Source organism: Achromobacter sp. Root170 (assembly GCF_001428165.1).
Classification (GTDB): Bacteria; Pseudomonadota; Gammaproteobacteria; order Burkholderiales; family Burkholderiaceae_B; genus Achromobacter; species Achromobacter mucicolens.
In genome coordinates this window covers 1-101,496 of record NZ_LMHN01000006.1, presented here as the reverse complement: position 1 = coordinate 101,496, position 101,496 = coordinate 1, and the positions used below count along the sequence as shown (strand labels likewise).

The following is a 101,496-nucleotide window of genomic DNA, read 5'->3' as shown; positions in this document are numbered from 1 at the left end:
TTTGCGTCGTCGCTGTCGTTGCAGCAGAGAAACGAGATTATGAAGAAGTTTTTATCGCTTGTCAAGTCAGCTTCGCTTTTGCTTTACGCCGTTGCGTCACTTGCTTGCGGCGACCTCTTCAGGTCTCGCCAGGACTTTCGTCCTGCCCTAGCAGTTATTGAAACCTCAGGGTAAACCCTAATTTTTCAGTAACTGCCAAGCCCAAAAGTATAGCACAATTTTTGCAGATCTTGCAACTGGCTTCTGCCTGATTTGCCTCGATCCTTGCAATAACCGCTTGGCGCTCATTACTGATTGCCGCTGCGGCAGGTGAGATTGGGTTGCCCCGTCACCTGTTGCACTTGCTTGGCTTCGCGTCTCAAAACTGTCTGAGCTGCGAAGGAGCGAGACTATAGCACAGNGAGATTGGGTTGCCCCGTCACCTGTTGCACTTGCTTGGCTTCGCGTCTCAAAACTGTCTGAGCTGCGAAGGAGCGAGACTATAGCACAGAATTTTGGGCTGTCATGCCAGTGTCGCAAATTTGTTGATGGAAAGGCAGTCAGGCTGGCGCCGGCGCCCTGCTCCGTCGAAGGAGGCGCGGGCCGTGACTGGCCGCGCCTATATATAGATGGCGGCAGCCCCTGCTTGTGGGACTAGTATGTACGTTTACTATTCGCCTGTACGCCGCATCTGATTGGAGACAGATACCTCATGCCCCCTGCGATCGCCCTGAGCGAAGACATCCTGATCAACGTCACCCCGTTTGAAACCCGCGTTGCGCTGGTGGAACAGGGGTCGGTTCAGGAATTGCACGTCGAACGTAGCATCCAACGGGGCCACGTCGGCAATATCTATCTGGGTCGGGTCGTGCGGGTGCTGCCCGGCATGCAGAGCGCGTTCATCGACATTGGGCTGGAGCGGGCGGCGTTCATTCATATTGCGGACCTGCGCGAGAATCGCACGGAGCGCAGCCAGGGTTTGACGCCGACGCCAATCGAAAAACTGATATTTGAGGGACAGACCCTCATGGTGCAGGTCGTGAAGGATCCGCTCGGCACCAAGGGCGCGCGGCTGTCGACGCAGATCAGCATGGCCGGGCGGATGCTGGTGTATCTGCCGCACGATCCGCACATCGGTATTTCGCAGAAGATCGATTCCGAGTCCGAACGCATCCAGTTGCGCGAACGTCTGCAAGCGCTGATGCCCTCGGATGAGAAAGGCGGATTCATCGTGCGCACCCAGGCCGAGGGCGCCAACGACGCGGAGCTGACTGCCGACGTGGAATATCTGCGCAAGCTGTGGACGAGTGTCCAGGCGGCGGCCCGGACCCAGCCCGCCCCCGCGCTGTTGCACCAGGACCTGACGCTTGCCCAGCGCGTATTGCGCGACATGGTCGGCCCCGAGACCGGTTCGATCCTGGTGGATTCACGCACGACGACTGCCGCGATGCTGGAATGGGCGCGTGTGTACACACCTTCGGTGGTTGACCGCATCAAGCATTACAGCGGCGAGCGCCCTCTGTTCGACACCGCCAACGTGGACGACGAGATTGCGCGCGCGCTGTCGCGCCGGGTCGACCTGAAGTCGGGCGGCTATCTGATCATTGACCAGACGGAGGCGTTGACCACGGTGGACGTCAACACCGGCGGGTTTGTGGGAGGCCGCAATTTCGACGACACGATCTTCAAGACGAACCTTGAGGCGGCGCAGGCAATTGCGCGGCAGCTGCGCCTGCGCAACCTGGGGGGAATCGTGATCCTGGACTTCATCGACATGGAGGAACAGGAACACCGCGACACCGTGCTGGCGGAGCTGAAGAAGGCGTTGTCGCGGGATCGGACCCGCATGACCGTCAATGGATTCACGCAGCTGGGGCTGGTGGAAATGACGCGCAAGCGCACGCGCGATTCGCTGGCGCACCAGCTTTGCGAGCCCTGCCCCATGTGCGAGTCGCGCGGCAATGTGCGTACGCCGCGCACGGTCTGTTATGAAATCCTGCGCGAGATTCTGCGCGAAGCCCGGCAATTCAATCCCAAGGAGTTTCGCATTCTTGCCTCGCAGGAAGTCGTGGACCTTTTTCTGGAAGAGGAAAGCCAGCATTTGGCAATGCTGGGCGACTTTGTGGGCAAGCGCGTGTCGCTGGAAGTGGAAGCGGCGTATTCGCAGGAGAAGTACGACATCATCCTCGTGTGACGGCATAAGAAGAATGCCTAGTCATCGGACCGACGGAAGAGCCGCGCCTGCAAGCGCGGCTTTTTTAATTTGGGCGCCACAGGATGGGGGCAATCGGGCGGCCGAAATGGCGATGTGTCTGCGCCACCGTTGATGCGCTCGTTTGTGCTGTGAACCGCGCTGGCGGCCGCTCTTCGCCAGGTCCGCATTCAGCGCGCGTGCGAGGACGTGGAGCCATACCCGAATCCCGAACGGGCTTCAACTCGATATGTGTGGATTTTGTGACTTAACAATTCGTTTGAAATGATTTCTGAAACGGATGGCGACAAGTAAGGGTTATCGATAAGCTGCGGGCGCTTTGCCGGGTCGGTTACCGCCTCGGCGCTTTTCCCTTAGTCATTCGGAGGTCATTGCAATGAAGTCCCTATTCCGTCCGTTCCTGGTACTGGTCGCGGCCCTGCCGCTGATGCTGGCAGCCTGCGGCGACAAGGAGCCCGAGCAGCGCGCGGCGTTCACGCAGTTCCTGCAGACGCGCATCGTGGACAAGCCGGGCGTGCGTGTGCCGAAGCTGACGGAGGAAGAAAAGAAGTCATTCGGCGACTACGCGGCCCATTACGCCATCATCACCGACTTCAATGCCGGCATGGATGCGTCGGTCAAGCCGCTGTCGGGGATCCTGCAGAAGGGTCAGGTGCGCTCGGTGAACGATATCGTCACGCGCCGCGAAGACCTGAAGTCCGTGCGTGCCGGTCTGAACGACATGAACGCGGCGCTGAAGGAGCATCGCGCCAAGGCCGACGCGGCTCACGCCCAGCTCAAGCAGCCTGAGGACCTGAAGGCCGTGTACGACAAGGCTTACGAGAAGACCATCACCCTGCCGGCCGACACGTTTGGCGATGTGCTGCCGCAGATCAACGCCACCTACGACGTCACCCTGAAGATCGCCGACTACGTGGAAGCGAACAAGTCGAAGATCGAGATCTCGGGCAACAGCGTGACGGTGACCGATCCTGCCGTGCAAGCCGAGCTGAACAAGCTGCTGCAAGAGATGAACGCGCAGGCCAAGAATGTGCAGCAGGCACAGACGCGCCTGCAGGCCGTGATCATGGGCCGTTAAGCACCGCTCAAGCACGCTGCGCCACGCATCGCCCCGCCGCCACCGAAAGGTGCGGCGGGGTTTTTCTTGCCATGTCGATAATCAGTCAGGCGCCGACGCGACGCGATTGCGGCCCGCGGCCTTGGCCTGGTAAACGGCCGCATCGGCGGCTTCCACAAGGGCGGCCGAGACGCCGTCGCCTAGCGGCACGACCGTGGCCACGCCGACGCTGACGGTGACGATACCGCCTCCGTTGTCTTCGTGCGGAATGGCCAGGTCCTCGACCGCGCGCCGGATACTTTCGGCGATGACCAGCGCCTGTTCGCGGCGCGTGTCGGGCAGCAGCACCACGAACTCTTCGCCGCCATAGCGGGCCGCCAGATCGCAAGGCCGGCGAGCCTTGTTTTGAAGCGCAAGCGCCAGCATCTTGAGCAACGCGTCGCCTTCCTGGTGGCCATAGCGGTCGTTGTAAAGCTTGAAGCGATCGGCATCCAGAAACAGCAGCGACAGCGGCGCGCGATCGCGACGCGCGGCCGCCCATTCCCTGTCCAGCACCTCGTCGAAGGTGCGCCGGTTGGCGACGCCGGTGAGTCCGTCCGTCTGGGCCTGACGCGCCAATTGCGCCTCGAACGCCTGCCGCCAGCGCATCTCGCGCCGAAAGAGGACGATCTGCGCCATCACCGATGCGAAGAGCGCCAAGGTCACGGGCACGATCAGGGCGGCGCGGCGCACCCAGGGTTCGAGCAGATCGTCGACGGCCAACGCCACGTCGATCACCAGCGGCGTGCGCTCGATGGCGTCGAACGCATAGAGACGATTGACGCCATCGGGCGACAGCACGCCGACAAATGCGCGCAAGGCATCGCCGCCCTGGACGGCAAAGTCAGGGGCGGCGATCAGCGCAAGTGACGGGAATTTTTGCCCGGGAAGACGCCCGGGCACGCGCGGAAAGACAGCAGCCGGGCGCGGCGCGCCCGAGGCGGGGCTTTCAGGACAGCGCGGCGGCTGCGATGCGGAACGGGAAGGCCTTGGCCCCGCGTGCCTTGTCGCTTTCGCGGTGGGCGTTGATGGCCCAGGCGGGCCCTGCCCCGCCGGCTTGCGCCATCAATTGGCGGGTGAGCACGCCAGAGAATCCGCAACGAAGCGTCATGGCCTGACGCCGGGCAAGCTCGATTCCGATGGCGTGCGACGTAGTCGAATTACGGTCCGTTTGCAGCATGGCAGCCCCCTGGCAAAAGCGCTTCCTGAGTGAAGCGTCATTGCGGATTAATCTACCCTAGCTGCTTGATTTTGCGCGTGAAATGATGCGTAAAGTAATGCAAAGATCCCGAAATGCACGCCGAAAAATAGCCGTCAGGCGGATGGACTGGGCGCCGCGTCGCCGGTTTCGCGGTCCGGACGGTCATTGATGCCATCCGGTTGGCCCGTCATATTTCCGTAAAGCAGCGAGCGGCCGGCGAACAGGCCACCTGCCACCTCGAGCTCGAAGCGTTCGGTGTCGCGTTGCCGCACGTCCTGAATGACCTCCTCGGCCTCGTCGGGCGGCACGCCGATGGCGCGCAACGCCGCTTCGCCGAAGACCAGCGCCGATTCAAGGGTTTCGCGGACCTGGAAATCCACCCCTTCGCGGGCCAGCGCCAGCGAATGGATGCGGTCATAGGCCCGCACCACGACGCGCACCAGCGGGAATTCGGACTTGATGAGATGCACCATGTGGGTGGCGGCGCGCGGGTCGTCGATGCACACCAGGATGGCGCAGGCGTTTTCGGCGCCGGCCGAACGCAGCATGTCGGCGCGCGTACCGTCCCCGTAATACACCTTCACGCCCCACTTTGCCGCGGCACGGATCGCGTCGGTGTCGGTGTCCAGGATCGAGACCTTGACCCCGCGTGCCAGCATTGCCTGCGTCACGATCTGGCCGAAACGGCCAAAACCCACGATCAGCGCGCAGCCGTCCAGGTCGCGGGCCACGTCCACGCCATCCATGGACGGCTTGGGTTTGGGCAGGAACCAGCGCAAGGCCAGGACGCATAGCGGCGTGAGCGCCATGGAAATGATGACGACCGCGGTCAGCACCGCCCCCGTATGCGCGTCGAAGATGCCTTTGTCGGCGGCTGCGCTGTACAGCACGAAGGCAAACTCGCCGCCTTGCGCCAGCAACGCGCAACGGGTGATGGCTTCGGCATGGGTGGCGCGCAGCAGGCGCGCCACGATGTAGACGCCCACGGATTTGACCGCCATGAACGCGACGACACCCGCCAGGATGAGCGGCCATTCCCGCGCCACGGCCAGGAGGTCCAGCGACATGCCCACGCCCAGGAAGAACAGGCCAAGCAGGATGCCGCGAAACGGCTCGATATCGGCTTCGAGCTGATGGCGGAATGTGGATTCGGACAGCAGCACACCGGCCAGGAACGCGCCCATGGCCATGGACAGGCCGCCCAGTTCCATCAGCAACGCGGCGCCCAGCACGACGAGCAATGCGGCCGCGGTCATCACTTCGCGGGCATGCGCCGCGGCCAGAAGACGGAACAGTGGGTTGAGCAGCCACCGGCCCGCAGCCAGCAGCGCCAGAATGCAGCCGAGCGCGATGGCGGCCTGCCACCAGGGATTGGCCTCGCTGCCGCTGCTTGCAGGAGCCAGCAAGGCGGCCAGCGCCAGCAGCGGGACGATCGCCAGGTCTTCGAGAAGGAGAATGGAGACGATGCGTTGGCCCTGCGCGCTGGTGGTCTCGTCGCGCTCGGCCAGGATCTGCATCACGATGGCCGTGGACGAAAGCACGAAACCCATCGCCGCCATGAAGGCCGCGGCGCCTGACAGACCTGCAAGCAACCCGACGCCGGTAAGCAGCGCACCGCAAACCAGCACCTGCGCGACGCCCAGCCCGAAGATTTCGCCGCGCAGCTTCCAGAGGCGCGACGGCTGCATCTCCAGCCCGATGATGAAAAGAAACATCACCACGCCCAGTTCGGCGACGTGCAAGATGGATTTGGGATCGGTGAAAAACCCGATGCCGAACGGGCCTATCGCCAGGCCGGCTGCCAGATAGCCCAGGACCGAACCCAGTCCGAGACGCTTGAACAAGGGGACGGCAATCACCGCTGCGCCAAGCAGAACGACGACGTTGAGGACTTGATTGCCTTCGGAAGGCAGGGCCATGGAGCGCTCCTGGTTGCATGGCGGGCCGAAGCGCCTGGGACGCCGCCCAGCCCGCTATGCGCAGGCTGGGGCCATTTTCCGGCAAACCGCGGGATTGGCAAACAGGAACTTCGGCAATGAAAAGCCGCCCCGAGGGGCGGCTGCTGGGGAAAGACGTGTACGGTTTGGCTCAGTCTTCCCGGAACTGCATCTTGTAGAGGGATGCGTACAGGCCGTCGGCCGCCAGCAGTTCCGCGTGCGGACCCTGTTCGACGATCTTGCCGGCGTCCAGGACGATGATGCGGTCGGCGTTCTGGACGGTGGACAGGCGGTGCGCGATGACCAGCGTGGTGCGCCCCTTCATCAGGCGTTCCAGCGAGGCCTGCACCTGGCGTTCGGATTCGTTATCGAGCGCCGAAGTCGCTTCGTCCAGGATCAGGATGGGCGCGTTCTTGATGAGCGCGCGCGCGATGGCCAGACGCTGGCGCTGGCCGCCGGACAGGCGGGCGGCGTTCTCGCCCACGGGCGTGTTGATGCCTTGCGGCAGGCCTTCGACGAAGTCGAGCAGATTGGCGGCGGCCAGCGCATCGCGCACCTTTTGCTCGCTGGACTTGCCCAATGCGCCGTAGCCGACGTTGGCGGCGATCGTGTCGTCGAACAGCACGACATCCTGGCTGACCAGCGACAGGTGCGAGCGCAGGCTGCGCAGCGTGAGTTCATCGATGGGCACGTCGTCCACGAGGATCTGGCCGCTGTCGGCCAGCACGAAGCGGGGCAGCATGTTGACCAGCGTGGTCTTGCCGCTGCCCGAGCGGCCCACGAGGGCGACGGTCTGACCGGGTTCGACCACGAAGGAAATGTCATTGACCGTGTCGCGGTCGGCGTCGGGGAAGCGATGCGACACGCTGCGGAACTCGACCTTGCCGCGCACGGGCTCGGGCAATTCCTTGGTGCCGGTGTCGTTTTCCGGGATCTGGTCGATCAGGGTGAACACGCTTTCGGCCGAGACCAGCATCTTTTGCAGGCGGGCGGCCACGTTGGTCAGGCGCTTGATGGGGTCGAAGATCTGGGCCAGCGCGGCCATGAACGACGCGAAGCTGCCCACGGTGAGCGAGCCGCTGTTGGCCTGGCTGAGCGCCACGGCGATGACCGCGCCCACGGAAATCGAGATGCAGACCTGGGTCAAGGGCGTCAGCGCCGCATCGGCCGTGGCCGTGCGCATGGCAAAGCGGCGCAGGCGGCGGCTGACGAAATCGAAGCGGCCGCGTTCGACCTCGTAGCCGTCGAACAGCTTGATGACGCGCTGGCCGTCGATGCCTTCGCCGACCACGCGGGTCAGCTCGGCGTTCATGTTGACGGTTTCGCGGTTGATGCGGCGCAGGCGCTTGATGAAAAAGCGCGAGATCAGGACCGAGACCGGCAGCATGACCAGGATGATCAGCGTCAGCACCCACGACATGTAGAGCAGCACGCAGATCAGCGCGATGACCACCAGGGTTTCGCGCACCAGCACGGTGATGACGTCGGTGGCATAGCCGGTGACGTTGCCGGCGTCGATGGTGAAGCGGTTCAGGAGGCGCCCGGTGTCGCCGCGCTTGAAGTCGGCGTCCGGCAGGCCCAGGAGGCGCTCGAACATGTCGCGCCGCATGCCCAGCAGCACGTTGTTGGCCACCCAGGCCAGCAGGTAGTCGCTGAAGAAGTTGCAGATGCCGCGCACCAGGATCAGGCCCACGACCGCCAGCGGCAGCGCCCAAACGTAATACGGCTTGGCGCCTGAGAAGCCGCCGTCCAGGAGGGGCTTCATGATGACCGCCAGCACGGGCTGCGTGGCCGCGGCGCCTGCCATCAGGAGGACGGCCGCCAGCAAGCCCTTCCAGTAGGAACCGACCCGGCTGTAGATCCGGGTCCAGAGTTCGGATTTGACGGGCTGGGAGCCCGCTGGCGCATTCCGTGCGGCAGAATTCAAAGGGATCACTCGCTTTTCATACAATTGTGCCCAGGATTGTACCGGCTGCGCGTCTGCGCGCCGTCCCCGCCCCTTAGCCCTATCCGCGCCCGTGCGCCCTTCCATGTCCGATATCAGTTGCCTGTATGTCCGCCTGCCCAACTGGGTGGGCGATGTCTGCATGAGCCTGCCCAGCCTGCGCGCCCTGGCGGCAAGCGGCCTGCCCCTCGTCCTCTGCGCCCGCCCCTGGGCCCGCGACCTGCTCGATGGCGTGGACAAACTGGATTTCGTCCCCATGCGCGGCAAGGTTGGGCCAGACCGGGCGGCGGTCAGCGCGCACCGTCGCGGGCTGGGCGCGCAAGGCCGCCGCGCCCGGGGCCTGCTGCTGCCGGACTCCCTGTCCAGCGCGCTGGTGTTCCGGCTGGCCGGCGTGCCGTCGGCGGGGTACCGCGACGACGGCCGCAGCTTTCTGCTGCGCTGGCCGTTCGCCAAACCCGACCAGCCGATGCACGCCGTCGAATCCTGGCATCACCTGACCCGCGAGGCCCTGATCCGCTGGAATCTGCCTAGCGGTCCCGCCCAGCCCGGTCCGACGCTGGACCTGCCGCTGACGGCGGCGCATGAACGCGCGGCCGGCGAGGCCCTGGCCCAGGCCGGCCTGCAAGACCGGCCCTTCGTGCTGATTGCGCCCACCGCCACGGGCCTGCACAAGGGCAGGATCAAGGTGTGGCCGGGATTCGATACACTGACGCGCGCCCTGCAGGCCCGCGGCCATACCGTGGTAATGTGCCCCCCTCCGGCCGAAACCGACGAAGCCCGCCGCAATGCGCCGACCGCTCAGTTGCTGCCCCCGCTGGGATTGGGCGCCTTTGCGGCGCTGACCGCCCGGGCCGCGCTGGTGATTTGTAACGACTCCGGCGTGTCGCACGTCGCGGCGGCGGCGTCGGCGCGGCAGTTGACGCTGTTCGGCGTGACACAGCCGCAACGCACCGGCCCGTGGTCGCCGCGCGCGGTGTGCCTGGGTAGCGACCAGGCCTGGCCGTCGCAGGAAGAAGCAACACAGCAGGCCGAGCGCCTGCTGGATGGTACGCAGTAATCAGGACAGTCTCGAAATGACCTTTTCCAGCTATCTCACGAATCTGATCATTCCCTTGAATTTGTGCATCACCCTGGTGGTCCTTGGCCTGGTGCTGGGACTGTTCCGGCTTCGCAAGACGGGCCTCACGCTCGTCGCGGCAGGCTTGCTCTGGGCGCTGGCCTGGTCGTTGCCGGCGACGTCGCTGTGGGCGGGCGGCGCGCTGGAGAACCGCTATCCGCACAAGCCCGCCGCCGAGATGCCGACGGCCGACGCGATCGTGGTGCTGGGCGGCAATACCGCCAACGGCCGGGCCAATTGGTTCCTGCCCTATGACAAGGACACGGCCATCGTGCGCGTGGACGCGGCGGCCGAGCTGTATCTGGCCGGCCGCGCGCCCAAGGTGCTGCTGTCGGGCGGCGCGCTGGAAGGCGATGTCAGCGAAGCGCGCGGCATGGCGCATGCGATCCGCCAGCAGGGCGTTCCGGAGTCGGCCCTGATCCTGGAAAACGCCAGCCGCACCACCTATGAAAACGCCACGCTCACCGAAGACCAGCTCAAGGCGCGCGGCATCGGCAAGGTGCTGCTGGTCACGTCCGCCTTGCACATGCCCCGCGCCATGGCGGCCTTTTCCAAGCAGGGGGTGGAAGTGATTGCCGCCCCCGCGCCGCCGCAGATCGTGGAGCCGGCCGACGGGTCGCTGTCGTTGTGGCTGCCCGATGAACGCACGTTCGACGCCAGCCGTTCGATCGTGAAGGAATACGCGGGTCTCTTTGTGTACTGGTTGCGCGGATGGGTATGAGCCTGACCGGCGGGGCACCAGCGTGCCGCTCGGGATGCGGCGCCTGCTGCATCGCGCCGTCGATCACGCGGCCCATTCCGGGGATGCCGCAGGGCAAGCCCGCGGGCGTGCCCTGTGTTCAGTTGCTGCCGGACATGCGGTGCGCGATCTTTGGTGATCCTTCCCGCCCGGACTTCTGCGGGGGACTGCAGCCCCAGCACGAGATGTGCGGTCCCGACCGCGAACACGCCATCCGCTGGCTGGCCGACCTGGAAAGGGCAACCGCGCCCTGCCATTGAAAACGGGGCTTGACGCCCCGTTTTCAATGGCGCTCCAGCAGCACCTGTTCGTACAAGGCCTCGTAGCGCGAGGCCACGGTTTCCCAGCTTTGGTCGCGGGCGATTTCCAGGCCTCGTGACGTCAGCGCCGCGCGCAGCTGCGGATCCGAACCCAGGCTTTCCAGCGCCTGCGCCAATTGGGCGCCATCGCGCGGGTCCTGCAGGATGAGCGCATCCGTTCCCGCCGTGAGGTATTGCGCAAAGCCGCAATAGACCGGCGAACTGACGATGACCGGCAGACCGTGCGACATGGCTTCCAGCGGCGCCATGCCGTAGCTGTCGTTCAGGGTCGGGTGCGTGTAGATGTCGGCCGCATTGAAATACTGGGCGACGTCCGGGGTGGGGTCGACCAGCGTGACGCGGCGGGCGACGTCTCCGGCGGCGCGTACGCGCTCGCGCGTGGGCTCGTCGGCGCCGACCACCAGCAGCCGGTAACGCGGCGGCAAGAGCGCCAGCGCGTCCAGCAAGGCGGGCAGGCCCTTGCGCAGCGGATTGCGCGCCACCAGCAGACAGCCGATCGTGTCCGCGTCCCAGCCGAGCCGCGCGCGCGTGGCCTGGCGGCCCCCGTTACGGTCGGGCGCGGGCAGCTTGACGCCCGGGGCGATGATGTCGACCGCGAGATTTTCGCCGTAGCTGCGGTGCAGCTGGTCCATGATGAGGCCCGATACCGCCACCACGCGGCGCTGGGGCGTCTTGCGCACGCGCAGCTTTTCCAGCAGCAGGTAGGTGGCCAGCCGCGGGCTGAGCCAGGCCGTCAGGCGCTGCAGCGGCGTGACCCGGGTGATGCGGTTATAGCGGACCGGCGTCACGTGCATGACCTGGATTTCGCCCGCCCAGCCGTTCATGTGCGAATGGACGATGTCGAAGCGGCCGCGGGTAAGGCGGTCGGCGCGCCAGGCGAAATACAGCACCCGCGTCCAGCTGGGCAGCCAGCCGGGAAACCGCACGGGCAGATATTCGAATGGCAGGTCGCTGTCGAAATCGCGGGCGACCACGGAGATGTCGTGGCGCTTGCCGAGTACACGCATCAACTCGACGCCATAGGCCTCGGCCCCGCCGAAACGGTTGCCGAAGCGATCAACCAACAGCGCGATGCGAAGCCGGCGTTCAGGAGCGCCGGCGGCTGTCTTCATACCGGGTGAGGCACTTCTGGAGGAATCGGAAGATATTGGTCGAACGCGCCACGGTCACGCGCGGCAGTCCGAAGGGATCGTCGGACGCCGCCGCCAGACCGCGCTTGGTGAGCGTGGCGTTCTCGTAACCGGCCTCGCGCGCCATGGCCTGATGCTCGGGACCATGGTCGCCATAGGGATAACAGAACGCGGTGACGGGCGCGCCCAGCGCCTGTTCGAGCTCGTCCTTGGACTGGACGATCTGGCGCCGCGCTTCTTCGGCAGGCAACTCGGGCAGGTGGACGTGATCCAGCGTGTGCGAGCCGACCTCGTTGCCGGCCTGCGCCCATTCCCGCATTTCCTGGACGGTCATCAGCGGCGCAAACGGGATCCCCTTTTCGAGGTCCCACACGTTGCCGCCGTCGAACTGCCGGGCCACGAAATAGTTGGTGGCGGTGAATCCCAGTTCGCTCAGTACCGGCATCGCGTTGTGATGCACATTGCGGAAACCGTCGTCGAACGTGATGCCGAAGACCTTTCCCTGGCGCTCGCCGCGGACATAGGGCATGACGTCGCGCATGGACAATCCGCGATAGCCAAGCCGGCGCATCCAGCGCATCTGGCGGGCAAAGCTATCGGGATGTACCGTCAGTCCGCGAAACGGCGTGCCCTTGGGGTTGGGCTCGCCGATCTGGTGATACATAAGGATTGGAATAGACATAGCTCGACATTATATGACTCAGCGTCCCGCGAGCGTGCGTTGGTATACATCCACTGTGGCAGCCGCGAAACGCTCCAGGTTGAAGTCGCGCAAACTGGTCTCGCGCGCTTTGTGGCCCATCAGACGCACCGCCTCCGGGTTGTCCAACATGAATCGCAACTTGGCGGTCATGGCCGGGATGTCGCGCGCGGGCACGATCCAGCCATCCACGCCGTCTGTTACGTTTTCCGGCAGACCGCCCGCGTCACTGACAAGCGCCGGCAGTCCCAGCGCCATGATCTCGCGGCAGGCAAAGGACAACGCCTCGCGGTACGACAGCACGAATCCCGCATGGCAGGACGCCAGCGCCGCGCGCACGTCATCGAGCAGCCCGGGAAACTTCACCTGATCGATCATGCCAAGCTCGCGCACACGCGCCAGTTTGGCCTCGGAGGGCGGATCGCCCGCCACCATCAGCAAGACGCGTGCCTTGTCGGCCGGCGGCAGCGCGGCTGCGGCCGCCACCAGGTCCAGCCAGCCCTTGTCGTAATCGGTGCCGCCCGCGCTGCCCAGCAGCAGCTTGCCTTGCCAGTCCGGGCCAAAGAAGAGTTCGCGCAGCTTGTCCAGGCTTTCGGGCGGCGGCGGGGCAAAGAAATTCGTATCGATGCCGTGCCGGATGGTCGTGATGGGGCGTTTGCGGTACGGGGACTGCTCCATCATGCCGCGGATGTAGTCGCTGACGGCGATGCCGTGATCGGTGGCCAGCGCCACCCGCAGCTTGTGCCCGAAGCTGGTCAGCGGGTGATCGTTGTGCTTGGTGAACACGATGCGCGGCCGGCGCCGCATGCCCAGCGTGGCCAGCATGACCTGTTTGTGATCGGCCGAGCCGTTGGCGTGGATGATGTCGAACTGGCCGTCCACAATCAGGCGATGCAGCCTGGCGCGGTCCGTGAACCAGGACGAGGGGCGCGTCGTGTAGCGCATGTCCACCACTTTGACGCCGGGGATGGCCTTGGCGTAGCGGTACAGCCGGCTGGTCTCCGGCACCGCCACCGTGATCTCGTGGTCGCGGGCGAGCGCCTTGGCCAGGTTGATGATGTAGGTGACGTGCCCCCCGCCGTTGCCCGCGTGGAAGTTCGTGTAGAGGATCTTCACTTTTTGTTTTCTGCCAGGAACATCAGCTTCGAGTAACGGAAGAAGCTGCCCGCCGCCGCCGTCACGGCCAGCACCAGCCCGTGGCGGCCGTCCAGGAAGCCGCGGCGGATCAGGTAGATGCGCACGAAGGTCCAGAAGCCGTGGCCCAGCGCACCGAAGACCGACGTGCGCTTGCCCTTGGCGTACATCATGGCGGCCGCGTCGGACGAATACCGGTTGACCTTGTTGATCAGCGCGTCCAGGTTGTCGTACGGATAGTGGTTGAAATAGCCGCGCAACTGAAGGGGCCGGCCATTGGCGGGCACCACGCGCTCGTGCACGGCGGCATCGGTGAAGCGCGCCGTGCCGCGCTTGAAGAGCCGCAGCACGTAGTCGGGCCACCAGCCGCTATGGCGGATGTCGCGGCCGCAGAAGTTGGACAGGCGCGCGATTTCGTAGGCGTCGGCCTTGGGCGCGCGCAGCACGTCCTGGATTTCCTGCGCCAGCTCGGGCGTGACGCGCTCGTCAGCATCGATCGACAGGACCCAGTCGCCCGTCGCCAGATCCAGCGCGCGGTTCTTTTGCGGACCGAAGCCGGGCCAGTCAGGGGTGACTTCGACCCGAGCGCCCAACGCCCGCGCCAATTCCACGGTGCCGTCGGTGCTGCCCGAATCCACAACGATGAACTCGTCGGCAAACGACACGGACTTCAGGCAGGCGGCAATGTTGGCCGCTTCGTTCTTGGTGATGATGATGACTGATAACTTCATCCGCGATTCCTAAGACGCTTTTTCCAGGCCTTCCAGGCGTGATAGCGCGGGCCCCAGAAGGGGTCGCGCGACAGCCAGATCCGGCGGTTCAGCCAGGACCCGCCCTGATTGCGCACCGCGAAGCGGTAGATGTGACCGGGATCCGTGCCGGGAACGTTCTGGCCGAAAGGGTCGGTAGTGTACAAGTGCCGGAAACCGGCCTGCCCGGCGGCGGCCACGTAATCGGCATCGAAATAGCCCTGCGGCCAGCAGAGGTGGTCGCTCACGCCGCCCAGCCTGCGGATCAGGGTTTCACGCGAATCCTCCAGATCCTGCGCGATGTGTTCGCGCTTGGCGTTCGTATCCGCGCCGCAGACCTTGTCCCAGCGGGTGTGCGTGTGGGTGTGGGAATGGAATTCGAAGGTGCCGGCCGCCTGCATGGCCTCGATCTCGCTCCAGCGCAGCATCGCCTCGTCGGCCCGGCCCGACGCCACGAGTTCCTTGCAGGCGTGGTGGTCGGGCGTGGGCGGCAGCGGGCCGCCCTGCCCCGCGTGGGGCCGGACGGGGCCGTCGCCGATCCAGCCGGTGATGGTGAACAACACCGCGCGCATGCCATGACGGGCGAGGACGGGATGCGCGTGCACCCAGTTGTTCAGGTAGCCGTCGTCGAACGTGATCAGCACGGCGCGTTCGGGTACGGAGGCGCCGGCCAGATAGGCGGCAAACTGTGCCGTGGTGAGCGACTGGTAGCCGGCGCGGGCCAGGCGCGAGATCTGCGCCTCGAAGACGTCAGGCGTCGCGGCAATCATGCCGCCGGCCGGCGTGACGTGGTGGTACATCAGCACCGGCACATTGGGCGCATTCATGGGCGGCGCTCCGCCGGGCGGCGCTCCGCCGGGCGGCGCTCCGCCAGCCAGCGCAGGTAGATGGCTTCCGTGGTTTCCGCCAGGCGCGCGGGCGAAAACACGCCCTCTTCCCAGACCATCTTGCGGCCGGCCTCGCCCATCGCGCGGCGCAGGGCCGGGTCGTCGATCAGGCGCGCCAGCGCGGCGGTCAATGCGGCCGGGTCCTTGGGCGGGACCAGAAAGCCCGTCACGCCGTCGCGGAACATTTCGGACACGCCGCCCACGTTCGTGCCGATGACGGGCAGGCCGCTGGCCTGCGCTTCGACAAAAACCGTGCCGGACGCTTCCTGCTGCGTGGCCAAGGCAAAGAGATCGAATCCCGCCAGCAGATTGGGTACGTCGCGCCGCGTGCCCATCAGATGGATGCGGTGCTGCAGTCCGCGCTCGGCCACATACGCCTGGGTCTGCTCGAAGACCGGCGATCCGGCACCGACGAACACCAGATGCAGCTTCGGGCGCGTGGCCATCAGCGGCGCGATGGCGTCGATCAGGTCCTTGTGGCCCTTGGTGGCGCGCATGACGGCCACGCAGCCCACCACGACGTCGTCGTCGGCCAGCCCGAGTTCTCCGCGCAGGGTGGAGCGCTCGACCGGCGCGGGCAGCACGATGGGCGAATACACCGTCGCGATCTTTTCGGGCGGGACGCCGCGGGTGATGAGGTACTTGCGCACGTGGTCGCTGACGGCCGTGACGCGGTGCGGCAGGACGGTGTACGACCACATCGACCCGACCGGATTGGACAGGTGGCGGGTGCGCACGATGAGCGGCGTGCCGGCCATCCGCCCGGCCAGGGCCGCGATGACCGTGTCGCGCCGGCTGTGGGTATTGAGCACGTCAAATCGCCCGGCCTTCAGGATCTTGCGGACCGCGGCCACACCCTTCAGGTAGTTCACCGGCCCGGCCATGTCCACGGCATGCACCGTGAAACCGGCATCACGCAGCCGTTCCGTCAGCTGCGCGCGCGGCTGGCAGATCGCCTCGAGGTGATGCCCACGCGCACGCATGGCGTGCATTTCCTTGAAGATACGTCCTTCCTGTCCGCCGAAACTGGTGGCGGCTTCCGAATGCACAATACGCAGGCTGGGCATCATTAGTAGGTGACCTCCACGCCATCAGGCTTGGTCCAGTCGTTCAGGTTGGCCAGCAGCGTGTCGGCCATGCGCACGCGCCATTCCTCCCCGAGCCTGACCGTGCACAGGAAATTGTTCTTTGTGTAGACGATATCGACCGGCACCCCCGGAATGCCATTCTCGGGTTCGGCGCGGAAGGGATTGAGCATCTGACGCAGGCGGGCCGCGTCTGCAGTGCCGTTGAGCTTGACGCGCAGGGACTTGGCGCGCGCCTCGCGCGCCAGTTGCAGGTCGTAGAGCTGCTCGGCGACGATGCGCATGCCGCCGGAGTAGTCGTCGTTGCTGACCTTGCCCTGCACGATGACGAGCTGGTCTTCGCGCAGCCGGTTGCGGTGCTTCTCGTAAAGTTCGTTGAACACCGAGATCTCGACCTGCGCCGTGCCGTCGTCCAGCACGGCAAAGACCATCTTGCCGCGGCGGGTCATCATGACGCGCACGCTGGCCAGCACGCCGCACATCCATTGCAGGTCGCGCTGGGGTTCCACCCGCGCAAGCTGCATCGGCACGATGCGGCGCACTTCGTCGCGCCACGCATCGAACAGGTGGCCGCTGTAGTAATAGCCCAGCGCGGACTTTTCTTCGGTCAGCTTCTTGTGCAGATCCCAGGGCGCGACCTTGGCCAGTTCGCCAGCGACCACGTCGCCGCTGTCGTCGCCAAAAAGCGAAGCCTGGTTGGCGCTGCGCGCGGCCTGCTCGGCCGCTTCCATGGCGGTGGGCACCGAAGCCAGCATGGCGGCGCGGTTGGGCTCGATGGTGTCGAACGCGCCCGCCTTGATCAGCGCCTCGATGGTGCGGCGGTTGACGGCCTGCTTGCTGACGCGGCGGCAGAAGTCGAACAGGTTCAGGAACGGGCCGCCTTCCTTGCGCGCGCGCAGGATGTCTTCGACCGCGCCCTGCCCCGTACCCTTGACGGCGCCCAGGCCGTAACGCATGGTGCGCGGCGGCTTGCCTTTTTCGGTGTGCTTGTCGGCGACGGGCTCGAACCGGTAGCCCGAGTGGTTGACGTCGGGCGGCAGCACCTCGACGCCGTTGTCCTGGGCGTCGCGGCAGAAGATCTGGACCTTGTCGGTGTCGTCCATGTCGGAGGACATGGTGGCGGCCAGGAACTCGGTCGGGTGGTAGGCCTTCAGCCAGGCGGTCTGGTAGGAGATCAGCGCGTACGCGGCCGAGTGCGACTTGTTGAAGCCGTAGCCGGCGAACTTCTCCATCAGGTCGAAAAGCTTGACCGCCAGGTCGGGATCGTGGCCCTTTTCCTTGGCGCCCTGTTCGAAGAGCTCGCGGTGCTTGGCCATTTCCTCGGGCTTTTTCTTGCCCATGGCTCGGCGCAGCAGGTCGGCGCCGCCCAGCGAGTAGCCCCCGATGATCTGCGAGATCAGCATCACCTGTTCCTGGTAGACGATGACCCCGTAGGTGCTCTTCAGGGTGGCTTCCAGGTCCGAGTGGAAATAATCGACGGCCGCGCGCCCGTGCTTGCGGTTCACGAAGTCGTCCACCATGCCCGATTCCAGCGGCCCCGGACGATACAGGGCCAGCATGGCGATGATGTCTTCGAACGTGTTGGGCCGCAGCTTCTTGAGCAGCTCTTTCATGCCGCGAGATTCAAGCTGGAACACCGCGGTGGTGTTGGCATCGCACAGGATCTTGTAGGCCGCCGGATCGTCCAGGGCCAGCGCCATGACGTCGAAGTCGCGCTTTTCGGCGTTGAACTGGCGCACGTAGCGCACGGCCCAGTCCAGAATCGTCAGGTTGCGCAGCCCCAGGAAGTCGAACTTCACCAGGCCGGCGGCCTCCACGTCGTCCTTGTCGAACTGCGAGACCGCGCTGTTCTCCTGCCCCGGCTGGCAGTACAGCGGGCAGAAGTCGGTGAGCTTGCCGGGCGCAATCAGCACCCCGCCCGCGTGCATGCCGATGTTGCGGGTCAGGCCTTCAAGCGGCTTGGCCAGGTCGACCAGCGAGCGGACTTCTTCTTCCTGCTCGTAGCGGTCCTTGAAGGCGGGCTCGTCCTTGAGTGTGCGCTCCAGCGTCCAGGGATCCATCGGATTGAACGGGATCAGCTTGGACAGGCCATCGCAGAACATGTAGGGCATGTCCAGCACGCGGCCCGCGTCGCGCACCACGGCCTTGGCGCCCAGCGTGCCGAAGGTCGCGATCTGGCTGACGGCGGCGCGGCCGTATTTTTCCTTGACGTAGTCGATGACCCGTTCGCGGTTGTCCTGGCAGAAGTCGATATCGAAGTCGGGCATGGAGACCCGCTCGGGATTCAGGAAGCGCTCGAACAGCAGGTCATAGCGGATGGGATCGAGGTCGGTGATGCCCAGCGCGTAGGCGACCAGCGAACCGGCGCCGGAACCCCGGCCCGGTCCGACCGGCACGCCGTTGTTCTTACCCCAGTTGATGAAGTCCTGCACGATCAGGAAGTAGCCGGGAAAGCCCATCTGGATGATGGTCTTGCACTCCCAGCGCAGCCGCTCGTAATACTGCTCGCGCTTGGCGTCGCGCTCGGCTTCGTCCGGAAACAGGAACTCCATGCGCTTTTCCAGGCCCTGCTCGGAGAGCTGGACCAGGTAATCGTCGAGCGTCACGCCGTCCGGCGTGGGGAAATTGGGCAGGCGCGGCTTGCCCAGCACCAGGCTCAGGTTGCAGCGCTTGGCGATTTCGACCGTATTGGCCAGCGCCGACGGCACGTCGGCGAACCGGCGCGCCATTTCCTCGGAGCTGAGCAGGTACTGCTCTTTGGAGAACCGGCGCACGCGGCGCGGGTTGGCCAGGATCTCGCCTTCGGCGATGCAGACACGGGCCTCATGGGCCTGGAATTCGAATTCATCCAGGAACTGCACGGGATGGGTGGCGACCACCGGCAGGCCGGCTTCGGCGGCCAGCCGCATGGCGGCCTGGCAGTAGCCTTCGTCGCCGTCCATGCCGGCGCGCTGCAATTCGATGTAGTAGCTGCCGGGGAACATCAGCGCCCACTGGCGGGCCAAGGCCAGCGCCGAGACGGCATTGCCGGCCTCCAGCGCCTGCCCGACGTCGCCGGCCCGTCCGCCGGACAAGGCGATGAGGCCCGCCTGCCCTTGCAGCCATTCGCGGCGGATTTCCGCGCGGCCCTTGCCCTGGTTCGTCAGGAAGGCCTTGGACAGCAGTTCGCAGAGATTCAGGTAGCCCTGGTGGTTGCGCACCAGCAACAGCAGGCGAAATGGCTTGGCGGGGTCTTCGTCGTTGGAGATCCAGACGTCGCAGCCGGCAATGGGCTTGACCCCCGCGCCGCGCGCGCCCTTGTAGAACTTGATCAGTCCAAACAGGTTCGACAGATCGGTCAGGGCGACGGCGGGCTGGCCCAGCTTGGCCACACGCTTGATGAGGTCGGGAATACGCACCGTGCCGTCCACGACCGAAAACTCGGAGTGGACGCGCAGGTGAACAAATGGGGTCGGGGTCGTTACGGCTTCGGACATGGCGGAATTGTACCCAGCGGCCGACCTCCAGAGGGCAATCCTTTGAATCAGAATCCGGCAGGCCGCGCGCCCTGCTGGCTGATTGGCATCGCCCGCTTGTGGGACAATACCGCCCATATCGCACCACCCCGTTGCACGACGAGATCTACCTATGAAATGGTTAATACCCGGGATCTGGCTTGCCGCCATCCTGTTCGCGCACTTCCGCGGCCGCGTCAAGCTGCCGCTGGGCCGGCAGCTGCTGGACCACTCGGTGCTGCTGGCGCCGATCAACGCGTTCATGGTCCTGACGTCGCGGGTGCCCACCACCCCCTACCTGACCACCAGCGAAATCGCCGAACTGAAGGTGTTGGACGACAACTGGGAAACGATCCGCGAGGAAGCCATGCAGATGGCCGAGCTTCGCCGGATCAAGGCGGCCGACACCCATAACGACATCGGCTTCAACTCGTTCTTCAAGTACGGCTGGAAGCGCTTTTACCTGAAGTGGTACGACGCCCGCCACCCATCGGCCGAAGAACTTTGCCCCAAAACTGTCGCCATCCTGAAAGGCCTGCCCAAGGTCAAGGCTGCCATGTTTGCCGAACTGCCTCCGGGCGGCCAACTGAATCCGCACCGCGACCCGTTCGCCGGGTCGCTGCGCTATCACCTGGGCCTGGCCACGCCCAACGACGACGGCTGCCACATCATCGTGGACGGCGAACACTACAGCTGGCGCGATGGCGAAAGCGTGGTGTTCGACGAAACCTACGTGCACGAGGCCTACAACAAGACGGACCAGAACCGGATCATCCTGTTCTGCGACGTCGAACGCCCGCTGAAGTGGCGCTGGGCCGAGGCCTTCAACCGCTGGTTCGGCCGCAAGGTCATGTCCGCGGCCAGCTCGCCCAACGACGGCGGCGACCAGACCGGCGCCATCAACAAGCTGACCCACGCGCACTGGGTGATCGACCAGAAGCGCAAGGCGTTCAAGAAGTGGAACCGCACGGCGTACAAAGCCACGAAGTACGGGCTGATCGCTTTGGTGGTCGTCGGGTTTCTGGCGCTGTAACAACGCACGCGCACCGGTGTCTGACACCCGGACGGGCCCCTGGCAGGCGGGGCGCCGGCTCCAGGGTGTCAGACACCCAGCCTAGCGCTGCAGGGACTCCCAGCTTTTCATCAGGCGTTTCACCGACACGGGCATCGGCGTGCGCAGCTCCTGCGCAAAAAGCGCCACGCGCAATTCCTCGAGCAGCCAGCGGAACTCGTCCAGCCGGGGATCGGGCGCGCCCTTGAGCGCCGACCGCGCCCGCTGGTACTGCGTGACCAGCGGCGCCATTTCCGCCACCAGCTTTGCATCCCGCGCGGGATCGGCGCGCAGCTTGTCGATGCGCGCCACCGCCGCCTTCAGGTATCGCGGAAAGTGCGACAACTGCGCGTACGGGGTGTGGCGGATGAACCATTTGGGCATCAGCGCGCCCAGCTGCTGCTGCAGGTCTGCGTAGGCCGCCGCATGCGGCTTGGCCTGCGGCAGCTTGCGCTGCAGCGCCGCGTATTCCGTCAGCACCGTACCCGCCAGCCGGGCGACTTCCTGGGCCAAGAGGCCCAGCCGGCCCTTGCCCTCGGCGCGGCGCGCTTCGAACTGCTGTTCGTTCACCGGCCACGGTTCGGCCAGGCAGGCCTGCCCCAGCGCGCAATCGATGATCTGGTCGCGCAGTTCTTCCTGCGTGCCCAGCGTCATGTACAGCATGCTGATCTTGGTGAGATCGGTCAGGTTCTTTTCCAGGAACTTGACCTGTTCGCGCAGGCCCAGCCGGAAGAGCTTGAGCAGACCCGCGCGATGGTGCTTGCGCGCCTCGTCCGGATCGTCGAAGACGTCCAGGTCGCAATGCGCGCCGCGGTCCACCAGCGCCGGATAGCCGATGACGGACTGGCCCCGGCGCTTGATCTCCATGATCTCGGGCAAGGGGCCGAACGACCAGGAAGTCAGGTTTTCGTGCGCCAGCGCCTGCGCGACCTGGGTGTCGCTGGCCGCCAGCTGCTGGAAGGTGGCCTGGGCCTGCTTGCCGAACTCGGCCCGCAGTTGCGCCAGGTTGCGTCCGGCGGCCAGCATGCGGCCGTGCTCGTCCACGACGCGGAAGTTCATGAACAGATGCGCAGGCAAGGTCTCGAGCTTGAAGTCGCCCACGGCCGGACGCACCTGCACCTGATCCCACATGTCGGCGATGATCGCGTCCACCAGCCCCTGCTGCGGATCGGCCTGGCGGTCGAACCAGCGGTCGTAGAAGCCGGCGGCGTAGTCGGGCAGCGGCACGCAATGGCGGCGCAGCTTCTGCGGCAACGACTTGAGCAGCAGGTGCACCTTTTCCTTCAGCATCCCGGGCACCAGCCACTCGCAGCGCGCGGGATCGATCTGGTTCAGCGCGAAAAGCGGCACCGACAGCGTGACGCCGTCTCGCGGCGAGCCGGGTTCGAAGTGGTAGTCCAGCGCCATCGACACGCCCTGCCACTCCACCTTCTTGGGGAAGACATCGGTCGTGACGCCGGCGGCCTCGTGGCGCATCAGCTCGTCGCGCGTCAGCATCAGCTTGGCGGCGGCCGCCTTGTCCAGGCCGTTTACCCACTTTTCCAGCGACGCGGTCTGCGAAATGTCGGCGGGCAGTTGCCGGTCGTAGAACGCGTAAATGAGTTCGTCGTCGACCAGGATGTCCGGCCGGCGAGTCTGGTGTTCCAGCTTTTCGATGCCCGCGATGAGCTTGCGGTTGTGCGCGACGAATGGCAGGCGCGTGTCGATCTCGCCCGGCACCAGCGCCTGGCGGATGAAGAGTTCGCGCGCATGCGTGGGGTTCACGCGGCCGTAGTGAATGCGCCGGCCGGTGTAGATGGCCAGGCCATACAGCGTGGCGCGCTCGTTCGCCACCACCTGCCCGGCCTTCTTTTCCCAGCGCGGGTCGGACCAGTTCTTGCGGATCAGGTGCGCGCCGACCTTCTCCAGCCACACCGGATCGATGCGCGCCACGCAGCGCGCATACAGGCGGGTGGTCTCGACCAGTTCGGCTGCCATGATCCAGCGGCCGGCCTTCTTGGCCAGGCGCGAACCTGGATGGATGTGGAAACGGATATCGCGCGCGCCCAGGTAGCTGCCGCCCTCGTCGCTCTTGAAGCCGATGTTGCCCAGCAAGCCGGACAGGAGCGCCATGTGCAGCTGTTCATACGTGGCTTCGGACTGATTGACACGCCAGCCCTGCTCGCCCACCAGCGCCGCAAGCTGCGTGTGCACGTCGTGCCATTCGCGCAGGCGGATCGGCGACAGGAAGTTCTGCCGCAAGAGGCCCACCAGCTTGCGCTGCGAGGCCTTGTGCTGCACCTGCTCGCCATACCAGCGCCACAGCTTCAGGAACGAGACGAACTCGGATTTGTCGTCGCCGAACTTGGCGTGCGCGGCCTCGGCGGCCTCGCGCTCCTGCATGGGGCGGTCACGCGGATCCTGCACGGACAACGCCGAGGCGATGATCAGCATCTCGGCCAGGCACTGGTGTTCGCGCGCGGCCAGGATCATCCGGCCGATGCGCGGGTCGACCGGCAGCTTGGCCAGTTCGACGCCGGTGCGGGTCAGGACGAACGAGGCGCCCGTGCGGCCCGCATCCGCGTCGGGGTCGGCCGCCGTCGCCAGCTCAATGGCGCCCAGTTCCTGCAAGAGGTGGTAGCCGTCGGCCACCGCCCGTCCCGGCGGCGCCTCGACGAACGGAAACTGCTCGATGTCGTCAAGCTTGAGCGACTTCATCCGCAGAATCACCGAGGCCAGCGACGAACGCAGCACTTCGGGATCGGTGAAGGCGGCCCGGTTGTTGAAGTCCAGCTCGTCATAGAGCCGGATGCAGACGCCCGGCCCCACCCGGCCGCATCGGCCGGCGCGCTGGTTGGCAGAGGCGCGGCTGATGGGCTCGATGCGCAACTGCTCGACCTTGTTGCGCCACGAATAGCGCTTGATGCGGGCAAGCCCGCTGTCGACCACGAAACGGATGCCGGGCACGGTCAGCGAGGTTTCGGCCACGTTGGTGGCCAGCACGATGCGCCGCGCGTTGCCGCGCGGGCGGAAGATCTGTTCCTGCTCGGCCTGCGACAGCCGCGCAAAGAGCGGCAGAACTTCGGTGCCCGCAGGATGGCGCTTGCGCAGCGCTTCGGCCGATTCGCGGATTTCGCGTTCGCCGGGCAGGAACACCAGCACGTCGCCAGGGCCATGCCGCGCGCATTCGTCGACGGCATCGACGATGGCGTCGATCAGGTCGCGCTCTTCGTCGCCCGACATGCGCTCGCGATCGCGGCCGGCCTTGTTGGGCGCGGGCGCGTTGTCGTCGGCGGCGGGCTCTTCGCGCACGGGCCGGTAGCGCACTTCGACGGGATACAGGCGGCCGGAGACTTCGATGACCGGCGCGGGCTTGTCTTCCGAGGCGGCAAAGTGCTTGGCAAAGCGCTCGGCATCGATGGTGGCCGAGGTGATGATGAGCTTGAGGTCCGGGCGCCGCGGCAGAAGCTGCTTCAGGTAGCCCAGCAGAAAATCGATGTTCAGGCTGCGCTCGTGCGCCTCGTCGATGATGATCGTGTCGTAGCGGCGCAGAAGCGGATCGCGCTGCGATTCGGCCAGCAGGATGCCGTCCGTCATCAGCTTGATGGACGCGTTGGGCCCGGTGCGGTCGTTGAACCGAACCTGGTAGCCGACAACTTCGCCCATGGGCGTGTTCAGTTCTTCGGCGATGCGCTTGGCCACCGACGTCGCCGCCAGGCGGCGCGGCTGCGTGTGGCCGATCATCTTCTGGCGGCCGCGGCCCAGTTCCAGGCAGATCTTGGGCAGCTGGGTGGTCTTGCCCGAGCCGGTCTCGCCGCTGACGATCACGACCTGATGGCCGGCGATGGCGCGCGCGATCTCCTGCCGCCGCGCGCTGACGGGCAGGTCTTCGGGATAGGTGACGGCCGGAATGGGCCGTTCGGGACGAGGTGCGGCCACGCGGCCTTCGGGCCGGGCCCGGGCGGGTTCCCGGTTGTCTTTCCGGGATTGTTCCCCGGGCTTTTCCGCGTCGCTGGCGCGCGGCGCCGGTTGCTTCGGCGCCCGCGGGCTGGAGGATTCAGGCATGTAGGATTTATCCGATTAGCCCGCCATTATAAATTTCTGGCGGACTTCGCGCGCGCCCCCCCTGCCCAGCCCGCTTCGGGCGTCCTACAGCAGCTTGCCCGGATTCATGAGCTGGTTGGGATCGAGCGCCCGCTTGATCATCAGCATCAGGTCCATTTCGACCGGGGATTTGTAGCGGCGCAGCTCGTCGCGCCGCAACTGGCCCACGCCATGCTCGGCGCTGATGCTGCCCCCGCGCTGCGCCACCAGGTCATGCACGCGCCGGTTCAGTGCGGCGGTCAGCCGGGCATATTCGGCCGGCGCCACGTCCAGCGGCAGCAGCACGTTGTAATGCAGGTTGCCATCGCCGATGTGGCCGAAGTTGACGATGGGCAGCCCCGGAAAATCCGAGACCAGCGCCAGATCCGCTTCCTCCACAAACGCCGCCAGGCGCGAGATCGGCAGCGCGATGTCGTGCTTGACCGCCTTGCCCGCACGCACCTGCGCCTGCGAGATGCCCTCGCGCAGGCGCCACAGGGTCTGCACCTGCGTGTCGTTCATGGCGACGACGCAATCCTGGATGACGCCGGCCTCCAGCGCCGCCCCCAACGCGGCTTCCAGCAAAGCCGGCAGGCCGGCCGGTTCCGTGTCGGACAGTTCCACCAAGGCGTAATACGCGTGACGGCCGGCGAGCGGGCTGGCCGCGCCGCTGACGTGCGCCACCACCAGATCCAGGCAGCGCGCCGACATCATCTCGAACGCGGTCAGCCGTTCGCCGCAGACGCTCTGCAGGCGGCTCAGCAACCCCACGACCTGGGCGGGCGTCTCGGCCCCCACCCAGGCCGCCACGCGGCCCGCCGGCGCGGGATACAGCTTGAGCACCGCGCCGGTGATGATGCCCAGCGTGCCCTCCGAGCCGATGAACAGGCTTTTCAGGTCGTAGCCGGTGTTGTCCTTGCGCAGCCCGCGCAGGCCGTTCCAGACCCGGCCGTCCGGCAGCACCACCTCTAGTCCCAGCGCCAGGTCGCGCGTGTTGCCATAGCGCAGCACCGCGGTGCCGCCGGCATTGGTGGCCAGATTGCCGCCGATGGTGCAGCTACCCTCCGCGCCCAGGCTCAGCGGAAAGAAGCGGCCCGCCTCGCGCGCGGCCGCCTGCACGTCGGCCAGCAGCACGCCGGCGTCGGCGCACAAAGTGTTGTTGACCGGGTCCACCTCGCGGATGCGCTTCATCCGGTTCAGGCTCAGGATCACTTGCGCGCCGCTGCCATCGGGCGTGGCGCCGCCGCTCATCCCGGTATTGCCGCCTTGCGGCACCACCGGCGTGCGCGTCTGGTGACACAGCCGCATGACCGCGGACACCTCCGTGGCGTTGCGCGGCCGCACCACCACGGGCGTGCTGCCCTGCCACTTGCCCAGCCAGTCCCGCACATAGGGCGCCTGGCCGTCGGCATCCAGCACCAGTCCGCCATCGCCCACCAGATGCGACAGCCGCTCGATCAGTTCATGGTTGCGCATGGTGGCCTCAGGCGCCGTGCCAGTTCAGGCGGATGCGGCCGATCGCCATCGCCGCGGCAGCCTGGGTCGGCTCGACCACGGGCAGGCCCAGCTCGGCCTGCAACCAGCCCCGATAGGCGGCCATGCCCGCGCAGCCCAGCACCAGCACGTCGGCCTGATGCTCGTCGCGCAGCCGCGCGCCGACATGCAGCAGGCGCTCGCGCGTGCGGGCTTCGTCGGACAGTTCCACCACGCCCAGATCCAGCGGCAGCTCGGCCGCCACGCGGCCGGCCAGGCCGATTGCGCCGAACATCCGCCCGTGACGCGGCAGCGACTGGCGCAGGATGGCGATCACGCCGACGCGCTGGCCCAGCGTCAAGGCGGTCAGCATGCCGCATTCGCTGATGCCCAGCACCGGCTTGCGGGTGGCTTCGCGCACGGCATGCAGGCCGGGATCGCTGAAGCAGGCAATGACGTAGCCGGCGGCGGCGGCGCCGTGGTCGGCGTCCAGCTTGCGCACCAGGGCGGCCAGCGGCAGGGTCACGCTTTCAACGTCCAGCTGGGTCTGCACGCCCGCGGGCCCCTCGGCCAACGTCAGGCACCGGATGCGCGGTCCACCGGCCATGCGCAGCGGTTCCAGCGCCGCGTCGAACGCGTCCGTCACGGCCTGCGTGGAGTTGGGATTGATCACAAACAGGGTCTGTTCCATTCGTCCGTCCTGGTGTTGGCGACGCGCGGGCGCGGTCCGGGGCAAGGTACGGCGCCAGTCTAGCCGCGCACGGCCTGAGCATGTATTGTCAATTTGTGCGCTGCCCTTAACCCTTTGTTATGCTCGTCGCGTCAATTCGGAGCGGGCGCGCCATGCAACTGAATCTGCGGCAAATCGAAGTCTTCCGGGCGGTGATGACCACGGGCTCGATCAGCGGGGCGGCCAAGCTGCTGTTCGTCTCGCAGCCTGCGGTCAGCCGGCTGCTGTCGCACACGGAACAGCGCCTGGGCTTCGCGCTGTTCGAACGCATCAAGGGCAGGCTCTATCCCACGCCCGAATCCCGGCAACTCTTTCGCGAAGTGGAAACCGTCTATGCGGGCGTGCGCCGCGTGGGCGAGCTGGCCTCGGAACTGTCGGAGCGGCGCAGCGGCATCCTGCACCTGGTGTCCAGCCCCAGCATCGGCCACATGCTGGTGCCGCTGACGATCTCGCGCTTTCGCGAAACGCATCCGGACGTCAAGATCACCTTCCAGCCGCTTACGCAGCAGCCCCTCACGCAGATGCTGCTGGACAACCGCGCCGAACTGGGCGTCGTGATCCTGCCGGTCCAGCACCCCAACCTGCTGACCCAGCCGATCGGGCAGGCCAGGCTGGTCTGCATCTGCCCCTACAACCATCCGCTTGCCCATCGCTCGCTGCTGTCGATCGGCGACCTGCTGCCCTATCCGCTGATTTCCTACGGCGGCGACACGCCGTTCGGGATGCTGGTCGAGCAGATGTACCACGAGGCCGGCCAGACCCGCCGGCTGGCTGTCGAAGTGAGCTCGCCGCAGAACGCGTGCTCGCTGGTGCAGGCTGGCGCGGGCATCGCGATCGTCGACGAATTTTCGGTCAAGAGCCGCACGCAAGGCGACTTCGTGGTGCGTCCGATCGACCAGGCCAAGATCCTCACGGCGAGCCTGGTGCAGTCGCGATTCGAGCCCCTGTCGCAGCTTGCGCAAGCGTTCGTGGACGTGCTGCGCCACACGCTGCAGGAGCAGGGTTTCGAGTTGTCGGCGCAGGTCCAGGCAAACCCTGCCAAGGGTAAACCTTGACTTAACCGGCTGTTATACCAAGGCAATAAAAAAGCAAGTGGAGTTCTAAAAGTTCCGCTTTAGGATGACATCGAAACGTCGTTCCCGATTTCGGTTTTCACGCATCCTGACGGAGAAAAGATGGCAGCCTCCATCGACGCCAAAGGCGTCTTCACCATTTGCCCCACGCCCTTTGACGATGCCCTGCGCGTCGATGCCGACAGCATCCGGACGCTGGTCGACTTCCTGCTGGAAACCGGCGTCACCGGCCTGGCCATCCTCGGGTTTCTCGGCGAGCTTCACAAGCTGTCGAACGCCGAGCGCAGGCTGGTCCTGGAAACCTTCGTCAAGCACACGGATGGCCGCGTGCCGGTGTGGGTCGGCGTGCGCGCCCACGGCATTGCCGGCGCCATCGAGCAGGCCCTTGAAGCCCAGGAACTGGGCGCCTCGGCCGTGTTCGCCGCCCCCCTGGACAACGCCAGCGATGCGCTGCTGTTCGACTACTACAAGGCGGTGGCGGACGCCGTGAAGATTCCGGTCGTGATCCACGACTTTCCGGATTCCTTCGGCACCGAGATCCGGCCCGAGGTGGTGGCGCGCCTGGGCCGCGAAGGCGGCGTGCACATGATCAAGATGGAAGAGCCGCCGGTGGGTCAGAAGATCAGCCGCATCCGCGAACTGGTGCCTGACGCGGAGATGGCGATCTTCGGCGGATTGGGCGGCGTGTACTTCCTGGAGGAATTGCAGCGCGGCGCGGTCGGCACCATGACCGGTTTTGCGTTTCCGGAAATCCTGGTCGCCATCTACGAACGCTACGCCAGCGGCGACCATGACGGCGCCGCCGCGATCTTCGACCGCTACTGCCCGCTGATCCGCTACGAGTTCCAGCCCAAGATCGGACTGGCGCTGCGCAAATACGTGTACCAGCGCCGCGGCGCTATCAAGAGTCATGCGTTGCGCGCACCGGGGATGCGCATCGATCCGGTGACCGCGGCCGAACTGGAAGCCACGGTCGCGCGCGTCGGATTGTCCCTGGCCGCCACCGGCCGCCAACCCGTGCAAGGCTGAGAAAGGAGCGCTCGCATGGATCTGGGCATCAAGGGAAAGCACGCGCTGGTGTGCGCATCGAGCAAGGGTCTGGGCTACGCCTGCGCGCTATCGCTGGCGCGCGAAGGCGTGAATCTGGTGATGGCCGCGCGCACCGCGGCCACGCTGGACGCCGCGGCTGACGCCATCCGCCGCGAAACGGGCGCCTCGGTCGTCACGGTGGCCGCCGACGTCACCACCGAGGCCGGAAGACAGGCGCTGCTTGCGGCGTGCCCCGAGCCCGACATCCTGGTCACCAACGCGGGCGGGCCCAAGCCGGGCGACTTCCGCGAATGGTCGCGCGAGGACTGGATTGCGGCGCTGGACGCCAACATGCTGACGCCGATCGCGCTGATCCGCGCCACGGTGGACGGCATGATCGCGCGCCGCTTCGGCCGCATCGTGAACATCACGTCGGCCGCCGTGAAGATGCCCATCGACATCCTGGGCCTGTCCAACGGCGCACGCGCCGGGCTGACCGGATTTGTCGCGGGACTGGCGCGCCAGACCGTGCGCCACGGCGTCACGATCAACAACCTGCTGCCCGGCCCGTTCCTGACGGACCGCCTGCGCCAGACGGCCGAGCGCGGCGCGCGCGACAGCGGCAAGACGGTGGACGACGTGCTGGCTGCGCGGCTGGCGGGCATCCCCGCGGGCCGCTATGGCGACCCCGCCGAGTTCGGCGACGCCTGCGCGTTCCTGTGCGGCGCGCGCGCCGGTTTCATGACGGGGCAGAACCTCGTGCTGGACGGCGGCATCTATCCCGGCACGCTCTGACCACACATTCGCCCGGAAATCCCTATCCATGACCGACACCGCAGCATTCGACCTGACGATCCGCAACGGCCGCATCAGCACGGCCGCCGACACCTTCCATGCCGACATCGGCGTGCGCGACGGCGTGATCGTCGCGCTGGGCCAGGGCCTGCCGCCGGGCGCGCGCGACATCGACGCCGCGGGCCGCTGGGTGCTGCCCGGCGGCATCGACAGCCACTGCCACGTCGAGCAGCTGTCGGGCATGGGCATCATGTGCGCCGACGACTTCTACAGCGCAACCGTGTCCGCGGCCTTCGGCGGCACGACCACCATCATCCCCTTCGCCGCACAGCATCGCGGCAACGCGCTGCCTGAAGTCGTGGCCGACTACGCCCGCCGCGCGGAGGAAAAGGCGGTCATCGATTACGGCTTTCACCTGATCCTGTCCGACCCCACGGAACAGGCGCTCAAGCACGACCTGCCCGCGCTCATCAAGAACGGCATCACGTCCTTCAAGGTCTTCATGACCTACGACCGCCTGAAGCTGGACGACTACCAGTTGCTGGACGTGCTGGAGGTTGCCGACCGCGAGGGCGCGCTGGTCATGGTGCACGCCGAGAACAACGACATGATCCGCTGGGTGGCGCGCCGCCTGGCCGAGCGCGGCATGACGGCGCCCAAGTATCACGCGGTGGCCCACACGCCGCTGGCCGAAAGCGAGGCGACGAACCGCGCCGTGACGCTGGCCCGGATGATGGATGTGCCGATCCTGATCGTGCACGTGGCCGGGCTGGAAGCCGTGCGCGTGGTGCATTCGTCGCAGGCGCTGGGGCTGCCGATCCACGCCGAAAGCTGCCCGCAATACCTGTTCCTGACAGCCGACGACATCGACGCGCCGGGACTGGAAGGCGCCAAGTTCTGCTGCAGCCCGCCCCCGCGCGATGCGGCCTCGCAAGAGGCTGTCTGGCAGGGCCTGGCCGACGGGACGCTGCAGATCTATTCGTCCGACCACGCGCCCTACCGCTTCGATGCCAGCGGCAAGCTTCCAAAGGGCGAGGCCACCACCTTCAAGGACGTGGCCAATGGCGTGCCCGGACTGGAGGTGCGCATGCCGCTGCTGTTCTCCGAAGGCGTGCTGGGCGGGCGCATTTCCATCGAACGCTTCGTCGCGCTGACCGCAGCCAATCACGCCCGCACCTACGGCCTGTATCCGCAGAAAGGCACGATCGCCGTGGGCGCGGATGCCGACATCGCCATCTGGAACCCGGAGCGCGAAGTGACGATCTCCGCATCCATGCTGCACGACAACGTCGGCTACACGCCCTACGAGGGCCGGACGGTGCGCGGCTGGCCCGAAGTGGTCATCAGCCGCGGCCGCATCGCCGTCCAGGACGGACAGTTGCAAGTGGCGCGCGGCAGCGGCCGCTTCATCAAGCGCGGCACGCCGGAACCGGTCCTGCGCCAGCGCCTGACCGGCAATCCCAACGCGCTGGTGCGCAAATACTTTTCGGCCGATAGCGCCGCCTGAGTCACTGAGCAAAGGATCACGGCATGAGCAAACGTCCCTTCGGCCTGGCGGTCGCGCAGATGGGTCCGGTGCAACCCGAAGAGACCCGGCGGCAGGCGGTGGCCCGCCTGCTTGAGATGATGCGCGAGGCGCACGGACGCGGCGCGCGCATGGTGGTGTTTCCGGAACTGGCGCTGACCACTTTCTTTCCGCGCTACTGGATGACCGAAGAAGATGCGGTGGCGCGCTACTTCGAAAAGGAGATGCCCGGCCCCGAGACCCGCGTGCTGTTCGACACCGCCCGGGAACTGGGCATCGGGTTTTATCTGGGTTATGCGGAAATCTCCTCGGACGGCCGGCGCTACAACACCAGCATCCTGGTCGACGCCAACGCGCGCATCGTCGGACGCTACCGCAAGATCCATCTGCCGGGCCACAGCGACCACAAGCCCGACGCGCCGTTCCAGCACCTGGAAAAGAAGTTCTTCGAAGTCGGCAACGACGGCTTCAATGTCTGGGAAACGCTGGGCACGCGCATCGGCATGTGCCTGTGCAACGACCGCCGCTGGACGGAGACCTGGCGCGTGCTCGCGCTGCAGGGCGCCGAGATCGTGGCGCTGGGATACAACACGCCGTCATTGAACATCCATTGGAACGAACCGGTCCACTTGCGCATGTTCCACCACCTGCTCAGTCTGCAGGCGGCCGCGTACCAGAACGCGGTCTGGGTGGCTGCCGCAGGCAAGGCCGGCAACGAGGACGGCAGCCACCTGATCGCCGGATCGGCCATCGTCGCGCCCACGGGCGAGATCGTGGCGCAGGCGCAGGGGGAGGAGGACGAGGTGATTTTCTGCCAGGCCGATCTGGCGCTGGGAGACACCTTCAAGCAGCACATCTTCAACTTCGCCGCCCACCGGCGTCCGGAACACTACGGCTTGATCCTCGAGCGCGTGGGAACCGGACCCGCCCTGGGCAAGACGCCTCTTCCCTAAAGGACCTGCCATGACCCGCCTTCTCCGCACCCTGACTTTTTCCGGCCGCTGCGGCCTCACGTTGTGCCTGGCTGGCGCCAGCCTGGCCGCGGTTGCCGCCCAGCCGCTGACCACCGGCGTGGATGCCACGTTCGCCCCGCACGCCATGCCCAAGCTGGGCGGCGGCCTGGACGGCTTCAACATCGAACTCGGCCAAGCCATCGCCAAGCAGTTGGGCACGACGATCAAGATCGAGGGCACCGAATACGCGGCGCTGATTCCGGGGCTGAACGCCAAGAAGTACGACTTCGTGCTGGCGCCCACCACGGCCACCGAGGAACGCGCCCGCGCCCTGCTGTTTTCCGAAGGCTACCTGAACACGGACTACACCTTCGTGATCGGCAAGAACGGCAAGGAAATCAAAGGGCTGGATGACCTGAAGGGCCGCAAGCTGGCGGTCAACAAGGGGTCGGCCTACGAGAACTGGGCGCGCGACAACGCCGCCAAGTACGGCTTCACGTATGACGTGTACGCCTCCAACGCCGACGCGGTGCAGGCCGTGCAGGCCGGCCGCGCGGACGCCAACCTGGCGGGCAACACCGTGGCGGCGTGGGCGGCCAAGCAGAACCCGGCGGTGCGCACCAGCTACACGATCAAGACGGGCCTGGTGTGGGCGCTGGCGTTCCGGCTGGACGACCAGGCGGGCCGCGACCGCGTGTCGATGGCGCTCAAGTGCCTCAAGCAGGACGGCACGGTGTCCAAGCTGGCGCAGAAGTGGTTCGGCTTCACGCCTGCCCCGGGCTCCGCGGCGGTCACGGTGACGCCGGGCCAGGGCGTGCCGGACCTGCCGGGCTACGACGCCAAGCCGGTCGAGCTGCGCTGCAGCTGATTTTCCGGCGCACCGCCAACGACAGGGGGGAAGCCGCCACGCGGCCTCCTGCCCGCGCTTTGAGGAGCTTTCAATGGAAACGCCGATCCTGAAAATCGCCGGGCTGCACAAGTCCTATGGCGACAATGCGGTCCTGAAAGGGATCGACCTGGACGTGGGCAAGGGCGAGCTGGTCTTCATGATCGGTCCGTCCGGCTCGGGCAAGAGCAGCCTGTTGCGCTGCTGCAACCGGCTGGAGGAGCCGACTGCCGGCAGCATCCACGTCGACGGAGAGGAAATCACCGCCCCCGCGGCCGAGCTGAACCGCATCCGCCAGAACATCGGCATGGTGTTCCAGCACTTCAACCTGTACCGCCACATGTCCGTGCTGTCGAACATCACGCTGGCGCTGCGCAAGGTGCAGAAGCTGGCGCGTGCCGAGGCCGACCGCCGCGGCATGGAGGCGCTGGACCGCGTGGGGCTGGCCGACAAGGCAAAAGCCTATCCCGACCAGTTATCCGGCGGCCAGCAGCAGCGCGTGGGCATCGCGCGTTCGCTGGCGCTGCGGCCCAAGGTCGTGCTGTTCGACGAGCCGACCAGCGCGCTGGACCCGGAGCTGGTGGGGAGCGTGCTGAACGTGATGCGTGAACTCAAGCGCGACGGCATGACGATGATGGTGGTCAGCCACGAAATGGGCTTTGCCCGCGCGGCAGCCGACCGGGTCGTGTTCATGGACGGCGGGGTGATCGTCGAACAAGGCCCGCCGCAGGACGTCTTCGGCGCCCCCCGACAACCCCGCACGCAGGCCTTCCTGGCCAGCATGGCGGAACATGCCGCGTAACGCGGTTTGAAGAGTTCGCCATGGATCTGAATGCCTTGCTGTTCTCGTTCTTCAATGCGGAAGTCGCCTGGCGCTACCTGCCCGACATCCTGGCCGGCATGTGGGTCACGCTGCAACTGGGCCTGGCCGTGGCCGCGACAGGCGTGGCGCTTGGCCTGGTGCTGGCCGTGGTGCGCGCGCTGCGCATCCGGCCGGTCAATTTCCTGATCATCTGCTTTGCCGACATCCTGCGCGCGCTGCCGCCGCTGGTGGTGATCATGGTGCTGTTCTTCGCGTTCCCGTACATCAACCTGTCGATGTCGGCGTTCATGGCGTGCTGGCTGTCGCTGTCGCTGGTGCTGGCCGCTTTTGCCGAGGAAATCTTCTGGGCGGGCATCCTGTCCGTGCCGCGCGGCCAGGCCGAGGCGGCGCGCTCGACGGGGCTGAACTGGCTGCAGAGCATGGTGTATGTGGTGATGCCGCAGGCCATGCGGCTGACGGTCGCGCCGCTGACCAACCGCGTCATCGCCATCACCAAAAGCACCGCGCTGGGCTCTGTCGTGGGCTTGAGCGAAGTGCTCAACAACGCGCAATCGGCCAGCAGCAATGCGGGCAACGCCACGCCGCTGACCTTGGCCGCGGTGGCGTGCCTGCTGATCTTCCTGCCCGTGGTCGTGCTGGGGCGCTGGACCGAAACGCGCTTCAAGTGGAAGCACTAACGGGAAGCACTGACGGGAAGCACTGCGCGAACGCATCTTTACGAATACATACCGGGCGGGAAGCGAGGCTGATCACACCCGCCCGGCACAACAAGGGAGCCCGGAACGGGCCCCAAACGGGCCCCAGGGGAACCGCATGGACGAAATCCTGCAGAATTTCTTCAACCTGAACATCTATGTCAACGTCGCGCCGTACCTCTTGCAGGGCCTGGGCCGCACGCTGATGCTGTCAGCCATGGTGATTCCCGTGGGGCTGGCCTCGGGGCTGCTTATCGGGGTGCTGTCGGTCACGCTCAAGGCGCGCTGGTCGCGCGTGCTGCTGGCCATCTACATCGACTTCTTTCGCGCCCTGCCGCCGCTGGTGCTGCTGATCTTCATCTATTTCGGTGCGCCGTTCCTGGGGCTGGACCTGCCCAAATTGCTGGCGGTGGCCGTGGGCTTCATGCTGAACAACTCGTCCTACTACGGCGAGGTCTTTCGCGCCGGCCTGGAAAGCGTGCCGCGCGGCCAGATCGAGGCGGCGCGGTCCACCGGCCTGTCGGCCTGGCAAACGATGTGGCACGTCCAGATCCCGCAGGCCACGCGCAATGTCATGCCCGACCTCATCAGCAACACGCTCGAAGTGGTCAAACTGACCACGCTGGCCAGCGCCGTGGCGCTGCCCGAGCTGCTTCGGGTGGCCCGCGACGCCCAGTCGCTGGTCTACAACCCGTCGCCCATCGTGCTGGCGGCGCTTTTCTACCTGGCGCTGCTGTGGCCGGTGGTGCGGCTGCTCAGCCGGCTGGAACACCGCCAGCTGTCGCGGCATTGACGCGCGCCTTGCGGTCGGCTCGCCTGCCGGAACCGCAAAGCGCGACCGCCTGTGGGGCGCCCGCAACAACGCGCGCCGCGCCCGCCGTGGGCGCGGCAGGCGCGAGCCCTATAATTCCGCCTAGCGCCGCCTCCGGGGCGGTGCTCTGCGCATGGCCCCTCGGCCCGCGCCGTCCCGCGACCCATAGGATCTTAAGCAACACACATCATGCCCGACCTGGAACCAGACACCGTCTCCGCCCTTGAAGCCCCTGAATTCGCCGCCGCGCAATTTGTGCGATGGTTCCGAGACGTGGCCCCCTACGTGCATGCGTTCCGAGGCAAGACCTTCGTGGTGGCGTTTGGCGGCGAACTGGTGCAGGCCGGCGCGCTGAACGCCCTGGTCCAGGATCTGTCCCTGCTCTCGTCGCTGGGCATCCGGCTGGTGCTGGTGCATGGCTCGCGGCCCCAAGTCAACGAGCAACTGCGCCTGAAAGGCTACACGCAGCAGTTCGACCGGGGCCTGTCCCCCACCGACGCCGCCGCGCTTGAGTGCGCCAAGGAAGCCGCCGGCGAGATCCGCCTGGACATCGAGGCCGCGTTCAGCCAGGGGCTGCCCAACACGCCCATGTCGCACGCGCACATCCGCGTCATCTCCGGCAATTTCGTCACCGCGCGCCCGGCGGGCGTGCTGGACGGCGTGGACTACAAGCACACCGGCCAGGTGCGCAAGATCGACGTGGAAGCGCTGAAATTCGCCATCGAGAAAGGCTCGTCGGTCGTGCTGCTGTCGCCGCTGGGTTTCTCGCCCACGGGCGATGCCTTCAATCTGGCGATGGAAGACCTGGCCACCAGCGTGGCCGTGGGACTGCGCGCCGAAAAGCTGATCTTCCTGTCCAGTTCGCAAGGCGTGCTGAACGACGACGGCACGCTGGACACCGAACTGGCGCGTGTGGATGCCGACGCCCTGCTGGCGGCCGGCGAGCTGGACGAAGAGACCCATTCCTTCCTGCAATACGCCTCGCTCGCGGTCAAGCGCGGCGTGGCGCGCGCCCACCTGCTGCCGTTCCAACTGGACGGCAGCGTGCTGCTCGAGATCTTCACCCACGACGGCGTGGGCACCATGGTCGTCGAGGACACGCTGGACGACCTGCGCCCGGCCACCATCGACGACGTGGGCGCCATCCTCAGCCTCATCGAGCCGCTGGAAGCCGACGGCACGCTGGTGCCGCGCCCGCGCAGCGTGGTCGAGCGCGACGTCGAAAACTTCACCGTGCTGGAGCACGACGGCGTCATCTACGGCTGCGCGGCGCTGCATGACTTTCACGAGGAGCAGATGGCCGAAATGGCCTGCCTGATCGTGCACCCGGAATGGCAAGGCTCGGGCGAGGGCGAAATCCTGCTGCGCCACATGGAGTCGCGCGCCCGCGCGCTGGGCGCCAAGCGGCTGTTCGTGCTGACCACCCGCACCTCGCACTGGTTCATCAAGCGCGGTTTCGTGCAGGGCGGCATCACCGACCTGCCCCGCGAAAAGCAGACCAACTACAACCGTTCCCGCAACAGCCTGGTCTTCATCAAGAAGCTCTGAGACCGGCCTGCGGGGCCATTCCGCCGCCAGCGGAAGGGGCTTGGCGCCCGACGCACGCCAAGCCCGCTAAAATGACGCGTTATTCATTTTTCCGGCAGCGAACCATGGCCCGTATCGTCAACTGTGTGAAACTGAAGCGTGAAGCCGAAGGACTGGACTACCCGCCCTATCCCGGTGAACTCGGCACCCGCATCTGGCAAAGCATTTCCAAGGAAGCCTGGGAAGACTGGAAAGGCGTGCAGACCCGCCTGGTGAACGAAAACCGCCTGAACCTGGCCGACGCCCGCGCACGCAAGTATCTGCAGCAGCAAATGGAACGCTATCTTTTCGAAGACGGCAGCGTCGAAGCCGACGGCTACGTTCCGCCCTCGGCCTGATCCGGCCCGCCCCCGCCGCGCCCGCAGGCGCGCGGCTCGGCAAAGCCCCTCGCATGCGAGGGGCTTTGTTTTTGCGGCATGCCGGCATCCGTCCTGCCCGAGTGTCTTCCGAGCGTCAATCGCACACCGGCCAAGGCCTTAAGATTCAAAGAATGCCGACCGTATTAAAGCTGTCATGAAAGAAGAATCGCGCCCGCCCATCAGTCCCGACCCGTCCCCTGTCATCGCGCGCGCCTTGCAGATCGAACCCGACCGCAAGACCGGCACGCTGCAAGATGTGCGCCACGTCGTGATCCTGATGCAGGAAAACCGGTCCTTCGACCATTACTTCGGCACGCTGCCCGGCGTGCGCGGGTTCGCGGATCCGCATCCCGCGCCCACCCGCGCGGGCACGGTGATGACGCAGACCGATGGCCAGGCGCGCTGCCGCCCCTACGATCTGCAGGCGGAGGTTCCCAGCGACAAGCCCGTCGGCTACATCACGCCGCATACCTGGGACGACTCGCAGCGCGCCTGGAACGACGGCCGCATGGACCAATGGCTGTCCGCCAAGAGCCGGCTGGGGCTGGGCGTCTACCGCAGCGCCGACGTGCCGTTTCAGACCGCCCTGGCCAACGCCTTCACGCTGTGCGATGCCTATCACTGCTCGATCCAGGCAGGCACCAATCCGAACCGGCTGTTCCTGTGGACCGGGACGAACGATCCGCTGGGCGCGGCCGGCGGACCCGCGCTGGTCAACACCTTTGACCGGCTGGGCCCCGCGGGCGAAGGCTACGCCTGGACCACGTACCCCGAGCGTCTGCAGGACGCAGGCGTGGATTGGCGCATCTACCAGGACATGGCGGACAACTACAACGACAATCCGCTCGCGGGATTCCGGCAGTACCGGCGGCAACACGCGGGCAGCGCCGGGGACGCGCCGCTGCGCGACCGCGCGCTGGCCACCCGCACGCTGGACGACCTGGCGCGCGATGTGGCGCAGGGCACGCTGCCCGCCGTCTCGTGGATCATCGCGCCCACGGCCGACTCGGAGCATCCCGAAGTCTCCTCGCCCCGGCGAGGCGGCGCCTATACCGAGCGGGTGCTGGACATCCTGACGGCCAGTTCCGACACCTGGAGCCGGTGCGTGCTGTTCGTCACCTACGACGAAAACGATTGCTTCTTTGACCACATGCCCCCGCCCGCGCCGCCGGCGCGACATCCGGACGGCGAGTCGGGCGGCCTGTCGACCGTGGAGCTGGACGGCGAATACCACGACGCGCGGCAGGGTCCCAGCGCGTCCACGGCCGACGATCCGGCCGGCATGCACGGGCGCGCCTTCGGCCTGGGGCCGCGCGTGCCGATGCTGGTGGTATCGCCCTGGAGCCGCGGCGGGTGGGTCAATTCGCAGGTGTTCGACCACACCTCGGTCATCCGATTTCTGGAAATGCGGTTCGGCGTGGCCGAACCCAACATCAGCGCCTGGCGGCGCTCGGTGGCCGGCGACCTGACGACGGCATTCGATTTCGCTGGCGACCGGAATTCGCATCACCCGGACAGCAACCGCCACACCTGTCCCCTGCCCTACACGCTGGAGGCCGTGGGCCAGATGGCGGCCGACGGCGAACACTACCGCCTGACGCTGCGCAATCCGGGCAGCGCGGGCGCCGTGTTGCACGTGTACGATCGGCTCGCGCTGGCGCGCGCGCCCCGGCGCTACACGGTCGGTGCGGGCGCGCGCCTGGACGACGGCTGGAAGCTGGGCGCGGACCGCAGGTACGACCTCTGGCTATTGGGCCCGGACGGCTTTCACCGGCAGTTCCGCGGCGATGCCCGCGATGCGGGCACGCTGGAAGCGCAATTGGTGCCCGTCACCTCGGGCCTGCGCCTGCGGCTCGTGAACCACGGCGACGAGCCGCAACCGGTGCTGGTGGAATCACAGATGAACGATGGCTGGCGCGCGATGGCGCACGTACCCGCGGGCGGCGCGGTCGAACTCAAGTACGCGGGTTGCGAGGGCTGGTACGACCTGGAAGTCAGTGCGCCGGCCATGCCGGTCTTTGGACGCCGGCTGGCGGGCCGCATCGACGGCGGCAAGCCGGGTGTGCCGGATCCCCGGCTGTGCCAGGGAGCGGCGCTGCCGCTGTGAAGCGGCAGCCGGTCTTGCCGTTTACTGGTCCGAGGTATCCTCGGATTCTTCTTCGCCGCGCGCCAGGCGCTCGGTGTTCTTCACGCCGGTGTGGCGCACGTCGGCGCCCTTGACCATGTAAATCACGCGTTCGGACATGTTCTTGGCGTGGTCGCCAATGCGTTCGAGCGCACGCGCGATGAAGATCATGTCGATGGCGCGCGAGATCGTGCGCGGGTCTTCGATCATGTACGTGATCAGGTGGCGCAGCGCGCCCTTCCATTCCTTGTCGACTTCCTTGTCGCTGCGCACGACGGCGGCGGCCTGGATGGGGTCGAGACGGGCGAACGCGTCCAGCGCCTGGTGCAGCATGTTGCGCACGTTGGCGGCCATGTGGCGCAGTTCGATCACGGGAATGTGGCGCAGTTCGCCTTCGTGGACACGGCGGGCGACGGTGGCGACCTTCTCGGCCTCGTCGCCGGAGCGTTCCATGTCGGTCAGCATCTTGGACACGGCCATCAGCATGCGCAGGTCGATGGCGGTGGGCTGATGCCGGGCCAGGATGCGGCTAATGCTCTCGTCGATCTCGACTTCGTGGCGGTTGACTTCCTTTTCCCGCTCGCGCACCTTTTCAACCAGCGTCATGTCGCCGCTGGCCAGCGCATCGATCGCCTCCTGGATCATGGCTTCCACCACGCCGCCCATTTGCAAGAATTGCGAACGGACGCTTTCCAGATCGGCGTCGAACTGCTTGTTTGTATGCTCCGTCATCCGGGCTCCCTGCGTGGTTGATCTCATTGCATTGCCCCGAAGTTGAGAGAAGTTACGAGATGGGCCTGCACAACCGGCAAGGTTATGACCCAAGTGTGACAGGATTATGAATGGCGGCCCCGCCCCCCGCAAGGCGGTTCGGCGGGACCAGCCTTGGCCGCCGGAATCAGGCGCGGCGGTCCAGGCGGCGGATGCCGTTCTGGGTGGCCAGCAGGGCCACGTCGGCGCCGGACAACGCAAACAGGCCGCAGGTCACGACGCCCGGCAGGTTGTTGACGATGGCTTCGAACGCGGGCGCGTCCGAGAGGGTGAGTCCCGACACGTCCAGGATGATGTTGCCGTTGTCGGTGACAAAGCCGTCGCGCAGGCGGGGCTGGCCGCCCAGCGCGGTCAGCGCGCGGGCCACGGACTCGCGCGCCATCGGGATGACCTCGAGCGGCAGCGGGAACTTGCCCAGCGTCTGCACCAGCTTGGATTCGTCGGCGATGCAGATGAAGCGCTCGGCCACCGAGGCCACGATCTTCTCGCGCGTAAGCGCCCCGCCGCCGCCCTTGATCATGTGCAGGTCGGCGTTGATCTCGTCGGCGCCGTCCACGTAGATGGGCATGGTCGAGACGTCGTTCAGGTCCAGCACTTTGAGGCCGTGGCCGGCAAGGCGCGCCGCGCTGCGCTCGGAGCTGGCGACCGTTCCGCCGATGCGGCCCTTGAATCGCGCCAGGCCGTCGATGAACAGGTCGGCGGTGGAACCGGTGCCCACACCGATGATGACGTCCGGGCCGGCGACCTGTTCGACGAATTCCAGGGCCGCGTCGGCGGCTTGCTGCTTGAGTTCTTGCTGGGAGAGCATGGCGGTAGAAGTGCGGAAAAGTTGCTTGAGCCGGGAAATTTAGCATGCGGCGATGGCGGGCCAGGCGCGCGCCAGGATCGCCGGCGTGGCGACGCCCGGCGTGTCGACGCCAGATGTATCGTCTCCCGCGCCCAGTTCGCCGAACATGCCGCCCGTCTCCCGCAGGCGGCTGGCGACGAAGGCCTGCGACACGGCGGCGGGCGCGTGCTCGATGAGCAGCGCGGCCTGCCACAGGCGCGCCAGCCCGGCGGCGATGCGGCGCGCGTGGAATTGCGCGTGCTCGCCATCCGCCAACATGGCGCGCCAACGCGCCAGCGCCGCGTCGAAATCCTGGTACTGCCCTGCGGCGCGGGCCAATTCGGCCTCCAGCGCCGGCAGCGCATCGGGTTCGCGTTGCAGCGCCCGCAGCACGTCCAGCGCCATGACATTGCCCGAGCCTTCCCAGATCGAATTGACGGGCGTTTCGCGGTAAAGGCGCGGCATGGGGCCTTCCTCGACGTAACCGTTGCCGCCCCAGACCTCCATGCACTCGGCCACGGCGGCAACCGCGCGCTTGCAGACCCACAGCTTGGCGGCCGGCGTGCCCACGCGCACCAGCGCGCGCGCGCCCGCGTCGGCGCGCTCGTCCACGGCACGCGCCAGACGCAGCGCCAGGACCATGGCCGCTTCGCTTTCCAGCGCCAGGTCGGTCAGCACATTGCGCATCAGCGGCTGTTCGACCAGCGGCTTGCCGAAGGCCTGGCGGTGCAGCGCGTGGTGCGCCGACTGCGCCAGCGCCTGGCGCAGCAGCGCCGCGCTGCCCAGCACGCAGTCCAGCCGAGTGGTGCCCGCCATCTCCAGCAGCACCGACAGGCCACGGCCGGGCTCGCCGACCATCACGCCCCAGGCATCCTCGAATTCGACTTCCGAGCTGGCGTTGCTCCAGTTGCCCAGCTTGTCCTTCAACCGCCGCACGCGCACCGCGTTGCGCGGGCCATCCGGTATCCAGCGCGGAACGAAAAAGCAGCTCAGCCCCTCGTCGGTCTGCGCCAGGACCAGGTGGGCGTCGGCCTGCGGCACCGAAAAGAACCATTTGTGCCCCACGAGCTGATACGCGCATCCGCGGCCGGGCGCACCCAGCGGCATGGCGCGCGTGGTGACCGCGCGCAGGTCCGAACCGCCCTGCTTTTCGGTCATGCCCATGCCGATCAGCGCGCTGCGCTTGGCGGCAAGCGGCGCGTCGCTGCCATCGAACTCCCGCGCGTACAGGGCCGGCAGCCACTGCCCGGCAAAGTCCACCACGCCGGCGGGCTCGCGTTGCAGCAGCGGCACGGCGGCAAAAGTCATGGTGGTGGGGCATAGCGTGCCGGCCTCGACCTGCCCCTGCATCAGATAGGCAGCCGCGCGCGCCACCTGCGCGCCCGGCGCGGGCTGCATCCACGCGCGGCTATGCAGGCCGCGCGCCATGATGCCGCTCATCAGCACGTTCCAGGCGGGGTGGAATTCGACGCGGTCCACGCGATGGCCGGCCCGGTCGTAAGTGACCAGGCGGGGCGGACAGCGGTTGGCCTCGGCGCCGGCGGCCAGCGTCTGCGCGCGGCCCAACCAGGCGCCGTGCGCAGCAAGATCGCCCGCCCAGGCCTCGGCGCCCTCGCGCCGCACGGCCTCGCGCAGCGCCGGATCGGTGTCGTACAGGGAATAGTCTTCCAGGGGCGGCACCTGGTTGAACACGGTATGCGTCGCGAACGATGACATGCGATCTCCCTGGTTTGGCCGGCCCGCGCGGGGCGGCGGCGCCCGGTGGCGGCTATCGGGCCATGGGCGCCGTCAAAGGCCAGGGCCGCAGCGTTTCGACCTGGGCAGCCAGCTCCAGCAATTGCGCCTCGGCGCCGAGCGGACCCATTACCTGGATACCAATGGGCAGCCCGTCCGCGGACATGCCGAAGGGGATCGAAATGGCGGGCATGCCGGTCAGGTTGGCCAACGGGGCGAATGGCGAATAGCCGATGACGCCTTTCTTGCCCAGACGGTAGGCCAGATAGTCGGCGTTGTCCATGGCGTAGCGGCCGATGGGCGCGGGCGGCAGCGCCAGGACCGGACTGAGGAACAGGTCGTAGCCCTGGGCGCCGTCGCGATGCAGGAAGCGCCCGATGCGGCGGGTGATTTCGTGGCAGGTGTCCACGCAGGCCACGTACTGCGCGCCCGAGATGGCGCGGGCGTACTCGCGCGCGCCGAGCGTGGTGGGCTGCAATTCGTCGGCGGCCAGGCGGCGGCCGCGCGCGGCGACAAAGCTGTCGATGGCGTTGGCGGCCGCGCTGGCGATCAGGGGCAGCATCGGCGACAGGACTTCCTCGGAGCCGACGGGCGGCGCGGCGGGCACCAGTTCATGCCCCAGCGCCGCGAAGAACGCGGCGGCCTCGTCCAGCGTGGCGGCGACATCGGGATGGATCGCGCCGCCTTCGTAGGTGGTGTTGATGAACGCGATGCGCCGGCGGGGCGCCGCGCGCGGATCGGCGGCAACGCGAGCCACCACGCCACGATAGGATTGCGCGGGCTGGACGGGCGCCGCATAAGGCGCACCCACGTCCGCGCCCGCGCTGATGTCCAGCGCCGCCGCGCAATCGCGCACTGACAGCGTCATCATGTGTTCGGTGGCCAGGCCGCCCCACCCTTCTCCTTTCAGCGGACCCAGCGGCATGAGGCCGCGCGAGGGCTTGAGCCCCAGCACGCCGCAGCACGAGGCGGGAATGCGGATCGAGCCGCCGCCATCGCTGCCATGGGCGATGCGCACCATCCCGCTGGCCAGCGCCGCCCCGGCGCCGCCGCTGGAGCCGCCCGCGCTATGACCCTTTTTCCAGGGGTTCTGCGTGGCCGGGCCATAGACCGGCGATTCCGTCGTGGGGCTCAGGCCAAGCTCGGCGCTGGTCGTGCGGCCAAACGGAATCAGCCCGGCGCGGCGACAGCGCTTGACGATGTCGGCGTCGAGGTTCCATTGGACCTTGCCATACAGCACTGACCCCATCATGCTGGGCAGGCCGATGGCGGCCGTGGCCAGGTCCTTGAGCAGGGTCGGCACGCCCAGAAATGGCCGGTCGCGCAGCAGCGCCCGGCGTTGTTCGGACGTCAGCGACGCAAGTTCGGCGTCCATCGCCTCTGCCAGCCGCAAGCCGGCCTCGGCCTGCACGCCGCAGGCGGCGTTGATGGACGGATTGCGGGCCGCGACGCTGTCCACCGCCTGCTGCATGGCAGCCAGCGCCGTGGTGGCGCCCAGGGCGATATCGGCGCCCAGCGCCGTCGCGTCGAGAGAAGAGGAATCATGGCGTTCGGCGATGCTCATGCTGACGATGCTCCAGGTATCGACGGCGAAGTGCCGCATGCATGAGGATATCGGCTGCGAGAGCGGGCAACAAGCGCGCGCCGGGGCGGACGGGGCCCCGGACTTCGGTGTCCCCGCCTCAGACGCCGCCGGCGGACGGTGCGCGGGCGTCGTCGGGGTCGTCGTCGGGGTCGGCGGCGTCCGCCGTGCTGGCGCCCAGCAAACGCAGGGCATCGGCTTCGGGCAGGGCCTCCACGCCCTTCAGGTTGCGCAGCATGGCGCGCGTGCGGACCTCGGTCTGGCCGATCTTGTTGCTGGCGGTGTCCAGGGTCTTCTTGACGCTGGCCAGCGATTCGCCGAACTTGCCGAACTCTGTCTTGACGGCCCGCAGCACCTGCCAGACCTCGGAAGAACGCTGTTCGATCGCCAGCGTGCGAAATCCCATCTGCAGGCTGTTCAGCAGCGCGGCCAGATTGCTTGGCCCCGCCACGTTGACCCGCAGGTCGTGCAGCTTGTCCAGGAGGCCGGGGCGGCGCAGCACCTCGGCATACAGGCTTTCCGTGGGCAGGAACATGATGGCGAAATCGGTCGTGTGCGGCGGCGCGATGTACTTGCCGGCAATCAGCCGCGCCTGCACTTCGACCGCGCGGCCCAGCGCGGCCCCGGCCGCCTTCACGCCTTCGGCGTCGGCCGCTTCCTGCGCATCCATCAGGCGCTCGTACTCTTCCTTCGGAAATTTGGCGTCGATCGGCAGCCAGACGGGATCGCCGCCATCGCCGCGCCCCGGCAGCCGGATGGCGAACTCGACGGCGGCATCGCTGCCCGGCACGGGCTTGACGTTGCTGGCGTACTGATCCGGCGTCATGTTGTCTTCGATCAGCCGCGCCAGTTGCACTTCGCCCCACGTGCCGCGCGACTTCACGTTGGTCAGCACACGCTTGAGGTCGCCGACCCCGGCCGCCAGCGCCTGCATTTCGCCCAACCCCTTGTGCACGGCTTCAAGGCGGTCCGACACCAGCTTGAAGGACTCGCCCAGGCGCTGCTCCAGGGTGGCGTGCAGCTTTTCGTCGACAGTGCGGCGCATTTCATCGAGCTTGGCGCTGTTGTCCGATTGCAGCGACTGCAGCCGTTGATCGACCGTGGCGCGCACTTCCATCAGGCGCCGCTCGTTGATCTGGATGAGGCCCTGCAGTTGCTCCGAGAACCCCGCGGCAAAGCGCGCCAGCGATTCGGCGGACTCGGCGCGGGCGGCCTGCGCATCGCGCGACAGCCCCGCGCGCAGGTCGCCATGCGACTGCGCCAGCTCCTGACGCAGCCCGCGCGTGGATTCTGAAAACTCGCTGCGCAGGCCGCGCTGGCCTTCGGCGATGTCGGCGCGCAGCGCGCGCTCGGTTCTTTCCAGGCCTTCCAGCAAAGCCTCAAGGCGGGCGTCCGACGCGGACGGACGCAGCCAGGCCAGCACCGCGGCCACGAAGGCAAGCACCGCGCCACCCGCGGCGACCCAAAGCAGAATGTCGTTCAAGAAAGGGCTCTCCAAAGCGCGAATTGTAGGTCGCATTCTGCCCCCGTTTCCAGCCGACGCGGCGGGCGCGAAGACGCGGCGGGAGCAACCGGATTAAACTGGCGGCCATCCGAATGAATCGCCCCGCTTCTTTGAACTCTGCCGACCGCCCCGCCAGCACGCCTCCCGTGTCATATCAATCCGTGTTCGGACCGCTGAACCTGGATTCGGCCACGCCGCTCGCGACCGGCGGGGACCGGCACATTTTCCAGCACCCGCATTCCCCGTCCCTGCTCGTCAAGGTCATGGACATGCGCGCGCGGGCGATCTACCTGGAAGCCAGGCCGTTCAAACGCTGGTACAAGCAATATCAGCGCGAAAGCGCCTACCGCGTCTACCTGAACGAGATCTCGGAATACGTCACCACCACGACTCGCCCCTCCGGCGTGTGGCAGGTGCCCATGGCGCGCATTTTCGGTGTGGCGCAGACCTCGCTTGGGCTGGGACTGGTTGTCGAAAAGATCACGGACGAGGCGGGCAACATGGCGCCTACCTTGACCGAACTTGCCATGAAGGGTCAGTTTGACGAGGCCCTGCGGGCGCAGCTGGACGAATTCTTCGACGACCTGGCCGACGCGCACGTGGTGGTGCATGACATGTCCAGCAGCAACATCGCGGTGGGCCTGAACGCCGACGGCAAGAAGGGGCTGTACCTGATCGACGGCTTCGGCGTGCTGCCGCTGATTCCGCTGTATGCCTGGAGCAAGCGCCTGAACCGCCGGCGCCTGCAGCGCAAGTACGCCGAACTGCGCGAATCGCTTGCCCGGCGCGTCCGCGAAGCCGGCCTCTAACCGCCGGCCGGCGCCTCGGGCAGCACGATGCCCTGCCGGTCCACCCACACATAGTCCTGTCCCGCGCGCTGGCCGCGCCGCAGCGGGTTGCGCGTGCAGAAGGCGGCGTAGGCCGGATCCACGAACCGGTAGCTCAGGTGCTCGTCGCGCCCCGTGGGGATGCCCAGGCGCGTGGTGCAGATCAGATACGGCGGGGACTCGCCCACGTCTTCGACGTACAGGGCCTCGGGATCGAAGCGGCGCGCATCCCACTCGGGCACTTTCAGGCCCAGCGACCGGCATAGCAGGGTCTGCCCCGCACAGAGCGCGCCCAAAGCCCGGGGCCGTCCTTGCGCATCGGGATTGAGCTCGCGCATCCGGTCCAGGGCTTCGGGGCCGGACAGCGCGTCGGTCCACGGATAGGCGGACTTGATCAGCACCGCGTTGCCGGGGCCGCCCGCGCTGAAGTTCAGCGAATCGCCCCCGCGGGCGTAATACATGTAGATGGTGCCGCCGTCCATGAACAGGGCGCGGCGCTTGTGGGTGTAGCCCAGCGAGGCATGGCTGCCCCGGTCTTCCAGATAGTAGGCCTCGGTCTCGATGATGCGGGCCGACAGCCACAGGCCGCCAACCCGGTGGCGGATCACCTTGCCGGGTAACTCGCGCGCCAGCTGGGCCGCATCGCGGTCGAAGAAGGCGTCCGGCAGGGCCCGGCCGGGCCCGCCTCCGGCCTCAGGCGAAACGTTCGCCGTAGCGCTTTTCACTGAAACCAACACTCACCTCGCCATCCGGCGTGACCGTCACCGGACGGCGCACCAGCGCCGGGTATTCGGCGATCAGCTTGGTCCACTGGGCGTCGGTGTGCGCGGTCTTGCGGTCTTCGGGCAAATTGCGCCACGTCATCGAGGCGCGGTTGACCAGCTTTTCCCAGCCGCCGACCTGCTCGGCCCAGGATTTGAGCGTCGCGGCCGCCACCGGATTGTCGCGATAGTCCACGAAGGCGTGGTCGACGCCGTGCTCGGTGAGCCAGTCGCGCGCCTTCACGCACGTGCTGCATTTGGTCAGGCCATACAGGGTGGTTTGCGTCATTTGGATTCGGACTCCTTGCGCCATTGCATGCGGTTGGCGAGGATCACGCACGTGCCCACCGCCAGGATGAACAGGGTGGCCAGCGCGTTGATCTCGGGCTTCAGGCCCAGCCGCACCCGGGAGAAGACCTCCATGGGCAGCGTGCTGGAACCGGGGCCGGACAGGAACGACGCGATGACGACGTCGTCCAGCGACAGCGTGAAGGCGAGCAGCCAGGCCGACGCCAGCGCGGGCGCGATGAGCGGCAGCGTGATCTTGAAGAACACCGTGATCGGGGTGGCGCCCAGATCCAGCGCGGCCTCTTCCAGCGAGCGGTCCAGGTCCCGGATGCGGGTCTGGATGACGACAGCCACGAACGCCATGCACAGCGTCACGTGCCCCACCCAGATCGTGAACATGCCGTTCTGCTCGGGCCAGCCCAGCGCACCGCGAACTTCGACGAACATCAGGAGCAGCGAGATGCCCAGCACGACCTCGGGGATCACCAGCGGCGCGCTCAGCATGCCGACGTAGAGCGCAAAGCCGCGAAAGCGCCCCATGCGGCCCAGCACGTAGCCGGCCCAGGTGCCGATGACGACCGCCGCGGTGGCCGTCAGCACGGCAATGCGGAACGACAGCCAGGCGGCGCGCAACAGCGCGTCGTCGTTGGCCAGCGAGTGATACCAGCGCAGCGAGAACCCCGTCCACGACGTGACGGACGGCGACTCGTTGAACGAAAACACCATCAGGCTGATGATGGGCACGTACAGAAAGAAGTAGCCCAGCCCCAGCACCACGGCGCGCAGCGTCTTGTTCGGACCGTTCATTTGCGGCCTCCCCCCTGCTGCTTGACCTGGCTGTACTGGAAGTACACCAGCGGCACGAGCAGCAGCAACACCATCACGCACGTCACGGCCGACGCCATCGGCCAGTCGGCGTTGTTGAAGAATTCATTCCACATCACGCGGCCGATCATCAGCGTGTTGGCCCCGCCCAGCATTTCCGGGATCACGTATTCGCCGACGGCCGGGATGAAAACGAGCATGGCGCCCGCGATCACGCCCTGGCGGGACATCGGGACCGTGATCTGCCAGAACGCCTGCCAGGGTTTGGCGCCCAGGTCATAGGCGGCCTCCAGGAGGCGCAGGTCCATCTTCACCAGCGTCGCGTACAGCGGCAGGATGAAAAACGGCAGATAGGCGTAGACCATGCCGATGTACACGGCCAGGTCGGTGCGGTAGATCTCGAGCGGACTGGAGATCAGGCCCAGGCTCTGCAGCAGGTTGTTGAGCAGGCCGTCGTTGCGCAGGATGCCCACCCAGGCATACACGCGCAGCAGCAGCGAGGTCCAGAACGGCAGGATCACCGCCAGCAGCAGCAGGTTGCGCACGCGCGCCGACGAACGGGCAATGTAGTACGCGATGGGATAGCCGATCAGCACGCAGACCACCGTGGTGATGCCGGCGATCTTGACCGAGCTGAGGTACGTGCGGAAGTACTGGTTTTCCGTGAACAGCAGGATGTAGCCGCGCAGGTGCAGGCTGAACTGGATCGCCTCGTCCTGGAACTGCGCCAGCGACGTATACGGCGGGATGCCGAACTTCATTTCGGCAAAGCTGATCTTCAGCACCAGCAGGAACGGCACCAGCAGAAACAGCACCAGCCAGGCGAACGGCGGCACCACCGCCAGTGCCCGGCCCGACGGGAGCCAGTCGCGGGGCGAAAAACGGATCATGACGCAAGCACCGTCGCGCTGTCGGCGTCCCAGCTGACGAATATTTCTTCGTCGATGCCCGGCGCATCCATCTGGGCAAGGAGCCGGCTGGGCACGCTGGCCTCGACCGTCTTGCCGGAATCCAGGCGGATCTGATAGAGGGCGTAGCTGCCCATCCAGGCCATGTGGCTGACCATGCCGTGCGCCCAGTTGTAGTCGCCATCGGGCTGCTCGCGCGACACCAAGAGGCGCTCGGGGCGGATGGACACGTGCACTTCCATGCCCAACGGCTCGCTCACGCCGTGGTTCACGTAAAGCGGCCGGGTCAGCTCGGCGCATTCGATGGCGACGTGGTCGGGCTCGTCGACCACGATGGTGCCGGTGAACATGTTGGTCGACCCGATGAAGCTGGCGACAAAGCGCGAGTTCGGGAACGCGTAGACGTCCTGGGGCGTGCCGCACTGGACGATCTGGCCTTCGGTCATGACGGCCAGGCGGTGCGCCATGGTCATGGCTTCTTCCTGGTCGTGGGTGACCATGATGCAGGTCACGCCGACCTGCTCCAGGATCTTCACGAGTTCGATCTGCGTCTTTTGGCGGATCTGCTTGTCCAGCGCCGACATGGGCTCGTCCAGCAGCAGCAGCTTGGGACGCTTGACCAGGCTGCGCGCCAGCGCCACGCGCTGCTGCTGCCCGCCCGAGAGCTGGTTGGGCTTGCGGCGCGAATAGCCCGCCATCTGCACCAGGTCCAGGGCCTCGAACACGCGGTCATGGATTTCCGCGCGGTCCACGCCTTCCTGCTTCAGGCCAAAGGCCACGTTGGCCTCGACCGTCATGTGCGGGAACAGCGCGTACGACTGGAACATCATGTTCACGGGCCGGCGGTACGGCGGCACGCTGGTGATGTCCTCGCCGTCCAGCAGGATCTGGCCCGAGGTGGCTTCCTCGAAGCCCGCCAGCATGCGCAGCAAGGTGGACTTGCCGCTGCCCGAGCTGCCCAGCAGCGCGAAGATTTCATTGCGTTTGACGGACAGGTTGACCGAGCGCACGGCCACCACGTCGCCAAAGATCTTTACCACGTCGGAAACCCGGACGAACTCGTCCGGGTCCGCCGCGTGCTGCGCCGAGTAACGGCTATCGTTCATGATGACTAATTTCCCAACTTCAGCTCGGACCACAACTTGTTCTGCAGACGTGAAATGTTCAAGGGCAGCGCCTTGATCACGTACAGGGTCTTGGAGACCTCGGCGGGCGGGTAGATCATGGGATTCTCAGCCACATCCTTGTTCACGTACTGCCGCGCCTCTTTGTTGGCGTTGGGATAGAACATGGTGTTGGTGATGGCCGCATGGACCTTCGGCGTTTCGATGTAGTTGATGAAGGCCAGCGCCTCTTCGGGATGCGGCGCATCCTTGGGGATGACCATCAGGTCGAACCACGCCGGCGCGCCGCCCTTGGGAATGAAGTAGTTCACTTCATAGGGCTTCTTGGCGTCCTGCGCGCGCTTGCGGGCGATCATGACGTCGCCGGAAAAGCCGTAGACCATGCACAGGTCGCCCACGGCCAGCTCGTCGATGTAGCCCGACGAACTGAACTGGCGGATATACGGGCGGATCTTCTTCAGCACTTCCATCGCGGCCTGGTAGTCGGCGGCGTTGGTGCTGTTGGGGTCCTTGCCCAGGTACTTGAGCACGGCCGGGAAGACCTGCGCGGCTTCGTCCAGCATCGAGATGCCGCACTCCTTGAGCTTGGCGGCGTTCTCGGGCTTGAAGATCATGTCCCAGCTGGCCAGGTCCACGTCGTCGCCCATGATCTGCTTGACCTTGGTGACGTTGTAGCCCAGGCCGTTGGTGCCGTAGCCCCACGGAATGGCGTGTTCGTTGCCGGGATCGACCGTGGCGACCAGCGCCATGATTTCGGGATCCAGGTACTTCCAGTTGGGGATCTTGGACTTGTCCAGCTTCTGGAACAGGCCGGCTTCGATCTGGCGCGAGGCGTAATGAGTGGACGGGACAACGACGTCGTAACCCGACTTGCCGGCCAGCAGCTTGGCCTGCAAGGCGTCGTTGCTGTCATAGACGTCATAGCGGACCTTGATGCCGGTTTCCTTTTCGAAACCCGGGATCGTGTCCGGGGCCGTGTATTCGGCCCAGTTGTAGACGTTGACGACCTTGTTCTGCGCCACCGCCGCCGATGTCGCTGCCGCAGCCAGCACCGCGCCGAGCGCCCAGCGCATTCCCGCCTTCAGTTCCATTATGTCCAGCCCCCTTGCTCTATGCCGTTTATGACAGGAGTACCAAAAGGCGAAATGATAAAGCCTTTTAGCGCTGACCCGCCCAACTTTGGGGGGTAATTGGCGCAATTGCCCCCGTGGCGGCCACGCGCCGGCGGGCCGGCGGTCAGGGCTGGATGCCGATGCCCCAGGCCGTCCAGTAACTGTCGCGCAGGCGCATCCAGAAACGGTCGCCGGCCTCGCCAGCCACCTTGCGCAGCGACCGGCGCAGCCGGTCCAGATTGGCCTGGCGCTGACGCTCGGACAGCGCGCCCTGCGTGCCGCGGTCGAAGTCGATGAGCCAGACCCGGCCGTCGTTGCCGATGAGGATGTTGAAGGCGTTCAGGTCGGCGTGCCAGACGCCCGCCCGGTGCATGCGGACGATGGCGTCGGCCACCGGCTGCCATAACGGTTCGGTCAGCGCCTGCGCCAAGGGCCGCACGCCGGGGATGCGCTCGACCACGATGGCGGCGCGGTAGATCGGGCCCTGACGCCAGTAGGCCGCCGCCAGCGGGGCGGGCACCGGCAGCCCTTGCGCGCGCAGCGCGGCCAGCAACCGGTATTCGCGGAAGCTTCGGGTGCGCGACTCGCCGTTCCACAGATACGCGTCGCGGCTGATGCGGGCGATCATGCCGCCGCGGCGATAGCGCCGCAGCACGCCCTGCCAGCCCTGCCCCTCCACGAACCACGCGGCCTGACGTCCGCCGGCATCCACGGGCCGCGCCCGGTCGCCGTAATGCGCGGGATTGAAGACTTCCGGCCCCGCGTCGGCCACGCGCCGCGCGTCGCTGAGCATGGCCCCGGCTAGCGGACCATCCCAGGCGGTGCGCCGCGCGCCGGATCGATCGTCACCCTGCACGATTGCGCATCCAGTCGGCAACGCCGTAGAACGATTCGAGCAGCCGCTCGATCAGGACGGGCTCGATGCCCTCGTCTTCCATCGCGCGTCCGATGCAGGCCACCCATTGGTCGCGCTCGACCTCGCCGATGGAAAACGGCAGGTGGCGCGCCCGCAGGCGGGGATGGCCAAAGCGTTCGATGTAGTGGTCGGGCCCGCCGAAGTATCCGCACAGGAACCAGAAGAGCTTGTCGCGCGCCTCGTCCAGGCTGGGGCCGTGGGCGGCGCGCAGTTCCTTGAGGTCGGGCTCCATGTCCATCAGGTCATAGAAACGGTCGACGAGGGCGCGCACGCCGGCTTCGCCGCCAAGAAGGTCAAACATGGTGCGGGAATTTTCCACGGGTTCTGTAATGGTGTGGACGCGGGACGTCATCAGGTTTCTCGAAGGGTGACGAGCGGCGGTGTGCGCAGCACGCCGCGCAGGGCAAGCGCGCCGCCCGCCCAGGCGCCCAGCATGCCGGCGCCGATGCCGGCGAGCCACGGCCAGAGGCTGAGGGTAATGGTGAAGTCGAACACCTGCGTTGACAAAACCCAAGCGATCGCCGTGGCGCCAGCCGCCGCCAAAAGGCCGGCCAGCCCGCCCACCGCCCACAGTTCGATGCGCTGGGAACGGGCAAGCTGACGGCGCGTGGCGCCGAGCGCGCGCAGCACCGCCGCCTCGCGCATCCGCTCGTCGCGCGTCGCGGTCAGCGCCGCGGACAGCACCAGCACGCCGGCGGCCAGGGTGAACAGGAACAGGAGCTGCACCGCGCGGCCCACTTCATTCAGCACGGATTGCAACTGCTGCAGGATGGCGCCCACGTCGAACACCGTCAGGTTCGGAAACTCCCGCACCAGCGCGGGCAGCACCGCCGCCTTGTCAGGCGGCAGGTAAAAGGACGTGATCCAGCTTTGAGGCATGTCGGCCAGAGCGGCGGGGGTCAGGATGGCGAAAAAATTGACGCGCATCGTATCCCAATCCACCCGGCGGATGCTCGAGACGGCCACTTCGACCTGCTGGCCGGCCACGTCGAACGTCATCTTGTCGCCCAGCCCGATGCGCAGGGACTGCGCCAGCCCCGCCTCCAGCGAGACCTCGGCCGAACCCGGCGCCAGCCAGCGGCCCTGCTCGATGCGGTTGGAAGACGGCAGCTCGTCGCCATAGGACAGGTTGAATTCGCGGTCCACCAGGCGCTTGGCGCGCGGTTCTTCGTAGTCGTCCGGTCCCACCGGCTTGCCGTTGACCGCGATCAGCCGGCCACGCACCATCGGCGATAACGTGATGCGGCCCAGCCCTTCGCGCGTCAGCGCATCGGTCACGGCTTGGCGCTGGTCTGGCTGCACGTTGATCAGGAACCGGTTGGGCGCGTCCGGCGGCATGGTGCGCTGCCACCCCTGGATCAGATCGGTGCGGGTCATGGTCAGCAGCAGCAGCGCCATCAACCCGACAGCCAGCGCGCAGACCTGCGTGATCGTGGCCGCCCGGCGGCGCACCACGCCCGCCAGCGCAAAGCGCAGCGCGGGAAACCCGGCCGCCAGACGGCGCACCCGCGCCAGCCCCAGGATGCACAGCCAGGCCACCAGGGCGAACACGCCGAAGGCCCCCAGGAAGCCGCCCGCCACCACGCCGCCCAGCTTGGCGTCGCCCGCGAACCACCAGATCAGGAGCGCGAACCCCGCCGCGCCCAGCACGTAACCGAAGGCGCTGCGGGCGCTGATCGTGTCCGCGTCGCGCCGCAGGACGCGGGCGGGCGGCACGTGCCGAAGCTGCGCCAGCGCGGGCAGCGCAAAGCCCAAGAGCAGCAGCAGCCCGGTCAACAGGCCCTGCAGCGCCGGAATGGCCGACGGCGCCGGCAGCGTGGTATCGATCAGCGACCCCAGCAGCATTACCAGCACCTGGTGCACGCCAAAGCCCAGCAGGCAGCCGGCCGCGGACGAGAACAGGCCAACCAGCGTGAATTCCAGCGTCAGCATCCGCGCGACCTGCGACTGCACGGCGCCCAGGCAGCGCATGACCGCGATGCCGTCGCGGTGCCGCGTCATGTAGCGCCCCGCCGCCAGCGCCACGGCCACGGCCGAGATCAGCACCGCCAGCAGCGCCACCAGCGACAGGAACCGCTGCGCGCGGTCCAGCGTGCGGCGCACTTCGGGGCGGCCCGACTCCAGCGTGGCGATCTTCTGGCCGCGCTTGAGGTTCTGGTTCAGCCAGGCGGAATACCCGGCCACGGCGTCCGGCTGGCCGGCGATCAGCATGGCATAACCGATGCGGCTGCCCGGCGCGATCAGGCCGGTGGCCGGCAGGTCGCTGGCGCGCAGAAGCACGCGCGGCGCGACGTTGACGAACTGCATGCCCTTGTCCGGTTCATAGGTGATGACGCGGTCGATGCGCAGGTGGGCGTCGCCCACATTGAGCGTGTCGCCCACCTTCAGGTTCAGCAGGGCCAGCAGCTGCGCGTCGACCCACACCGCGCCTTCGGGCGGCACGTCGCGCGTGGGCGTGTCGGGCGCGAACGGCGCATCCGCCACCCGCAGCGCGCCGCGAAGCGGATAGCCGGGTTCCACGGCCTTCAGGGCGGCAAGCTGAGCGCCGTCGCCAGCGCCCACCATGGACGGAAACTGCCATGTGCTGGACACGGTGAGGCCGCGCTCGCGCGCCTGATCCTTGAAGGCGGCCGGCACGGGCTCGTCGGCATCCAGCACCAGATCGGCGCCCAGCATCTGGCCGGCGTCGCGTTCCAGCGCGCGTCCGACACGGTCCGCCAGAAAGCCCACGCTGGTGACCGCCGCCACCGCCACGACCAGGGCCAGCACCAGGAGGCGCAGTTCGCCGGCACGCGCATCGCGCATCATCATCCGGGCGCCCAGGCGCAGGGTGGACCAGAAACCGGGGCGCTTGGCCTGTGACATATCAGGGAAATCCATCATTCAACTATGTTAGCCAACGGTAAGAAAGCGATCTGATTCCCGATATCATCCCGGGGCGGGAGGCAAAGCCGCCCTTAAAGATAACCAATTCCGGAGAAGACAATGCGTAAATCCTGGCTTGCGGCCACGATTCTGGCCGCCTGCGCGGCCGCCACATCCCTGCCCTCGGCGGCACAGACCACCCTGAAGATGGCCTACGCCCTGTCGACCTCGTCGCACTACGGCGCCGGCGCCGACGCGATGGCCAAGTCCATCGAGGCCTCTTCCAACGGCAAGTTCAAGGTCCAGCAATTCGCCAACAGCGCGCTGGGCGGCGAACGCGAGGTCATCGAGGGCCTGCAGATCGGCACCATCGATCTCGCGATCGTTTCGACCGGTGCAACCCTCAATTTTGTTCCCGAAACCGGCGTTTTCGATATCCCCTTCCTCTTGCGCGACCTGCCGCACGCCCGTGCCGTGCTCGACAGCAAGATCGGCCAGGACATGCTGGCCAAGTTCCCCAGCCGCGGCATCGTGGCGCTGGCCTGGGGCGAACAGGGCTTTCGCCACCTGACCAACAACGTGCGTCCGGTCAAGACCCCGGCGGATGCCAAGGGCCTGAAGATCCGCACCACGGAAAACCCCATCCACATCACCGCCTTCCGCCAGATCGGCATCCTGCCCACGCCGATGGCCTGGCCCGAAGTGGCCACCGCCCTTCAGCAGGGCACCATCGACGGCCAGGAAAACCCGCTGTCCGTGATCACGTCGGCCAAGCTGTCGCAGATGCAGAAGTACCTGTCGCTGACCGGCCACGTGTACGGCCCGGCCCTGGTGCTGATGTCGGCCAACGTCTATGAAGGCCTGTCGGCCGCCGACAAGGCCAACTTCGACAAGGCCGGCAAGGAATCGGCCCAGGCCATGCGCGCCTACGTCGACAACATCGAGAAGACGGGCGTCGAGCAACTGAAGAAGGAAGGCATGCAAGTCACCGAAGTGGACCGCGCCGCCTTCGCCGCCGCCGTGGAACCGGCCTACCCCGAGTACTACAAGAAGTTCGACAAGAAGCTGATCGACTCGATCCGCGACACCAAGTAAGCCGGCGCGGCCCCCGTGGCGGGGCCGCTCGCCTGACGGCGGGGCCGGCTTTCGCCGCGCGCCCGCCCTATTTTTTCGCGACTTTCGCCAACGGACTTCACCATGCGTTTGCTCTGCGCCTTCGACCGCGGCCTGTTCAAGCTGGTCTCGGCATTCGCCCAACTCCTCTTGGTCGCCGCCGCAGCGGCCGCGTTCTATCAGGTCATCGCCCGGTTCGTGCTGCATTCGCCCGCCGACTGGAGCGAGGTCCTCACCCGCGCGCTTCTCATCTGGACCGTGCTGCTGGGCGTGGCCCTGGCCTTCCGCCACGGCGCCATGATCAGCGTGGAACTGCTGCGCAACATGCTGGGCGGCAAGCGGCGCCGGGTACTGGAAGCCATCATCGGCCTCATCTGCGCCGGTTTTCTCGGCTTTCTGGCCTGGATCGGCGGCAACATGACCTACCGCGTGCGTTTCCAGAACGTGCCGAGCCTGGACATCTCGATTTCCTGGATCTACCTGGCGATCCCCGTGGGCGCCACGCTGGCGGCCATCGCCGTGCTGGCCCGCTGGTGCGCCGGCGACGAAGAAGACGTGCCCGTGCGCAACGACGCGCAAGGCTGAGCCGCCCCTTATCGAACCTGAGCAGCAGAAATCGCCATGTCCCAATTAATGATTGTCTCGATGCTGATTTTCTTCGGGCTGTCCGTGCCGGTCGCCGTGTCGATCGGGCTGGCCAGCCTGGCGGGCGTCGGCGCCGCGGGCCTGCCCTGGCTGGTCGTCGCGCAGCAGTTGTTCGCCGCGCTGGACAAGTACCCGCTCGTGGCCATCCCCTTCTTCATCCTGGCCGGCAACCTGATGGAAGCCGGCGGCATCTCCGAACGCATGGTGGAATTCGCCAAGAGCGTGGTGGGCGGCATCCAGGGCGGCCTGGCCTGCACCTGCGTGCTGACCTGCATGATCTTCGCGGCGGTCGCCGGCTCCAGCGTGGCCACCACCTTCGCGGTCGGCGCGATCCTGATCCCCGCGATGATCCGGCACGGCTATCCCGCCCCCTTTGCGGCGTCATTGCAGGCCAGCGCGGCGGAACTTGGCGTCATCATTCCGCCGTCGATCCCGATGATCCTGTTTGCCGTGTCCACCGACACGTCCACCGGCGAGCTGTTCATCGCCGGCGTCATGCCCGGCATCCTGATCGGGGTGGCGCTGATGTTCTACGTCTGGCTCTACGCCAAGCGCAACAACCTGGGCAAGCGCGACGGCGAAGGCCGCCTGCCGCTGTGGCCGTCGTTCAAGCGCGCGTGGCTGGCGCTGCTGATGCCCGTCATCATCCTGGGCGGCATCTACGGCGGCGTCTTCACGCCGACCGAGGCCTCGGTCGTGGCCGTGATGTACGCCGTCTTCGTGGGCAAGGTCATCTACCGCCGCCTCACGTTCCGCCAGTTGTCGGACACGCTGCACAAGTCGGTTGTGTCGACCGCGGTCATCATGTTCGTGATCGCCAACGCCGGCCTGTTCAGCTTCCTGCTCAACCGCGCCGGCATTCCGGACGCGCTGGGCACGTGGCTAGCCCAGGTTTTCGACACAAAGTTCGGATTCCTGATGGGCGTGAACGCGGCGCTGTTCGTCATCGGCATGTTCATCGAGACCTCGGCGTCGATCGTCGTGCTGGCCCCGCTGCTGCTGCCGGTGGCGCTGCAGTTCGGCGTGGACCCGGTGCACTTCGGCATCATCATGGTGGTCAACCTGGCGCTGGGCATGATCACGCCGCCGTTCGGGGTGAACCTGTTCGCGGCCTGCGCGGTGGCCAAGCTGCCGCTCGAGCGTATCGTCAAGCCGCTGGTGCCCTTCGTCGGCGTCGTGATCCTGTGCCTGATGGTCATCACCTATTGGCCAGGACTGTCGCTGGGACTGCGCGACCTGGTCTACGCCAAGTGATATGCCTGCCGCCGTGCGGGCCAGCGCCCGCGCGGCGGGTAGCGCCCGGCCCGCCCGATGGGCGTGCAGGGCCGCAGAATGAGAAAAGCGCCCGGTTGGGGCGCTTTTTCGTTCTGGGGGCCTAGATTTCGCGTTCTTCCGTCTTGAGGTTGTTGTCGCGGGCGAAATCCACCACGAACTTGTAGGCCAGCGGCTCCAGGTCGCGCAGGCGCAGGTCGACCACGATCCCGCGCACGCCATCGATCACGACGGGCAGCACATAAGGCGAATAAGTGAGGTGGTTACCAGCACAGCCGGCCGGCCGGAACTGTGCCATTACGCCGGCGAGCCGTTCTGCCCAATCGCTGGGGCGGAAACGGCTACCGCTTTCGGTAACGCCATGAATTACGAATTGTCTGACGCGAGTTGCCATGTGTTCTTCACTGCGGGACGCCTTTCACGAAAGCCGGATCTTCGGCGTGATCAAACATGCGTGCCGCGCCGCGAATTGTATATGATTGATCCTTTGCCCTCTTTCAAACCGCGATTCGCCCCCGATTCGCCCCTTGGAAGCGGGCACGCTGTCGATGCCATTCCCCCAGGAGGATCCGCGATGAGCTCGCCTCTGGCCAATATCTATGCCCGGCTGCCGGTATCGTTCACGCACGGCCAGGGTGTCTGGCTGTGGGACGCTGACGGCCGAAAGTACCTGGATGCCCTGGCCGGCATCGGCGTCTCGTGCCTGGGCCATGCCCATCCCAAGCTGGTCGCCGCCATCACCGAGCAGGCCGCCCGGGTCATCCATACCTCCAACATCTACGAAATCCCCCAGCAGACAGCGCTGGCCGCCCGGCTGACGGCGCTGTCCGGCATGCAGGAAGTCGCGTTCAACAACAGCGGCTCCGAAGCCAACGAAGCGGCCATCAAGCTCGCCCGGTACTACGCGTACCAGCGCGGCAACAAGCACGCCCACATCATCACGATGGATTCGTCCTGGCATGGCCGCACGCTGGCCACGCTGGCGGCCACCGGCAGCGACAAGGCGCGCAAGGGCTTCGAACCCCTGCCCAGCGGCTTCATCCAGGTGCCGTACAACAACCTGGACGCGGTGCGCGCCGCGGGCGACGCCGAGCCCCGCACCGCCGCGGTGCTGCTGGAAGTCCTGCAGGGCGAAGGCGGCATCCGCCCGTCCGACATTGCCTACCTGCAAGCACTGCGCCAGTTGTGCACCGAGCGCGGCTGGCTGCTGATGATCGACGAAGTGCAGTCCGGCATCGGACGCACCGGCAAGTGGTTCGCGCATCAATGGGCCGATATCCGTCCCGACGTCATGACGCTGGCCAAGGGGCTGGCGGGCGGCGTGCCCATCGGCGCGATGCTGGCGGCAGGCCCCGCCGCGGGCGTCTTCACGCCGGGCAGCCACGGCACCACGTTCGGCGGCGGACCGCTGGTGTGCGCCGCGGGCCTCGCGGTGCTCGATGCGCTGGAATCCGAAAACCTGCTTGAAAACGCCCATGCCGTGGGCGAATACCTGAAAGACCGCCTGGCCGGCGCGCTGGCCGGCACGCCCGGCGTGGCCGACATCCGCGGCCGCGGCCTCATGCTGGGCATCGAACTGGCCCGCCCCTGCGGCGTCCTGGCGCTACGCTCCCTGGAAGCGGGCCTGCTCATCAACGTCACGCGCGACCGCGTCATCCGCATGCTGCCGCCGCTGATCCTGACCCGGGAAGAGGCCGACCAGATCGTCGCCCTCCTGGTTCCGCTCATCCAACAGTTCCTGGCCGAAAAACCATAATCAACGTCCCTGCCGGGCCACGAGCCTGGCCGGGCCCAATGACCTGCGACATCAACATGACTCCTCCCACGACTCAAAACGGCCCGCTGCGGCACTTCCTGCAGTTCAAGGACTTCTCGTCCGCCGAGATCGCCTACGTGCTGGACCGCGCGCGCCTGATCAAGGAAAAGTTCAAACGCTATGAGCCCCACATGCCGCTGCACGACCGCACGCTGGCAATGGTGTTCGAAAAGGCCAGCACGCGCACCCGCGTGTCGTTCGAGGCCGGCATGTACCAGATGGGCGGTTCGGTGATCAACCTGACGTCCAACGACTCGCAACTCGGCCGCTCCGAGCCCATCGAAGACACCGCGCGCGTGATCTCGCGCATGGTCGACATCGTCATGATCCGCACGTTCGAGCAGACCCGCATCGAGCGCTTCGCGTCGCATTCGCGCGTGCCCGTGATCAACGGCCTGACCAACGAATTCCACCCCTGCCAGATCCTGGCCGACATCTTCACCTACATCGAGCACCGCGGCCCCATCGCCGGCAAGACGGTCGCCTGGGTGGGCGACGCCAACAACATGGCCTACACGTGGCTGCAGGCGGCCGAGATGCTGGGCTTCACGCTGCACGTGTCCACGCCGGCCGGCTACGAACTTGAAGCCGCCCGCATCGGCACGCCGCCCGACAAGGTGCTGCGCCAGTTCAAGGATCCCATGGAGGCGTGCAAGGGCGCGCACCTGGTCACGACCGACGTCTGGACCAGCATGGGCTACGAAGCCGAAAACGAAGAGCGCCGCGCCGCGTTTGCCGACTGGTGCGTGGATGCCGAAATGATGGCCGCCGCCGACCCGCAGGCCGTCTTCATGCACTGCCTGCCCGCCCATCGCGGCGAGGAAGTGACCGGCGAAGTCATCGACGGCCCGCAGAGCGTGGTCTGGGACGAGGCCGAGAACCGCCTGCACGTGCAGAAGGCGCTGATGGAATTCCTGCTGCTGGGTCAGGTCGACTGACGCCCTCCCACAGGTAAAAAGGGGCCCGGACATCGCGCGATGTCCGGGCCCCTTCACTTTTGTGGCGCAACTGCGCTACAGGATCTTCCTGAACATCGTGCGCCGCGTGTTGCGAAAGGACGGCCGCACGCGGCTGCTCCAATCGGTCGCGCGCACGGCGAGCCACGGCGGGCTGCCGAAGGTTTCCTGCGTGTGCAGGTCGTAGCAGGCCAGGTACCGCGGCGACGCATCGCGGCATTCCCAGCGCTGCGCGCGCACCGTGCCGGGCACTGCCGCCAGGCCGGGCAGGTGCTCCTGGTCATACCAGGCGTTCAGATCGGCCTCGGCCTCGGGCAGCACGTCGGTTTCGACGATGTAATGCCACGGCGCCTCCTGTCCCGCCGAGGCGCCCGGCAAATCCAGCGTCAGATGCAGCATCCGCGCGTGCGCGCCGGGCGCCAGTTCATTCAGGCGGGCCTGGATCTGAGGCAATGCACGGGCCCCGCGCACGTACACATAGGTGTCCCCGGATTCCAGCGCGGCAAAGGCGCTGATCTTCACATCCTCCAGCCCGTCCGCGAGACGCCCCGCCAGATCCTGAATGCGCGCCTCGTCAAACCGTTCGCCCAGCGACACCAGCAACATCGTTTCCTGCACGGCCCTCTCCTTTCAATGTCCGACGCGCAAGGCGACCAGGAAGCGCGACACCATGTTGTACGCGCCCACCGTCGCAGCCAGTTCCACCAGTTGCGCGTCGTCGTAGCGCGCGCGCAGCGGCGCAAACACCGCGTCCGGCACCTCGATATCGCGCGTCATGGCGTCGGTCAGCGCGAGCACGTCGGCCTCGCCCGATTCCAGTCCTTGCACGGCGCCGGGCGCGGGATTGCTGCGCAACGCGTCGATGACAGCCTGCGGCATGCCGCCCGCCAGCGCGTGCGGCACGTGCGCCTCGAACTCGTACGGCGCGTTGTTCAACGTTGCCACGCGCAGGATGATCAGCTCGCGCAGCCGCGGCGCCAGCGACGTCTTCTGCCGGATCGCGGTCAGCATGGCCTCCCAGCCTTCGACCACGGCCGGACTGTTCAGCAGCACCTGATACAGCGGCGAAATGCGGCCGCGCGCGGCGGCGATACGCGCCTCCAGCACGGCCAGTTCCGGGCGTGTGCCCGGCACGACGGGTTCGATTCGGCGGGCGCTCATGCTTACTCCGGACGGATGTTCTTGCGCTGGATCAGCGCGGTCCACTTCTCGCGGTCGGCGGCGATCAGCGCGCCCAATTCCTGCGGCGTGCTGGGCGCGGCCTCGGCGCCGAACTTCTCAAGGCGGGCGCGCACGGTTTCGTTGCCCAGCGCGGCGCGCACGGCCTGGTTCAGCTTGTCCACGGTGGCGGCAGGCGTGCCCGCCGGCGCGACAAGGCCATACCAGTTGTTGGACTCGACGCCGGGGATGCCCTGCTCGGCCAGCGTCTTCACATCGGGCAGCAGCGGATGGCGGGTCGGCGCCGCCACGCCCAGGGGCTTGAGCTTGCCGCCCTGGATGTGGCCGATGAGGCCCGGCACGTCGCCAAAGAACCCGGACACCTGATTGCCCATCACGTCGTTGATGACGGGGGCCGCGCCCTTGTAAGGCACGTGCAGCACCTTGGCCTTGCTGGAATCGGCGAACATTTCCAGCGTCAGGTGCGGAATGCTGCCGATGCCCGACGAGCCGATGGCGACCGACTGCGACGCGGCTTGCGACTTCTTCACGAAGTCGGCTGCATCGGTGGCCGGATTGGATGGGTTCACCACGAACACCGTGGCATTGTTCACCACGCGCGACACCGGCGCGAAATCGCGCGCCGGATCATAAGGCAGGTCCTTGTACAGCGCCGGGCTGATCGCCACCGCGCCCACGCTGGTCAGGAACAGCACCGAGCCGTCGGCAGGCGCCTTGGCCACGTAGGCGGCCGCGATGTTGCCATTGGCCCCCGCCTTGTTCTCGACGATGACGTTCTGCTTGAGCTCCTTGCCCAGCTGCTCGGCCAGCACGCGGCCCACCAGGTCCACCGGACCGCCCGGCGGGAACGCGATGATGAGGCGCACGGGACCGTCGGCATGAGCCGCACCCGCGGCGGCCAGGCTCAGCACGGCGGCCGAGATGATTTTCTTGAACATGGTGTCTCCTCGTTGATGGGGGTGTGCTTGCGGCTCGGGCATCCTGGCCCTCGTTCCGCGGTCTCGGTACTACTGAAATCCGTAAAGCCGTGCGGGGTTGTCCACCAGCACGCGCTGGCGCAACCCGGCGTCCGGGCAGGCCTCGAAAAACGTGTCGACCAGCTCGCCGTCGTCCGGCATGTCGCCCGACACATTCGGATGCGGCCAGTCCGTGCCCCACAGCGTGCGGTCCGGCATGGCCTGAACGAGCGCGCGCACGAACGGAATACCTTCGGCGAACGGCCGCCGGCCGGCGGCAATGCGGTCGATGCCGGACACCTTGACCCAGGCAGCGTCGACGTCGGCCAGGCTGAGCAGCGCCCGCATCGCCGGCGAATCGAGCCCGTCCGATGCCTTCAGCCGACCCATGTGATCCACGACGAACGGCACCGGCAACGCGAGCAGGCGCGGCAGCAATTCCGGCAGCATCGCGCCGTCCACGTGCAGGCAAAGGTGCCAGCCCAGCGGCGCAATCAGCGCGACCACATGGTCGAACACGGCCGGATCGGGCGCGCCGCCCAGATGCGGCACGAAATTGAAGCGCGCGGCCCGCACGCCGCCTTCATGCAGCGCCTTGACGCTGGCGGCCGTGGCGTCGGCGCCCAGCAACGCCACGCCCCGATACCGTCCTGCGCTGCGCGCCAGCGCGTCCAGCAAGGCGCGGTGATCCGACCCATGGCAATTGGCCTGCACGACGACGGCCCGCTCGATGCCCAGATGGGCGTGCAGCGCCGCCATGCTGGCGTACGGCGCGTCCGGCGGCGTGTAAGAGCGGCCCTGCGCGTACGGAAACACGTCGTCCGGCCCGAAGATATGGCAATGCGCGTCGCACGCGCCCGGCGGCAGCGCATGGCGGGGACGGGACGGCGAGGCGAGCGGCGGACGGCAATCGGGCACGGGGGACTTCCTCATTGCAAAACGCCATCCTCGCGGAATGTGGCCTGGCAAACAATGCTATACCTGATATTTCTGATATCGAAAAAGCTAATATCCGATGGATCTCAAGCAGATCGAATACTTCGTGCGGGTGGCCGAGCGCCGCAGCTTCTCGCGCGCCGCAGAGATGCTGGACGTCGCGCAGCCCACGCTCAGCCGCCAGGTGCGGCTGCTGGAGGTAGAGCTGGGCCAGCACCTGCTCTACCGCAACGGCCGCGGCGCCGAACCCACGGAGGCCGGCCTGCGCTTTTTGGAGCACGCCCGTGCCTTGCTGACGCTGGCGGAACGCGCCAAGGAAGATCTCCAGACGCTGCGCGAAACGCCCACGGGCAAGGTCATGATCGGCCTGCCACCGCGCATCGCACGCGTGCTCACGCCCCCGCTCGTGCAGGCGTTCCGCCAGGACTTTCCCGATGCCTCCATCGCGGTGGCCGAAGGCTTGAGCGCGCAGGTCCGCGAGTGGCTGCTCGCCGGCCGGGTGGACCTGGCCTTGCTCTATGACCCGGCCCCGTCTCCGCAGCTGGCCTACGAATCGCTGTTTCGCGAAGATCTCGTCCTGGCGGCCGCCGCGGGCCATCAACCGCCCCTGCCCGATCACGTGCCGGTCGCGCGGCTGGGCGACTATCCCCTGGTGCTGCCCAGCCTGCCCAACGCCATCCGCACCCTCGTGGAAAGCGTCTGCCGCGCACAGGGCGTGCGGCTCAAGGTGGCGGCCGAGGTCGACGCCGTGCAGACCATCGTCGAACTGGCGGCGCAGGGCGACGCCTACGCCATCCTGCCCCGCTCGGCCGCGCGCGGCCCGGCCGCCGAGCATGAACTGTCCCTGTGCGCCATCGGTTCTCCCACGATCACCAACAACCTGGTGCTGGCCAGCCCGCGCCACCGCCCGGCCACCCGGCTGGCCGCCGCCACGGGCCAACTCATCCGCGAACTGCGGCTTGCCGATCTGTTCGCTCCCAAGGCCAGCCCCCCTCAAAAGAGTTAAAATGGCGGGCTACTTTTCTTGTTTGGCGGCTCGTTGCTGTCAAAGTCCTGTTGGCGTCTCACCTCAAACAATGACCACTATCCTCCCGAACCTGCCCACCGGCCAGAAAGTCGGCATCGCCTTTTCCGGCGGCCTGGACACCAGCGCGGCGCTCCTCTGGATGCGCAACAACGGCGCCATTCCCTACGCCTACACCGCCAACCTGGGCCAGCCCGACGAATCCGACTACGACGAGATTCCCCGCAAGGCCATGGCCTACGGCGCCGAAAACGCCCGCCTGATCGACTGCCGCGCGCAGCTCGTGGCCGAAGGCATCGCCGCCCTGCAATCGGGCGCCTTCCACATCTCGACCGCCGGCATCACGTACTTCAACACGACGCCCATCGGCCGCGCCGTCACCGGCACGATGCTGGTCGCCGCCATGAAGGAAGACAACGTCAACATCTGGGGCGACGGCAGCACGTTCAAGGGCAACGACATCGAGCGCTTCTACCGCTACGGTCTGCTCACCAACCCGGAACTGAAGATCTACAAGCCCTGGCTGGACCAGCGCTTCATCGACGAACTCGGCGGCCGTTCGGAAATGTCCGAATACATGCGCCAAGCCGGTTTCGACTACAAGATGTCGGCTGAAAAGGCCTACTCCACCGACTCCAACCTGCTCGGCGCCACGCATGAAGCCAAGGACCTGGAGCACCTGAACTCCGGCATCCGCATCGTCAAGCCCATCATGGGCGTGGCGTTCTGGCGCGACGACGTCGCCGTCAAGGCCGAGGAAGTCACGGTGCGCTTCGAAGAAGGCCAGCCCGTCGCCCTGAACGGCGTCGAATACGCCGACCCCGTCGAACTGATGCTCGAAGCCAACCGCATTGGCGGCCGTCACGGCCTGGGCATGAGCGACCAGATCGAAAACCGCATCATCGAGGCCAAGAGCCGCGGCATCTATGAAGCCCCGGGTCTGGCCCTGCTCTTCATCGCCTACGAGCGCCTGGTCACCGGCATCCACAACGAAGACACCATCGAGCAGTACCGCGAAAACGGCCGCAAGCTGGGCCGCCTGCTGTACCAGGGCCGCTGGTTCGATCCGCAAGCCATCATGCTGCGCGAAACCGCCCAGCGCTGGGTTGCCCGCGCCATCACCGGCGAAGTCACCATCGAACTGCGCCGCGGCAACGACTACTCGCTGCTCAACACCGTGTCGCCCAACCTCACGTACGCGCCCGAGCGCCTGTCCATGGAGAAGGTGGAAAACGCCCCCTTCACGCCGGCGGACCGCATCGGCCAGCTCACCATGCGCAACCTCGACATCGTCGACACGCGCGAAAAGCTGTTCACGTATGTCAAGACCGGCCTGCTCGCCTCCAGCGGCACGTCGCTGCCCCAATTGAAGGACGCGACCTCGAAGAAGTAACGCTTCAAGGCCCAATAAAAAACCCTCGGTTTTCACACCGAGGGTTTTTTTTCGCCTGACCGCGGCGCAGCGCGCCTAGAGTTCGACCTGCATGCCCATCTCCACCACCCGGTTCGCCGGGATCTTGAAGAACTTGGTGCTGCGGGTGGAGTTGCGCGCCATGAACGAGAAGACCGCGCGCCGCCAGCGCGACAAGGCGGGCTTTTTGGCCGCCACCACGGTCTGGCGCGACAGGAAGTACGACGTGCGCATCGGTTCCAGATCCAGTTCGGGGTAGCCCTCTGCGATCAGGCGCAGCGCCTCCGGCACGTCCGGATCTTCCTTGAACCCGTAGTTGATCGTCGCGGCCCAGCTCGATGCGCTGAGCCGGTTCACCTCGAAGCGCTCTTCCGGCGCGATGTACGGCACGTCGGCCGACAGGATCGTCAGGAACAGCACCTGGTCGTGCAGCACCTTGTTGTGCTTCAGGTTGTGCAGCAGCGCCGACGGGACATTGCCCGAATTCATCGTCATGAAAATCGCGGTGCCCGGCACCCGCGACGGCGGGTATTGCTCAAGCTGCTCCATGAATTCCTTGAGCGGCTGGCGGTCGCGCTGCTGCATGTCGGACAGCAGGTGCCGGCCGCGGCGCCACGTCATCATCAGCGTGAACACCACGATCGCCACCACCAGCGGCAGCCAGCCGCCCTCGTGGATCTTGAAGACGTTGGCCGAAAACAGCAGCACGTCCAGCAGCAGCAACAGACCCAGCACCAGGAACCACATCATGCGCTTGACGCCCGTGGTGCCGCGCGGCAGCACCGCGAACGCCAACACCGACGTCGTGAACATCGTGCCCGTCACCGCGAAACCATAGGCGGCAGCCAGGTTGTCGGAGTTGCGGAACCACAGCACCAGGACAAGCACCGCGCACAGCAGCAACGCGTTGACCTGCGGCAGGTAGATCTGGCCTTTTTCGATGGCGGACGTGTGCAGGATCTGCATGCGCGGCCAGAAGCCCAACTGCACCGCCTGGCGCGTCACCGAATAGGCGCCCGAGATCACGGCCTGCGAGGCGACGATGGTGGCGACGGTGGCCAGCGCGACCAGCGGGGCGAGCCCCCATTCCGGGGCCATCAGGAAAAAGGGATTGCGGATCGCGGTGGGATCGCGCAGCAGCAGCGCTCCCTGGCCGAAGTAGCACAGCGTCAGCGCCGGCAGCACCATGCTGAACCAGGCGCGGCGGATCGCCGGGCGCCCAAAATGGCCCATGTCGGCATACAGCGCCTCGGCGCCAGTCAGCGCCAGCACCACCGCGCCCAGCAGCACAAAGCTCACCCACGGCGCTTCCACGATGAAGCGCAGCCCCCATATCGGATTCAGCGCGGCCAGAATCTCGGGCGTCTGCCAGATCTGCCAGCCGCCCAGCGCGGCCAGCGTGGCGAACCACAGGAACATCACGGGGCCAAACAGCTTGCCCATCGTCGCCGTGCCGCGCGACTGGATCGCAAACAGCGCGATGAGGACCACCAGTGCGATCGGCACCACCCAGCGGTCCAGCGTGTGCGACACGATGCCGATGCCTTCCAGGGCCGACAGGACGGAAATTGCCGGGGTGATCATGCTGTCGCCGTAGAACAGCGCCGCACCGAAGATGCCCAGCACGATCAGGATCCAGCGCAGCTTGCCCTCGCGGGCACGCACCGCCAGCTCCAGCAGCGCCAGCGTGCCGCCCTCGCCGCGGTTGTCCGCGCGCAGCACCAGCATGACGTATTTCAGGGACACCACCACCATCAGCATCCAGAACAGGATGGACAGCACGCCCAGCAGGTGGGCCGGTTCCAGATCGGTATGCACGCTCAGGCCGGTCAGGCAGGCGCGCAGGGTGTACAGCGGGCTGGTGCCGATATCGCCGTACACCACGCCCAGGGCGCCCAGGATCAGGGCGGCGCGCGACGACGGCGCGTGCGCGCCGCCGGGGTGGCCGGGGGGCAAAGAAGCAGCGCTGACCGTGCCTTGGCTCATGATGCAGGTTCTTGGCGAGTGAGTTGAGCCCCCTTGCGGGGGCCGGGGAACACGACAGACAGCCGCGTTCCGGAAAAATCGGGCCGGCTCGTGAGCTTCCACCACGCGCCGTGCGCATGCGCGATCTCACGCACGATGGCCAGTCCCAAACCCGAGCCGCCGGCCGTGGCCGTGGGCGACCGGTAGAACGCCTCGAACACGCGGTCGCGCTCTTCGGGCGGGATGCCGGGGCCGTCGTCTTCAACGGTCAGCGAGGGGGGATTGGCGCCGACGATCAGCGTGATGCGGCCCGTGAGGTTGCCATAGCGCAGCGCGTTGTCGATCAGGTTGCCCAGGAGCTCGGCCAGCAGCAAGGGATCCGCGTCGATCCAGATGGGCGTTTCGGGCGCGGCCAGGTCCAGTTCGTAGTGCGCCTCGCGCACGCGTGGAAACCATTCCGCGCCATGCACGCGCACCCATTCGCACAGGTCGATACGCACGAAACTGTCCTGGGGCCGGGCATTCGGGTCGGCGCGCGCCAGCACCAGAAGCTGCTGGCCCAGCCGGATCATGCGGTCGCTGACGGCCTTGATGCGCTCGGCGCGGGCGCGGACATCGTCGGGCAAGGGACGCGCCAGCATGAGTTCGGATTCCAGCCGCAGGCCCGACAACGGCGTGCGCAGCTGGTGCGCGGCATGGCCGATGAAGCGGCGCTGCGCGGCCAGCGATGCATCCAGCCGCAGCAACAGGTCATTGGTGTGGGTAACCAGCGGCTCGATCTCCACCGGCACGCCGGCGACCTCGAGCGGCTGCATGTCGTCGATGGACCGTTGCCGGATTTCTTCGGACAGGTGATTCACCGACCGCAGCCCGGAGCGCACGCCCTGCATCACCACCCAAGCGAACAGCGCAATCAGCGCCACCTGGCCCACGACCATCAGCCAGAAGAAGTCTTCCAGCATCCACAACGACATGTCGATCTTGTGGGTGATGACCCAGGTGGCCGCCAGGTCCAGCAGGACGAGCAGCAGGATGGGCGGCATCAGGCGGATGACCAGATGCCGGGCCAATGAACGGGAGGGAAGCATGGGAGGCCGCGCAGCCGGAGACGGTTGGGGGGTGCGTTCCTGCGTCATGGCGCGAAGCCCTTAATGAGGCGGATGAATGCGCGCGGCTGGCGGTCGCCGGCCGCGGCCGGCCCGTCAGGCCGCTTCCACATCCAGCATGTAGCCAAAGCCGCGTACCGTCTGGATGCTGGCGCCGGTGCCTTCCAGGCGCTTGCGCAAGCGGTACACATAGACTTCGACCGCATTCTCGCTGAAATCCGCATCCCAGGCGGACAGGGAATTGACGATCTGGCGCTTGGTCACGACGCGGCCCACGCGGGCCATCAGCATTTCGAGGACGGAAAGCTCGCGCACCGACAGCGACAAGCGCTGGCCGTTGGCGCGCACTTCGCGGCCAACGGTGTCGAACACCAGCGGGCCGACTTCGATGAGCGGCTGGGCCTGGCCCGCGCGGCGGCGGCCGAAGGCGCGCACGCGCGCGGCCAGCTCGGGCAGTTCAAAAGGCTTGGTGACGTAGTCGTCCGCCCCGGCGTCCAGACCGGCGACGCGGTCTTCGATGCCATCGCGGGCGGTAAGGATGAGCACGGGAACCTGATTGCCGTCCTGGCGCAGCTGGCGCAGCACGTCCAGGCCGCTCATGCCGGGAAGGTTGAGGTCGAGCAGCATCAGGTCATACGGCTGGCCTGCCAACGCGCCCAGAACCCGGTCGCCATCGGTCAGCCAGTCGACCGCATAACCCTGGTCGGCCAGGAATTCCTGGAGCGCATGGCCCAGGGTGGTGTCGTCTTCGATTACCAGAACTCGCATGCCGCGATTCTAGCGCGATCCAAAAAAAAAGGGGCGCGAAATGCGCCCCCGTTCTGGATTCGTTCACCGGCCGGACGGTGCCGCGGCGGGCGCCGCTGCCCCTGCCGGCGCACCGGCCGCCGGGGCGCCGCCAGAGGGCGGCGTCGTGACGAAACCGATCCGGGTCATGCCCGAACGGCGCGCCGAGGCCATGACCTTGGCCAGCGTTTCGTAACGGGTGTTCTGATCGGCGCGGATGCGGATCTCGGGCTGCGGCTTGGTGCCGGCGATCGACTTGAAGCGATTGGGCAGGTCGTCGATATTGACCGGCTTCTCGTCCCAGAACAGCGCGCCGCTGGCATCGATGGCCAGGTCCACGGTCTTGGGCTCTTCCTCGATCTGCTCGGCGGCCACCTGGGGCATGTTGATCTTGATCGAGTGCGCCAAGAGCGGCGCCGTGATGATGAAGATCACCAGCAGCACCAGCATGACGTCGATCAGGGGCACCATGTTGATCTCGGACACCGCATGGCTTCCGGACCCTTTACCCTCAAAGCTGCCAAAGGCCATCATTCGCTCCCGCGTTGGACCGCGTGGCCGTTCTGGCGACGCAGCGCGCGCACCTTGCCGTCGGACAGTGCAACTTGCTGGCCGGTGGTCAGGAACGCAAACAGATCATGCGCAAAGGCATCCAGGCGCGACAGGAACACGCGGTTGTTGCGCACGAACGTGTTGTACGCCAGGACGGCCGGAATTGCCACCGCCAGGCCCAGGCCCGTCATGATGAGGGCCTCGCCCACCGGACCGGCGATGCGGTTAATGGTCACGCCGTCGGACAGGCCGATACCGACCAGTGCGTGATACACGCCCCACACCGTACCAAACAGGCCGACGAACGGCGCCGTCGAACCCACCGAGGCCAGCACGGTCAGGCCATTTTCCAGCTTGGCGGTTTCTTCGTCGATGACCTTGCGCATGGTGCGCGTAACGAAATCCGAATTGCTGCCCGACTCTTCCAGCTTGGTCGCGCCGAACTTGTTGTGGTGCGCCTGCGCGTGCATGGCGTGGCTGGCCAGATGCGAGAACGGATCGCGCGCGCCGTGCGTGTTGATTTCGTGCTCGACCTGTTCCAGCGAGCTGGCGTTCCAGAACTTGTTCAGGAAGTCGGCGGAACGCTTGCGCATGCTGACATTGCTGGCGGCCTTGACCAGGATGAGATACCAGGTCACCAGCGACATGAGGATCAGGATGACGAACAGGCTCTTGCCCACGAAGTCGCTCTGCGCGACGAAGTGCAGGAAGCCCATGTCGGGGACCGGCGCCGGCGCGGGCGGAATCGCTGCGGCGGCGCTGTGCAGCGCGTCGGCCGACTGCTGGACGGCGCCAGCGGCCTGCTGAACGGCGCCGGCGGCTTGCTGGGCGACCTCGCCGCCCGTCGTGGCGGCCTGCTGGGCTGCGGGCGCGGCGGCGGCAGCCGGCGCTGCTGCCGGGCTGGTGGTCGCCTGCGCCACCAGGGTGGCGCTATGCAGTGCGTTGGACATCTCAGTTCCTCATTACGAAATCGAACGGAATTTTTGCTTTGGCGGGATAGGCCACGCCATTGCGGGTATACGGCTTGAAACGGCCTTTGCGGGCGGCTGCCAGCGCCGATTCGTCCAGGCGCGGAAACCCCGACGAAGCGTCGATGGTCGCGCGCTCGACCAGGCCCTGGGTGTTGATTTCCACCAGCACCACGACACGCCCCTCTTCCCGCATGCGGCGCGATGCCATCGGATAGTTGGGCATCGGACGCGCGCCCTGGAATTCAATGCTCGAGACCAGCACGGGCTGATCGGGCGGCGGGCCCTGCGTCGGGCCTTGCGGCGCCTGCGTGCCTTCCGGCGCGCCGCTGGGCGGCGTCTGCTGCGGCGGCGTCTCGGGCTTGGGCTCGGGCTTGACCTCCTGCTTGGGCTGAGGCTTGGGCTTGGGCTTCGGCTTGGGTTTGGGCGGAGGCGGCTTGGGCGTCGGCATGGGCGGCTTTTCGACCACCGGCTCGGGTTCGGGCTCCGGCTCGGGTTCCGGTTTCAATTCCGGTTCGGGCTCGGGTTCGGGCTCGATCTCGGGTTCCGGCTCGGGCGGCGTCTCGGTGACCGGCTGCGGCACTTCGGGCGTAGGTTCGGCTTTGGCGATCTGGGGAACGGGCGCATCCACCACGCTCACCATGATCGCCTCGGGTTCCTCCAATTCAGGACGACTCTCCGGCGCCATGAAAATGGCGCCGATCACCGCTGCATGAAGCGCAACGACCGCCAGGCCAGCGCCTGCGCGAATACCAAAAGAAGACCGCGAAGAAGAATTCCAACCGGGTTGAAGACTAGGCATGAATCAGCCAGGGTGCATTGACTTTTCCGGCCTGCCAGGAAGTTGACGCGCACAAGACCGCGGCGCCGGCTGACCGGTACAAGCCCGTCATAGTATCTTAAATGCGAATGATTCGCACGTTGTATTTCGAATGGAACAGCGTAACACTGCTGATCGGAATCAAGGCAGCATCAATAAAACGCTTATGAAAAGGCGGGCAGCATGAGGCATGCCCGTGACGGCGCGTTAGCCACGCGGGTCAGACCAATGCGGGTCAGACCCATGTCAGACCCATGTTGGCCAAGCATTCAATTCGAAGAGACGCGCCGTCGCAATCAGGGCCGGAAAACAAAAAACCCGCCACGTCGCCGGAGGCGGGATGTGTGCGGGTTCGATGTGAACTGCGAGGGCTTCTGGTGGGTGCTACAGGGGTCGAACCTGTGACCTACGCCGTGTAAAGGCGCCGCTCTACCAACTGAGCTAAGCACCCATTTCGGTGCAATCGCCCGGCGCATTTGCGCGGGGACATTGCCAATTTGGGGTACTCAAAAGCAATACGCGGGCCGGAGTATACCGGACCGCGTACTTGTGGGCAAATCGCAGCGCCGTGCGCCATGCGATCGGCTGCCGTCCTATCAGTTGACAGCGTCCTTCAGGGCCTTGCCCGGACGGAACTTCGGCACCTTGGCCTTCTTGATCTTGATGGTTTCGCCAGTGCGCGGGTTGCGGCCGGTGCGCGCGGCGCGAGCCGACACGGCAAACGTGCCGAAACCGACCAGCGTGACCGTACCGCCCTTCTTCAGCGTGGTCTTCACGGCACCGATCAGGGCGTCGAGCGAACGGCCGGCTGCAGCCTTGGAGATATCGGCCTTGCTGGCGATGTGATCGATGAGTTCGGTTTTGTTCATGCAGGTGTACCCCTCACAAGGTGTGGAGTCTGCCCGGGGCGGCAGTTCATGGCCGTCAGGAAGGAATGCCAGAAATGGACGCGAGACCAGGCAAACGACGAACAGACAGTGGATAAACTTTTTTCTTGCGCTGCAAAGCACAACTTTTAAACTGCTGCGCCGCCTAGGATTTGCTGGCTTAATGCCTGCAAACCGTCAGCGACGCAGACGTGTATTAGGCCTTGGCGTAGAGCGGCTGTCAAGCGAAAACCTCACGGCAACCCGCGTCAATACTAGCTTTTAGCCGATTCCGCAATAAACAAAAACGCTCATTTTGGGGTTTGCGCGACACCCGCAAAAAACACTTTAAGCTTCATCAAACGTCGGCCCAGCGACGCAGCAGATTGTGATAAATGCCGGTGAGCTGAACAATTGAGGCATGTCCCGCCACATCTTGATTCAAGCGTTGGATGGCGACGTCCATGTTCAGCAGCAGCGCACGCTGGCTGTCTTCGCGCACCAGGCTCTGCATCCAGAAAAATGAACTGACGCGCGCGCCGCGCGTTACGGGATTGACTTTATGCAGGCTCGTCCCCGGATACAGCACCATGTGTCCGGCCGGCAGCTTCACGGCACGCGGGCCATAGGTGTCGTCGATGACGAGTTCGCCGCCGTCGTAGCTGTCGGGGTCAGAGAAGAACAGCGTCGCGGACAGGTCGGTGCGCACACGCTCGGCCGAGCCGGCGATGCCGCGCACGGCGTTGTCCACGTGATAGCCGAACGCCTCGCCGCCTTCGTAGCGGTTAAAGAGCGGCGGGAAGATCTTGCGCGGCAGCGCCGCCGACATGAAGAGGTTGTTTGCCGACAGGCGCTGCAGGATCAGCGTGCCGAGCTCTTGCGCCAGCGGATGCTGCTCGGACAGTTGCCGGTTGCGCTTGACCTGGGCCGACTGATGGCCTGCGGTCACCTTGCCGTCCACCCAGTCCGCGGCATCCAGCCGCTGGCGGATGTCGGCAGCCTCTTGCGGCGTAAAGACTTCTGCGATCTGAATAAGCATGGGTTCCTGCCCGATTGCGTTGCTGGCGCCCCTGCCCGGGGCGCCGCGGCTGCCGAATTATCCCTTCAGGCAACCATTGAGCGCCTGATCGAAATCAAACAGCAAATCGGCCTCGTCCTCGATGCCGACCGACACGCGGATCAGGCTGTCCGCGATGCCCATCTGCTTGCGGCGCTCCGCGCCCATCTCGTAATAGATCGTGTGCGCCGCCGGCAGCGCCAGGCTGCGCGTATCGCCCAGGTGCGTCGCCATCAGCACCACGCGCAGGCGGTTCAGGAAGTCGAAGCAATCGACGCCGTCCGCCAGTTCGACGCCCAGCAGACCGCCGAATCGCGACCCGAACAATGCCGCCGCCCGCTCATGCTGGGGGTGGCTGGCCAGGCCCGGATAATGCACCTTCGCCACGCCCGGATGCGCTTGCAGCAAACGCGCCAGCGCCAGCGCGTTGGAACAATGTTTGGCCATGCGCAGCGCCAGCGTCTCGGCGCCCACCGCGATGCGGTGCGCGGGCTCGGCGGCCAGCGTGCCGCCCATGTCGCGCAGGCCCTTCTTCTTGATCTGCGTAAGCCCCCAGACGGTGGACGCGCCCTTGCGATAGGCTTCGTGGATGTTGTCGTTGCCGGCCCAGTCGTACAGGCCGGTGTCGGTCACGGCGCCGCCCAGCGCATTGCCGTGTCCGCCGATGTACTTGGACAGCGAATTCATCACCAGCGACGCGCCGACCGAGGCCGGCCGGAACATCCACGGCGAGGTCAGCGTGTTATCCACGACATAGACCAGCCCCTTCTCGCGGCAGATCTTGCCGATCACCGCCAGGTCGGCCACCTGCGTGCCCGGGTTGGCGATGGTCTCGGTAAAGACCATGCGCGTATTGGGCTGGATGGCGGCGCGCACCTGCGCCGAATCCGTCGCGTCCACGAAGGTGATCTCCACGCCCAGTTCCTGCAGCGTGCCGAACAGGCTGTTGGTGTTGCCGAACACGTACTGGCTGGACACCAGGTGATCGCCCCGGCGCAGCAGCGTGGTGAAAATGGCGGCCAGCGCGGCCATGCCCGTTGAAAAGCTGACCGTGCCCTTGCCGCCTTCCATCTGGCTGATCTTGGCCTCCAGCGCCGTCGTGGTCGGCGTGCCCTGGCGCGCATACGTGAAGCCCGCCTTGCCCTGGAATACGGCAGCCAGCTCGCGCGCGTCGTCGTAAGCGAATTCGGACGACGGGTGCATCGGCTTGTGCACCGCTCCGTGCTCGACGGATTGATTGCGGTCGGAATGGAGAATCGTGGTGGTAAAGCCGTTCTGGTGCATGATGGGCTGACGCAATTGAAGAAGGGAATCTACAGGGTGGGACGGATCACGATTGGCGCTGGCGCACGGTCTCGTACAAGCAGACGGCGCTGGCGACGCTGACGTTCAGGCTTTCCACCGAACCCAGCATCGGGATGTTCACGAGCTGGTCGCAGGTCTCGCGCGTGAGGCGGCGCATGCCCTCGCCTTCCGCGCCCATGACCCAGGCCATCGGCTGGCGCGCATCGACCTTGTGCATGCTGTCGGTGGCCTGATCGTCCGTCCCGACGAGCCACACGCCCCGGTCCTTCAGGCTGCGCATGGTGCGCGCCAGGTTCGTCACCATCAGGTACGGCACCGTGTCCGCCGCGCCGCAGGCGACACGCTGCACGGTGGCGTTCAGCCCCACCGCCCGATCGCGCGGCGCGATCACCGCATGCACGCCCGCCGCGTCGGCGGTGCGCAGGCAAGCGCCCAGATTGTGCGGGTCGGTCACGCCATCAAGGATCAGCAGCAGCGGCGGCCCTTCGATCACGTCGAGCACTTCGTCGACATCCACCGCCAGTTGGCGCTCGTCGGCCAGCGCCACCACGCCCTGGTGACGCGTGCCGCGCGCCAGGCCGTCCAGGCGTTCCATCGGAACCGGGTGAAGCCGGCAGCCGGCGCGCTCGGCCTGCTCGATGAATGTCTGCATGCGCTTGTCGCGGCGCGAGGCCTCGACGTAGATTTCCTTGATCGACTCGGGCGCGTGACGCAGCCGCGCGACAACCGCGTGAAACCCGGCCAGGACTTGGGTCGACGCCATAAAACAATACCTTTAGATAAACGAATACCCGCCCCAGAGGGGGCGGGCCGCCGGACAGCGCCGGCACTAACCGCAATGTTACCCCCTTAGGCCACGCCGCCAAACGACGGCATGGCCATAAGGATCCGCGCCGCCGGTCAGTGGCGCTTGCGGACGGCCTTCTTGGCGGGCGCGGCCCGCTGGGTGGTCTTGGGCGGCTTGCCGGCCTTCTTGGCCGAGGCTCGCCGTTCCTTGGCGGTCTGGCCCTTCAGGCTGGCGGGCTTGGGAGAGGCTGCCTTCTTGACCCGGCGCACGGGTTCGTCGGGCCCGCGCGCCGACGCCTTGCGCAGCGCGTCGAAGCTCGTGCCCTGCACCAGGCGGAACTCGATGCGGCGCGCTTCCAGGTCCACGCGCGCGACCTGCACCTGCACCTTGTCAGTCAGGCGGTAACGCATGCCGGTACGCTCGCCGCGCAGTTCGTGCAGGGCGTCGTTGAACTGGAAATATTCGCCGCCCAGTTCCGACACGTGCACCAGGCCCTCGACGTGCAACGTGTCCAGCGTGACGAAGATGCCGAAGCTTGCCACCCCGGTGACCGTGCCGCTGAAGTCTTCGCCCACGCGCTCCTTGACGAACCAGCACTTGAGCCAGGCCTCGACATCGCGCGACGCCTCGTCGGCGCGGCGCTCGCTGGCCGACAGCACCAAGCCCATCTTTTCCCAGATGGCCTGCTCGTGTTCGCGCTGGCTGCGGCCGATGACGACCGCGTGATCGTCCAGGCTGGGCACATAACGCTGCCCCGCGAGCAACGCTTTGATGACCCGGTGCGTGAGCAGGTCGGGATACCGGCGGATCGGCGAGGTGAAGTGGCTGTAGCCCGGATAGGACAGGCCGAAGTGGCCCATGTTGTCGGGGCTGTAGACCGCCTGCTGCATCGAGCGCAGGCACATGGTCTGCAGCAGCTGGTAGTCGGGACGCCCGCGCACGGAATCCAGGAAATCGCCGTAGTCCTTGGCCGTGGGCATTTCGCCCCCGCCCAGCGACAGCCCCATGGTGCGCAGGAATTCGCGCAGCGACTGCAGGCGCTCGGGCGTGGGACCCTCGTGGATCCGGTACAGGCCCGGATGCTTGCTGCGCGTCATGAAGTCGGCCGCGCAGGTGTTCGCGGCCAGCATGCACTCTTCGATCAGCTTGTGCGCGTCGTTGCGCACGGACGGCACGATCTGTTCGATGCGGCCGAGCTCGTTGCAGACGATCTTGGTTTCAACCGTGTCGAAATCGATGGCGCCGCGCTTCTTGCGGCCTTGCGACAGCAATTGGAAGAGCTCGTACAGGTGCTGGACCTGCGGCATCACGCTGCGCATCGCATGCGCGGCCGGACCGCCCGGCTGCTGCAGCGCCGCCCAGATGTTGGTGTAGGTGGTGCGGGCGTGCGAGTGCATGACCGCGTTATAGAACTGGTACGCCGTGACCGTGCCGGCCTTGGCGCCGCTGGCCGGGATGACCATGTCGCACACCAGCACCAGACGGTCGACGTCAGGGTTGAGCGAGCACAGGCCGTTGGACAGCGACTCGGGCAACATGGGAATGACCCGGCGCGGGAAGTAGACGCTGGTGCCGCGCTCCATCGCATCGTCGTCCAGCGCATCGCCCGGACGCACGTAATGGCTGACGTCGGCAATGGCGACCAGCAGGCGCCAGCCCGGACGCTTGCGCTGGCCCGTACCCAGCTCGACCGGCTCGCAGTACACCGCGTCGTCGAAGTCGCGCGCGTCCTCGCCGTCGATCGTGATGAGCGGCACGTCGCGCAGGTCGACGCGGTCTTTCAGGTCGGACTTGCGGACGGTGTCGGGCAGGCGCGCGGCCTGCTTCAAGGCGCCTTCGGTGAAGTCGACCGGCACGTCGAACTTGCGCACGGCAATTTCGATTTCCATGCCGGGATCGTCGATCTCGCCCAGCACCTCGGCCACGCGGCCGAGCGGCTGCGTGTGGCGCGTGGGCTGCGCCATGATTTCCACCGCGACCACCTGCCCGTGCTGGGCGCCGTTGGTGTCGCTGGGCGGAATCAGGATGTCGTGCTTGATGCGCTGGTCTTCGGGCACGACGATGGACAGGCCGTGCTCGTGCAGAAAGCGGCCCACCAGCTTGTTGGTGCGGCGCTCGATGACTTCGACGATGGTGCCTTCCGGCTTGCCCCGGTATTCGCCCGACGGCTTGACCAGCACGCGGTCGCCGTGCAGCACCTTGAGCATTTCGCGAGGCGACAGGAACAGATCCGGCCCGCCGTCATCGCGCAGCAGGAATCCGAAGCCGTCGCGATGCCCCAGCACCTTGCCCGCCACGAAATCGAGCTTGGTCGCCAGCAGCAGCACCCCCTTGCGATTGGGCAGCAACTGCCCGTCGCGCTCCATCGCACCGAGGCGGCGCTCAAAGCCCACCATCGTCGCCTCGCGCTCGACGCCCATGCGTTCGGCCAGCTCAGCCGGCGACAATGGCGAACCCGCGGCGCGCAGCGCTGTCAGGATGGCTTCACGGGACGGAACATCAGGGTCGAAGTCCGGCGGCGCTTCGGGCAAGGGTGTTGATCTGTTGTTATTCGATTCGTTATTCGATCGTTTTGCCAAAGCTAAATTTTCCGTATATAATGCGCAGCTTCTGTGGTTCGCCCAAGGCTGAACACTGAAGCAGAAATGGTCAGAAGAGTTAGAAGCCGAATTAAAAAGCTGATAACTCGGGTTGAAAAAAACCCATTGTAAAACCAACTGCATTCGGACGCATGGATTAGTTCAAGGTTTAGAGCTTGAATCTAAGTCACGCGACTGGAACGCAGCGTAGCACATAGTTCTGACAGTATCTTTCAGTGCCCAGGTGGCGGAATTGGTAGACGCGCATGGTTCAGGTCCATGTGCCGCAAGGTGTGGAGGTTCGAGTCCTCTCCTGGGCACCACGGAATTCTAATCAAGGCAGTTTCAAACTGGCTTGATCAAAAGGCTAAGAGCCCCGGAAATCGAAAGATTCCCGGGGCTTTTGCTTTCCGCGGGGCTTTTGCTTTGCCGGGCGATTTACGTTGCCCCACGCGTTTTGCTTTCCCCGGTCAGCGCCAGGGCACCTTGCGATTCAAATGATGACGCGCGTAAAGGTCCGCGCCCATGCCGTCGATCTGACCATCGATCAACGCCTCGAACGGCGCCAGCAGCGCGTCGAAGTTGCGCGGCGCCTCGATGGCATTGAGCGCGTGCGTCACGGCCTCGATGGTGGACAACGCGCCCGGCACATCGGCATGGCGCACACGGTAGCGCGTCGACAGGCCCGGCGGCAGCATGACGCGCGGCAGCGCGGCAAGCGCCGGGTTGATGTGCAGCAGCTTGCGCGCATGCCCCCACGTGCCGTCCGGCACGATCAGCCGGATGGGCGTGTCCATGTCCTGACCATAGCCCGGCGTCAGCACGTCGGCGCCCTCTCCCGGAAACAGCAGGCGCGGGGCGCACCCCGGCGCTGCCCAATCCGCCTCGGAAAAATATTCACCGACGACACGGCGCGCGCCCGCGATTCCCAGCACTGCCAGGCGCGCCGTGTTCAGCGCGTGGCGCGCTTCGCTGGGATGCTGCAGGACCACCACGCTGGTGCGGCAGGACAACGACGGGATCAGAGCGCAAAGGCAATGCGACAGCGGGCGCAGACAGCGCGTGCAGAGGGATCGAGACATGGCCGACACTATATCGAAAGCGGACCGCACAAAAAAAGTGAAAAAAATGCAGACGAAGTTGCACACTTCAAAAAAAGTGTGCATAATCTCGTTCCTCTGCTGCTGAACACGAAACGGACGCGAAAGCGACGCAACATGTGAAGCAACAGCGCCCAGGTGGCGGAATTGGTAGACGCGCACGGTTCAGGTCCGTGTGCCGCAAGGTGTGGAGGTTCGAGTCCTCTCCTGGGCACCAATTACTACATCACGAGGTACCTGTCGTGATGCGCCAAAAGAAAAACCCCGAATGCGAAAGCGTTCGGGGTTTTTGCTTTGTGCGCGCCAAACTGCGGAGGGCGAGGCGCCGCCGCGCATCGGCTGCGGCGCACGCCCCCAGCGCGGCGCGCTACTTCAACGTGCGCGTCATCACCACGTGCGGAATTCCGGCCTCGACGAACTCTTCGCCTTCGGCCTTGAAGCCATGCGCTTCGTAAAAGCCCGCGGCGTGCGTCTGGGCATGCAACACCAGCATGCGGTGGCCGTCGCCGTGCCCCTGCCCGATCAGCGCATCGAGCAACTGCCCGCCCACGCCCATTCCGCGCGCGCGCTTGTGAACCGCCATGCGGCCGATGTGACCGTCGGGCAACAGGCGCCCCGTGCCCATCGGCGTGCCATCGGGTCCATACGCCACGGCATGCACCGACACCGCGTCGTCGTCATCCATCTCGATTTCCGGCGGCACGTTCTGCTCGACCACGAAAACCGCGTGGCGCACCGAATAAGCGTCGTCGCGCAAGCGATCCCAGGTTCCCAGCGCAATACGCACCGTTGCTTCTTTGTTGGCCGACATGTCCTACCCCTACGTTGCAGCAAATGAATAACTGAATCCTACGCCGCATTTTCGCAAGGATGAAGAAGGTGCGAAAAGGGGTACGATCGCGGCTTGCCCTTGCCGCCCTTGGTCCGCCATGACGCCTGCCGCGCCCCCTGCCTGGTTGAAAGCCGCACCCGCGCTCTTTCTCGTGCTGTGGTCCAGCGGCTTTGTCGTGCTCAAGGTGGGCCTGGCCTATGCCGATCCGCTGACGTTCCTGGCGTTGCGCTACGCATGCGTCGTGTTGATCCTTGCGCCGCTGCTGCTGGCGCTGCGGCCGCCGCTGCCCACGCGGGCCAGCGCATGGGGTCACCTGGCGATGGTGGGCCTGCTGCTGCAGGCCGGCTACTTCTGCTTCACCTACCTCTCGCTCAAGCAGGGAATGTCGGCGGGCGGCGTGGCCCTCATCACCTCGCTTCAACCCATCCTCATCGGCCTGCTGGCGCCCGCGCTCGCGCATGAACGCGTCGACGCCAGGCGGTGGGCCGGCCTGGCGCTGGGCGTGGCGGGCGCCGCGCTCGTGATCGTGGCCAAGGCCTCGATCGACGTGCTGGCGCCGCTGGGGCTGGGATTCGCGGTCGGCGCGCTGCTCTGCCTCACGGGCGGCACGCTCTACGAAAAGCGCTTCGGCACGCAGATCCATCCCGTCGCCTCCAACTTCGTCCAGTATGGCGTGGGCCTTGCCGTGTCCGCGCCGTTGGCATTCTGGCTGGAACCCATGCGCATCGAATGGACCGGCCCCTTGCTCGGCTCGCTCGCCTATCTGGTCGTCGGCAACTCCCTGGTCGCCATCACCCTGCTGCTGGCCATGATCCGCCATGGCGAGGCCTCGCGCGTGTCAGCGCTGTTTTTCCTGGTGCCGCCCTGCACGGCGATCATTGCGCTGCTGATCCTGCGCGAGCCCATTCCCCCGCTGGCCTGGCCTGGCATGGCGCTGGCCGCGCTGGGCATCCTGCTGGTGACCCGCAAGCCGGCCAGCGACGCCAAGTAGAATGACCGCCTTTCCGCCCTTGCGCCCTCGCCCATGAACGCCGTCGTCACCGCCGCCCTGCCGGTCTTTGCGCTGATACTGACCGGCTGGCTGGCCGCCCGCTGGCGCATCCTGGGCACCCACGCGACCGACGCGCTGAATCGCTACGTGGTGTACCTGTCCTTGCCCGCGCTGCTGTTCCGCGCCATGACGCAGGTGGACCTGGCGCAGATGGCGCACTGGGGCTTCGTCGGCGCGTTTGCGGGCGGCATCGCCATCACGTTCGTGGTTTCGTTCCTGGCGCGCGGGCGCCGCGCGCAGACGCTCACCGACCGCAGCATCGAAGGCCTGGCGGCGTCCTACGCCAACGCCGGATACATGGGCATTCCGCTGTGCCTGGCGCTGCTTGGCGCCGACAGCCTGGCGCCCGCCACTTTCACCACGCTGCTTACCGCAAGCGTGCTCTTCGGATTTGCCATCGCCCTCATCGAGTTCGATCGGCAGCAGACGCCCAACCTGCCCGCGACGCTGCTCAAGGTAGGCCGCGCCCTGATCCGCAATCCGCTGCTGGCCGCCCCGGTCCTTGGCCTTGCGTGGGCGGCCACTGGTGCCCGTCTGCCCGAAGGCGTCGACCGCTATGTGGCCTTGCTGGGCACGTCCGCCAGCCCGTGCGCGCTGGTGACCATCGGCCTTTTTCTGGCGCAGACGGAAACCGCGGCCTCCGGACCGGGCGTGATGCGCCTGGTGCTGGGCAAGCTGCTCCTGCAACCGGCCGCGACTGCGGTGCTGGCGTTCTACGTGTTCTCGATGCCGCCGCTGTGGGCCTGGACGGCCGTGCTGATGAGCGCGCTGCCCATCGGCACCGGACCGTTCATGCTGGCCAAGATGTATGGACGCGACGCCCGCGTGACCTCGCGCGCCATCCTGGTCAGCACCGTGGCATCGGTGGTGACGGTCAGCCTGCTCGTCGCGTGGATCAGCGCGCACCCCGTCTCGTGAACTCACCAGCGGCTCTATATAACTTGACGTTATTGCTAAAGCACGAATCCTTGGTTTGAGATATTTACTGACAGGACTAGACTGACGTCCATTCCCACGGGTGCGCCTTTCGCACCCGTTTGCATTTACGACTTGATCCTCGGGATTTTCATGAGCGCCAACGCCTCCTCCCTGCCGCTGCCCTCGGCCCTGCCGCCCATCCACATCAATCGCAAGCCGCTCTGGATTGCGGTGCTGCTGGTCGTGGCCGGCGCCCTGTACCTGAACCAGACCGTCAGTTGGCGCCAGGGCGCGCTGTGGGTGGTCGGCGCACTGCTTGGCGTCACGCTGTACCACGCTTCGTTCGGTTTCACGCAAGCCTGGCGCGTGTTCGTGTCGGACCGCCGCGGTGCCGGCCTGCGCGCGCAGATGCTGATGCTCGCCGTGGGCGTGCTGCTGTTCTTTCCCTTTCTGGCCGCCGGCACGCTGTTCGGTCAGCCGGTCAACGGCTTCGTGTCGCCCCCGGGCGTCTCGGTCCTGCTGGGCGCGTTCCTGTTCGGCGTCGGCATGCAGCTGGGCGGCGGATGCGCGTCGGGCACGCTCTTCGCAGTGGGCGGCGGCAACACCCGCATGGTGGTGACGCTGCTGTTCTTCATCGTGGGTTCGGTCATCGCCACGGCCAACTTCGGCTGGTGGTCCAGCCTGCCGGCGCTGGCGCCCACGTCGCTCATCAAGACCTGGGGCCTGGCGCCCGCGATCCTCGTCAATCTGGCCGTCTTTGCGCTGATCGCCTGGATCGCCACCACGCTGGAAAAGCGCCGTCATGGCCACGTGATTTCCTTCGCCTCGCGCACGGCTCGCCCCGTTTCGCTGCTGCAGGGTCCGTGGCCCCTCGTGTGGGGCGGCGTGGCGCTCGTCGTGCTGAACTTCGCAACGCTGGCGCTGGCCGGACGCCCCTGGGGCATTACGTCCGCTTTCGCCTTGTGGGGCGCCAAGACGCTGGATGCCCTGGGCGGCGACGTCGCCACCTGGGCCTACTGGGCCAAGCAGCCGTCGCTGGCCGCGCCGCTGCGCCAGGATGTCACCACCGTCATGGACATCGGCCTCATGCTGGGCGCGCTGGCCGCCGCCAGCGCGGCCGGCAAGTTCGCGCCCGTCTGGAAGGTGCCGGCGCGCTCGCTCGCGGGCGCCGTGATCGGCGGCCTGCTGCTCGGCTATGGCTCGCGCCTGGCCTTCGGCTGCAACATCGGCGCCTACTTCAGCGGCATCCTGTCGGGCAGCCTGCATGCCTGGCTGTGGCTGCCTGCCGCGTTCGCGGGCAGCGCACTGGGCGTGCACCTGCGCCCGCTGTTCGGCCTGGCCGTCGAAAAGACACCGCCGGCGTCCAGCTGCTGAGAAACAGTGTTCCAGCAATGGCCTCCTGATGCAGGAGGCCATTTTTTTTGCCCCGCCGCCAGGCCAGTGAACATGCGCCTTTCAGGCTATCCCCCGGCTGCGCAAGGCCCGCGCCGGCGCGCGCGCGCACGGCCCGCCATTCATCCGGCAGCCAGCGGCCCTGGTGTATGGTTGCTGCATTCCGAAAAGCGGAGACGGACATGAACTGGATAGCCGGCCGATTCACGGCCTTTCTGTTGACCCTTGCAGGCGCGGCCATCACCGCGGCCCTGGCCGCCACCGCGTCGTTGTGGTGGCTTGCGGCAGCCGTGCCGCTGGCGCTGCTGGGCGTGCTGGGCGTGTACGACCTGATCCAGCCGCGGCATGCCATTCGCCGCAATTATCCGGTCATCGGCAACCTGCGATTCCTGTTCGAATTCATCCGCCCCGAGATCCGCCAGTACTTCCTGGAGGACGACACGCAGGCCTCGCCGTTTTCGCGTGCGCAGCGTTCCATCGTCTACCAGCGCGCCAAGCGCGAGATCGACAAGCGCCCCTTCGGCACGCAGGAAGACGTCTACGGCGACCGCTACGAATGGATCAACCATTCCATGTCGCCCTCGCATATCAACGACACCGACTTTCGCGTCACCGTGGGCGGGCCCGACTGCACGCAGCCCTATTCCATGTCGGTGTTCAACGTGTCGGCCATGAGCTTTGGCGCGCTGTCGGCCAACGCGGTGCTGGCGCTGAACGAAGGCGCGCGGCAAGGCGACTTTGCGCACGACACCGGCGAAGGCGGCATCAGCCGCTACCATCGCCAGCCGGGCGGCAGCCTCGTCTGGAACATCGGCTCGGGCTATTTCGGTTGCCGCGACGAGCACGGCGCGTTTTCGGAAGAAGCGTTTGTGCGCAACGCCTGTACGCCGCAGGTCAAGATGATCGAGATCAAGCTGTCGCAAGGCGCCAAGCCGGGCCACGGCGGCATCCTGCCGGCGGGCAAGGTAACGATCGAAATTGCCGAGGCGCGAGGCGTGGCGCCATGGCAGGACTGCAATTCGCCCGCCAGCCATTCCGCGTTCGACAGTCCGATCGGCCTGATGAAATTCGTGGCGCGCCTGCGCGAGCTCTCCGGCGGCAAGCCCGTCGGCTTCAAGTTCTGCGTGGGGCATCCCTGGGAGTGGTTCGCCATCGTCAAGGCGATGCTTGAAACCGGCATCACCCCGGACTTCATCGTGGTGGACGGCGCGGAAGGCGGCACGGGCGCGGCGCCCGTGGAATTCGTGGATCACGTGGGCACGCCGCTGCGCGAGGCGCTGCGACTCGTGCACAACACGCTGATCGGCGTGAACCTGCGCGACCGCATCAAGCTGGGCGCGTCCGGCAAGATCATCACTGCGTTCGACATGGCCCGCGTGATGGCGATGGGCGCCGACTGGTGCAACGCCGCGCGCGGCTTCATGTTTGCCATCGGCTGCATCCAGGCCCAGGCCTGCCACACCGGCAAATGCCCCACCGGCGTCACCACGCAGGATCCGCTACGGCAACGCGCGCTGGTGGTGCCCGACAAGGCGCAGCGCGTGGCCAATTTTCACAAGAACACGCTGCATGCACTTGCAGAACTGCTGGCCGCGGCCGGCCTGACCCACCCGGGCCAGTTGCGCCCGCACCATATCGCGCGACGCATCTCGCCCAGCGAAATCCGCCTCTTGTCCGCGCTGTTTCCGGAGCTGGCGCCTGGCGAGCTGTTGCGCGGCGAGTTCCGGCACCAGGTCTTCCGCGCAGGCTGGGCGATGGCGCAGGCGCAGTCGTTTCAGCCCACCCACGACATCACCACGGCCCTGGCGCGCGAGCACGCCGCACAGGCCGCCGCGGCCGGCAACTCCTGAACGGCGCTGACGGGCGGCGCGGACAGGATCCGAGCCGCCCGCGCACCCGCTACAACCAGCGCTCGAACATGCGCGAGAACGACTCCATGAAGCGGTCGTCCAGGCCGCGCTCCTTCCAGGCCTCGGGCGTCACCTGCTCGGCATCGGCCACGTCGCGCTGGAACAGCGCCTCCATCTCGGCCGCGAACTCCGGTCCCAGCACCACGGCGTTGATCTCGTAGTTCAGCGCAAAGCTGCGCCAATCCATGTTGCTGGACCCCACGGTCGACCAGACGCCATCGACCACCGCCGTCTTCGCATGCAGCAAGGCGTCGCGACGTTCGTAGATCTTCACGCCAGAGCGCAGCAGATCGGTGTAGTGCGAACGCCCGGCATGAAACACCAGCGACGAGTCGCTGAAGCCCGGCAGCACCAGCACCACGTCCACCCCGCGCCGCGCCGCGGATTGCAGCACCTCGATGAACGCCGGATCCGGCACGAAGTACGCCATCGTGATGTGGATGGATTTCTGCGCGCTTTCGAACGCCGACATCAACGTCAGATAGACCGTGTAGCCGTCGCTGCGATCGGGCTGGTTCGCAAGGATGCGGACCGCGGTGTCGCCGACCGCAGGCGCAACGTGCGAATCGCCGCCCTTGATGGGCTCCTTGGCCTGCGATGCCCAGCCGGCCTGCAACACCTGTTCCAGCTGCGCCACCGCCGGCCCTTCGATGCGCAGGTGCGTGTCGCGCCAGGGCGCGGAGTCGGCATCCTTGGCGGGCTCGCCCGCCTTGGCGCCCGAGCCGCCGCCGGATCCCGACGACCCGGAGCCGCTTCCGCCCGAGAACGAAGACGACTCGTACACGCTGCTGACGTTGATGCCGCCCAGGTAGCCCACCTTGCCGTCGACGACCAGCACCTTGCGGTGGTTGCGCTGATTGGGTGACCAGCCGGCGCGCGCGTTGACCGGATTGACGGGATTGAAGACCGCCACCTGCACGCCCGCATCGCGCATGCGCTGGAAGAGGTCATCGGGCGTCTTGATCGTGCCGACCGCGTCCACCATCAGCGACACCTCGGCGCCGCGGTTGCGCGCCGCGATCAGCGCGTCTGCAAAGCGATTGCCCTCCGCATCGTCGTCGAAAATGTAGGTTTCCATGTGCACGTAGCGGCGCGCCTGGGCGATGGATTGGAGCATCGCCTTATACGTGCTGGGCCCGTCGGCAAGCAGGCGCACCCGATTTCCCTTGACCAGCGGCGCGCCGCTGACCGCCTGCTCCACCGCCAGGTGCCGTGCAAGAAAATCATCCTTGGGGGTTTGAGGGTCCGCAGCAATGCCTTGCCCGCGACGATAGCTGTCCTGTGCCGCATCCGCGGACAGGCCTGCTTGCGCGGCGCGCGCGTGCCGCTCCTGCGCGTCGGGGACGCTGGCGCAGGCGGCGAGCACGGATGCGACGCACGCAAACAGGACGGCGCGCGCCCAGCGGCGCGCGTCGGTCGTCAGTGCTTGCAGGGCATTGCGCGGCCCACCCCGGCTCAATGCCGGTAATGGGCTCATCATGCGTCTCTAGCGTCGATTACCCGCCACGAAAATGCAGCCGAGCACGGCGCCCACTATCGCCGCCACGCCGACCGACTTCCATGCATTCTCATGCACGTATTCGTCCGCGTAAGCGGTGGCCCGGCGGGCTCGTTCGCGGGCGACGCCTTCCCAGCCGCCAGCGGATTCACGCGCATCGGCGAGCTGGCGCTTCAAGCGCGCGCGCGCCGCTTCGATTTCGGAGCCCGTATACGACGCGGTCGAACGCAACAGATCTTCCGTGCCGGCGAGCAGCTCGTGGAAGCTGTCATTCACGCGTTCACGATGCAAAGCCATTTCAGCGCGCTGGTGCTTTCGATTCATGCTAGCTCCTTCGATTTTTTCTTGGAAGTCCCATTGTCCACACCAACGGCCCAAAACTGCCCGAGCTTTCGCAACCAGCGGTAAACCGATATTTCAGCGGCCCGAAACTTGCTGATGGCGGAGTCGGAACGCCCGCGCGTGACCTTGCAGCCCCTTCCCGTATTCCGCCAAACGCGGTTTCGATTTCGTAAAAGTCCATTGCATTCAGAGGCCTGGCGCTTGACACGCAAACCCCCTCAGCCGCCACAATGAGTCTTTGCAATGCGCTTCAACCGCCCCAAAAAGGAACTGAACGCATGGTTTCTCCTTCCGCACTCCTTGCCGCCGTCGCCCCCGAATTCATCGCGCAGGAGCCGCAGCACCCCAGCGCCGAGCAGATCGAATTGCACGAAGGGCTGCTCGACAGTGCCGCCCACATCGATCCCAAGTTCCTGTACGACGCGCTCGGCTCGTCGCTGTTCACGGCCATCACACAACTGCCCGAATACTATCCAACGCGTTGCGAAGACGAGATCTTCCAGCGCCACGGCAAAGATATCGCGCGCCACGTTGGCCCCGTGCAGGCCATGATCGACCTGGGCGCCGGCGATTGCGTCAAGGCCGAGCGGCTGTTCGCCAGCCTGCGGCCCAGCCACTATGTGCCCGTCGATATCTCGGCCGACTATCTGCAGGCAGCCGTGCGGCGCCTGAAGCTTTCGTATCCGGACATGCGGATCACGGCTGTCGGCCAGGATTTCTCGCATGAACTGGCGATGCCCGAAGGCGTTCCGGCACAGCAACGCCTGTTCTTCTATCCCGGCTCCAGCATCGGCAATCTGGGTCCCGATGCCGCGTATGCCATGCTGCGGCGCATCCGCGAAGCCTGTCCCGGCGGCGGACTCGTGGTCGGCGTCGATCGGGTCAAACCGAAGAGCGTGCTGGAACCGGCGTATGACGACGCCCTGCACCTGACGGCCGCGTTCAACCTGAATCTGCTGCGCCACGTGAACACCGTGCTCGGCAGCGATTTCAACGTCGATGACTGGCGCCACGTGGCGCTCTTCAACAGCGAACGTTCGCGTGTCGAAATGCACCTGGAGGCGCAGCGCGCTGTGCACGTTGCCTGGCCCGGCGGCCATCGCGAGTTCAAGGCCGGCGAACGGATCCACACCGAGAACTCCTACAAATTCACGCCGCAAGCCTTCAGCGATCTGCTCCACCGCGCGGGCTTTCGCGACATCGCGCACTGGTCGGACGCCCGCGACTGGTTTTCTGTTTTCAGCGCCCGCGCCTGACGCAGGGCGCCCACGATTCTGGAGATATCCCCATGGACCCCGCATGCCTGCTGACTCATCCCGCCATCGGGCCTTATGCCAGCGGACAAGCCGGACAGCACGACCGGTACGACGCCGTACGCTCCACCACCGCCGCCTTGGCCGCGCCCTTGAGCGCGGAGGATTGCCAGGTGCAATCCATGCCCGATTGCAGTCCGGTCAAATGGCATCTGGCGCACACCACCTGGTTCTTCGAGACCTTCCTGCTGGCGCGCCATGACGCGTCCAGTCCGCCCTTCCATCCGCAATACCGGATGCTTTTCAACTCCTACTACAACGCCGTCGGCGCAAAACATCCGCGCCCCCAACGCGGCCTGTTGTCGCGCCCGCCGCTGTCGGAAGTGCTGCAATACCGGCAACACGTTGACGAAGCGATGCACCTGCTGATCTCGCGCCTGGGCGGCAACGATCCCGAATTCGACGCGCTGCTCGAGCTTGGCCTCAATCATGAGCAACAGCATCAGGAACTCATCCTGACCGATCTGAAGCACATGCTGTCGGCCAATCCGCTCAGGCCAGCGTACGTCGCGCCGGGCCAGCCCGCGCAGCCGCCCGCTACCACACCGGGCTGGACCCGGTACGACGGCGGCATCACTCGCATCGGCCACGACGGACGCGGCTTCGCCTTCGACAACGAAGGGCCGGCCCACGACGTCCTGCTGACGCCCTTCTCCCTGTCCGATCGCCTCGTGACACAAGGCGAATACCTGGCCTTCATGCACGACGGCGGGTACCAGCGGCCCGAACTGTGGCTCTCGATGGGATGGGACATGGTGAGCGCACAAGGCTGGCGCGCCCCGCTGTATTGGGAAAGCTCGGACGATGCGTGGCGCGTCTTCACGCTACGCGGCATGCAGGACCTGGAGCTGCACGCCCCGGTCACGCACGTCAGCTACTTCGAGGCCGACGCCTACGCCCGCTGGGCCGGCGCGCGCCTGCCGCGCGAAGCGGAATGGGAACACGCCGCGCGCCAGTTGTCGGAGGACACCTATTCGGCCCGCGCGAACATGCTTGAAAACGGTCACCTGGACACGCGCCCCGCCCCGGCGCGCCACAGCTCGGGCGGTCCCGTGCAATTGTTCGGCGACGCGTGGGAATGGACCTCAAGCGGCTATGACGCCTATCCCGGGTTTCAGCCCAGCGCGGGCGCCGTCGGCGAATACAACGGCAAGTTCATGTGCAACCAATACGTGCTGAGGGGCGGCTCGTGCGCGACGCCGCGCGACCACATCCGGCCCAGCTACCGCAACTTCTTTCCGCCAGAGGCGCGCTGGCAGTTCTCGGGCATCCGCCTGGCACGGGATGTCTGAAGGGCGGCGCGAGACCTTATCAGCACTGGCTGAACAAGGCGTCCAGACCGGCCGAAAAAATTTGGCCTGGGCCCACTTGCACTCCAAAAAAACTTCGTGCTAGAATTTCGTTCTTCGTTGAGCGGCACTTGCAACGCAAACCGAACGGCGAAAAAAGGATGGCGCATTAGCTCAGCCGGTTAGAGCGACGGAATCATAATCCGCAGGTCCCCTGTTCGAATCAGGGATGCGCCACCAAGAAATTTAAAAGGGCCCGCACACTGTGCGGGCCCTTTTGCAATCGGGCAGGTTATTTACACCCGAAGCACCACATTAAACCCGATAGACCGCATCGCGGCGGCGGCCGCCCCAGGTGGCAGCCAGGCTCGCCACGAACGCGCCGATCAGCATCGACGCAAAGCCCCACAACGCGAACGCCGCAGCAGCCTTGCGGGCTGCGTCTGCAGCTTCCTTGGCCTTCACCTTGGCTTCTTCCGCGGTCTTCTTGGCGTTCTGGATCGCCTCGTCGACGCGGCGCTGCGCGACGGCGGGCTCCACACCGGCCTGCGCGGCCACGACCTTCACCACGTAGTCGCGATCGGCCGGCGTCATGTCGCCGCGGGTGATGCTCATGGCGACGATGCGGCCAACTTCGGCACGCGCCGCTTCAGGATCGGTGTTGGCCTCGGGACGTTCCGAGCGCATCAGGGTGTCGGTGAGATAGTCGGTTGCGCGCTCCATGCCACCGCCACTGCTCGCACCGGCAGCACCGGCCGTCGCCGCCGCGGTTGCCGCCGTGCCGGCCGTGGCCGCCACCGAAGCGCCGGCCTTGGCAACGCCGGAAGCCATCGACGCGAGCGCGGAGCCCAGCAGCGCGGCGCTGACCACGGCGCTCAGCGCCCAGACCAGAAAGCCGTGCGCGGTGTCGCGAAAGTAGACCTCATCGGAATGCACGTCGACCCATTTCGTCCGCAGGCGCCCGGCGACATAGCCGCCGATGCCGTACGAAATGATCTGCGTGAGCAACATCCAGACAATGATGCCAATGCCGATGGCGGGGGCCGACATGCCCTCCTCGCCCCAGGGCGAAACGGACAGAAAACCGAGGCCGGTGCCGCCGGCAAACAAGGCAAGCGACAGCGCCGCGGCGATCACCGCGCCGGCGAATACCGCCGCCCACGAAACGGCCGAAATGGCGGACTCACGTGGAGGCACGCCATCGGCATAAGGTTGGCTCAATGAAGACGTATTTTGCATGATCGATCCTTGTCCAGAGACTTACGCAGCCGCGCACACGCGGGTGCCAAAGCGGAAATGACGCACTGGCCTTCAATGCCAGAACAGAGCCAGCAGGATGATGATGGGAATGGGCACGCCGAGCAGCCACAACAGAATTGAGCGCATGGAAACCTCCTTGCTTCGATGAAGGGATCGGAATTGAAGTAATGCTGGCCGCAATCAGGCCAGGTCGATGGTGCCGGGCGCGCGGGGATCCGGCGCGGGCGGCGTGGGGTCGATGACGTCGGGGTTGTCCGTGGGACGGCCCGGGTCCGGACGCGGATCGTCCGCAGGCGGGTTTCCCGGGAGCGCCGGATCGTCAGGCGTGAGATCGTCCGGTTGACCGGGCTCTCGATGCGGGATCTGGGACATGATTGCCTCTCCTCAAGCAGCGCAAGATGCGCCTTGCATGAGCATCAGCAAATGGCGTGCCCAAGTCCGGTAAACGGCCGGGCGCCATGGAAGGACAGCGCGCGGCGTCAGTCCTTGCGCTTGCCGCCGCTCGCGGCCGGCGCGCGTTCGGACGTGTCGTCCGCGAGAAATGCAAGGACGGCGGCCTTGCCGGCCGTCGACGCCTCATCCTGGCTGGGATATCGCCTGTCCGAATAATTGGTGCTGCGCACATTGCCGGATTCGGGATCGAGCAAGGTAATGATCCACGCAAACTCGCCGGGCGAAAGCTGGCGGACCTGCAAAGTGGCGCGCGTGCCAGGGCGTAGTTTTTGCGGCATCTGGCGGCCTCTCCGGTGTTTTGATCACGCCATCGTAGCGCAATCGCGCCGCGTTGCCGAAGCCTGTTCCGCCGTCGGAAATTGCTGCGACCGCACACGATTTTCATGCTGCACTCTACGCGGCAAATACGCCACAAAGCCGCCCGCCGGCAAGGAAAACCCTAGGGTGCAGTCTCGCAATACAGGCGCACAATCGACACAAACATCAAGACCGCACAGCGGCGCCGCATCCCCTAAATCAGGCGAGGACGGAGACAACATGACTTACGTAGCAGTTTTCATGAGCTGTTTGATGGTTATGGGTATCGTCGCGTTGGTGATTCAAACGATACGAAGCGCAGGGCCCGAGCCCTTGCTGAAGATATCGGCGGCGATTGTCAGTTCCACTTTTGCATCGCTGCTGCTGGTTCCCTTGGGGTTCGCAGTCGCCCTGACGATGCTCGTCGAGTAAATCTCCCCCTCTCAAGACACGGCCCGGACTATCCGTTGCGGGCCGGTCTGCCGCGCGTCGCTGCCCAGCACAACAATGAACCGGCGGTGACCATTGCCACGCCCTGCCAGAACGACAGGGTGAGCGGCGTGGATAGCCACAGCGCGGCAAAGAAGGTGGAGAAGACCGGCGTGAAGTACGACGCGGTAGCCAGCAGGGTCAGGTTGCCCCGCAGTATTCCCACGTTCCACAGTGCATAGCCGCTTGCCATGGCGCCAGCGGCCACGCACAACTCGACCGTGGCGGGCGCGGCAAACACCAATGCGGGTTCCGCGCTGAACAGGTACTTGATCCACAAGACCGCTGCCGTGAGCATGAAAAACAGCGCGACGCCATTCTTGCCGTCCGCAAAGCGCTTGGTCACGTTGCAGTAAACGGCCCAGATGATGGCGCCGCTGAAGGCCAGTCCATAACTCAGAGGATTGCTCGACACATTCGCGGCGGTGCGTTCAATTGACAGCCCGTCCGTTCCGCCCACGACCCAGACGATGCCGCAAACCGACAACAAGATGCCCGGCGCCACCCACCAGCTCGCCCGCTGCCCATTGATAAGCATGGCGAACACCACCGTCAGGCATGGCCACAGGTAATTGACGATGCCCAGCTCGATGGCTTGCGCACGATCGGCCGCGAATCCCAGCGACAGCGACAGGCATATCTCATAGGCCACGAACAGCAGGCTGCCCACGATGAGATACGACCGGGGAAACGTGCGCAGCTTGGGCAATCCCAGCAACAGCACCAGGAAGATGAACCCTCCCGTATAGATCAGCGCGGCGCCGCCAATGGGGCCGAAGTTTTCACTGACGCCCCGGATCAGGCCGACGACCGTGCCCCACAGCAGGATAGCCAGCAGACCCAGGGTGGTGGCCGCGTTCCGGCCAGGATTCAATTGCATTACCGTTTCCGATTGCGCGCCGTGCATGCCCGGCAATCAGACCGGACCGGCGCCAAGGCGGCAAGTTTAGCGAAAACCCAACGGAGAAATAGCGGCATGGCCATTTCTACACGCAGGATGAGCGACGTGCTGGCAAGCACGGATTCGGGGCGCCTTTACCGCATTGAAGTGTTCTTGCGGGCGGACGAAGCGGGCGCCAGCCCCATGCCGCTTGCCGCATCGCGCTACATACTCAGAACGTCCGAAGGCGATCCTGTCGTCGCGCTGGACGACAGGCGCTATCGCTTGAAATCGGGCGAGGTCCTGACCGCGCTGTCGCCGCGCCAGGATATGTGACGCGCATGGCGACGGGCTGCGGACCTACTGGTCCTGCGCCACCCGGCGCTTGCCCAGGCCCTTGGCGCGGTACAACGCCACATCGGCCCGCTCGAGCAACTGCAACATGGTGGCGCCCGATTGGGGATACACCGCGATGCCGATGCTTGCCGACACCGCGACACGCACGTTGGGATACGGCAAGGACAGGCTCTCGACCAGGGCCTCGGCCACCAGCCGCGCGTTCTCCTGGTTGGCGCCCAGCAGCAGCACCGCGAATTCGTCGCCGCCCAGCCTTGCCGCCACGTCCGAGACCCGGATGGCGCTGGCCATGCGATCGGCCGCCTCTTTCAGGACCGTGTCGCCGGCCGCGTGCCCGTGCATGTCATTGACCGCCTTGAAGCCGTCCAGGTCGATCGCCAGGATCGAGAACGAATCGCCGCTGCGCTGGGCGACCGCCAATTCACGCAGCACCAGTTCCCCGAACAGCACCCGATTGCACAGGCCGGTGAGCGGATCGTAGTGCGCCAGGTGCTGGGCGCGCGCCAGCTTGCGCGACGCCTGCAGCATGGCAGCGCCCACCTCCTGGGCTTCCTTGATGCGCGTGGCGGGCAGGTCCACGGTCCGGCCTTCGCCCAGCGCGAGCGCCGGCGCGACCAGCCCCTGCACGGCCGACGTGAGCCGGCTAGCAAGCCTGAGCGCCAGCCACAACCCCAAACCGAACGCGAACAACGTACCCAGACCAATCCACGCGATGGAGCGGTACAGGTCCGTGGTCAGCAACTGCATGGGCGCGCCGGCGGCGACCGTCCAGCCCGACAGCGTCGACCGGCTGAACGCGGTATAGACGGGCGTGCCTTCCTTGGTGATCGTCTCCAACGAGCCTTCGCCTTCCTGCTGCACGGCGCGGGCCAGCGCCGGCACCGCTTTCTGGCCCACAAATTTGGAGGTGTCGCGGGTGCGGGCGATGATGGTTCCCGAGCCGTCCAGCACGGCGGCCACCCAGCCCTCGGGCAGGGCGCGGCGGCCCAGGACGTTGCCGATGCGCTCGGGCGACAGTCCCACGTTCAGGCTGTACACCACCTCTCCGTCCCGCACGACCGGCACGCCCAGCGCGATGGTGGGGTCCTTGGTCAGGCCGCCGGTGAAGAGACTTGTCAGCACCGGCATGCGCGTCAGGAAGACGCGACCCAGTTCATCGGGCGCCCTGCCAGTTGGCAAGGCCGTGCCGTAGGGCACCTGCGTGTTGATGATCTGCCGGCCTTCCTTGTTCGTCAGCACGTAAGTGTCGGCGATCTGAAAGCGCACGGACTCGCGCGCGCGCCGATGGAAGCCGGCGAGATCGCCCTCGACCAGATCCGGCGAGGACGCCAGCATCTGCAAACCGGCTTCAACGCCGGTGAGTTCGCGATCCAGGATCGCCGTGAGATTGCGCGCCAGGAAGATCGTGTCGCGGTAGATCCGCTCTTTCTGGATGACGTAGCTTTCGTAGACGGCGACCGTCGCCACGATGAGCGCCGGGGTAATACAGGCAAAGACGAGGGCAAGCAGCCCCGTCCGCATGGAATAGCGGCGCGCCCGGCGGCGGCGCACGCCAGCAACCGTTTCGCCGTCAGCCATCGCGCGGCCTGCCCCTCGGTCTGCCCATCGCCCTGCTATCTCTCTTCCAGGTCCGGCGTGCCTGAAAACTGGCTCTTGAGCAGCGTCAGCGCACCTTTTTCAGCCAGCGCTTCGTTGGGAAACACGTGCTTGGTGTCTTCAAGAACCGGAAAGCCGAAGACGCGCACGCGTGCGTGATATCCCTCGGGCGTTTCGGCGAACTCAATGTCGAAGTTGCGTTCCTCGATCCAGCCCGACCGATGCAGTTTCCATTCCATATCCGGCGCGCTCCTGTTTGGCGAAGTTGACACGAAAGGCCGGCCGCGGTTCGGCCAGCGCTGCTACACCTTACACCCGGCCGGGCGCACGCGGGCGCCCGGCGAGATCATTCGTCGCGGGACTGGCGATCCCTGGCAAGCGCTGCCTGCGCGCGCGCGCCGGCGCCCCCGGACGCCGGCGGCGAACCGGCCACAGGGTTGCCCGGCAGGGGCGCGCTCACTGCGTGCACACCGCCCGCGTCGCCTGCCGCGGGTGAAAACAGATCCCAGCTTGCCATGAACAACGCCGCGATGAGCGGACCGATCACGAATCCGTTCAGCCCGAACAGCGCCATGCCGCCCAACGTGGAGATCAGGATCACGTAGTCCGGCATCTTCGTGTCCTTGCCCACCAGGATGGGCCGCAGCACGTTGTCGACCATGCCGATGACCAGCACGCCGAACGCAATGAGCACCGCGCCCTTGACCACGGCACCGGTCAGCAGGAAGTACACGGCTACCGGCGCCCAGATCAGCCCCGCCCCGATCGCGGGCAGCAGCGACAGGAAGGCCATGATGACGCCCCACAGCAGCGCACCCTGGATCGAGAGGATGGAAAAGATGATGCCGCCCAGCGCGCCTTGCGCCGCCGCGACCGCGACGTTGCCCTTGACGGTGGCGCGCACCACGGTCGTGAACTTGCGGAACAGGTGCTGCTTGTGCGTGTCGCTCAGCGGCACGGCACGGCGCAGTCGCGCCGACAGCAGCGGACCGTCGCGCAGCAGGAAGAACAGCAGATACAGCATGATGCCGAAGCTGACCACGAACTGGAACGTGTCCTGCCCGATGTTCAAGGCCTGGGTGGCCAGGAACTGGCTGGCCTGCATTGCACCGGCCGTCAGCTTGTCCTGCAGGCTGGCGATATCGGCCAGGTCGAAGCGCGCCAGCAATGCGTGCACGGACGGCGGCAGTGCGTCCATCGCCTGCTGGAAGTACGCGCCAAAGTTGATTTGCCCGGACTTGATGCTTTGGTAGAAATTCGCCCCTTCGTTCACGAGCGACCCGCTGATCACGACCAGCGGAAGAATCACCAGCAGCAGCACGAGCAGCAGTGTGATGAGCGCGGCCAGATTGCGCCGCCCGCCAATGCGCGCCACCAGGCGGCGCTGCAACGGCGCGAAAAGGATGGCAAGAATGGTGCCCCAGAAGACGGCGCCATAGAACGGCCACAACAGCCAGCCGAACGCGATGGTGACCACCACGAGCAGGAGCACGAAGGTCCTGTAATGCACGCCTGAAGAATCGCTCATAGTCAGTCCAAGGCACGGCATGCGCCGCAAGAGCCGCATTGTACAAAGCGCGGCCGGGCGCCGCTGGGATCGCGACGGGGCTGGCGCATGGCTAGGGCGCGGCCGAGCCCGCGCTGGCAGCCTGCAGCAGCGTTGCGCGCGCGGCTTCCAGCCCACCCGACTGCGCGTTCAATGCTTGCAACCGCTGGTTCAGCTCCTGTTGCAAGGTCGGCTTGGCCACCTTTGTTTGCCCATCTTCGAACTGGATGTCCGCGGCATTGGCCGCCACGAAGTCGGCAATGGCCAGCGCATCGCGGGCAATCGCATCCATCCGGGATGCCGCGTCGATCAATTCCCCGGCCGGCGCCGTCACCGCCTCGTCATAGACGCCGTCATAAACGGGCGCCAGGTCGGCGGGCAAGGCAAGATCCGCGCGCGCCTTGTCTGCCTTGCCGCGCGCCGCCTGAACCTGGGCGGCACTGCCGGCCAGCGTCTTGCGTGCGGCCTCCAGGCTGCCCCGGCGCGCCACGATCTCTTCAACGGACTGAATCGTCTCCACCGACAACACCTCGCGCAGGGGCGCCGCCGCCTTGGCCAAGGCCTCCTGGAAAACCGTCATGACCTCGTACGCGTCGTCGTAGCCGCCAATGGCTTCCTTTTCCGACTTGCCCAGCATGCCGATCGGCACGAGCGTCACGTTGTTCATCCGACCCTGCAGCAACTGTATGAATGCGGCGCGCTCCTGCGGTTCCTTGTTGACGCACGCCGCCAGCAACATCGAGACGACCGCCATGCCTGTCACCCACGCGCGAACCCAAACCATGCGCATCCTGTTAGCACTCCGATTCCGCAGATTACGGCCGCACGGGGCGGGCCATTCCGGCAGATTATCCGGTAGCGCCGCCAATGGGGCCAGAAGGGGCGGAATTTGTTGCCATCGAAGCGAGTTGACACAGTGCGCGCCGCGCCGCGTGCCCGCGTCGCAGCCCTTGCGCATCCTCTAAAATCGAACATTCGGCGGCCGGTTGCCGCCTCTTCTCATTGCCTTGGCTGACGACATGACTCAGAACGCTTCCCCCCTGCCCTGGGGCTTCACCCTGCCGGATTGCCGCGGCGCAAACGCCCTGCTTCATTTCATGAATGACCTGGCGCGCGTGGTCAATCAATACCTGGGCCACGGCAAGTTGTCGGAGAAAGCGCTGGCGGATGCGCAAAAGGCGGTCAATGCCTTGCTCGAGCGCTATGTGGAAATCCAGGCGGCCCCGGAGGCCTTTGATGACGAACGTATCGAACTCGCCCTGGAAACCCAGCAGCAGCCCGATGGCACGACCGGCGCCCAGGTGGCGCTGCGCATGTCGCCACGCCTGGAAGGCCTGATCATCGAAGCCCAGCGACAGGCCCGCCCCGCAACGCACTAATAGGCAAGGGCGCACGTCCTGCGCCCTCCTTTTCGAAAATGCTTGCATAATCGCTCAAATGTCGATAATATCGACGGTTGGATCTGAAAGAGCAGACCTTTGAGGGTCAGCCCGGCCAAGCTAAACGCCTGTGGCCACCCCCTGCCAAGATCCGCCCGACAGCGCTGGCGTCCTAGCGAAGTACAACGCAAAAAACGCAACCCCAGCGCCGCATCGGGAACGCCTTCACCCGTCCGCCAGTCCGGACCGGCATGAAGCAAACCCAACCCAAATGATGGCTTCACCCGCTACCACGCGGGCGTACACCAACGCGCCGGCAATCTTGTCTTTCGCCGCGCAGCCTGAATCGATGCCCTCCAAGACTGGACGAAAGCATCACTTCGCCGGACCCGGCGCGCAAAAAACATGAGAATGCGCAAAAGGACGGCAGCAGCAATGCGTTAGTGTCATGTAGCGCGTGTCCAATCATATCCGGCGGACGCAGCGCATCAACGCACACTCATGGCGGCAATTTTCCCGCCCGGTGCGTTCACCATGGCAAGACGCAGCTTTTCCTATAACTAGAACCTAAAGAGAACACAACATGAACACTCGTTTCACCACCACCGACCTGATCCGACGCCCGGCCCACACGCAGCTCGATGACATGCCCATCCACATCGGCGACATCGTCTATCTGCAGCCGGCCGACGGCCCCGAGATTCGCGCCACGGTCATCTTCAATGCGCCGATCAACGGCACGACGACTTACACCACTGAAGTCGTGCCCTGCGGATCGGCCGTACAGAAGGCGCCGGGCCAACGCATCCGGTTCCGCCACGAGCACGTGCATCGCATCGAACCGGTGCGCCGCAACGCTCGCTGATCTGCCTCAAAACCGCCGCCTGACTAGTGCGGCGGTTTGCTTTGTGCGTGATAAAGTCCGGGCAACTCCAGTCCGCCGATCTCAACATGCAGAACAATCGTCTCGCGGTCCGTATCTGGGACCTCCCCACCCGACTCTTTCACTGGGCCCTCGTCGTCTGCATCGTCGGCGCGTTCGTCAGCGTCAAGATGGGCGGTCTGTACATGGACTGGCACGTGCGTTTCGGCTGTACGGCGCTGGGCCTGATCCTGTTTCGCCTGATCTGGGGCTTTGCCGGACCGCGCTATGCCCGCTTCGCGCATTTCGTGCGCGGCCCGGGCGCCGTGGTCCGCTACCTGAAGGGCGCCGCCGCGCCCGCGGGCCACAATCCGCTGGGCGCGCTGTCGGTCATGGCCTTGCTGCTGGTCGTGGGCTTTCAGGCGGTCAGCGGCCTGTTCACCACCGACGACATCATGACGCAGGGCCCGTTGTTCGGGTATGTCTCGGAAGCCACCGCCAGCGCAATGACGTCCTGGCACAAGCTCAACGAGTGGGTCATCATCGGCCTGGTCGCGTTGCACCTGCTGGCCGTCATCTGGTATGCGGTCGTGCGCCGCAAGCGTCTGGTGCGTGCCATCATCACCGGCAACGTCGACGCCAAGGATGTCCCGGCCGGCACGCCGCCCGCGCAGGATGGGCTGGCGGTCTGGCTGCGCGCCCTGGTGCTGGGCGCCTGCGTAACGGGACTGGTGCTGTGGATACGATCGCTCGAGATCGTGTCCGACATGTCCTTCTCCTGATCGGGCCCTGACCCGTCCTGCCATAGGTTGACACCTACGGCACGGTATCCGTAGCAGGCTACGGACTGAACACCCGGTGAACTTCATCGGGTGTTTTGCATTGTAG

93 protein-coding genes and 4 tRNA genes are annotated in these 101,496 nt (G+C 66.3%); 40 read left to right on the top strand and 57 right to left on the bottom strand.

Annotation, left to right across the window (positions count from 1 at the left end; translation table 11 throughout):
- Positions 1-709: 709 nt before the first annotated feature.
- Entirely contained in the window at positions 710-2,173 is a 1,464-nt protein-coding gene (rng, locus tag ASD87_RS09265) for a ribonuclease G (RefSeq protein WP_056320252.1), read from the top strand.
- 394 nt (positions 2,174-2,567) lie between these two features.
- Positions 2,568-3,269, top strand: coding sequence for a DUF3053 domain-containing protein (locus ASD87_RS09260; RefSeq protein ID WP_056320219.1), 702 nt, complete (start codon positions 2,568-2,570; stop codon positions 3,267-3,269).
- A gap of 81 nt (positions 3,270-3,350) precedes the next feature.
- Here ASD87_RS09260 and ASD87_RS09255 read toward each other — a convergent pair whose 3' ends face one another.
- The 4 genes from ASD87_RS09255 to msbA form a co-directional block, all read right to left on the bottom strand.
- Positions 3,351-4,106, bottom strand: coding sequence for a diguanylate cyclase (locus ASD87_RS09255; RefSeq protein WP_235512668.1), 756 nt, complete (start codon positions 4,104-4,106; stop codon positions 3,351-3,353).
- Positions 4,107-4,236: 130 nt separating this feature from the next.
- Positions 4,237-4,467: a hypothetical protein gene (locus ASD87_RS09250; RefSeq protein ID WP_056320215.1), complete on the bottom strand. Its 231-nt coding sequence runs from the start codon at positions 4,465-4,467 to the stop codon at positions 4,237-4,239.
- A gap of 134 nt (positions 4,468-4,601) precedes the next feature.
- Positions 4,602-6,407: a monovalent cation:proton antiporter-2 (CPA2) family protein gene (locus ASD87_RS09245; RefSeq protein WP_056320212.1), complete on the bottom strand. Its 1,806-nt coding sequence runs from the start codon at positions 6,405-6,407 to the stop codon at positions 4,602-4,604.
- 169 nt (positions 6,408-6,576) lie between these two features.
- Entirely contained in the window at positions 6,577-8,352 is a 1,776-nt protein-coding gene (msbA, locus tag ASD87_RS09240; protein WP_056320209.1) for a lipid A export permease/ATP-binding protein MsbA, read from the bottom strand.
- Between the two features lie 103 nt (positions 8,353-8,455).
- On the opposite strand from msbA, the gene ASD87_RS09235 reads away from it, so the two are divergent.
- Genes ASD87_RS09235 through ASD87_RS09225 form a run of 3 tightly spaced genes read left to right on the top strand, consistent with a single transcriptional unit; the run spans position 8,456 to position 10,486 of the window.
- Positions 8,456-9,427, top strand: coding sequence for a glycosyltransferase family 9 protein (locus ASD87_RS09235; protein ID WP_056320207.1), 972 nt, complete (start codon positions 8,456-8,458; stop codon positions 9,425-9,427).
- A gap of 16 nt (positions 9,428-9,443) precedes the next feature.
- Positions 9,444-10,208 carry a YdcF family protein gene (locus tag ASD87_RS09230; protein ID WP_056320205.1) on the top strand — a complete coding sequence of 255 codons (765 nt, stop codon included), beginning with the start codon at positions 9,444-9,446 and terminating at the stop codon, positions 10,206-10,208.
- The gene (locus tag ASD87_RS09225; RefSeq protein ID WP_082586245.1) at positions 10,205-10,486 is read left to right on the top strand and encodes a YkgJ family cysteine cluster protein; all 282 of its coding nucleotides are present in this window, start codon (positions 10,205-10,207) and stop codon (positions 10,484-10,486) included. Before ASD87_RS09230 ends, ASD87_RS09225 begins: the two co-directional genes overlap by 4 nt.
- Positions 10,487-10,509: 23 nt before the next feature.
- Here the strand turns inward: ASD87_RS09225 and ASD87_RS09220 are convergent, their stop codons facing one another.
- Genes ASD87_RS09220 through dnaE form a run of 7 tightly spaced genes read right to left on the bottom strand, consistent with a single transcriptional unit; the run spans position 10,510 to position 19,707 of the window.
- Positions 10,510-11,658, bottom strand: a complete 1,149-nt coding sequence (locus tag ASD87_RS09220; RefSeq protein WP_056320200.1) for a glycosyltransferase family 4 protein — start codon at positions 11,656-11,658, stop codon at positions 10,510-10,512.
- A complete protein-coding gene (locus ASD87_RS09215) occupies positions 11,633-12,358 on the bottom strand; it encodes a polysaccharide deacetylase family protein (protein ID WP_155721747.1) in 726 nt (241 codons plus the stop codon). The genes ASD87_RS09220 and ASD87_RS09215 overlap by 26 nt, the downstream gene beginning before the upstream one ends.
- Positions 12,359-12,376: 18 nt before the next feature.
- Positions 12,377-13,492 carry a glycosyltransferase gene (locus ASD87_RS09210; protein ID WP_056320196.1) on the bottom strand — a complete coding sequence of 372 codons (1,116 nt, stop codon included), beginning with the start codon at positions 13,490-13,492 and terminating at the stop codon, positions 12,377-12,379.
- Entirely contained in the window at positions 13,489-14,241 is a 753-nt protein-coding gene (locus tag ASD87_RS09205) for a glycosyltransferase family 2 protein (RefSeq protein WP_056320194.1), read from the bottom strand. The genes ASD87_RS09210 and ASD87_RS09205 overlap by 4 nt, the downstream gene beginning before the upstream one ends.
- Positions 14,238-15,086 carry a polysaccharide deacetylase family protein gene (locus ASD87_RS09200; RefSeq protein ID WP_056320190.1) on the bottom strand — a complete coding sequence of 283 codons (849 nt, stop codon included), beginning with the start codon at positions 15,084-15,086 and terminating at the stop codon, positions 14,238-14,240. The genes ASD87_RS09205 and ASD87_RS09200 overlap by 4 nt, the downstream gene beginning before the upstream one ends.
- Positions 15,083-16,213, bottom strand: a complete 1,131-nt coding sequence (locus ASD87_RS09195; RefSeq protein ID WP_056320249.1) for a glycosyltransferase family 4 protein — start codon at positions 16,211-16,213, stop codon at positions 15,083-15,085. The genes ASD87_RS09200 and ASD87_RS09195 overlap by 4 nt, the downstream gene beginning before the upstream one ends.
- A gap of 2 nt (positions 16,214-16,215) precedes the next feature.
- A complete protein-coding gene (dnaE, locus tag ASD87_RS09190) occupies positions 16,216-19,707 on the bottom strand; it encodes a DNA polymerase III subunit alpha (protein WP_056320187.1) in 3,492 nt (1,163 codons plus the stop codon).
- Between the two features lie 151 nt (positions 19,708-19,858).
- Here dnaE and lpxO point away from each other — a divergent pair, with 151 nt between their 5' ends.
- Positions 19,859-20,758 carry a lipid A hydroxylase LpxO gene (gene lpxO, locus ASD87_RS09185; RefSeq protein WP_056320184.1) on the top strand — a complete coding sequence of 300 codons (900 nt, stop codon included), beginning with the start codon at positions 19,859-19,861 and terminating at the stop codon, positions 20,756-20,758.
- An 81-nt stretch (positions 20,759-20,839) separates the two neighbouring features.
- Here the strand turns inward: lpxO and hrpA are convergent, their stop codons facing one another.
- The 3 genes from hrpA to ASD87_RS09170 form a co-directional block, all read right to left on the bottom strand.
- The gene (hrpA, locus tag ASD87_RS09180) at positions 20,840-24,820 is read right to left on the bottom strand and encodes an ATP-dependent RNA helicase HrpA (protein WP_235512667.1); all 3,981 of its coding nucleotides are present in this window, start codon (positions 24,818-24,820) and stop codon (positions 20,840-20,842) included.
- A gap of 84 nt (positions 24,821-24,904) precedes the next feature.
- Positions 24,905-26,314 carry an FAD-binding oxidoreductase gene (locus ASD87_RS09175; protein WP_056320182.1) on the bottom strand — a complete coding sequence of 470 codons (1,410 nt, stop codon included), beginning with the start codon at positions 26,312-26,314 and terminating at the stop codon, positions 24,905-24,907.
- Between the two features lie 7 nt (positions 26,315-26,321).
- Positions 26,322-27,002, bottom strand: coding sequence for an aspartate/glutamate racemase family protein (locus tag ASD87_RS09170; protein WP_056320180.1), 681 nt, complete (start codon positions 27,000-27,002; stop codon positions 26,322-26,324).
- 152 nt (positions 27,003-27,154) lie between these two features.
- Between ASD87_RS09170 and ASD87_RS09165 the strand changes: the two genes are divergently transcribed.
- The 12 genes from ASD87_RS09165 to ASD87_RS09110 all read left to right on the top strand — a co-directional run bounded on the left by ASD87_RS09165 (position 27,155) and on the right by ASD87_RS09110 (position 39,684).
- Entirely contained in the window at positions 27,155-28,096 is a 942-nt protein-coding gene (locus ASD87_RS09165; protein WP_056320178.1) for a LysR substrate-binding domain-containing protein, read from the top strand.
- Positions 28,097-28,216: 120 nt separating this feature from the next.
- Positions 28,217-29,143, top strand: coding sequence for a dihydrodipicolinate synthase family protein (locus ASD87_RS09160; RefSeq protein WP_056320175.1), 927 nt, complete (start codon positions 28,217-28,219; stop codon positions 29,141-29,143).
- 15 nt (positions 29,144-29,158) lie between these two features.
- A complete protein-coding gene (locus ASD87_RS09155) occupies positions 29,159-29,938 on the top strand; it encodes an SDR family oxidoreductase (RefSeq protein WP_056320173.1) in 780 nt (259 codons plus the stop codon).
- A 28-nt stretch (positions 29,939-29,966) separates the two neighbouring features.
- Complete coding sequence (gene hydA / locus ASD87_RS09150) at positions 29,967-31,445, top strand: dihydropyrimidinase (protein ID WP_056320171.1); 1,479 nt, start codon at positions 29,967-29,969, stop codon at positions 31,443-31,445.
- A 23-nt stretch (positions 31,446-31,468) separates the two neighbouring features.
- Entirely contained in the window at positions 31,469-32,416 is a 948-nt protein-coding gene (locus ASD87_RS09145) for an N-carbamoyl-D-amino-acid hydrolase (protein ID WP_056320168.1), read from the top strand.
- 10 nt (positions 32,417-32,426) lie between these two features.
- The gene (locus ASD87_RS09140; protein ID WP_056320165.1) at positions 32,427-33,284 is read left to right on the top strand and encodes a transporter substrate-binding domain-containing protein; all 858 of its coding nucleotides are present in this window, start codon (positions 32,427-32,429) and stop codon (positions 33,282-33,284) included.
- Positions 33,285-33,357: 73 nt separating this feature from the next.
- Positions 33,358-34,104, top strand: coding sequence for an amino acid ABC transporter ATP-binding protein (locus ASD87_RS09135; RefSeq protein ID WP_056320163.1), 747 nt, complete (start codon positions 33,358-33,360; stop codon positions 34,102-34,104).
- A gap of 20 nt (positions 34,105-34,124) precedes the next feature.
- Positions 34,125-34,802, top strand: coding sequence for an amino acid ABC transporter permease (locus tag ASD87_RS09130; protein ID WP_056320160.1), 678 nt, complete (start codon positions 34,125-34,127; stop codon positions 34,800-34,802).
- A 136-nt stretch (positions 34,803-34,938) separates the two neighbouring features.
- The gene (locus tag ASD87_RS09125; RefSeq protein WP_056320158.1) at positions 34,939-35,613 is read left to right on the top strand and encodes an amino acid ABC transporter permease; all 675 of its coding nucleotides are present in this window, start codon (positions 34,939-34,941) and stop codon (positions 35,611-35,613) included.
- Positions 35,614-35,820: 207 nt separating this feature from the next.
- A complete protein-coding gene (gene argA / locus ASD87_RS09120; RefSeq protein WP_056320155.1) occupies positions 35,821-37,179 on the top strand; it encodes an amino-acid N-acetyltransferase in 1,359 nt (452 codons plus the stop codon).
- A 104-nt stretch (positions 37,180-37,283) separates the two neighbouring features.
- Positions 37,284-37,556, top strand: coding sequence for an oxidative damage protection protein (locus ASD87_RS09115; RefSeq protein WP_056320154.1), 273 nt, complete (start codon positions 37,284-37,286; stop codon positions 37,554-37,556).
- A 175-nt stretch (positions 37,557-37,731) separates the two neighbouring features.
- Positions 37,732-39,684, top strand: a complete 1,953-nt coding sequence (locus ASD87_RS09110; RefSeq protein ID WP_056320151.1) for a phosphocholine-specific phospholipase C — start codon at positions 37,732-37,734, stop codon at positions 39,682-39,684.
- Positions 39,685-39,705: 21 nt separating this feature from the next.
- Here ASD87_RS09110 and phoU read toward each other — a convergent pair whose 3' ends face one another.
- The 5 genes from phoU to rmuC form a co-directional block, all read right to left on the bottom strand.
- Positions 39,706-40,434, bottom strand: a complete 729-nt coding sequence (phoU, locus tag ASD87_RS09105; RefSeq protein ID WP_056320149.1) for a phosphate signaling complex protein PhoU — start codon at positions 40,432-40,434, stop codon at positions 39,706-39,708.
- A 166-nt stretch (positions 40,435-40,600) separates the two neighbouring features.
- Positions 40,601-41,281, bottom strand: a complete 681-nt coding sequence (rpiA, locus tag ASD87_RS09100; RefSeq protein ID WP_056320147.1) for a ribose-5-phosphate isomerase RpiA — start codon at positions 41,279-41,281, stop codon at positions 40,601-40,603.
- A gap of 39 nt (positions 41,282-41,320) precedes the next feature.
- Entirely contained in the window at positions 41,321-43,015 is a 1,695-nt protein-coding gene (locus ASD87_RS09095) for an isovaleryl-CoA dehydrogenase (RefSeq protein ID WP_056320144.1), read from the bottom strand.
- A 52-nt stretch (positions 43,016-43,067) separates the two neighbouring features.
- Complete coding sequence (locus ASD87_RS09090; RefSeq protein ID WP_235512666.1) at positions 43,068-44,636, bottom strand: amidase; 1,569 nt, start codon at positions 44,634-44,636, stop codon at positions 43,068-43,070.
- Between the two features lie 79 nt (positions 44,637-44,715).
- The gene (rmuC, locus tag ASD87_RS09085) at positions 44,716-46,134 is read right to left on the bottom strand and encodes a DNA recombination protein RmuC (protein WP_369818516.1); all 1,419 of its coding nucleotides are present in this window, start codon (positions 46,132-46,134) and stop codon (positions 44,716-44,718) included.
- Positions 46,135-46,211: 77 nt separating this feature from the next.
- Between rmuC and ASD87_RS09080 the strand changes: the two genes are divergently transcribed.
- Positions 46,212-46,928, top strand: coding sequence for a PhoP regulatory network YrbL family protein (locus ASD87_RS09080; protein ID WP_056320136.1), 717 nt, complete (start codon positions 46,212-46,214; stop codon positions 46,926-46,928).
- Here ASD87_RS09080 and ASD87_RS09075 read toward each other — a convergent pair.
- The 9 genes from ASD87_RS09075 to ASD87_RS09035 all read right to left on the bottom strand — a co-directional run bounded on the left by ASD87_RS09075 (position 46,925) and on the right by ASD87_RS09035 (position 55,763).
- Positions 46,925-47,671, bottom strand: a complete 747-nt coding sequence (locus ASD87_RS09075) for a DNA-3-methyladenine glycosylase (protein WP_056320133.1) — start codon at positions 47,669-47,671, stop codon at positions 46,925-46,927. The two genes, ASD87_RS09080 and ASD87_RS09075, sit on opposite strands and share 4 nt — an antisense overlap.
- Complete coding sequence (locus ASD87_RS09070; RefSeq protein WP_056320131.1) at positions 47,640-47,996, bottom strand: Spx/MgsR family RNA polymerase-binding regulatory protein; 357 nt, start codon at positions 47,994-47,996, stop codon at positions 47,640-47,642. The genes ASD87_RS09075 and ASD87_RS09070 overlap by 32 nt, the downstream gene beginning before the upstream one ends.
- Positions 47,993-48,802: an ABC transporter permease subunit gene (locus ASD87_RS09065; RefSeq protein WP_056320129.1), complete on the bottom strand. Its 810-nt coding sequence runs from the start codon at positions 48,800-48,802 to the stop codon at positions 47,993-47,995. Before ASD87_RS09065 ends, ASD87_RS09070 begins: the two co-directional genes overlap by 4 nt.
- Positions 48,799-49,710 (bottom strand): ABC transporter permease subunit, encoded by a 912-nt coding sequence (locus tag ASD87_RS09060; protein ID WP_056320126.1) that lies wholly within the window; start codon positions 49,708-49,710, stop codon positions 48,799-48,801. The genes ASD87_RS09065 and ASD87_RS09060 overlap by 4 nt, the downstream gene beginning before the upstream one ends.
- Positions 49,707-50,834, bottom strand: coding sequence for an ABC transporter ATP-binding protein (locus ASD87_RS09055; protein WP_056320123.1), 1,128 nt, complete (start codon positions 50,832-50,834; stop codon positions 49,707-49,709). The genes ASD87_RS09060 and ASD87_RS09055 overlap by 4 nt, the downstream gene beginning before the upstream one ends.
- Positions 50,835-50,839: 5 nt before the next feature.
- A complete protein-coding gene (locus ASD87_RS09050) occupies positions 50,840-51,943 on the bottom strand; it encodes a polyamine ABC transporter substrate-binding protein (protein WP_056320119.1) in 1,104 nt (367 codons plus the stop codon).
- 145 nt (positions 51,944-52,088) lie between these two features.
- Positions 52,089-52,820 carry a 3-deoxy-D-manno-octulosonic acid kinase gene (locus ASD87_RS09045; RefSeq protein WP_056320118.1) on the bottom strand — a complete coding sequence of 244 codons (732 nt, stop codon included), beginning with the start codon at positions 52,818-52,820 and terminating at the stop codon, positions 52,089-52,091.
- Entirely contained in the window at positions 52,810-53,232 is a 423-nt protein-coding gene (locus ASD87_RS09040; protein WP_081100832.1) for a group II truncated hemoglobin, read from the bottom strand. Before ASD87_RS09040 ends, ASD87_RS09045 begins: the two co-directional genes overlap by 11 nt.
- Positions 53,232-55,763, bottom strand: a complete 2,532-nt coding sequence (locus tag ASD87_RS09035; RefSeq protein WP_082586242.1) for an ABC transporter permease — start codon at positions 55,761-55,763, stop codon at positions 53,232-53,234. The genes ASD87_RS09040 and ASD87_RS09035 overlap by 1 nt, the downstream gene beginning before the upstream one ends.
- A 102-nt stretch (positions 55,764-55,865) precedes the next feature.
- Between ASD87_RS09035 and ASD87_RS09030 the strand changes: the two genes are divergently transcribed.
- The 3 genes from ASD87_RS09030 to ASD87_RS09020 all read left to right on the top strand — a co-directional run bounded on the left by ASD87_RS09030 (position 55,866) and on the right by ASD87_RS09020 (position 58,757).
- A complete protein-coding gene (locus ASD87_RS09030; RefSeq protein WP_056320112.1) occupies positions 55,866-56,840 on the top strand; it encodes a TRAP transporter substrate-binding protein in 975 nt (324 codons plus the stop codon).
- 102 nt (positions 56,841-56,942) lie between these two features.
- Complete coding sequence (locus tag ASD87_RS09025; RefSeq protein ID WP_056320109.1) at positions 56,943-57,443, top strand: TRAP transporter small permease; 501 nt, start codon at positions 56,943-56,945, stop codon at positions 57,441-57,443.
- A 36-nt stretch (positions 57,444-57,479) separates the two neighbouring features.
- Positions 57,480-58,757: a TRAP transporter large permease gene (locus ASD87_RS09020; protein WP_056320107.1), complete on the top strand. Its 1,278-nt coding sequence runs from the start codon at positions 57,480-57,482 to the stop codon at positions 58,755-58,757.
- Between the two features lie 121 nt (positions 58,758-58,878).
- Here ASD87_RS09020 and ASD87_RS09015 read toward each other — a convergent pair whose 3' ends face one another.
- Positions 58,879-59,169, bottom strand: coding sequence for a DUF3579 domain-containing protein (locus tag ASD87_RS09015; protein WP_013392635.1), 291 nt, complete (start codon positions 59,167-59,169; stop codon positions 58,879-58,881).
- A 180-nt stretch (positions 59,170-59,349) separates the two neighbouring features.
- On the opposite strand from ASD87_RS09015, the gene ASD87_RS09010 reads away from it, so the two are divergent.
- Both ASD87_RS09010 and argF read left to right on the top strand, forming a co-directional pair.
- Positions 59,350-60,531: an aspartate aminotransferase family protein gene (locus tag ASD87_RS09010; RefSeq protein ID WP_056320105.1), complete on the top strand. Its 1,182-nt coding sequence runs from the start codon at positions 59,350-59,352 to the stop codon at positions 60,529-60,531.
- 56 nt (positions 60,532-60,587) lie between these two features.
- On the top strand, positions 60,588-61,529 hold the full coding sequence (argF, locus tag ASD87_RS09005; RefSeq protein ID WP_056320238.1) for an ornithine carbamoyltransferase: 942 nt from the start codon (positions 60,588-60,590) through the stop codon (positions 61,527-61,529).
- 75 nt (positions 61,530-61,604) lie between these two features.
- On the opposite strand, the gene ASD87_RS09000 is transcribed toward argF, so the two are convergent.
- The 4 genes from ASD87_RS09000 to ASD87_RS08985 form a co-directional block, all read right to left on the bottom strand.
- Positions 61,605-62,165, bottom strand: a complete 561-nt coding sequence (locus ASD87_RS09000; RefSeq protein ID WP_082586241.1) for a DUF4286 family protein — start codon at positions 62,163-62,165, stop codon at positions 61,605-61,607.
- Positions 62,166-62,177: 12 nt separating this feature from the next.
- Positions 62,178-62,708 carry a carboxymuconolactone decarboxylase family protein gene (locus ASD87_RS08995; RefSeq protein WP_056320103.1) on the bottom strand — a complete coding sequence of 177 codons (531 nt, stop codon included), beginning with the start codon at positions 62,706-62,708 and terminating at the stop codon, positions 62,178-62,180.
- A gap of 2 nt (positions 62,709-62,710) precedes the next feature.
- Positions 62,711-63,664 carry a tripartite tricarboxylate transporter substrate binding protein gene (locus ASD87_RS08990; protein ID WP_056320100.1) on the bottom strand — a complete coding sequence of 318 codons (954 nt, stop codon included), beginning with the start codon at positions 63,662-63,664 and terminating at the stop codon, positions 62,711-62,713.
- A 69-nt stretch (positions 63,665-63,733) separates the two neighbouring features.
- A complete protein-coding gene (locus ASD87_RS08985) occupies positions 63,734-64,600 on the bottom strand; it encodes an amidohydrolase (protein WP_175235453.1) in 867 nt (288 codons plus the stop codon).
- Between the two features lie 97 nt (positions 64,601-64,697).
- Between ASD87_RS08985 and ASD87_RS08980 the strand changes: the two genes are divergently transcribed.
- Positions 64,698-65,624, top strand: coding sequence for a LysR substrate-binding domain-containing protein (locus tag ASD87_RS08980; protein WP_056320097.1), 927 nt, complete (start codon positions 64,698-64,700; stop codon positions 65,622-65,624).
- A 70-nt stretch (positions 65,625-65,694) separates the two neighbouring features.
- The gene (gene argG / locus ASD87_RS08975) at positions 65,695-67,035 is read left to right on the top strand and encodes an argininosuccinate synthase (RefSeq protein WP_056320095.1); all 1,341 of its coding nucleotides are present in this window, start codon (positions 65,695-65,697) and stop codon (positions 67,033-67,035) included.
- Between the two features lie 75 nt (positions 67,036-67,110).
- On the opposite strand, the gene ASD87_RS08970 is transcribed toward argG, so the two are convergent.
- The 12 genes from ASD87_RS08970 to rnr all read right to left on the bottom strand — a co-directional run bounded on the left by ASD87_RS08970 (position 67,111) and on the right by rnr (position 79,844).
- On the bottom strand, positions 67,111-69,039 hold the full coding sequence (locus tag ASD87_RS08970; protein WP_056320091.1) for a potassium transporter Kup: 1,929 nt from the start codon (positions 69,037-69,039) through the stop codon (positions 67,111-67,113).
- Positions 69,036-70,106 (bottom strand): HAMP domain-containing sensor histidine kinase, encoded by a 1,071-nt coding sequence (locus ASD87_RS08965; protein ID WP_235512665.1) that lies wholly within the window; start codon positions 70,104-70,106, stop codon positions 69,036-69,038. The genes ASD87_RS08970 and ASD87_RS08965 overlap by 4 nt, the downstream gene beginning before the upstream one ends.
- Before the next feature lie 114 nt (positions 70,107-70,220).
- Positions 70,221-70,892 carry a response regulator transcription factor gene (locus ASD87_RS08960; RefSeq protein ID WP_008164454.1) on the bottom strand — a complete coding sequence of 224 codons (672 nt, stop codon included), beginning with the start codon at positions 70,890-70,892 and terminating at the stop codon, positions 70,221-70,223.
- Positions 70,893-70,955: 63 nt separating this feature from the next.
- Positions 70,956-71,441, bottom strand: coding sequence for a biopolymer transporter ExbD (locus tag ASD87_RS08955; protein ID WP_056320087.1), 486 nt, complete (start codon positions 71,439-71,441; stop codon positions 70,956-70,958).
- On the bottom strand, positions 71,441-72,412 hold the full coding sequence (locus tag ASD87_RS08950) for a MotA/TolQ/ExbB proton channel family protein (protein ID WP_056320084.1): 972 nt from the start codon (positions 72,410-72,412) through the stop codon (positions 71,441-71,443). Before ASD87_RS08950 ends, ASD87_RS08955 begins: the two co-directional genes overlap by 1 nt.
- Before the next feature lies 1 nt (position 72,413).
- Complete coding sequence (locus ASD87_RS08945; protein WP_056320081.1) at positions 72,414-73,232, bottom strand: energy transducer TonB; 819 nt, start codon at positions 73,230-73,232, stop codon at positions 72,414-72,416.
- A 393-nt stretch (positions 73,233-73,625) separates the two neighbouring features.
- A tRNA-Val gene (locus tag ASD87_RS08940) sits at positions 73,626-73,701 on the bottom strand.
- Between the two features lie 145 nt (positions 73,702-73,846).
- A complete protein-coding gene (locus tag ASD87_RS08935) occupies positions 73,847-74,119 on the bottom strand; it encodes an HU family DNA-binding protein (protein ID WP_003812968.1) in 273 nt (90 codons plus the stop codon).
- A gap of 355 nt (positions 74,120-74,474) precedes the next feature.
- On the bottom strand, positions 74,475-75,155 hold the full coding sequence (locus ASD87_RS08930; protein ID WP_056320078.1) for a Fe2+-dependent dioxygenase: 681 nt from the start codon (positions 75,153-75,155) through the stop codon (positions 74,475-74,477).
- A gap of 57 nt (positions 75,156-75,212) precedes the next feature.
- Positions 75,213-76,457: a cystathionine gamma-synthase family protein gene (locus tag ASD87_RS08925; RefSeq protein WP_056320076.1), complete on the bottom strand. Its 1,245-nt coding sequence runs from the start codon at positions 76,455-76,457 to the stop codon at positions 75,213-75,215.
- Positions 76,458-76,503: 46 nt separating this feature from the next.
- Entirely contained in the window at positions 76,504-77,241 is a 738-nt protein-coding gene (rlmB, locus tag ASD87_RS08920) for a 23S rRNA (guanosine(2251)-2'-O)-methyltransferase RlmB (RefSeq protein WP_056320073.1), read from the bottom strand.
- Positions 77,242-77,378: 137 nt separating this feature from the next.
- Complete coding sequence (gene rnr / locus ASD87_RS08915; RefSeq protein WP_056320070.1) at positions 77,379-79,844, bottom strand: ribonuclease R; 2,466 nt, start codon at positions 79,842-79,844, stop codon at positions 77,379-77,381.
- Positions 79,845-80,082: 238 nt separating this feature from the next.
- Here rnr and ASD87_RS08910 point away from each other — a divergent pair.
- Positions 80,083-80,167, top strand: a tRNA-Leu gene (locus ASD87_RS08910).
- A 147-nt stretch (positions 80,168-80,314) separates the two neighbouring features.
- Here the strand turns inward: ASD87_RS08910 and ASD87_RS08905 are convergent.
- Positions 80,315-80,926, bottom strand: a complete 612-nt coding sequence (locus ASD87_RS08905) for a tRNA-uridine aminocarboxypropyltransferase (RefSeq protein ID WP_056320229.1) — start codon at positions 80,924-80,926, stop codon at positions 80,315-80,317.
- A gap of 150 nt (positions 80,927-81,076) precedes the next feature.
- Between ASD87_RS08905 and ASD87_RS08900 the strand changes: the two genes are divergently transcribed.
- A tRNA-Leu gene (locus ASD87_RS08900) sits at positions 81,077-81,161 on the top strand.
- A 150-nt stretch (positions 81,162-81,311) separates the two neighbouring features.
- On the opposite strand, the gene ASD87_RS08895 is transcribed toward ASD87_RS08900, so the two are convergent.
- A complete protein-coding gene (locus tag ASD87_RS08895) occupies positions 81,312-81,755 on the bottom strand; it encodes a GNAT family N-acetyltransferase (RefSeq protein ID WP_056320068.1) in 444 nt (147 codons plus the stop codon).
- Positions 81,756-81,873: 118 nt separating this feature from the next.
- Here ASD87_RS08895 and ASD87_RS08890 point away from each other — a divergent pair, with 118 nt between their 5' ends.
- From ASD87_RS08890 to ASD87_RS08875, 4 genes are all read left to right on the top strand, one after another.
- A complete protein-coding gene (locus ASD87_RS08890) occupies positions 81,874-82,767 on the top strand; it encodes a DMT family transporter (protein ID WP_056320063.1) in 894 nt (297 codons plus the stop codon).
- A gap of 33 nt (positions 82,768-82,800) precedes the next feature.
- The gene (locus tag ASD87_RS08885) at positions 82,801-83,745 is read left to right on the top strand and encodes an AEC family transporter (protein ID WP_056320060.1); all 945 of its coding nucleotides are present in this window, start codon (positions 82,801-82,803) and stop codon (positions 83,743-83,745) included.
- 150 nt (positions 83,746-83,895) lie between these two features.
- The gene (locus ASD87_RS08880; RefSeq protein ID WP_056320058.1) at positions 83,896-85,119 is read left to right on the top strand and encodes a YeeE/YedE family protein; all 1,224 of its coding nucleotides are present in this window, start codon (positions 83,896-83,898) and stop codon (positions 85,117-85,119) included.
- A 200-nt stretch (positions 85,120-85,319) separates the two neighbouring features.
- Positions 85,320-86,987: an FMN-binding glutamate synthase family protein gene (locus ASD87_RS08875; protein WP_056320056.1), complete on the top strand. Its 1,668-nt coding sequence runs from the start codon at positions 85,320-85,322 to the stop codon at positions 86,985-86,987.
- 49 nt (positions 86,988-87,036) lie between these two features.
- On the opposite strand, the gene ASD87_RS08870 is transcribed toward ASD87_RS08875, so the two are convergent.
- Complete coding sequence (locus ASD87_RS08870) at positions 87,037-88,524, bottom strand: phosphatidylserine/phosphatidylglycerophosphate/cardiolipin synthase family protein (protein ID WP_082586243.1); 1,488 nt, start codon at positions 88,522-88,524, stop codon at positions 87,037-87,039.
- Positions 88,525-88,533: 9 nt separating this feature from the next.
- Positions 88,534-88,869 (bottom strand): YqjD family protein, encoded by a 336-nt coding sequence (locus ASD87_RS08865; protein WP_056320053.1) that lies wholly within the window; start codon positions 88,867-88,869, stop codon positions 88,534-88,536.
- A gap of 296 nt (positions 88,870-89,165) precedes the next feature.
- Between ASD87_RS08865 and egtD the strand changes: the two genes are divergently transcribed.
- The 3 genes from egtD (at position 89,166) to ASD87_RS08850 (ending at position 91,729) form a co-directional block, all read left to right on the top strand.
- Positions 89,166-90,143, top strand: coding sequence for an L-histidine N(alpha)-methyltransferase (gene egtD / locus ASD87_RS08860; RefSeq protein WP_056320050.1), 978 nt, complete (start codon positions 89,166-89,168; stop codon positions 90,141-90,143).
- Between the two features lie 32 nt (positions 90,144-90,175).
- Positions 90,176-91,492, top strand: coding sequence for an ergothioneine biosynthesis protein EgtB (egtB, locus tag ASD87_RS08855; RefSeq protein WP_056320048.1), 1,317 nt, complete (start codon positions 90,176-90,178; stop codon positions 91,490-91,492).
- A gap of 160 nt (positions 91,493-91,652) precedes the next feature.
- Positions 91,653-91,729 (top strand) — tRNA-Met (locus tag ASD87_RS08850).
- A 75-nt stretch (positions 91,730-91,804) separates the two neighbouring features.
- Here ASD87_RS08850 and ASD87_RS08845 read toward each other — a convergent pair.
- The 3 genes from ASD87_RS08845 to ASD87_RS08835 form a co-directional block, all read right to left on the bottom strand.
- Entirely contained in the window at positions 91,805-92,728 is a 924-nt protein-coding gene (locus ASD87_RS08845) for a hypothetical protein (RefSeq protein ID WP_056320046.1), read from the bottom strand.
- Positions 92,729-92,929: 201 nt separating this feature from the next.
- Positions 92,930-93,121, bottom strand: coding sequence for a hypothetical protein (locus tag ASD87_RS08840; protein WP_056320045.1), 192 nt, complete (start codon positions 93,119-93,121; stop codon positions 92,930-92,932).
- 107 nt (positions 93,122-93,228) lie between these two features.
- Positions 93,229-93,480, bottom strand: a complete 252-nt coding sequence (locus ASD87_RS08835; RefSeq protein ID WP_056320044.1) for a hypothetical protein — start codon at positions 93,478-93,480, stop codon at positions 93,229-93,231.
- Positions 93,481-93,739: 259 nt separating this feature from the next.
- Here ASD87_RS08835 and ASD87_RS08830 point away from each other — a divergent pair, with 259 nt between their 5' ends.
- Positions 93,740-93,931 (top strand): hypothetical protein, encoded by a 192-nt coding sequence (locus ASD87_RS08830; protein WP_056320042.1) that lies wholly within the window; start codon positions 93,740-93,742, stop codon positions 93,929-93,931.
- A gap of 28 nt (positions 93,932-93,959) precedes the next feature.
- On the opposite strand, the gene yddG is transcribed toward ASD87_RS08830, so the two are convergent.
- Complete coding sequence (yddG, locus tag ASD87_RS08825; RefSeq protein WP_056320039.1) at positions 93,960-94,868, bottom strand: aromatic amino acid DMT transporter YddG; 909 nt, start codon at positions 94,866-94,868, stop codon at positions 93,960-93,962.
- 96 nt (positions 94,869-94,964) lie between these two features.
- Here yddG and ASD87_RS08820 point away from each other — a divergent pair, with 96 nt between their 5' ends.
- On the top strand, positions 94,965-95,204 hold the full coding sequence (locus tag ASD87_RS08820) for a hypothetical protein (protein WP_056320036.1): 240 nt from the start codon (positions 94,965-94,967) through the stop codon (positions 95,202-95,204).
- A 24-nt stretch (positions 95,205-95,228) separates the two neighbouring features.
- Here ASD87_RS08820 and ASD87_RS08815 read toward each other — a convergent pair whose 3' ends face one another.
- The 4 genes from ASD87_RS08815 to ASD87_RS08800 form a co-directional block, all read right to left on the bottom strand.
- The gene (locus ASD87_RS08815) at positions 95,229-96,803 is read right to left on the bottom strand and encodes a sensor domain-containing diguanylate cyclase (RefSeq protein ID WP_056320032.1); all 1,575 of its coding nucleotides are present in this window, start codon (positions 96,801-96,803) and stop codon (positions 95,229-95,231) included.
- A gap of 35 nt (positions 96,804-96,838) precedes the next feature.
- Positions 96,839-97,060: a hypothetical protein gene (locus tag ASD87_RS08810; RefSeq protein WP_056320030.1), complete on the bottom strand. Its 222-nt coding sequence runs from the start codon at positions 97,058-97,060 to the stop codon at positions 96,839-96,841.
- A gap of 107 nt (positions 97,061-97,167) precedes the next feature.
- Complete coding sequence (locus tag ASD87_RS08805; RefSeq protein ID WP_235512664.1) at positions 97,168-98,349, bottom strand: AI-2E family transporter; 1,182 nt, start codon at positions 98,347-98,349, stop codon at positions 97,168-97,170.
- Between the two features lie 91 nt (positions 98,350-98,440).
- Positions 98,441-99,325 (bottom strand): DUF3053 family protein, encoded by an 885-nt coding sequence (locus ASD87_RS08800; protein ID WP_235512663.1) that lies wholly within the window; start codon positions 99,323-99,325, stop codon positions 98,441-98,443.
- A 61-nt stretch (positions 99,326-99,386) separates the two neighbouring features.
- Between ASD87_RS08800 and ASD87_RS08795 the strand changes: the two genes are divergently transcribed.
- The 3 genes from ASD87_RS08795 (at position 99,387) to ASD87_RS08785 (ending at position 101,390) form a co-directional block, all read left to right on the top strand.
- Positions 99,387-99,746: a hypothetical protein gene (locus tag ASD87_RS08795; RefSeq protein WP_056320025.1), complete on the top strand. Its 360-nt coding sequence runs from the start codon at positions 99,387-99,389 to the stop codon at positions 99,744-99,746.
- A gap of 583 nt (positions 99,747-100,329) precedes the next feature.
- The gene (locus ASD87_RS08790) at positions 100,330-100,611 is read left to right on the top strand and encodes a hypothetical protein (RefSeq protein WP_056320023.1); all 282 of its coding nucleotides are present in this window, start codon (positions 100,330-100,332) and stop codon (positions 100,609-100,611) included.
- Positions 100,612-100,697: 86 nt separating this feature from the next.
- Positions 100,698-101,390, top strand: a complete 693-nt coding sequence (locus tag ASD87_RS08785; RefSeq protein WP_056320020.1) for a cytochrome b/b6 domain-containing protein — start codon at positions 100,698-100,700, stop codon at positions 101,388-101,390.
- Positions 101,391-101,496 lie beyond the last annotated feature (106 nt).

What these genes read in the sequence shown, in the direction of transcription:
- ASD87_RS09130 (WP_056320160.1), top strand. Translation starts at nt 34,125, where the DNA reads ATGGATCTGAATGCCTTGCTGTTCTCGTTCTTCAATGCGGAAGTCGCC.
- ASD87_RS08950 (WP_056320084.1), bottom strand. Translation starts at nt 72,412, where the DNA reads ATGTCCAACGCACTGCATAGCGCCACCCTGGTGGCGCAGGCGACCACC.
- argA (WP_056320155.1), top strand. Translation starts at nt 35,821, where the DNA reads ATGCCCGACCTGGAACCAGACACCGTCTCCGCCCTTGAAGCCCCTGAA.
- ASD87_RS09140 (WP_056320165.1), top strand. Translation starts at nt 32,427, where the DNA reads ATGACCCGCCTTCTCCGCACCCTGACTTTTTCCGGCCGCTGCGGCCTC.
- ASD87_RS09175 (WP_056320182.1), bottom strand. Translation starts at nt 26,314, where the DNA reads ATGCGCAACCATGAACTGATCGAGCGGCTGTCGCATCTGGTGGGCGAT.
- hydA (WP_056320171.1), top strand. Translation starts at nt 29,967, where the DNA reads ATGACCGACACCGCAGCATTCGACCTGACGATCCGCAACGGCCGCATC.
- ASD87_RS08905 (WP_056320229.1), bottom strand. Translation starts at nt 80,926, where the DNA reads ATGTCTCGATCCCTCTGCACGCGCTGTCTGCGCCCGCTGTCGCATTGC.
- ASD87_RS08935 (WP_003812968.1), bottom strand. Translation starts at nt 74,119, where the DNA reads ATGAACAAAACCGAACTCATCGATCACATCGCCAGCAAGGCCGATATC.
- hrpA (WP_235512667.1), bottom strand. Translation starts at nt 24,820, where the DNA reads ATGCCTGAATCCTCCAGCCCGCGGGCGCCGAAGCAACCGGCGCCGCGC.
- ASD87_RS09165 (WP_056320178.1), top strand. Translation starts at nt 27,155, where the DNA reads ATGCAACTGAATCTGCGGCAAATCGAAGTCTTCCGGGCGGTGATGACC.
- argF (WP_056320238.1), top strand. Translation starts at nt 60,588, where the DNA reads ATGACTCCTCCCACGACTCAAAACGGCCCGCTGCGGCACTTCCTGCAG.
- ASD87_RS08800 (WP_235512663.1), bottom strand. Translation starts at nt 99,325, where the DNA reads ATGCGCAAGGGCTGCGACGCGGGCACGCGGCGCGGCGCGCACTGTGTC.
- ASD87_RS09125 (WP_056320158.1), top strand. Translation starts at nt 34,939, where the DNA reads ATGGACGAAATCCTGCAGAATTTCTTCAACCTGAACATCTATGTCAAC.
- ASD87_RS09195 (WP_056320249.1), bottom strand. Translation starts at nt 16,213, where the DNA reads ATGCCCAGCCTGCGTATTGTGCATTCGGAAGCCGCCACCAGTTTCGGC.
- ASD87_RS09095 (WP_056320144.1), bottom strand. Translation starts at nt 43,015, where the DNA reads ATGTCATCGTTCGCGACGCATACCGTGTTCAACCAGGTGCCGCCCCTG.
- yddG (WP_056320039.1), bottom strand. Translation starts at nt 94,868, where the DNA reads ATGCAATTGAATCCTGGCCGGAACGCGGCCACCACCCTGGGTCTGCTG.
- ASD87_RS09215 (WP_155721747.1), bottom strand. Translation starts at nt 12,358, where the DNA reads ATGTCTATTCCAATCCTTATGTATCACCAGATCGGCGAGCCCAACCCC.
- egtB (WP_056320048.1), top strand. Translation starts at nt 90,176, where the DNA reads ATGGACCCCGCATGCCTGCTGACTCATCCCGCCATCGGGCCTTATGCC.
- ASD87_RS09225 (WP_082586245.1), top strand. Translation starts at nt 10,205, where the DNA reads ATGAGCCTGACCGGCGGGGCACCAGCGTGCCGCTCGGGATGCGGCGCC.
- ASD87_RS08875 (WP_056320056.1), top strand. Translation starts at nt 85,320, where the DNA reads ATGAACTGGATAGCCGGCCGATTCACGGCCTTTCTGTTGACCCTTGCA.
- rmuC (WP_369818516.1), bottom strand. Translation starts at nt 46,134, where the DNA reads ATGCGACCTACAATTCGCGCTTTGGAGAGCCCTTTCTTGAACGACATT.
- ASD87_RS08990 (WP_056320100.1), bottom strand. Translation starts at nt 63,664, where the DNA reads ATGTTCAAGAAAATCATCTCGGCCGCCGTGCTGAGCCTGGCCGCCGCG.
- ASD87_RS09050 (WP_056320119.1), bottom strand. Translation starts at nt 51,943, where the DNA reads ATGGAACTGAAGGCGGGAATGCGCTGGGCGCTCGGCGCGGTGCTGGCT.
- ASD87_RS08945 (WP_056320081.1), bottom strand. Translation starts at nt 73,232, where the DNA reads ATGCCTAGTCTTCAACCCGGTTGGAATTCTTCTTCGCGGTCTTCTTTT.
- ASD87_RS09260 (WP_056320219.1), top strand. Translation starts at nt 2,568, where the DNA reads ATGAAGTCCCTATTCCGTCCGTTCCTGGTACTGGTCGCGGCCCTGCCG.
- ASD87_RS09020 (WP_056320107.1), top strand. Translation starts at nt 57,480, where the DNA reads ATGTCCCAATTAATGATTGTCTCGATGCTGATTTTCTTCGGGCTGTCC.
- rpiA (WP_056320147.1), bottom strand. Translation starts at nt 41,281, where the DNA reads ATGCTCTCCCAGCAAGAACTCAAGCAGCAAGCCGCCGACGCGGCCCTG.
- argG (WP_056320095.1), top strand. Translation starts at nt 65,695, where the DNA reads ATGACCACTATCCTCCCGAACCTGCCCACCGGCCAGAAAGTCGGCATC.
- ASD87_RS08805 (WP_235512664.1), bottom strand. Translation starts at nt 98,349, where the DNA reads ATGAGCGATTCTTCAGGCGTGCATTACAGGACCTTCGTGCTCCTGCTC.
- ASD87_RS09055 (WP_056320123.1), bottom strand. Translation starts at nt 50,834, where the DNA reads ATGAACGATAGCCGTTACTCGGCGCAGCACGCGGCGGACCCGGACGAG.
- ASD87_RS08885 (WP_056320060.1), top strand. Translation starts at nt 82,801, where the DNA reads ATGAACGCCGTCGTCACCGCCGCCCTGCCGGTCTTTGCGCTGATACTG.
- ASD87_RS08925 (WP_056320076.1), bottom strand. Translation starts at nt 76,457, where the DNA reads ATGCACCAGAACGGCTTTACCACCACGATTCTCCATTCCGACCGCAAT.
- ASD87_RS08980 (WP_056320097.1), top strand. Translation starts at nt 64,698, where the DNA reads ATGGATCTCAAGCAGATCGAATACTTCGTGCGGGTGGCCGAGCGCCGC.
- ASD87_RS08815 (WP_056320032.1), bottom strand. Translation starts at nt 96,803, where the DNA reads ATGGCTGACGGCGAAACGGTTGCTGGCGTGCGCCGCCGCCGGGCGCGC.
- ASD87_RS08820 (WP_056320036.1), top strand. Translation starts at nt 94,965, where the DNA reads ATGGCCATTTCTACACGCAGGATGAGCGACGTGCTGGCAAGCACGGAT.
- ASD87_RS08995 (WP_056320103.1), bottom strand. Translation starts at nt 62,708, where the DNA reads ATGAGCGCCCGCCGAATCGAACCCGTCGTGCCGGGCACACGCCCGGAA.
- ASD87_RS09200 (WP_056320190.1), bottom strand. Translation starts at nt 15,086, where the DNA reads ATGAATGCGCCCAATGTGCCGGTGCTGATGTACCACCACGTCACGCCG.
- ASD87_RS09030 (WP_056320112.1), top strand. Translation starts at nt 55,866, where the DNA reads ATGCGTAAATCCTGGCTTGCGGCCACGATTCTGGCCGCCTGCGCGGCC.
- ASD87_RS08870 (WP_082586243.1), bottom strand. Translation starts at nt 88,524, where the DNA reads ATGAGCCCATTACCGGCATTGAGCCGGGGTGGGCCGCGCAATGCCCTG.
- ASD87_RS09080 (WP_056320136.1), top strand. Translation starts at nt 46,212, where the DNA reads ATGAATCGCCCCGCTTCTTTGAACTCTGCCGACCGCCCCGCCAGCACG.
- ASD87_RS09160 (WP_056320175.1), top strand. Translation starts at nt 28,217, where the DNA reads ATGGCAGCCTCCATCGACGCCAAAGGCGTCTTCACCATTTGCCCCACG.
- ASD87_RS08955 (WP_056320087.1), bottom strand. Translation starts at nt 71,441, where the DNA reads ATGGCCTTTGGCAGCTTTGAGGGTAAAGGGTCCGGAAGCCATGCGGTG.
- ASD87_RS08810 (WP_056320030.1), bottom strand. Translation starts at nt 97,060, where the DNA reads ATGGAATGGAAACTGCATCGGTCGGGCTGGATCGAGGAACGCAACTTC.
- ASD87_RS08880 (WP_056320058.1), top strand. Translation starts at nt 83,896, where the DNA reads ATGAGCGCCAACGCCTCCTCCCTGCCGCTGCCCTCGGCCCTGCCGCCC.
- ASD87_RS09015 (WP_013392635.1), bottom strand. Translation starts at nt 59,169, where the DNA reads ATGGCAACTCGCGTCAGACAATTCGTAATTCATGGCGTTACCGAAAGC.
- ASD87_RS09170 (WP_056320180.1), bottom strand. Translation starts at nt 27,002, where the DNA reads ATGGAACAGACCCTGTTTGTGATCAATCCCAACTCCACGCAGGCCGTG.
- ASD87_RS09035 (WP_082586242.1), bottom strand. Translation starts at nt 55,763, where the DNA reads ATGATGGATTTCCCTGATATGTCACAGGCCAAGCGCCCCGGTTTCTGG.
- ASD87_RS08790 (WP_056320023.1), top strand. Translation starts at nt 100,330, where the DNA reads ATGAACACTCGTTTCACCACCACCGACCTGATCCGACGCCCGGCCCAC.
- ASD87_RS09205 (WP_056320194.1), bottom strand. Translation starts at nt 14,241, where the DNA reads ATGAAGTTATCAGTCATCATCATCACCAAGAACGAAGCGGCCAACATT.
- ASD87_RS09010 (WP_056320105.1), top strand. Translation starts at nt 59,350, where the DNA reads ATGAGCTCGCCTCTGGCCAATATCTATGCCCGGCTGCCGGTATCGTTC.
- ASD87_RS08840 (WP_056320045.1), bottom strand. Translation starts at nt 93,121, where the DNA reads ATGTCCCAGATCCCGCATCGAGAGCCCGGTCAACCGGACGATCTCACG.
- ASD87_RS09220 (WP_056320200.1), bottom strand. Translation starts at nt 11,658, where the DNA reads ATGAAGACAGCCGCCGGCGCTCCTGAACGCCGGCTTCGCATCGCGCTG.
- ASD87_RS08785 (WP_056320020.1), top strand. Translation starts at nt 100,698, where the DNA reads ATGCAGAACAATCGTCTCGCGGTCCGTATCTGGGACCTCCCCACCCGA.
- ASD87_RS09090 (WP_235512666.1), bottom strand. Translation starts at nt 44,636, where the DNA reads ATGCGGCACTTCGCCGTCGATACCTGGAGCATCGTCAGCATGAGCATC.
- ASD87_RS08960 (WP_008164454.1), bottom strand. Translation starts at nt 70,892, where the DNA reads ATGCGAGTTCTGGTAATCGAAGACGACACCACCCTGGGCCATGCGCTC.
- ASD87_RS09110 (WP_056320151.1), top strand. Translation starts at nt 37,732, where the DNA reads ATGAAAGAAGAATCGCGCCCGCCCATCAGTCCCGACCCGTCCCCTGTC.
- ASD87_RS09070 (WP_056320131.1), bottom strand. Translation starts at nt 47,996, where the DNA reads ATGACGCAAACCACCCTGTATGGCCTGACCAAATGCAGCACGTGCGTG.
- egtD (WP_056320050.1), top strand. Translation starts at nt 89,166, where the DNA reads ATGGTTTCTCCTTCCGCACTCCTTGCCGCCGTCGCCCCCGAATTCATC.
- phoU (WP_056320149.1), bottom strand. Translation starts at nt 40,434, where the DNA reads ATGACGGAGCATACAAACAAGCAGTTCGACGCCGATCTGGAAAGCGTC.
- ASD87_RS08970 (WP_056320091.1), bottom strand. Translation starts at nt 69,039, where the DNA reads ATGAGCCAAGGCACGGTCAGCGCTGCTTCTTTGCCCCCCGGCCACCCC.
- ASD87_RS09135 (WP_056320163.1), top strand. Translation starts at nt 33,358, where the DNA reads ATGGAAACGCCGATCCTGAAAATCGCCGGGCTGCACAAGTCCTATGGC.
- ASD87_RS09115 (WP_056320154.1), top strand. Translation starts at nt 37,284, where the DNA reads ATGGCCCGTATCGTCAACTGTGTGAAACTGAAGCGTGAAGCCGAAGGA.
- ASD87_RS09040 (WP_081100832.1), bottom strand. Translation starts at nt 53,232, where the DNA reads ATGACGTCCCGCGTCCACACCATTACAGAACCCGTGGAAAATTCCCGC.
- ASD87_RS09230 (WP_056320205.1), top strand. Translation starts at nt 9,444, where the DNA reads ATGACCTTTTCCAGCTATCTCACGAATCTGATCATTCCCTTGAATTTG.
- lpxO (WP_056320184.1), top strand. Translation starts at nt 19,859, where the DNA reads ATGAAATGGTTAATACCCGGGATCTGGCTTGCCGCCATCCTGTTCGCG.
- ASD87_RS09245 (WP_056320212.1), bottom strand. Translation starts at nt 6,407, where the DNA reads ATGGCCCTGCCTTCCGAAGGCAATCAAGTCCTCAACGTCGTCGTTCTG.
- rlmB (WP_056320073.1), bottom strand. Translation starts at nt 77,241, where the DNA reads ATGGCGTCGACCCAAGTCCTGGCCGGGTTTCACGCGGTTGTCGCGCGG.
- ASD87_RS09060 (WP_056320126.1), bottom strand. Translation starts at nt 49,710, where the DNA reads ATGATCCGTTTTTCGCCCCGCGACTGGCTCCCGTCGGGCCGGGCACTG.
- ASD87_RS09155 (WP_056320173.1), top strand. Translation starts at nt 29,159, where the DNA reads ATGGATCTGGGCATCAAGGGAAAGCACGCGCTGGTGTGCGCATCGAGC.
- ASD87_RS08965 (WP_235512665.1), bottom strand. Translation starts at nt 70,106, where the DNA reads ATGCTTCCCTCCCGTTCATTGGCCCGGCATCTGGTCATCCGCCTGATG.
- ASD87_RS08795 (WP_056320025.1), top strand. Translation starts at nt 99,387, where the DNA reads ATGACTCAGAACGCTTCCCCCCTGCCCTGGGGCTTCACCCTGCCGGAT.
- ASD87_RS09065 (WP_056320129.1), bottom strand. Translation starts at nt 48,802, where the DNA reads ATGAACGGTCCGAACAAGACGCTGCGCGCCGTGGTGCTGGGGCTGGGC.
- ASD87_RS09250 (WP_056320215.1), bottom strand. Translation starts at nt 4,467, where the DNA reads ATGCTGCAAACGGACCGTAATTCGACTACGTCGCACGCCATCGGAATC.
- ASD87_RS09235 (WP_056320207.1), top strand. Translation starts at nt 8,456, where the DNA reads ATGTCCGATATCAGTTGCCTGTATGTCCGCCTGCCCAACTGGGTGGGC.
- ASD87_RS08835 (WP_056320044.1), bottom strand. Translation starts at nt 93,480, where the DNA reads ATGCCGCAAAAACTACGCCCTGGCACGCGCGCCACTTTGCAGGTCCGC.
- ASD87_RS08830 (WP_056320042.1), top strand. Translation starts at nt 93,740, where the DNA reads ATGACTTACGTAGCAGTTTTCATGAGCTGTTTGATGGTTATGGGTATC.
- dnaE (WP_056320187.1), bottom strand. Translation starts at nt 19,707, where the DNA reads ATGTCCGAAGCCGTAACGACCCCGACCCCATTTGTTCACCTGCGCGTC.
- ASD87_RS08890 (WP_056320063.1), top strand. Translation starts at nt 81,874, where the DNA reads ATGACGCCTGCCGCGCCCCCTGCCTGGTTGAAAGCCGCACCCGCGCTC.
- ASD87_RS09025 (WP_056320109.1), top strand. Translation starts at nt 56,943, where the DNA reads ATGCGTTTGCTCTGCGCCTTCGACCGCGGCCTGTTCAAGCTGGTCTCG.
- ASD87_RS08865 (WP_056320053.1), bottom strand. Translation starts at nt 88,869, where the DNA reads ATGAATCGAAAGCACCAGCGCGCTGAAATGGCTTTGCATCGTGAACGC.
- ASD87_RS08930 (WP_056320078.1), bottom strand. Translation starts at nt 75,155, where the DNA reads ATGCTTATTCAGATCGCAGAAGTCTTTACGCCGCAAGAGGCTGCCGAC.
- ASD87_RS09145 (WP_056320168.1), top strand. Translation starts at nt 31,469, where the DNA reads ATGAGCAAACGTCCCTTCGGCCTGGCGGTCGCGCAGATGGGTCCGGTG.
- ASD87_RS08895 (WP_056320068.1), bottom strand. Translation starts at nt 81,755, where the DNA reads ATGTCGGCCAACAAAGAAGCAACGGTGCGTATTGCGCTGGGAACCTGG.
- ASD87_RS08845 (WP_056320046.1), bottom strand. Translation starts at nt 92,728, where the DNA reads ATGCAAAATACGTCTTCATTGAGCCAACCTTATGCCGATGGCGTGCCT.